The 115,343-nt window shown below is 49.7% G+C and carries 105 protein-coding genes, 4 tRNA genes and 2 rRNA genes; 32 read left to right on the top strand and 79 right to left on the bottom strand.

Annotated features, from left to right (window positions below):
* Positions 1–1,631: 1,631 nt before the first annotated feature.
* Complete coding sequence (locus tag HH215_RS24275) at positions 1,632–3,533, bottom strand: hypothetical protein (protein ID WP_169282235.1); 1,902 nt, start codon at positions 3,531–3,533, stop codon at positions 1,632–1,634.
* A 586-nt stretch (positions 3,534–4,119) separates the two neighbouring features.
* On the opposite strand from HH215_RS24275, the gene HH215_RS24270 reads away from it, so the two are divergent.
* Together HH215_RS24270 and HH215_RS24265 are read left to right on the top strand one after the other, a co-directional pair.
* Positions 4,120–5,322, top strand: a complete 1,203-nt coding sequence (locus HH215_RS24270; protein WP_310735501.1) for a tyrosine-type recombinase/integrase — start codon at positions 4,120–4,122, stop codon at positions 5,320–5,322.
* A 115-nt stretch (positions 5,323–5,437) separates the two neighbouring features.
* On the top strand, positions 5,438–6,325 hold the full coding sequence (locus HH215_RS24265; RefSeq protein WP_169282233.1) for a hypothetical protein: 888 nt from the start codon (positions 5,438–5,440) through the stop codon (positions 6,323–6,325).
* A 952-nt stretch (positions 6,326–7,277) separates the two neighbouring features.
* On the opposite strand, the gene HH215_RS24260 is transcribed toward HH215_RS24265, so the two are convergent.
* The 10 genes from HH215_RS24260 to HH215_RS36520 form a co-directional block, all read right to left on the bottom strand.
* Positions 7,278–8,141, bottom strand: a complete 864-nt coding sequence (locus tag HH215_RS24260; protein WP_169282232.1) for a sulfurtransferase — start codon at positions 8,139–8,141, stop codon at positions 7,278–7,280.
* A 23-nt stretch (positions 8,142–8,164) separates the two neighbouring features.
* The gene (locus HH215_RS24255; protein WP_169282231.1) at positions 8,165–8,938 is read right to left on the bottom strand and encodes an ABC transporter ATP-binding protein; all 774 of its coding nucleotides are present in this window, start codon (positions 8,936–8,938) and stop codon (positions 8,165–8,167) included.
* A gap of 23 nt (positions 8,939–8,961) precedes the next feature.
* On the bottom strand, positions 8,962–9,984 hold the full coding sequence (locus HH215_RS24250) for an ABC transporter substrate-binding protein (protein ID WP_169282230.1): 1,023 nt from the start codon (positions 9,982–9,984) through the stop codon (positions 8,962–8,964).
* Between the two features lie 39 nt (positions 9,985–10,023).
* A complete protein-coding gene (locus HH215_RS24245) occupies positions 10,024–10,803 on the bottom strand; it encodes an ABC transporter permease (RefSeq protein ID WP_169282229.1) in 780 nt (259 codons plus the stop codon).
* A gap of 43 nt (positions 10,804–10,846) precedes the next feature.
* Positions 10,847–12,214, bottom strand: a complete 1,368-nt coding sequence (locus tag HH215_RS24240; protein WP_169282228.1) for an LLM class flavin-dependent oxidoreductase — start codon at positions 12,212–12,214, stop codon at positions 10,847–10,849.
* 53 nt (positions 12,215–12,267) lie between these two features.
* Positions 12,268–13,254 carry an aldo/keto reductase gene (locus tag HH215_RS24235; RefSeq protein ID WP_169282227.1) on the bottom strand — a complete coding sequence of 329 codons (987 nt, stop codon included), beginning with the start codon at positions 13,252–13,254 and terminating at the stop codon, positions 12,268–12,270.
* A 253-nt stretch (positions 13,255–13,507) separates the two neighbouring features.
* Positions 13,508–13,954 (bottom strand): OsmC family protein, encoded by a 447-nt coding sequence (locus HH215_RS24230; RefSeq protein ID WP_169282226.1) that lies wholly within the window; start codon positions 13,952–13,954, stop codon positions 13,508–13,510.
* 94 nt (positions 13,955–14,048) lie between these two features.
* Positions 14,049–14,948 carry an AraC family transcriptional regulator gene (locus tag HH215_RS24225; protein ID WP_169282225.1) on the bottom strand — a complete coding sequence of 300 codons (900 nt, stop codon included), beginning with the start codon at positions 14,946–14,948 and terminating at the stop codon, positions 14,049–14,051.
* An 83-nt stretch (positions 14,949–15,031) separates the two neighbouring features.
* Positions 15,032–15,400 (bottom strand): hypothetical protein, encoded by a 369-nt coding sequence (locus tag HH215_RS36525; RefSeq protein ID WP_254450204.1) that lies wholly within the window; start codon positions 15,398–15,400, stop codon positions 15,032–15,034.
* Between the two features lie 34 nt (positions 15,401–15,434).
* Entirely contained in the window at positions 15,435–16,040 is a 606-nt protein-coding gene (locus HH215_RS36520) for a DUF1835 domain-containing protein (RefSeq protein ID WP_254450203.1), read from the bottom strand.
* Positions 16,041–16,150: 110 nt separating this feature from the next.
* On the opposite strand from HH215_RS36520, the gene HH215_RS24215 reads away from it, so the two are divergent.
* A complete protein-coding gene (locus HH215_RS24215; RefSeq protein WP_169282224.1) occupies positions 16,151–16,918 on the top strand; it encodes a copper amine oxidase N-terminal domain-containing protein in 768 nt (255 codons plus the stop codon).
* A gap of 90 nt (positions 16,919–17,008) precedes the next feature.
* Here HH215_RS24215 and HH215_RS24210 read toward each other — a convergent pair whose 3' ends face one another.
* The 4 genes from HH215_RS24210 to HH215_RS24195 form a co-directional block, all read right to left on the bottom strand.
* Positions 17,009–17,248 (bottom strand): hypothetical protein, encoded by a 240-nt coding sequence (locus HH215_RS24210; RefSeq protein WP_174887638.1) that lies wholly within the window; start codon positions 17,246–17,248, stop codon positions 17,009–17,011.
* Between the two features lie 2 nt (positions 17,249–17,250).
* Positions 17,251–17,835, bottom strand: a complete 585-nt coding sequence (locus HH215_RS24205; RefSeq protein WP_169282223.1) for a DoxX family membrane protein — start codon at positions 17,833–17,835, stop codon at positions 17,251–17,253.
* A gap of 195 nt (positions 17,836–18,030) precedes the next feature.
* Entirely contained in the window at positions 18,031–18,750 is a 720-nt protein-coding gene (locus HH215_RS24200; RefSeq protein ID WP_169282222.1) for an SDR family NAD(P)-dependent oxidoreductase, read from the bottom strand.
* 68 nt (positions 18,751–18,818) lie between these two features.
* Entirely contained in the window at positions 18,819–19,481 is a 663-nt protein-coding gene (locus HH215_RS24195) for an HD domain-containing protein (protein WP_169282221.1), read from the bottom strand.
* Positions 19,482–19,616: 135 nt separating this feature from the next.
* Here HH215_RS24195 and HH215_RS24190 point away from each other — a divergent pair, with 135 nt between their 5' ends.
* Positions 19,617–19,940, top strand: coding sequence for a 2Fe-2S iron-sulfur cluster-binding protein (locus HH215_RS24190; RefSeq protein ID WP_169282220.1), 324 nt, complete (start codon positions 19,617–19,619; stop codon positions 19,938–19,940).
* A gap of 226 nt (positions 19,941–20,166) precedes the next feature.
* Here HH215_RS24190 and HH215_RS24185 read toward each other — a convergent pair whose 3' ends face one another.
* Positions 20,167–21,987 carry a family 43 glycosylhydrolase gene (locus tag HH215_RS24185; RefSeq protein ID WP_169282219.1) on the bottom strand — a complete coding sequence of 607 codons (1,821 nt, stop codon included), beginning with the start codon at positions 21,985–21,987 and terminating at the stop codon, positions 20,167–20,169.
* Between the two features lie 486 nt (positions 21,988–22,473).
* On the opposite strand from HH215_RS24185, the gene HH215_RS36515 reads away from it, so the two are divergent.
* Positions 22,474–24,312, top strand: coding sequence for a cellulose binding domain-containing protein (locus HH215_RS36515; protein WP_254450202.1), 1,839 nt, complete (start codon positions 22,474–22,476; stop codon positions 24,310–24,312).
* A 60-nt stretch (positions 24,313–24,372) separates the two neighbouring features.
* On the opposite strand, the gene erm is transcribed toward HH215_RS36515, so the two are convergent.
* Both erm and HH215_RS24170 read right to left on the bottom strand, forming a co-directional pair.
* Entirely contained in the window at positions 24,373–25,209 is an 837-nt protein-coding gene (gene erm, locus HH215_RS24175) for a 23S ribosomal RNA methyltransferase Erm (protein WP_169282218.1), read from the bottom strand.
* Between the two features lie 592 nt (positions 25,210–25,801).
* The gene (locus HH215_RS24170) at positions 25,802–26,632 is read right to left on the bottom strand and encodes a nucleotidyltransferase family protein (protein WP_169282217.1); all 831 of its coding nucleotides are present in this window, start codon (positions 26,630–26,632) and stop codon (positions 25,802–25,804) included.
* A 187-nt stretch (positions 26,633–26,819) separates the two neighbouring features.
* Between HH215_RS24170 and HH215_RS24165 the strand changes: the two genes are divergently transcribed.
* On the top strand, positions 26,820–29,039 hold the full coding sequence (locus tag HH215_RS24165; protein WP_169282216.1) for a carbohydrate-binding domain-containing protein: 2,220 nt from the start codon (positions 26,820–26,822) through the stop codon (positions 29,037–29,039).
* Between the two features lie 76 nt (positions 29,040–29,115).
* On the opposite strand, the gene HH215_RS24160 is transcribed toward HH215_RS24165, so the two are convergent.
* Positions 29,116–30,231: an ABC transporter substrate-binding protein gene (locus HH215_RS24160; RefSeq protein WP_169282215.1), complete on the bottom strand. Its 1,116-nt coding sequence runs from the start codon at positions 30,229–30,231 to the stop codon at positions 29,116–29,118.
* 11 nt (positions 30,232–30,242) lie between these two features.
* Positions 30,243–32,024 (bottom strand): RNA polymerase sigma factor, encoded by a 1,782-nt coding sequence (locus tag HH215_RS24155; RefSeq protein WP_169282214.1) that lies wholly within the window; start codon positions 32,022–32,024, stop codon positions 30,243–30,245.
* Positions 32,025–32,241: 217 nt separating this feature from the next.
* On the opposite strand from HH215_RS24155, the gene HH215_RS36740 reads away from it, so the two are divergent.
* Both HH215_RS36740 and HH215_RS24150 read left to right on the top strand, forming a co-directional pair.
* Positions 32,242–32,367: a hypothetical protein gene (locus HH215_RS36740; protein WP_256376623.1), complete on the top strand. Its 126-nt coding sequence runs from the start codon at positions 32,242–32,244 to the stop codon at positions 32,365–32,367.
* A 174-nt stretch (positions 32,368–32,541) separates the two neighbouring features.
* Positions 32,542–33,909 carry an MFS transporter gene (locus tag HH215_RS24150; protein WP_375140462.1) on the top strand — a complete coding sequence of 456 codons (1,368 nt, stop codon included), beginning with the start codon at positions 32,542–32,544 and terminating at the stop codon, positions 33,907–33,909.
* A 145-nt stretch (positions 33,910–34,054) separates the two neighbouring features.
* Here HH215_RS24150 and HH215_RS24145 read toward each other — a convergent pair whose 3' ends face one another.
* Complete coding sequence (locus tag HH215_RS24145; RefSeq protein WP_169282212.1) at positions 34,055–34,522, bottom strand: GNAT family N-acetyltransferase; 468 nt, start codon at positions 34,520–34,522, stop codon at positions 34,055–34,057.
* A gap of 208 nt (positions 34,523–34,730) precedes the next feature.
* On the opposite strand from HH215_RS24145, the gene HH215_RS24140 reads away from it, so the two are divergent.
* From HH215_RS24140 to HH215_RS24130, 3 genes are read left to right on the top strand one after another with little or no spacing between them, the layout of a single operon-like run.
* Positions 34,731–35,177, top strand: coding sequence for a hypothetical protein (locus HH215_RS24140; protein ID WP_169282211.1), 447 nt, complete (start codon positions 34,731–34,733; stop codon positions 35,175–35,177).
* A gap of 1 nt (position 35,178) precedes the next feature.
* Complete coding sequence (locus HH215_RS24135; protein WP_169282210.1) at positions 35,179–35,403, top strand: helix-turn-helix transcriptional regulator; 225 nt, start codon at positions 35,179–35,181, stop codon at positions 35,401–35,403.
* Positions 35,404–35,461: 58 nt separating this feature from the next.
* Positions 35,462–35,716 carry a hypothetical protein gene (locus HH215_RS24130; RefSeq protein WP_169282209.1) on the top strand — a complete coding sequence of 85 codons (255 nt, stop codon included), beginning with the start codon at positions 35,462–35,464 and terminating at the stop codon, positions 35,714–35,716.
* 37 nt (positions 35,717–35,753) lie between these two features.
* On the opposite strand, the gene HH215_RS24125 is transcribed toward HH215_RS24130, so the two are convergent.
* Entirely contained in the window at positions 35,754–36,539 is a 786-nt protein-coding gene (locus tag HH215_RS24125; RefSeq protein WP_169282208.1) for a MerR family transcriptional regulator, read from the bottom strand.
* A 305-nt stretch (positions 36,540–36,844) separates the two neighbouring features.
* Here HH215_RS24125 and HH215_RS24120 point away from each other — a divergent pair, with 305 nt between their 5' ends.
* Positions 36,845–38,179 carry a hypothetical protein gene (locus tag HH215_RS24120; protein WP_169282207.1) on the top strand — a complete coding sequence of 445 codons (1,335 nt, stop codon included), beginning with the start codon at positions 36,845–36,847 and terminating at the stop codon, positions 38,177–38,179.
* Positions 38,180–38,355: 176 nt separating this feature from the next.
* On the opposite strand, the gene HH215_RS36110 is transcribed toward HH215_RS24120, so the two are convergent.
* Positions 38,356–39,534, bottom strand: coding sequence for an S-layer homology domain-containing protein (locus tag HH215_RS36110; RefSeq protein WP_217362238.1), 1,179 nt, complete (start codon positions 39,532–39,534; stop codon positions 38,356–38,358).
* Positions 39,535–39,728: 194 nt separating this feature from the next.
* On the opposite strand from HH215_RS36110, the gene HH215_RS24105 reads away from it, so the two are divergent.
* Both HH215_RS24105 and HH215_RS24100 read left to right on the top strand, forming a co-directional pair.
* Entirely contained in the window at positions 39,729–41,339 is a 1,611-nt protein-coding gene (locus HH215_RS24105; protein WP_169282206.1) for an AraC family transcriptional regulator, read from the top strand.
* 99 nt (positions 41,340–41,438) lie between these two features.
* Positions 41,439–42,524 carry an ABC transporter substrate-binding protein gene (locus HH215_RS24100; protein WP_254450201.1) on the top strand — a complete coding sequence of 362 codons (1,086 nt, stop codon included), beginning with the start codon at positions 41,439–41,441 and terminating at the stop codon, positions 42,522–42,524.
* 221 nt (positions 42,525–42,745) lie between these two features.
* Here HH215_RS24100 and HH215_RS24095 read toward each other — a convergent pair whose 3' ends face one another.
* The 15 genes from HH215_RS24095 to HH215_RS24025 all read right to left on the bottom strand — a co-directional run bounded on the left by HH215_RS24095 (position 42,746) and on the right by HH215_RS24025 (position 58,532).
* Positions 42,746–43,402: a hypothetical protein gene (locus HH215_RS24095; RefSeq protein WP_169282205.1), complete on the bottom strand. Its 657-nt coding sequence runs from the start codon at positions 43,400–43,402 to the stop codon at positions 42,746–42,748.
* Positions 43,403–43,661: 259 nt separating this feature from the next.
* Positions 43,662–45,770 (bottom strand): S-layer homology domain-containing protein, encoded by a 2,109-nt coding sequence (locus HH215_RS24090; protein WP_169282204.1) that lies wholly within the window; start codon positions 45,768–45,770, stop codon positions 43,662–43,664.
* A gap of 335 nt (positions 45,771–46,105) precedes the next feature.
* Entirely contained in the window at positions 46,106–47,440 is a 1,335-nt protein-coding gene (locus HH215_RS24085; RefSeq protein WP_169282203.1) for an ABC transporter substrate-binding protein, read from the bottom strand.
* Entirely contained in the window at positions 47,437–48,945 is a 1,509-nt protein-coding gene (locus HH215_RS24080) for an ABC transporter substrate-binding protein (RefSeq protein ID WP_169282202.1), read from the bottom strand. Before HH215_RS24080 ends, HH215_RS24085 begins: the two co-directional genes overlap by 4 nt.
* Positions 48,942–49,505, bottom strand: coding sequence for an RNA polymerase sigma factor (locus HH215_RS24075; RefSeq protein WP_169282201.1), 564 nt, complete (start codon positions 49,503–49,505; stop codon positions 48,942–48,944). Before HH215_RS24075 ends, HH215_RS24080 begins: the two co-directional genes overlap by 4 nt.
* A gap of 175 nt (positions 49,506–49,680) precedes the next feature.
* Positions 49,681–50,925: a DUF4173 domain-containing protein gene (locus HH215_RS24070; protein ID WP_169282200.1), complete on the bottom strand. Its 1,245-nt coding sequence runs from the start codon at positions 50,923–50,925 to the stop codon at positions 49,681–49,683.
* 11 nt (positions 50,926–50,936) lie between these two features.
* Positions 50,937–51,155 (bottom strand): helix-turn-helix domain-containing protein, encoded by a 219-nt coding sequence (locus tag HH215_RS24065; protein ID WP_169282199.1) that lies wholly within the window; start codon positions 51,153–51,155, stop codon positions 50,937–50,939.
* A 10-nt stretch (positions 51,156–51,165) separates the two neighbouring features.
* Positions 51,166–51,648: a DUF2975 domain-containing protein gene (locus HH215_RS24060; RefSeq protein WP_169282198.1), complete on the bottom strand. Its 483-nt coding sequence runs from the start codon at positions 51,646–51,648 to the stop codon at positions 51,166–51,168.
* 351 nt (positions 51,649–51,999) lie between these two features.
* A complete protein-coding gene (locus HH215_RS37090; protein ID WP_375140530.1) occupies positions 52,000–52,188 on the bottom strand; it encodes a KTSC domain-containing protein in 189 nt (62 codons plus the stop codon).
* A 29-nt stretch (positions 52,189–52,217) separates the two neighbouring features.
* A complete protein-coding gene (locus tag HH215_RS24050; RefSeq protein WP_169282196.1) occupies positions 52,218–54,014 on the bottom strand; it encodes an ATP-binding protein in 1,797 nt (598 codons plus the stop codon).
* Complete coding sequence (locus tag HH215_RS24045; RefSeq protein ID WP_169282195.1) at positions 54,004–54,663, bottom strand: SIR2 family protein; 660 nt, start codon at positions 54,661–54,663, stop codon at positions 54,004–54,006. The genes HH215_RS24050 and HH215_RS24045 overlap by 11 nt, the downstream gene beginning before the upstream one ends.
* On the bottom strand, positions 54,632–55,219 hold the full coding sequence (locus HH215_RS24040; protein ID WP_169282194.1) for an SIR2 family protein: 588 nt from the start codon (positions 55,217–55,219) through the stop codon (positions 54,632–54,634). Before HH215_RS24040 ends, HH215_RS24045 begins: the two co-directional genes overlap by 32 nt.
* Before the next feature lie 362 nt (positions 55,220–55,581).
* Positions 55,582–56,442, bottom strand: a complete 861-nt coding sequence (locus tag HH215_RS24035) for a sulfurtransferase (protein WP_169282193.1) — start codon at positions 56,440–56,442, stop codon at positions 55,582–55,584.
* Positions 56,443–56,494: 52 nt separating this feature from the next.
* Positions 56,495–57,688 (bottom strand): MFS transporter, encoded by a 1,194-nt coding sequence (locus tag HH215_RS24030; protein ID WP_169282192.1) that lies wholly within the window; start codon positions 57,686–57,688, stop codon positions 56,495–56,497.
* 187 nt (positions 57,689–57,875) lie between these two features.
* Positions 57,876–58,532 (bottom strand): DUF975 family protein, encoded by a 657-nt coding sequence (locus HH215_RS24025; RefSeq protein ID WP_254450200.1) that lies wholly within the window; start codon positions 58,530–58,532, stop codon positions 57,876–57,878.
* Between the two features lie 38 nt (positions 58,533–58,570).
* Here HH215_RS24025 and HH215_RS24020 point away from each other — a divergent pair, with 38 nt between their 5' ends.
* Together HH215_RS24020 and HH215_RS24015 are read left to right on the top strand one after the other, a co-directional pair.
* Positions 58,571–59,242 (top strand): GNAT family N-acetyltransferase, encoded by a 672-nt coding sequence (locus tag HH215_RS24020; RefSeq protein ID WP_310735623.1) that lies wholly within the window; start codon positions 58,571–58,573, stop codon positions 59,240–59,242.
* A 205-nt stretch (positions 59,243–59,447) separates the two neighbouring features.
* Positions 59,448–59,651 (top strand): DUF378 domain-containing protein, encoded by a 204-nt coding sequence (locus HH215_RS24015; RefSeq protein WP_169282191.1) that lies wholly within the window; start codon positions 59,448–59,450, stop codon positions 59,649–59,651.
* 88 nt (positions 59,652–59,739) lie between these two features.
* Here HH215_RS24015 and HH215_RS24010 read toward each other — a convergent pair whose 3' ends face one another.
* The gene (locus HH215_RS24010) at positions 59,740–60,033 is read right to left on the bottom strand and encodes a 4a-hydroxytetrahydrobiopterin dehydratase (protein WP_169282190.1); all 294 of its coding nucleotides are present in this window, start codon (positions 60,031–60,033) and stop codon (positions 59,740–59,742) included.
* 219 nt (positions 60,034–60,252) lie between these two features.
* On the opposite strand from HH215_RS24010, the gene motA reads away from it, so the two are divergent.
* Both motA and HH215_RS24000 read left to right on the top strand, forming a co-directional pair.
* Positions 60,253–61,059 carry a flagellar motor stator protein MotA gene (motA, locus tag HH215_RS24005; RefSeq protein WP_169282189.1) on the top strand — a complete coding sequence of 269 codons (807 nt, stop codon included), beginning with the start codon at positions 60,253–60,255 and terminating at the stop codon, positions 61,057–61,059.
* Positions 61,040–61,867: a flagellar motor protein MotB gene (locus HH215_RS24000; RefSeq protein ID WP_169282188.1), complete on the top strand. Its 828-nt coding sequence runs from the start codon at positions 61,040–61,042 to the stop codon at positions 61,865–61,867. The genes motA and HH215_RS24000 overlap by 20 nt, the downstream gene beginning before the upstream one ends.
* Positions 61,868–61,921: 54 nt before the next feature.
* Here the strand turns inward: HH215_RS24000 and HH215_RS23995 are convergent, their stop codons facing one another.
* Positions 61,922–62,182: a hypothetical protein gene (locus tag HH215_RS23995; RefSeq protein WP_169278027.1), complete on the bottom strand. Its 261-nt coding sequence runs from the start codon at positions 62,180–62,182 to the stop codon at positions 61,922–61,924.
* Between the two features lie 867 nt (positions 62,183–63,049).
* Here HH215_RS23995 and HH215_RS23990 point away from each other — a divergent pair.
* The 4 genes from HH215_RS23990 (at position 63,050) to HH215_RS23975 (ending at position 64,584) form a co-directional block, all read left to right on the top strand.
* Positions 63,050–63,574 carry an accessory gene regulator ArgB-like protein gene (locus HH215_RS23990; protein ID WP_169282187.1) on the top strand — a complete coding sequence of 175 codons (525 nt, stop codon included), beginning with the start codon at positions 63,050–63,052 and terminating at the stop codon, positions 63,572–63,574.
* On the top strand, positions 63,571–63,699 hold the full coding sequence (locus HH215_RS23985; protein WP_169282186.1) for a cyclic lactone autoinducer peptide: 129 nt from the start codon (positions 63,571–63,573) through the stop codon (positions 63,697–63,699). Before HH215_RS23990 ends, HH215_RS23985 begins: the two co-directional genes overlap by 4 nt.
* A 9-nt stretch (positions 63,700–63,708) precedes the next feature.
* The gene (locus HH215_RS23980; protein WP_169282185.1) at positions 63,709–64,086 is read left to right on the top strand and encodes a LytTR family DNA-binding domain-containing protein; all 378 of its coding nucleotides are present in this window, start codon (positions 63,709–63,711) and stop codon (positions 64,084–64,086) included.
* A gap of 120 nt (positions 64,087–64,206) precedes the next feature.
* Positions 64,207–64,584, top strand: coding sequence for a LytTR family transcriptional regulator DNA-binding domain-containing protein (locus tag HH215_RS23975; protein ID WP_169282184.1), 378 nt, complete (start codon positions 64,207–64,209; stop codon positions 64,582–64,584).
* 5 nt (positions 64,585–64,589) lie between these two features.
* Here the strand turns inward: HH215_RS23975 and HH215_RS23970 are convergent, their stop codons facing one another.
* Together HH215_RS23970 and HH215_RS23965 are read right to left on the bottom strand one after the other, a co-directional pair.
* Positions 64,590–65,252 (bottom strand): NAD(P)H-binding protein, encoded by a 663-nt coding sequence (locus HH215_RS23970; RefSeq protein WP_169282183.1) that lies wholly within the window; start codon positions 65,250–65,252, stop codon positions 64,590–64,592.
* Positions 65,253–65,267: 15 nt separating this feature from the next.
* Positions 65,268–66,056: a hypothetical protein gene (locus tag HH215_RS23965; protein ID WP_169282182.1), complete on the bottom strand. Its 789-nt coding sequence runs from the start codon at positions 66,054–66,056 to the stop codon at positions 65,268–65,270.
* Between the two features lie 222 nt (positions 66,057–66,278).
* On the opposite strand from HH215_RS23965, the gene tadA reads away from it, so the two are divergent.
* Positions 66,279–66,743 (top strand): tRNA adenosine(34) deaminase TadA, encoded by a 465-nt coding sequence (tadA, locus tag HH215_RS23960; RefSeq protein ID WP_375140461.1) that lies wholly within the window; start codon positions 66,279–66,281, stop codon positions 66,741–66,743.
* On the opposite strand, the gene HH215_RS23955 is transcribed toward tadA, so the two are convergent.
* Complete coding sequence (locus HH215_RS23955; RefSeq protein WP_256376620.1) at positions 66,675–66,953, bottom strand: aspartyl-phosphate phosphatase Spo0E family protein; 279 nt, start codon at positions 66,951–66,953, stop codon at positions 66,675–66,677. The two genes, tadA and HH215_RS23955, sit on opposite strands and share 69 nt — an antisense overlap.
* A 222-nt stretch (positions 66,954–67,175) precedes the next feature.
* Here HH215_RS23955 and HH215_RS23950 point away from each other — a divergent pair, with 222 nt between their 5' ends.
* The 4 genes from HH215_RS23950 (at position 67,176) to HH215_RS23935 (ending at position 72,511) form a co-directional block, all read left to right on the top strand.
* Complete coding sequence (locus HH215_RS23950) at positions 67,176–67,865, top strand: response regulator transcription factor (RefSeq protein ID WP_169282181.1); 690 nt, start codon at positions 67,176–67,178, stop codon at positions 67,863–67,865.
* Complete coding sequence (locus HH215_RS23945; protein ID WP_169282180.1) at positions 67,853–69,166, top strand: sensor histidine kinase; 1,314 nt, start codon at positions 67,853–67,855, stop codon at positions 69,164–69,166. The genes HH215_RS23950 and HH215_RS23945 overlap by 13 nt, the downstream gene beginning before the upstream one ends.
* Before the next feature lie 124 nt (positions 69,167–69,290).
* Entirely contained in the window at positions 69,291–69,983 is a 693-nt protein-coding gene (locus tag HH215_RS23940) for an ABC transporter ATP-binding protein (RefSeq protein WP_169282179.1), read from the top strand.
* Complete coding sequence (locus HH215_RS23935) at positions 69,980–72,511, top strand: ABC transporter permease (protein ID WP_169282178.1); 2,532 nt, start codon at positions 69,980–69,982, stop codon at positions 72,509–72,511. Before HH215_RS23940 ends, HH215_RS23935 begins: the two co-directional genes overlap by 4 nt.
* Before the next feature lie 78 nt (positions 72,512–72,589).
* Here the strand turns inward: HH215_RS23935 and HH215_RS23930 are convergent, their stop codons facing one another.
* From HH215_RS23930 to HH215_RS23900, 7 genes are all read right to left on the bottom strand, one after another.
* The gene (locus tag HH215_RS23930) at positions 72,590–73,597 is read right to left on the bottom strand and encodes a LacI family DNA-binding transcriptional regulator (RefSeq protein WP_169282177.1); all 1,008 of its coding nucleotides are present in this window, start codon (positions 73,595–73,597) and stop codon (positions 72,590–72,592) included.
* A 146-nt stretch (positions 73,598–73,743) separates the two neighbouring features.
* Complete coding sequence (pucG, locus tag HH215_RS23925; protein ID WP_169282176.1) at positions 73,744–74,997, bottom strand: (S)-ureidoglycine--glyoxylate transaminase; 1,254 nt, start codon at positions 74,995–74,997, stop codon at positions 73,744–73,746.
* Positions 74,994–76,286 (bottom strand): Zn-dependent hydrolase, encoded by a 1,293-nt coding sequence (locus HH215_RS23920; RefSeq protein WP_254450199.1) that lies wholly within the window; start codon positions 76,284–76,286, stop codon positions 74,994–74,996. Before HH215_RS23920 ends, pucG begins: the two co-directional genes overlap by 4 nt.
* A 137-nt stretch (positions 76,287–76,423) precedes the next feature.
* Positions 76,424–76,939 carry a 2-oxo-4-hydroxy-4-carboxy-5-ureidoimidazoline decarboxylase gene (gene uraD / locus HH215_RS23915; protein WP_169282175.1) on the bottom strand — a complete coding sequence of 172 codons (516 nt, stop codon included), beginning with the start codon at positions 76,937–76,939 and terminating at the stop codon, positions 76,424–76,426.
* Positions 76,940–76,958: 19 nt separating this feature from the next.
* Positions 76,959–77,789 (bottom strand): amino acid ABC transporter ATP-binding protein, encoded by an 831-nt coding sequence (locus HH215_RS23910; protein WP_169282174.1) that lies wholly within the window; start codon positions 77,787–77,789, stop codon positions 76,959–76,961.
* Positions 77,790–77,802: 13 nt separating this feature from the next.
* The gene (locus HH215_RS23905) at positions 77,803–78,447 is read right to left on the bottom strand and encodes an amino acid ABC transporter permease (RefSeq protein WP_169282173.1); all 645 of its coding nucleotides are present in this window, start codon (positions 78,445–78,447) and stop codon (positions 77,803–77,805) included.
* A 30-nt stretch (positions 78,448–78,477) separates the two neighbouring features.
* A complete protein-coding gene (locus HH215_RS23900; RefSeq protein WP_169282172.1) occupies positions 78,478–79,320 on the bottom strand; it encodes an ABC transporter substrate-binding protein in 843 nt (280 codons plus the stop codon).
* 186 nt (positions 79,321–79,506) lie between these two features.
* On the opposite strand from HH215_RS23900, the gene HH215_RS23895 reads away from it, so the two are divergent.
* From HH215_RS23895 to HH215_RS23880, 4 genes are all read left to right on the top strand, one after another.
* Positions 79,507–81,153 carry a PucR family transcriptional regulator gene (locus HH215_RS23895; protein WP_169282171.1) on the top strand — a complete coding sequence of 549 codons (1,647 nt, stop codon included), beginning with the start codon at positions 79,507–79,509 and terminating at the stop codon, positions 81,151–81,153.
* 151 nt (positions 81,154–81,304) lie between these two features.
* A tRNA-Arg gene (locus HH215_RS23890) sits at positions 81,305–81,380 on the top strand.
* Between the two features lie 367 nt (positions 81,381–81,747).
* The gene (locus tag HH215_RS23885) at positions 81,748–83,493 is read left to right on the top strand and encodes an ABC transporter ATP-binding protein (protein WP_169282170.1); all 1,746 of its coding nucleotides are present in this window, start codon (positions 81,748–81,750) and stop codon (positions 83,491–83,493) included.
* On the top strand, positions 83,490–85,286 hold the full coding sequence (locus tag HH215_RS23880) for an ABC transporter ATP-binding protein (RefSeq protein WP_169282169.1): 1,797 nt from the start codon (positions 83,490–83,492) through the stop codon (positions 85,284–85,286). Before HH215_RS23885 ends, HH215_RS23880 begins: the two co-directional genes overlap by 4 nt.
* A gap of 67 nt (positions 85,287–85,353) precedes the next feature.
* On the opposite strand, the gene HH215_RS23875 is transcribed toward HH215_RS23880, so the two are convergent.
* The 13 genes from HH215_RS23875 to HH215_RS23815 form a co-directional block, all read right to left on the bottom strand.
* Positions 85,354–85,575, bottom strand: a complete 222-nt coding sequence (locus HH215_RS23875) for a hypothetical protein (RefSeq protein WP_169282168.1) — start codon at positions 85,573–85,575, stop codon at positions 85,354–85,356.
* A gap of 593 nt (positions 85,576–86,168) precedes the next feature.
* Positions 86,169–87,326, bottom strand: a complete 1,158-nt coding sequence (gene nagA / locus HH215_RS23870) for an N-acetylglucosamine-6-phosphate deacetylase (protein ID WP_169282167.1) — start codon at positions 87,324–87,326, stop codon at positions 86,169–86,171.
* Between the two features lie 53 nt (positions 87,327–87,379).
* Positions 87,380–88,276: an ROK family protein gene (locus HH215_RS23865; protein ID WP_169282166.1), complete on the bottom strand. Its 897-nt coding sequence runs from the start codon at positions 88,274–88,276 to the stop codon at positions 87,380–87,382.
* A gap of 2 nt (positions 88,277–88,278) precedes the next feature.
* Positions 88,279–89,106, bottom strand: coding sequence for a carbohydrate ABC transporter permease (locus HH215_RS23860; RefSeq protein ID WP_169282165.1), 828 nt, complete (start codon positions 89,104–89,106; stop codon positions 88,279–88,281).
* A gap of 11 nt (positions 89,107–89,117) precedes the next feature.
* Positions 89,118–90,032 carry a carbohydrate ABC transporter permease gene (locus HH215_RS23855; protein WP_169282164.1) on the bottom strand — a complete coding sequence of 305 codons (915 nt, stop codon included), beginning with the start codon at positions 90,030–90,032 and terminating at the stop codon, positions 89,118–89,120.
* 72 nt (positions 90,033–90,104) lie between these two features.
* Entirely contained in the window at positions 90,105–91,451 is a 1,347-nt protein-coding gene (locus HH215_RS23850; RefSeq protein WP_169282163.1) for an extracellular solute-binding protein, read from the bottom strand.
* Positions 91,452–91,480: 29 nt separating this feature from the next.
* A complete protein-coding gene (locus HH215_RS23845; protein ID WP_169282162.1) occupies positions 91,481–92,242 on the bottom strand; it encodes a sugar isomerase domain-containing protein in 762 nt (253 codons plus the stop codon).
* Between the two features lie 83 nt (positions 92,243–92,325).
* Positions 92,326–93,063, bottom strand: a complete 738-nt coding sequence (locus HH215_RS23840; RefSeq protein ID WP_169282161.1) for a GntR family transcriptional regulator — start codon at positions 93,061–93,063, stop codon at positions 92,326–92,328.
* Between the two features lie 245 nt (positions 93,064–93,308).
* Positions 93,309–94,052 (bottom strand): alpha/beta hydrolase, encoded by a 744-nt coding sequence (locus HH215_RS23835; RefSeq protein WP_169282160.1) that lies wholly within the window; start codon positions 94,050–94,052, stop codon positions 93,309–93,311.
* A gap of 1 nt (position 94,053) precedes the next feature.
* On the bottom strand, positions 94,054–95,049 hold the full coding sequence (locus tag HH215_RS23830; protein WP_169284549.1) for a FecCD family ABC transporter permease: 996 nt from the start codon (positions 95,047–95,049) through the stop codon (positions 94,054–94,056).
* 31 nt (positions 95,050–95,080) lie between these two features.
* A complete protein-coding gene (locus HH215_RS23825; protein WP_169282159.1) occupies positions 95,081–96,091 on the bottom strand; it encodes a FecCD family ABC transporter permease in 1,011 nt (336 codons plus the stop codon).
* Entirely contained in the window at positions 96,091–97,116 is a 1,026-nt protein-coding gene (locus tag HH215_RS23820) for an ABC transporter substrate-binding protein (protein WP_169282158.1), read from the bottom strand. The genes HH215_RS23825 and HH215_RS23820 overlap by 1 nt, the downstream gene beginning before the upstream one ends.
* A 103-nt stretch (positions 97,117–97,219) precedes the next feature.
* Positions 97,220–98,857, bottom strand: a complete 1,638-nt coding sequence (locus HH215_RS23815) for an AraC family transcriptional regulator (RefSeq protein WP_254450198.1) — start codon at positions 98,855–98,857, stop codon at positions 97,220–97,222.
* Between the two features lie 171 nt (positions 98,858–99,028).
* Between HH215_RS23815 and HH215_RS23810 the strand changes: the two genes are divergently transcribed.
* Positions 99,029–99,709: a serine/threonine protein kinase gene (locus HH215_RS23810; protein ID WP_169282156.1), complete on the top strand. Its 681-nt coding sequence runs from the start codon at positions 99,029–99,031 to the stop codon at positions 99,707–99,709.
* 99 nt (positions 99,710–99,808) lie between these two features.
* Here HH215_RS23810 and HH215_RS23805 read toward each other — a convergent pair whose 3' ends face one another.
* The 16 genes from HH215_RS23805 to rrf all read right to left on the bottom strand — a co-directional run bounded on the left by HH215_RS23805 (position 99,809) and on the right by rrf (position 115,339).
* Positions 99,809–100,933 carry a hypothetical protein gene (locus tag HH215_RS23805; RefSeq protein WP_169282155.1) on the bottom strand — a complete coding sequence of 375 codons (1,125 nt, stop codon included), beginning with the start codon at positions 100,931–100,933 and terminating at the stop codon, positions 99,809–99,811.
* 135 nt (positions 100,934–101,068) lie between these two features.
* On the bottom strand, positions 101,069–101,974 hold the full coding sequence (locus HH215_RS23800; RefSeq protein WP_169282154.1) for a YitT family protein: 906 nt from the start codon (positions 101,972–101,974) through the stop codon (positions 101,069–101,071).
* Positions 101,975–102,091: 117 nt separating this feature from the next.
* On the bottom strand, positions 102,092–102,241 hold the full coding sequence (locus HH215_RS23795; RefSeq protein WP_169282153.1) for a small acid-soluble spore protein P: 150 nt from the start codon (positions 102,239–102,241) through the stop codon (positions 102,092–102,094).
* A 15-nt stretch (positions 102,242–102,256) separates the two neighbouring features.
* Entirely contained in the window at positions 102,257–102,433 is a 177-nt protein-coding gene (locus HH215_RS23790; RefSeq protein WP_375140460.1) for a hypothetical protein, read from the bottom strand.
* Positions 102,434–102,448: 15 nt separating this feature from the next.
* A complete protein-coding gene (locus HH215_RS23785; RefSeq protein WP_169282151.1) occupies positions 102,449–102,796 on the bottom strand; it encodes a hypothetical protein in 348 nt (115 codons plus the stop codon).
* 725 nt (positions 102,797–103,521) lie between these two features.
* Positions 103,522–103,610 (bottom strand) — tRNA-Ser (locus HH215_RS23780).
* A 76-nt stretch (positions 103,611–103,686) separates the two neighbouring features.
* Positions 103,687–104,973: a serine--tRNA ligase gene (gene serS, locus HH215_RS23775; protein WP_169282150.1), complete on the bottom strand. Its 1,287-nt coding sequence runs from the start codon at positions 104,971–104,973 to the stop codon at positions 103,687–103,689.
* On the bottom strand, positions 104,960–105,550 hold the full coding sequence (gene pdxT, locus HH215_RS23770) for a pyridoxal 5'-phosphate synthase glutaminase subunit PdxT (RefSeq protein WP_169282149.1): 591 nt from the start codon (positions 105,548–105,550) through the stop codon (positions 104,960–104,962). The genes serS and pdxT overlap by 14 nt, the downstream gene beginning before the upstream one ends.
* A gap of 157 nt (positions 105,551–105,707) precedes the next feature.
* Positions 105,708–106,589, bottom strand: a complete 882-nt coding sequence (pdxS, locus tag HH215_RS23765; RefSeq protein ID WP_169282148.1) for a pyridoxal 5'-phosphate synthase lyase subunit PdxS — start codon at positions 106,587–106,589, stop codon at positions 105,708–105,710.
* Positions 106,590–106,665: 76 nt separating this feature from the next.
* Positions 106,666–108,009, bottom strand: a complete 1,344-nt coding sequence (locus HH215_RS23760) for a D-alanyl-D-alanine carboxypeptidase family protein (protein WP_375140459.1) — start codon at positions 108,007–108,009, stop codon at positions 106,666–106,668.
* A 123-nt stretch (positions 108,010–108,132) separates the two neighbouring features.
* A complete protein-coding gene (gene guaB / locus HH215_RS23755; protein WP_169282146.1) occupies positions 108,133–109,590 on the bottom strand; it encodes an IMP dehydrogenase in 1,458 nt (485 codons plus the stop codon).
* Between the two features lie 151 nt (positions 109,591–109,741).
* Complete coding sequence (locus HH215_RS23750; protein WP_169282145.1) at positions 109,742–110,977, bottom strand: putative glycoside hydrolase; 1,236 nt, start codon at positions 110,975–110,977, stop codon at positions 109,742–109,744.
* A 780-nt stretch (positions 110,978–111,757) separates the two neighbouring features.
* Positions 111,758–114,687, bottom strand: a 23S ribosomal RNA gene (locus tag HH215_RS23745).
* Positions 114,688–114,975: 288 nt separating this feature from the next.
* Positions 114,976–115,051: transfer RNA gene (locus HH215_RS23740), tRNA-Ala, on the bottom strand.
* A gap of 25 nt (positions 115,052–115,076) precedes the next feature.
* Positions 115,077–115,153 (bottom strand) — tRNA-Ile (locus HH215_RS23735).
* 69 nt (positions 115,154–115,222) lie between these two features.
* Positions 115,223–115,339: ribosomal RNA gene (gene rrf, locus HH215_RS23730) — 5S ribosomal RNA — on the bottom strand.
* Positions 115,340–115,343: the final 4 nt, after the last annotated feature.

Below are 115,343 nucleotides of genomic sequence, written 5' to 3'. Positions count from 1 at the left end.
TGTTAGAAGTTTGAAAAGGGGCAAACCTAGCTATCCACCCACACAAGGCTAAGGAAAGTACCTTTTGTGGCTCGGAAAATAGCGAAAGCCGCCTAACCTGAGTGCAGGAAAGGCGGCTTTCTGTTGTTTTTTGGGGAAGCTGCGATTATTGGTAAACTCAACTAAGAGTACCGACAGCCTCCACCATAGGTAAAACCCGTGACGCTAAAACCCAAGATGAACCATGCCCTCAAATTTTATGCTGAATTTTATCGCATTGAATCTTTCCCCGTCAAGTTAGCCTTTGTCGACGCTCTTGCCCATGGATTCAGCCACAAACCCCATCCGTTCACAACCCAACCCATCCACCCTTTGGGGTGCTACCTCGCTTCACGGCATTTTGTTGGCGTTCCGTTCGGCTTGACCCAGCCACAGGTGGATACCTCGTTTTGGCTCAAACCATACTGTTCCGCCAGCCCCGTCGTCCACGGGCTTCTTGCTCCCAAAGTCCTCCCAAGTGTAGCCAAGGGAGGTCGTTGCACATGGGCGCTGGCATATCCTCCGAGGCATTCCCGCAGCGATGGTCCGAACCCCTACTTTTTGGCGTTGGAACCCTTTGAGGATAGGGGTTAGTGGGGGGATAAGAAGCTGGAGCGATTGGATTAGCTACAGTGAGAATCCGGTAGCGACGGGAGAAGAGTAAGAGCCGAGAGGCCGCGTCGGACGCGGGTTTGGGGGCTGTGACAGGTTATGAGCATGTGACCTGTTGCGGCCCTCTTTGGGCTTTTCCGTCAACAGCTTGCAAACAAGAACCCGAGGAAAGCAGTTGCAAGCGGCCCGGAGCCAGCCACAGTAAGGCGGTCGGGTCAGGTTGTTGTTGAATGGCTTCGTGCGCCTTGCTTCCGTCCATCCACAAACAGGCGGGGCGCAACCTTTCGTGCGGAGCAAGTGGACGATCACCTTTGGGAGCAATTCGCTTGGCTTTCCTAGGCGTTGTTGGTATCCCCCGGTTTGGCGGCATCGGCAACAAGAACACGTCGGTTCGGGGGAGTGGACGGGGCAGAACCGGAGCCGTTCCACCGTGCAAACCATCACGACCGGGAGCCGTTCGGGGCGGCGAGGTTAGAGAGAGGTCTTGTTGTGATTGACAAGCGTTCAAGGGATGATCCAGCCACAACCCCGGAAGGGTCAAAAGCGGAGCGGCTCCAAGAGCTAACGCAACCTTACATTCCAACACTCTTGAGCGTAAGGTTGAACAAGCTCCGCAGGGAGCGGTGGTTGTATAACAATAGAAGTTGAAGAACTTACACTTCTTCATTCTGAGCGTAAGGTTTCCGGCGATCGCTCTCCACGGCTCCAGCTTGCCAAACCTTACGCTCCAGGACAAATTCGGTACTTCGGCCTACTGTGTCGTTCTGCCGGGGGTATTTGCATCACTCGAATGGCTCCGGAGCGTAAGGATAGCCATCCCACCGCCGCTCGCTCCGGGCTTCGTCAACCTTACGCTTGTCTTCCGAGAACGTAAGAACAACAGTGCGGCGAATCTGGCTCGGAACTGCTCTTGCCGGGCTTCGCGTCACCCTTACGGCACTCGTGAGAGCCACGTAAGGACAGCAAAAGGGAGCAGCCCGAAAGCCACTCCCCACTGGAAACTAATCGTTGAAAAACCCGTGTTTTTGGAAAGCTTGGAGTTGCTCTTCGTTCAGCCACACCTGTAGCTGTTCGAGCTTGTCCAGCACTTCTTTCTTGCCAACTTCTCTCCCGGCATCATGTTCCATTGAACCCTTCAAGTCCTTCGTTGCATGCTCGGCTTCCAAGCGCGAGTTGGTCAAACGAATATCGTTCCACAGTTCTGCGCGGATCTCCGGCACTTGCTTCGCCAGTGCTTCGATGTCGATCCCAATCGCTCTGATCGTCTTTTGGTACATATACTTTGTTACGCCTTCCTTGCCGCCTTGGACAAAAGGTTGTTCGGCTAGATTGGCGAGCAGATCGTTTTGCCCCGCCTCCTGCCCCTTGCTTTTCACGTCTTCCAGAAACTTTTCCACCCAGTATGTCTTGCTTAGCCAAAACTGCTTGCCGTCCACTAGTGTCTGTTTCTCCTTCGACACGTTCTCGTCCGTATGCTTGTTCTGCACGAACTTGAGAAAGCGGATGTACGGTTCTTCGGGGTTAGCCAGGCTCCGCTGCTCCATGATAATTTCGATGATCTTGGTGATCGTTTCCGGGCTGATCTGATTTGCTCCAACATACTCCGCCAAGTCGTTCATCATCAGGATGCCGAACACAACCGCGCTCGCTGCGCTATACGCCCGTTGGTCTCCGTCGGTACGACCGACAATTTCCTCTGCGCGGGCGAACCACTCGTGCCACTTGTCCTGCCTCTCAATCAGGTACAACAAATATGGATATAGGAAATGGCTGAAGTCTGCCCGCAAAAGCTTGGCAACATCGGCTTGCTTCATGGCGCGGTCTGCTTTCCGGACGTGGACGGGGAGGCAACGATCTGCTACTGCTTCATTATCAATATAGATGTTGCCTTGCAGAATCAGCGGTGCGCTCAACTGGCTCACACTGTTTTGCTTGTTCGTCTCACCACGCTCAATCTTGTCGCGGTTATAGACGGCTTTAAGTATCGCTATCGGCCTCGCTTCTTTATTCTTCACCAGAACAAACTCTTCCGACACGACAACAAAGGCGTTGGTTGCAGCGAGCGCCATTTGGAGTGGCTGGGCGGTTGAAATAAACGCAATTGCATCACTCACAGATTTATACCCAAGCATTGCGGCGATAATCTTGGCAAGGGTTGACTTCCCGCCTCCCGGCTCTCCGTACTTAAATAAGATGGGGAAGTACAATTTGTTCTCGTAGTATAGTTGGCTTAAAAGGCTAGCGAAGCTCCAAGCGAGCGTGATCGTGGACTTGTTGTTCGCTAGTATTTCCGGCACTTCGTTCAGCAAGGTTCGTGCCGTATTCTTAAACTTCTCTTCGTCACTATCTAGCCGAACGTACGATTTGGTTTTTGACGCATATATGCCCTCGCAGTAGATTGTCGAGGTGATCTTACTGTGCGTTTTCACAATCCGTTGCAGCTTCTCCTGCGTGTCGTAGATCAGGAAATAATACTCGCCCGTCTTGGTGTCCTTGTATAGTCCCGTTTGATCGATCATGTTGACATGTGGCTGACTACGGGCAGGAGCTTTAAGGAACTTGACGAACTTGGCGAATTGTTTCTGGTCAACCAAGAGATCAGCTTCCGTCGGGAGCTTCTTGCGAAAGGCATCTACGGTCGTCAAGCTCGTCTTGTCGAAGAAGGCGCTCGATTTAACCAACTTACCATTTACTCTAACATCAGCCAACAAGCCACGGTCGCCGCTGACGAAGCGCGTATTGTCGAACACAAAGTTAGTTATCGGGCTAAGGTCTACCCCTTTGCTAGTGAAGTTTACTTGCAGGTACAAGCCTTTGTTTGCAACAAATCGCTCCGAACCCGCTTGCGCAATCAAAGCTGCTTCTTCTTGTTCAGCCTCGTTCAGTATGTCTTCTGCACTCATTTTATTTCCTCGCTTTCCATTGTGATCGTCTCCAACGGATTGCTTCCCGCTGGGCGCTGTTGTAAAATCTCGGTATAAAACATAAGGTTAAGCGGTACATGAGAGAGGCAACCGATTCCTAGGTCGGGTGGCTCTCTTTTCTTGTGTTGGGCGGTCTATGGGCTTCACTCCCCGAGGTTCAACTCGACCGACAGCTACGTAGCTCTGGGTGCGAGGTAGCCGTTTGGGTCGGTAAGGCATTCTACCCGCTCTACTTGGAGGTGGGCAAGCCCCCTCGGCAGAAGCGCCCGCGCCGTGCCTCGCAATACCCTGTCTGGCTTGACCTTTGTTGACCAATAATTGACGACTGGATTATTTGCGTGTTTTACTGGTTTTACAGGGGTAGGCCGTTTGGGTTCGGATGCCACTGCAAGACAGGGTAGCCGCTTGGATTTGAACCCGGCCACAGCCTGTTGGTGCGGCAAGCACCGTGACGGAAACACAAAGGTTGACTAGCTTTGACCCAAACGGTTGTTGGTGACCGCTTAGGTCAGCCAACGAGGACCATAGCCAAAAGATGTGCGTCTGTTCGCTTTTCACAAAGCGGATGGACGCTTTTTTGAGGCCAAAAATCTATATACGACAGGAGGAAGTTGGAATGCGAGGTTGTGTAAGCAAACGCGGTAACAAATGGTCATGGGTGGTAGAAATGGGCAAGAATAACGAGGGAAAGCGTCGGCAAAAGAGCAAGGGTGGGTATGAATCCAAAGTCGATGCGGAGAAGGCGCTCCAGAAGGTTCTCCACGAGCTAAACACCGATACTTACGTCGAAGCGACGAAGGATGACGTAAAGACCTTCTTCACGTCGTGGTTGGCGCAGAAGCAAATGAGCATCCGTCCCGGTACATACAAGACTTATCGGTGGCTGGTCAATTATCATATCATCCCGCAGCTTGGACAACACAAGATGGTTAACCTGTCGCCACAACATTTGGTGAGCATGTACGAGAGACTTGGAAGCGGCGAAAAGCGTCTATCCCCGCAGACGATCAACCACGTTCATAAGGTACTGCACGACGGTTTAGAGACGGCGGTTAAGTGGGGACTTCTCGTGAAGAACGTTGCGCATGTGGTTAAGCCCCCGGCGATCCCCAAGAGTGAGACGAAGACTTGGACGGACGTGGAATTGATGCAGTTTCTAGAGTTCACGATGAACAGCCGTTATCACATTATCTTTTTGCTTGCGGCAACAACCGGGATGCGTCGTGGAGAAGTTTTAGGGGTGAAGTGGGAGGATATCGATCTAACAACAGGTCGGCTATGTGTCCGGCGATCATACACTCGTGGAGTTGTCGGACATATCTTTCAGGAACCAAAGACGGTGGCGGGTATCCGAACAATCGCGCTGCCACAACAAACCGTCGAGGCGCTCAAGAAGCACCGTCTTGGATTAGAGGAAGACCGAAAGAAGGCAGAGAAGAACGGAACGGAGTACAACGATCACGGTCTGGTAGTTCAGACACGTAACGGCTTCCCGGTCAGCCCATACTTCTTGGAATCGCGTTGGCTAGACTTGCTACGGAAATCAGGTTTACCAAAGATCAGGTTGCACGATCTACGGCACACTCACGCCAGTTTGCTGCTAAAAGCGGGAATTCACCCGAAAGCCGTTAGTGAGCGGCTTGGTCATTCATCAATCATGATAACATTAGACAGATACTCACATTTGTTTCCTACACTCCAACAAGAAGCAGCAGAGAAACTGGATGATTTATTAAAATGGCCCCAAAATGATCACAATGACCTATAATTTCGACATATTAATTTGTCAAGCATCAAATTGATTATATATTTTACATTTTTCCGAATTATGATAGTATATAAGTGACTATGTAGGTAACTATTGCTAGATTGAGGTGAAAATTATGAAAATCGACTGGGCTTGTTATATTAATGGGGAAACTGTGGAAGAAGTTTACTATGAGCAACTGGACGATACACTGTACCAATCACAGTATGTTGACCACTTGTTCTGCACTACTGAGAACTGTGAAGCAGAAATAAAGTTCACTGAAAGAAAAGATGGTGTCAAATTCTTTAGTACAAAGAATGGACAAGGAACCAAACATCTTCTAGATTGTCCATATTATCTGAATTATGATGGCGAAGTCCCGAGAAAGAAGCTAATTGGGGTTCCTGTTGACGGCTCGGTATCTGATGATTGGATATTAAACACTTTACTAAGTAAGAGCAGGAGTCTTAAGAACAAAAATAAACCCCCGAAGGTTAGAAAGAAGCCTGGCTCCTCCAAACGCGTAATAAATACAGGAGAGGAAAATGTTCCAGTACCAGTTGATGGAGGCGTTACCGGTACGGATAATATAGTAGATAATATTAGGTTTGGCACTATTAATTCGAATTTCGTAACAAAGGACTTTCTTGGTCAAAGAAGACGCATCGTTGGCACAGCAATAGAAGCAGAGTATATCGATAATGGTAGTGATGATGAGTTTGGAGTTATACGCCTTCAAAATGATAACATTCACATAAATGCTTACTTCCCCCCTGCCTTTTATGCAGATCCAAGAGTTACTACTAAGACTGCCTTAGAGACATATATAAACTTAATCAAGCAAGAGATCGTGAAGGGAAAACAAATAACTATTATATGCTTAGGGTTACTAGAGGAAGATAGAAGGGGTAATGGTATCAATATTAACATTATCAACTTTAAACATATAATTGCGAATGAGGACAAATATTATAAAATTATTACTAGCGGAAAAGTATCTGACAATCCTTATCCGGACTAAGTTTTCATCGTGGGGAGTGGCTTTCGGGCTGCTCCCTTTTGCTGTCCTTACGTGGCTCTCACGAGTGCCGTAAGGGTGACGCGAAGCCCGGCAAGAGCAGTTCCGAGCCAGATTCGCCGCACTGTTGTTCTTACGTTCTCGGAAGACAAGCGTAAGGTTGACGAAGCCCGGAGCGAGCGGCGGTGGGATGGCTATCCTTACGCTCCGGAGCCATTCGAGTGATGCAAATACCCCCGGCAGAACGACACAGTAGGCCGAAGTACCGAATTTGTCCTGGAGCGTAAGGTTTGGCAAGCTGGAGCCGTGGAGAGCGATCGCCGGAAACCTTACGCTCAGAATGAAGAAGTGTAAGTTCTTCAACTTCTATTGTTATACAACCACCGCTCCCTGCGGAGCTTGTTCAACCTTACGCTCAAGAGTGTTGGAATGTAAGGTTGCGTTAGCTCTTGGAGCCGCTCCGCTTTTGACCCTTCCGGGGTTGTGGCTGGATCATCCCTTGAACGCTTGTCAATCACAACAAGACCTCTCTCTAACCTCGCCGCCCCGAACGGCTCCCGGTCGTGATGGTTTGCACGGTGGAACGGCTCCGGTTCTGCCCCGTCCACTCCCCCGAACCGACGTGTTCTTGTTGCCGATGCCGCCAAACCGGGGGATACCAACAACGCCTAGGAAAGCCAAGCGAATTGCTCCCAAAGGTGATCGTCCACTTGCTCCGCACGAAAGGTTGCGCCCCGCCTGTTTGTGGATGGACGGAAGCAAGGCGCACGAAGCCATTCAACAACAACCTGACCCGACCGCCTTACTGTGGCTGGCTCCGGGCCGCTTGCAACTGCTTTCCTCGGGTTCTTGTTTGCAAGCTGTTGACGGAAAAGCCCAAAGAGGGCCGCAACAGGTCACATGCTCATAACCTGTCACAGCCCCCAAACCCGCGTCCGACGCGGCCTCTCGGCTCTTACTCTTCTCCCGTCGCTACCGGATTCTCACTGTAGCTAATCCAATCGCTCCAACTCCCCGAGTACAGCTTCACGTTCGTGAACCCCGCTTCCTGTAGGGCTAACACGTTCGGAGTTGCCGAGATGCCCGAACCGCAATAGACGATAATCTCGTCCGACGAAGAGCCAAGGCCGCTGAAGCTTTCGCGAAGCTGTTCCGGCGTCTTCCAGCTTCCATCCTCGTTCAGACTATCCTTCCAGAAGAAGTTGGCCGCGCTGGGAATATGTCCTGCAACAGGATCGAACGGAGCCTCTAGACCGAGATATTGATTTGCGTCGCGGGAATCGACGAGCGCGGCGCTCACGCGGCGTTCCGACGCCGCGCGGACTTCGTTCACGTCGGCAAGCAACTCCGGGCGAACGGCCGGAATGAACGCGCGAACCTCCGGCACGGAAGTCTCCTGCGTAACCGGAAAGCCAGCCGCGGTCCAAGCCGAGTATCCTCCGTCCAACACATAGACGTTATCGTGACCGAGATACTTCAATATCCACCAAAGCCGCGAAGCCGCCGGACCATTTCCATCCTCGTAAACGACGACCGTCGTAAGCCCATCGATTCCGAGGCCGCCGAATAAGCCGGCCAGACGTTCCGGAGAAGGAAGGGGACTCCGTCCTCCGTGCTCGCCGGCGGGATCGGTCAGATCGGCTTTGAAATCGATGAACACCGCACCCGGCAAATGACCCTCGTCATAAGCATTCCGCCCATAATGCGCATCCTTAGGAGAAAACCGCACATCCGCGATTACGACCCTCTCGCTTTCTCCCGCTCCCTCGCCCCAGCGAGACTTTACCCACTCCGCGTTAACGATATTCGTAAACGACATAAAACTCACGCTCCTTCTATTTCTTAAATAGTGAATTCCAGATGCTCCTGCGTCTTCACTTCATGAATCGCCGCATAGATATCGTTCTGAATCTTCAGCAACTCAATATCGTCGCGCTTGCGGGGACGTTTGTTCGGCACATGGAAAATGTTATTGATACGACCCGGTCTCGGCGACAACAGGACGACCCGGTCTCCGAGGAACACCGCCTCCGATACGTCATGCGTGACGAACACGACGGTCTTCTTCTCGGCTTCCCATATTTTCAGCAGATCGTCTTGCAACTGAAGGCGAGTCAGATGGTCGACGGCACCGAACGGCTCGTCCATGAGCAACACTTCGGGGCTATTGGCGAGCGCCCGGGCAAGGCCCGCGCGTTGCTTCATTCCGCCGGACAGATGGTGGGGATACTTATGCTCGAAACCCCGCAAGCCTACCATCTCTAGGTACTTATGCACGCTAGCTTTGCGATCGGTCTTCGAAGCCCCTCGAATCTCGAGTCCCAATTCAACGTTCTGGAACACCGTGCGCCAAGGATATAACGACGGATCCTGGAAAACGACTCCGCGCTCGATTCCCGTACCCTGGAGCTTCTTGCCCCCGAACAGCACTTCTCCCGAAGAAGGCGATTGCAGTCCGGCCAAGATCTCGAGCAACGTGCTTTTACCGCAGCCGCTAGGTCCCAGAATACTCAAAAATTCCCCGTCCTGGATACTCAGGTCAATGTTCGTCAGCGTCTCCGTCGGCGAAGCGCCTCCATATATTTTCGATACGCCATTAATCGAGAATCCGGCCATGTTAGGATCACCTCGTATCTATCTTACTTCTTAGGAATGAACCGCAAATCGAGAATCTTCTCGACATTGTAGATTTCGTCTTGGAAACCAAGCTCCACTTGGATTTGCTGCGTCTCGAGCAGGGCATTCACGTCGACGTCCGGGTTATTCTCCCACAGCACCCTCTCGCGCTCGAACGCGCTGTCTACCGCCTTCTCGTCCACTTTGACGTTTGCCAGAAAATAAGCCTTATACTCGTCGGTATGTTCTTTCGCGTATTCTTGGGATTTGAAGTAAGCGCGCAGCAGCTTCTCGATCAATTCCGGTTTTTTCTCGATAAAATCGTTCCTGGAAGCGAGTACCCCCGTGTGGAAGTTCGGCAAATAGTCCCATCCTTTGGCAAGCAGCTTACCTTTGCCGGTGACTTCTACCAAGGAGGCGAAAGGCTCATGGATAATCGTCGCGTCCACTTGTCCCGATTCCAAGCTCGCGTAAGCCGCTTCCTGTGCGCCATTAGCTACGTATGTGACATCGTCTTTGGTCAGGCCGTGTTTTTGCAATATTTTCTGCGTATAGACATCCAGTCCGCTTCCGAATACGGCCGCTCCGACCTTCTTGCCCTTTAGATCTTCAACGCTATTGATTCCCGGAGCCGCGATTAAATAGAACGGGCCTTTCGTACGGAACATCGATGAAACGATCTTGATCGGAGCACCCTTACCCGCAGCGATAATCGCCGTGGTGGTCGCGACATCTGCGATATCGACGTCTTTGCTCGTTAAACCTTCTACCGCGTTCTTAGTCGTAATGAACTCGACGTCTAAACCTTCTTCCTTGAAAAATCCTTTTTCCGCGCCGAGACGTACGGCCAATCCGCTAACTCCGCTTAAAGGGGCATACCGAATTTTCTGCAGCTCTTCGCTGCCTTCGGACGAAGCAGATGGCGATTTGGCCGGAACAGCCGAGGATCCCTCCGCATTGTTATTCGAATTGCCCGAGCAAGCCGAGAGAAGAAGCGCAACCCCTAAGCTTATGACCCCTGCTTTTAATCCTTTTTTCTTGTTCATATCTATCTCTCCTCGTATGAAATGAATAGTTGGCCTAACCTATGAAGACTTCCATCTCAAGACGACCCGCTTCTCGAGCAAATCAATGATGGCGATAATGAGTACGGAAACGATCGTAACGACCGTAATAATCGCGAACGCTTGGGCCGTGTTATACAGCGATGTCGCCTGAACGAGCAGATTGCCAAGCCCGTCCTTAGAAGCGATCATCTCCCCGAACAGCGCTCCTACCAATCCCGTAGCCGCCGACAACCGTAAAGCGACGAAGATGGTCGGTGCCGCCGAAGGCAAAATCACTTTGACGATCGTTTGAACTTTCGATGCTTCGAATACCCGCGCGACTTTGAGATGATTTTCCGCCGTCTGCTTAATGCCGGTAATCGTGTTAAAAGCGATCGTGAAGAAACAGAAAAGAAAGACGATAGCGACTTTATTCGAAAGACCGATTCCTAGCCACAGCATCAGCAACGGGATAATCGTCACCTTCGGGATCGCCAAGAGGGCGGACAAGAAGGGCTTGAAGAACACTTCCGCCCGGGGAACGAGGACAAGCAGCATACCGGTTCCGATTCCCGCGACGGCGGAGAGCGCATACCCTGCCGCGAATTCGCGAAGCGTAACGGACAGATGGTGAAACACTTCCCCGTCGGAGAATAGCTTGACGATCTCCTTAACTACCTCGGTCGGCGCCGACAAATACAAACTGCCGACGATACCCGCCCGTACGACATATTCGATGCTTCCCAGAATGAGCAGCAAGAGCGCTATCTGGCCTATGATGATACCGCCGCTGTAACGGTTGGATTGTCCGTTACCCATACGCTTTCCCCCGTTTCTCGTGCTTGTCCGTATTGAGAGCAGCTTATTCGGCGGCTCCCTGCAAGGCCGCTTTCTTCTCGAACCGGTTATCCGGACGCGCCAAGCCGAAATGCTCCCGGAAAGTGGCTCCTTCGTATTCCGTCCGGAACAATCCTCGGCGCTGCAGCACGGGCACGACTAATTCCAAGAATAAATCCAACCCGCCGGTCATGTACGGAGGGCAGATGTTAAAGCCGTCGGCCGCTTCCTGAACGAACCATTCTTCCATCTGATCCGCGACTTCCTCCGGGTTGCCTACGATCAGCAGATGGCCTCTTGCCGTCGCGGCAAAATAATAGAACAGCTCCCGAACCGTAATATCCTCGTGCCCGGACGCGCGTTGTGCCAGCCCGGCCAGCCGTCCAGCTTTATCATCGGGAAGAGTGGATAGCGACAGATCGGGAAGCGGACCATCGAGAGGATAGCCGGTCAGATCGATGCCGATCCGATTGGATAACGCGGTCAAATTAAAGTCCGTCACGAGTAGCGAACTCAGTTCCGAATACTTCTCCCGAGCCTCTTCCGAAGTTCTCCCGACGAGAGGCACAAGCCCAGGCATAATGAACAGCTCTTCCGGTTTGCGGCCGTACTTGGCTAGCTTGCTCTTAATGCCGGCGTAGAACTTCTTTGCCTCTTCCAGCAGGATCTCTCCGGTGAAGATTGCGCTTGAGAATTGGGCTCCCAGCTCTTGGCTCCTCTCGGAAGTTCCGGCAGATAACAACGGAATCTGACCTTGCGGAGGTCTTGCCACATTAAGAGGGCCTTCGACCGAAAATTGTTCGCCTACATGGTTAATCGCGTGCACTTTGCTCTCGTCTATGAATTGTCCGGTTTCCTTATTCCGAATGAATGCGTCATCCTCCCATGAATCCCACAGCCGTTGGACGATGCCGACGAATTCGTCCGCGTAATCGTAGCGTTTGGCATTGTCCCAATGTTTCTCGCGACTGAAGTTCAGAGCCGCTCGAGAATCCGCTCCCGTCACGACGTTCCATGCCGAGCGTCCAGCGCTCAAGTAATCCAGCGATGCGGTCATTCTGGCTACGTGATAAGGCTCGGCGTAAGTCGTATTGACGGTTACGATTAACCCGATCTTCTCCGTAACCGCCGCCAGGTGAGACAGGATCGTGAACGGCTCCGGCCGGACCATCTGCGAAGGAAAAGAGTATTGTTCGGTAGCGCTCGTAGCCAATCGGTCCCCCAAGAAGAAGAAATCGAATTTCGCGCGTTCCAGCTTCTGCACAACCTCGATGAAAAATCGGGGATCGAAAGAACCGTCGGCGCGGGCTTCCGGCAACCTCCATCCGGCAGGATGGTATCCCGTGGAGAATAAGAAGAGACCCAGGTGCAGTTGGCGTTGCGGTTTACTCATATTGTTTTCCTCCCAAATCTATAGTTATCGCATGCGAAAACAATGAATTATAGTTATAATAAAAGACCGAGACGGCGAGAAGCCTCGTTAATCAAGATCAGCTCTTCGGATGTCAGGCGCTCTTCCGCGAACTTGAGCGAATCCACGATCTGCTCCGGCTTGGAAGCGCCAAGAATAGCCGACGAAATATAAGAATGGCTTAACACCCATGCTAGCGCGAATTGAGCCAACGTCCATCCGCGAGCTTCGGCCAACGGGCGAATCGCATCTACGAGATCGTATGCCGGATTCGATTGGAGCAATAGTTCCAGCCTCTTCTCGCCGGCCGCGAGACGCGACTCCGCCGGAGGGGCTTCGCCTTGACGATACTTGCCGGTTAGAATGCCTCGACCGAGCGGGCTATACGAGATAATGCCCACGTTCTCCGATTGGGCGAACGGGACGAGCTCCTTCTCGATCCCTCTCGTGATCAGGCTGTACTCCGGCTGCACGCTATCGAACCGATGCAATCCGTGCAACGCGCTCACTCCGTGGGCTTTGGCTAACTGCCAAGCCGCATAATTCGAACAGCCGATATACCGGATCTTCCCTTGCTTAATCAGATCATCCAACGCCCTAAGCGTCTCATCGATCGGCGTCTCCGCATCGAAACTATGAATCTGATAAAGATCGATATGGTCGGTTTGCAAGCGCCTTAAGCTATTCTCCAGCGCCCGGTAAATATAATAACGACTCTGACCGGCATCGTTAATGCCGGGACCCATACGATTGTGAAACTTCGTCGCCAGGATGACATTTTCTCTTCGGCCTTTGAGAATTCTGCCTATTATGGCTTCGGATTCTCCAAGAAGAGATACGTCGCCGACATCCATCCCTCTGCCGTAAACGTCGGCGGAATCGATCACGTTAATCCCGGCATCCAGAGCGGTATCCAATACTTTGGCCGAAGCATCCTCGTCGATCCATCTTCCGAATGCCATCGTGCCTAAGCTAACCTCCGAAACTTTTAGACCCGTTCTTCCTAATCTACGGTATTTCATGTTGTCGCGCTCCTTTGGTGAAAGACAAAAACGGACAGCCGGAAAGACGCCTTAATGCTGCAAGCGTCTCTCCGGTTGTCCGGTAGAGTCATTTATTTATTTTGTTTTAATTATAACTTATCCGATGAGATAAGTAGGATAATAACATGGATAAGTCGTTTTGGCAATCTGTTTTTAATGAAGAGATATAAAAATACAGAGCATCGGCCTCTATCTCGCCATGCTCTGTATTCATAATGATCCCGAAGGGGTATTAATTTTCAATAATGACGCTTTGAAGCTTGAGATTGACCGGATTGGCTATCGTATCTCCAACCGGGCATTTGCTCTCCAGGAAGTGTACGAACTCGTCCACCTTTTCTTTCGGCGAATCGGTTTTGATGCGGAACGTATACCGAATCTCGGAGTAACCGGGACGGACATCGGATTTGTTAAAAAATCCATCGAGGTCAAGATCGCCTTCAACCTCTACGAGAAAATCGTCGAGTTTCACGCCGAACTTAGGCGCATAGACTCTCGCTACGATTGATTGGCATGCGCCCAAGGAAGCAAGCAGAGCTTCGACCGGATTCATGCCGGTGTCCGTTCCCCCCAGACTCTTAGGTTCGTCGATCGTCAGTTCGAAATGTCTCGAACTCGTTTTCACTTTAACTCCGTCTTGCAAATGCGCGGTCGCTTTGAACGTTTGAACAGCAGCCATATCGTGATCTCCTTTAATCCACACTTTTCCAGTTGGTTTTAAATGAATTATAGATTAGCTATGGCGTGCTGTCAATCCATTTCCTTATCCGCGCCTAAGCTTTCGGTTTAACCGGAATATAGATATCCATCTCCAGCAATTCGTTGCGGTCCTGCCAGCAACGCTCATCGTAATATTCAAATTCGGGCGCTCCCGAATGCTCATACCCGGAGTGTGGGAACCATTCGCTGAAGATGGCCATCCAAGTATTCTGAATCGATTCGGCAAAGCGGTCGGAACCGACCTTCGGCGTCGTAAATACGGCATACGTCTGTTCCGGATAATGACGCTTGATCGTTCCTTCCAGCGCTTCGGCGCCTTCTCGGACTTCCAATCCGATCATGTAGCTGAACTCGCCCGATTCCATATCAAAATCACCGCAAATTCCGTACTCCGCATTCGAAATGGCCAGTTTATGCAGGTTCTCTCCCATTTTTTCTTGCATGTAACGCTGCCAGAAAGCCGGAATATCCCGATTGTTCTGGCCGTCGGCGTTGCGGGTTCGGATCGGGTACCCGATTACATCGAAACCCGGTTTTGTCACGATACGATGATCCATTCTAATTCCTCCTAAGTAGGGATTGTACCTCCGTTGAAGCACGTTCATTTTGGGGTAAGCAGGGGGCCGAATACCGCTCTTCCGATACTCTCCCGGCGTCATTCCGTACATTTTGCGAAAGGCGCGAATAAAGCTTTCCGGAGTGCCGAATCCGCAATCCAGGGCGATATCGAGCAGTTTATTCTTCGAGTAAGCCACCCGTTGGGCCGCTAAAACCAATCTTCGTTTGCGAACATAGTCCATGACAGGCAGCCCTACGATAAATTGAAAGACCCGGTGGAAATGAAATTCCGAGAAGTTCGATAACCTCGCCACGGTGGAAAACTTCAAATCCTCTCCCAATCTATTCTCGACCTCATCCACCACTCGTTGAATCACGCTTTCGTACGATGACATCCGGTTCCCCCCTTCCTGGTCTATTGTAGACTGCGGCGAACATTTGTTCTTGATCTTTCTTGCTGTTATTCTTTACATGTCAACTACCGCTCGGAGCCTGTATCTTTAATCGTTTGCGCGGACGAATCCCAACGCCATCGCGGTAAAGCTCCTTGCAGATGTACTCCGCCATACCATTCGTTTATCCCTTTTCTCTCGACCCAATCTTCTTTGCCATCCAGTACGTTCTTTCCAAACTCCGTTATTGCGACATCGCAGTTTTGCAAAGGACTAGATGATTCGTTGTATCCGGGAAATTCCGTTAAACCGGTTATTCGCAACAGGGCGAAGGGATCTCGCGACATTTTCCTTAGAGTGTGCCAGTATTCCAGATCCCCCATGCCTAATCCGTGCAGCTTTCCTCCCGCTTTATCGAACAGATCATACGGGGAATTTATTCCTGAATCGATCATCTCCAGCGTTATCTGCTCTACGATGCCAAGCCCATTATATTATAGAAGGAAAACGCGATAAATGTAATCGGAATGCCTCTTGCGCAAACGGCAGAGCGGATGTATCTCTGCTTAGCAATTGTTGCAGCAATTCGGGAGCCCCAGAGGTATAGGCTTGCCAGAAAGCTTGTCCTAATTCCAGTTCTTGAGCTCCGATAGATTTCCACGTTCCCGATAACGTCTCCATTTGCTCTAGGGAAAGTTGCCCAAGCCCTCGAAACGGCTCAATTCCGGGATACTCTCCGATACATAGTAAACTCAGTTTTGTTTTCGACAAGTCCTGCTTCGAGAACCAATCCAGCAAGAAGCACAGCATCGTCTGATCGAAAAGATCATGTTCAAACCATAAAATAATCTCCTCGTATTGATGGAAGCCAGCCAATGTCTTTTCTTGCTCTTCGCTGTTCCGCAAATATTCTTGGTACGGAATTCCCATCGTTTGTTCCAAGTATCGAGCTCGAATATCACGGTTACCCCCTGCAGCCGGGTCTAAAAATACGGGGCCGTGAGGATACGCCTCTCTCCATACGAGAACATCGCCTTGCACGATTCCTTGCCGCAACTTCTCCGCCACCGAATCTCCGTTTACTATGTGCAGCATTCCTTGTCCCCCCTTCGCGTCGGTGAAACATTACCCTTATAAATAACGTCTATTACTATACAACTAAGCCTAAGTTAGTGTTGAAATCGAACGCTGTGGAGGATACTATCATGAAAAAAACGATTATTGCATTATTCGGAATTACGCTGACTGCTGCCGCATTATTGCCTAATCAAAGCTATGCGGACAATCAACCCTTCGTTATACAGGGTAAAACGGTCGATGGACGCACTTTAGTGCCGGTTCGCTACATCTCCGCAGGATTAGGCGCCGATGTGAAATGGAATCAACAGGCAAAGACGGTTAGCGTCCTTCAAGGGGATACCCATGTTATCCTGAAAGTCGATTCCAATAAAGTTCTGCTGAACGACAAAATAATCACGATTGATGTCCCCGCTCGTAACGAGAAAGGCGTCATCTACGTTCCGATCCGTTTTATCGGTCAGGCCCTGGGGGGAACCATCGCATGGAATTCATCCAACAGAACGGCTGACGTATCCTTAGGAGACAAACAAGTTAGGGTGACTACGGAGTCCACTTTTAATACGTCCAAGATCCCGCAAGCAACCCTTAACACGCTGATCCAGAAAGCGAACGAAGCAGCCGATCTTTCTTCAATAGCGCAAATCAGAACCCATTTTAAACCTTATTTTACAGACTCGTTCATTAATAGACTTATACAACAAAGAGGACTAAAAATCAAAGCTCCATTTAACGAGATCGCCTATAGTAACTCCAATGATAAGGTAGGGCAAATAACGCAAACAAGTACCACCGCCGATAAAACTGCTTATGCGATCGAACGAACGATAGTTCTTACCTATTCGAAGGATAGATGGTTGGTCGATAGTATTGTATTCACTACTTTGTTTCCATAAGAACTAATCTAAAAAACGAATCAAGAACCGCACATTAAGAGCGGTTCTTGGATCGTTCGTTATTTAGCAATCGCTCAAATTGTCCTTAACTTATTGCTTAATAAGGTTCACCTGTTCTAGCAATTCGTCAACCGCTTGATCGACCAAGTACGGGCCATAATTCCACTTGTCGCGGGTAACGTTAATGATTCGATTGTTTTTCACGGCCGGATGGTTTGCGAATTCTTCCATCGACAAAGCGGTGCCCCCATCCGAGTATTTCTTGTACTGCTCCGGCATTAGGAAGCCGTAATCTTCATACACCAGCTTGCCCAGCGTTCCACCTATCACACTTACCCGGAGATCGGTTGATCGCCTTTATTGCGATTGCGGAAGTTCCATGGCGTTCCAAGGTACGATAACGCCCATCTGTCTAACCCGTACCAACCGGCCACTTTCCAACCGAGTACGATCCAAGTCGCAAGGATGAACAATAAAGGATTCGTGCTCAATGTCCCCGCGAACAGGAAGCTCGCATTCATGAATGCTCCGAAGAAAGCCGCGACTCCCGTCAATAAGCCAAGAATAAGACCTAGTCCGACAAGCACCTCGCCGAATGCCACGAAGTACGAGAACAGCTTCGCATTGGGAAGCACCGTGTTTTCCAAGAAGGATGCATACCAGCCCGTGACGTCTTTTCCTTCCGCCGCCTTGCCTAAAGCCCCTTTAACGAACCCCGTAAGTCCTGCACCAGCATCGCTTCCGACCCATTTTTCATTCGTAACCTTATGTATTCCGGCATCCAGCCAAGCATATCCCAGATATAGTCGAACAACTAACCACAGCAACCCCGATCTTGTGTTATTGAACAAGAAATTGGATACCGGATTTTCGGGAATAATAATGTTTTTCCCTCGTAACTCTTCTTTGATCGTCATTGATATCATCTCCTTAGGAAGTAAGTCCGTCGTTTGATTCCATCATACCGAAATAATGGAAAGGATAATGCGACATTCCTCACAGTTGACAATATTTCTGTAAATTGTTTCTCAGAACTCTTACCCGTAACTATTTGGAAATAAGCAAATGCGCTTACCTCCATTAGCCGAACTCACGTCCTACTCGGTCATAGATTAAGCATTCACATCCATTAGAGCAGGAACATGGATTTCTTTGACGCAAGCTGCCTTGGATAGCTCTACGACACACTTCACAAGAGCGACAATATCTTGAACAGGTATTCTAGTGCCATTGTACGCAGACATCGCTTTCTCGGCACCTTCCTCGTAAGGAATTTCAGCAGCAAGTTCTCCGGGATTTACACAAGTGACCGCAATACCGTCTTTTCGCACGTATTCCCGCAAAGCGCTGGAAATTCCTCGCAGCCCGTACTTTGAAGCGACAAAAGACACTTGGGTATTGCTAGTATTGTCTAACCCCGCAGTTGAACCGATTAAAATAACTTTTCCAGCATCCGATTTTCGCAGATTGGGCAACAATGCCTGAATACAAGTAATAGTCGAAGTCATATTTACATGTATAATGTTTGCAATTTCGGATGGCTCATCGTTTTCGAAATCGTAATGGTCTTCGAAGCCTTCTTTTTCCCAAATGCCTACATTGTATATAAGCACATCTACCGTCTCTTGCTTCAGTGCATCTGCGATTAGTTTTGCTGCGTTAGGCTGTGACAGGTCAGCTTGAATCCAGTTCCTCCGTACGCCATCATTCAAATCCGCGTTACTCGGTCTGGTTCGTGAAACTACCCAAACCTTGTCTTCCTTGTGAGGTAATCCTTTGGCAAAAGCATCTCCTAAACCTTTACTAGCTCCAAATATAAGATATGATCTCATCTCTTCCTCCTTCTGTACTTGTAAAAATAGTATCCAGTGTCCCTTCCAGCGATATAACCGTTCTCCGATTACACTTGCCCTTCCCACTCTTGGTAGAACCGCTCTACGTATTGCTCCATATAACGGTGCCGTTCCTCGGCCATTCTTCTAGCAGCAGCTGTGTTTACACGATCCTTGAGCTTGAGCAGCTTTTCATGAAAATGATTCATCGCGGTACTCTTATCATGACGATATTCACCAGGTGTCATGTTATCCCGAGGCGGTAAATGAGGGTCGTGAATAGGATGGCCCTTCCAGCCGGCATATAGGAACGTTCTTGCAATCGCTATCGCGCCGATCGCGTCGAGTCGATCTGCATCTTGTACCACTTTACCTTCCAATGATCGCATTGGCGGATTTGCCCCGGCATTGTAGGACATGGTAGAGATGATCTCCATAATGTGCTGACGCTCTTCATCTTCCATGGGCTGTCCCTCAAACCAATCGCTTACTTTGCGAAGCCCGCTCTCCTTAGAGTCATTGAGCTTCTCGTCCGCGATATCGTGCAGAAGCGCGGCCATCGTACAAATGAAACAATTCGCGTTTTCTTCGCGAGCCAACCTTCTCGCCATCTGTACTACGCGATGAATATGCCACCAATCGTGTCCGGTCGCATCGTTTTCCAACTCTGATTTGCAAAACCGTTCAGCAGCGCTGATCATTTCTTTTTGATGGTTTAACAGAGAATCCATTATCGTCTGCACTTCCTTATGCTAACAAGATTTTTGACAAAATGACTACCCTATTGGACTAATTCACGAATGAAATGGTTTAATATAAGCGGGTAAGGAAAATATGAGGATGAACAATCCGAGGAGGAATGGCCGATGCCGACGGTTCTAGTAGAAGGAAGAGATGCCATTCAGGCGGTCGACGGTACGAAACTCGTACTTGCGTTGGAGGATAACGGAGTCGACATTCTGCACCGCTGCGGCGGCAATGCCAAGTGTACGACATGCGCCGTAGAACTGCTCTCCGGGAGTGCGGGCGAGATGGAAGAAGCGGAAGCGACCGTTCTTCGTAATAAAGGAATCGAGGACCCTGCCGTCCGGCTATCTTGCCAAATTCGGCTACAAGGTGACTTAACGGTCCGGCTTATCAAGACTGCGACTTCTACAGGCTTGGAGCCAGGGACTCGTCCCCAAGAGTGATAACTGCTATTAAATTGAAGGGCTGGGATTCCTCGAAGGAGGGCTTCTCGGCCCTTTGTTAATCCGTACAGACATGCGAATCTGCAAATAAAAAGAATCTTGAATTTATCAGGTCCCAATTAGTTTATACTTTTATGGATATTCATGTAAACATTAAAGGCGATCTCCCCCGGTTGAATACCGAGTAGAGATCGCCTCTGTTTCCCAAATACCAAGTCAAGGAATGCTATGGATTCAACGTGACTATGATACGGGATACGTTGGTTCCTCCCATACCGCCGCTCAGCCGAATCACGTTATTCGCGCCTGAATTCAAATCGATCAGACGGCTAACACGACCGGTGTAAGTACTCCAGCCTCCTGTGCCAGGCATAGAAAGCGAATAACCGTTCCCGGACGAGTCGCCGCTAGCGTTCACTTTAACGGTTGCTTGGTTGTCCGCGGAAGCGTAGACGATTGTAAGAAGCGCCTGACCCCCTGCACCGCCATTAATGCCGGTAACCTCGAAGTAGGAACCTGGGATATGCATATTCTCAATACTGCCGCTCGATTTAACCGCCCCGCCCCCAACGGATACGTTGCTTCCGCTCATAGGATATTCCGTTTCTAAAGGGGGAGCATTCGGGATCAACGATACGATGACGCGGGATATGTTAGCCCCGCCCATACCGCCGCCGAGCCGAATGATGTTATTCGTGCCTGAGTTCAAATCGATCAAGCGATTGGTTCGACCCGTGTAATTACCCCAGCCGCCTGTACCAGGCAAGGAAAGAAAATAGCCTTCTGCAGAAGTGTCTCCGCTGGCATCCACCTTAAAGGCCGTTCCGCTGTCGCCGGAGGAGTAGAGTACGGTAAGAAGCGCTTTTCCTCCCGTGCCGCCGTTGATGCCGCTTAACTGGATGTAAGAACCTTGAGTATGCATATTTTCAATATTTCCACCCGATCGGGTTGCCCCTCCCCCAATAGTTACGTTGCTGGCATTCATGGCGAACTCCGTTTTCTGGGTGTATTCACTATAGTTATTATTAATGATATCGTAGTACTTGATCTCCGTAGCGTGGGAACGAGGCCCGACGGCCGGGACGCCGTTGGACGTCTGGACGACCTTCTGAATGGTTCCGTCCGGATTGAAGTATAGCCGATCCACGTTGACGGAACGCAGCGTACCGTTGGAAGAGATTTGGGCGTTATGGTAGAACAAATACCAGTTACCCTTATATTGCACGATAGACCCATGCGTCGTTTCGCTATTATAGACCGGATCCAGAATGATGCCGCGGTTGGTCCATGGTCCAAGCGGGCTGTTGCTGGTAGCGTACCGCATCCGGTTCGCGCCTGGATTGCCGTCGGCGTACGTCAGATAATACAGGCTTCCCCGCTTAAAGACCCAAGTGGCCTCATGGAAATCCTCCAGCTCGGTAAATTGCTTAACCGGTCCTTCTATCGACATCATGTCCGCAGCCAGCTTGACTCCATAGCTTACCCCGCCGCCCCCGGCATACAGGTAATAAGTTCCATCGTCATCGCGGAACACGTTTGGATCAATTAAATTGCTACCGGGAAGTCCCCCTATATAACCTTGAACCGTAAAATCTTCGGCAGGTTTGTTGCTTGTCGCCACGCCAATCTTCCAGGAATTGTTCCAATTCGAATCGCTAGGATGAGGGAAATAGAAATAATAAGTTCCGTTCTTGTAAGCGGCGTCGGGAGCCCACATAAACCCGCCCTCCGGACGCCCCCACGGCACGTCATCCGCACGGAGAATCTCTCCTTCGTCCACCCAATCCACCATATTATCGGATGAGAAGACGTGATACTTATCCATCAAGTCGCTGCCTCTGGAAGGAAAAATATCGTGCGACGGATACAAGTAAATACGTCCGTCATCCCAAACGTGAGCAGAAGGATCAGCGGTGAAAATACTGGTTATTATAGGGTTGCCTGATAGGGTAACGGGATCATCCGCTGAAGAAGAAGATGTGAAGCCGAAAAGAACGGACAGCAGCATTGTTCCTGACAAGAACGGACTTAATAGCTTTTTTCGCATTAAATTATTTACCTCCTCGTTAACTGAAATGAACTTGCATACTGGTATACCTCTGCATTCTTGCCGCTTACGCTTACCCTGCTTAGTTACCAGACAACGAAGATGTTTCAATCATCACCCCCAAGTATTTAGGATGGATAAAAATGTAAATATGGGGAGCTATCCTAGTTTACAGTATTGATGACCTGTCCCGTAATGAGTCATTTTTGAACTTTCCCTGTCATTCTTAGCCTCATGGTAAAGACCCGCCCCTTGTTTGCCGAGGTGGGTTATTAGAAAAAAAATCCGCTTATAGGCGGATTTTTTTTATTCACAATAGGTCACATTCGAGCATGGAATTGGTTACCAAAAGAACATAACATATTTGGTAGATAGTGTAAAATTGTATGTGCATTAATAGAATTACGCCAAAGGAGGTGATTTCATTCTAGGAAATGTTTGCTTGATTCATGGTTTTAAAATCAATGAATAAGGGAGGAGATTTTGATGACGTATCAAGAAACGTTGAAGCAACAACCGTCCAGAGCCATGACGCTCTTGATGGGTACGGGCGCTCTGCTGCTGATTCTAGCTTGTTCGTTGCTGTTTGCGGACCGCGCTTCGGCGCACGGTAGACTGATAGACGGACGCGCGGACTTGTGCATGAGCGGGCAAAACACGGATTGCGGACCGGTCCAATATGAGCCATGGAGCGTAGAGGGCCGCGGGGACTTCCCGGAGATCGGAGTGCCGGACGGTCAGATCGCTGGCGGAGGCAAGTACCCGCCGCTGGATGCGCAAACCATGACCCGCTGGACCAAAACGAACCTGAGTGGCGGACCTCATACATTCCAATGGAAAATAGTCGCCAACCACAGCACCAACTATTGGGACTATTACATTACGAAGCCAGGGTGGGATCCGAACAAACCGTTGGCTCGGGCCGATCTTGAGTTGTTCTGCCGATATGAGGATAACGGCGCCATTCCAGCGACGGACTACTCCAACGACTGCTTCGTCCCGAACGATCGGGAAGGCTATCATGTCATCGTCGCGGTGTGGGATATCTTCGATACGGTCAACGCTTTCTATCAAGCGATGGACGTGAACCTGACGCGCGATCTTTCGCAACCGACAACGCCGGCTCCGGGTTACCCCGGCGATCCGAATCGCTTTGGCGCAATCCGCGATTGGAGCTCCATTCGCCCGTATAATAGCGGCGAACAAGTCGTATACAGCGGCAATATCTGGCAAGCCAGATGGTATACCCTAGGTCAGACACCCGGAACTAGCGAAGTATGGCAGCTCATCGGACCGTCTACAGGCACGACGATTCCTGCAGCCCCAACGGGATTGACGGCAGCCGCAGGCAACGCTCAAGTCGCCTTGAGTTGGACGTCTTCGACCGGCGCGACGAGCTACACGGTTAAACGCGCAACGGCGGCAGGCGGTCCGTACACGAACGTGGCGACAGGCGTCACGACGACGAGCTACACGAACTCGGGTCTGACGAACGGTACGGCTTACTACTATGTCGTCAGCGCATCTAACAGCGCGGGCGAGAGTCCGAGCTCAACGCAAGTGAACGCGACTCCGACCGCAGGCACGGCAATTCCCACCGCGCCAACGGGATTGACGGCAACCGCGGGCAACGCTCAAGTCGCCTTGAGCTGGACGGCTTCGACCGGAGCGACGAGCTACACGGTTAAACGCGCAACGACGACCGGCGGTCCGTACACGAACGTGGCGACAGGCGTCACCACGACGAGTTACACGAACACGGGTCTGACGAACGGTACGGCTTACTACTATGTCGTCAGCGCATCCAACAGCGCGGGCGAGAGCACGAACTCCGCACAATCGAGCGCGACGCCGATTGGCGGTGGCACCGGAACGGGTAGCCTTCTTGTCCAATACAAAGCCGGTGACACGAATGCCGCGGACAACCAGATCAAGCCTCACCTGAACATCAAGAACACGGGTTCGTCCGCCGTTAACCTAAGCACGGTCAAAGTCCGCTACTACTTCACGAAAGACGGAACAGCTGCGGTGAACGCCTTCATCGATTGGGCGCAAATCGGTGGAAGCAACATCACGATGACGTTCGTGAGCGGCTCCGGCACCAATACGGACACCTATGTCGAACTGGGCTTCACCGCTGGCGCGGGTTCCATCGCGGCAGGCGGACAAACGGGCGACATTCAGCTACGTATGGCCAAAGCAGACTGGTCGAACTTTAACGAAGCAAACGACTATTCTTACGATCCGACGAAAACCGCTTACGCGAACTGGGATCATGTCACGCTGTATCAGAACGGAACTTTGGTATGGGGCACGACACCATAAAAAGTCGATTAAGAACGGAACAAGGAGCCCTCGCGGGCTCCTTGTCGTCTTTCTGAATAATCACCCCCGCGGCCAACGGTAAGGCGCCGCATGTTGGAGCATCGCATGGAAGAGCAACGCCCACTGCTCCAACGATAACGAAGCGGCCAATTGATCCCGATCCACCTTTGCGTTCTTCATCGTCGTTTTTAGCTGTGCCGGCGTAAAAACCCCTTTAAGCGCATCGGCCACGGACATTCGCGGTTGACTCAGCACATAAGCCGCGAATGCGGCAAATCTCTTTCCCTCCCGGGCAGGAACTAAAGGGCGATCCCTACGGACAATTCGCACAATAGCCGCATCTACGCGCGGAGGCGGGGCAAAATGAGCGCGAGGAACCGTCGTTCTCATCTCGAACAAAAAGTTCATCCTCCACGCTAGCAAACGCGGATCCACCGTAGAGGCTTCCGTAAACCTTCTAGCCGCTCCTTTTTCTAGGATTAGCGCTCCTCTTTGAAATGCTCTGCCTTCTGCCCCAAGCAGTCTATCGAGAATGACCGTCGTAATGGAAAACGGAATGTTCGCCACTACGCAATACGGCGCCGTAGGCAGCCTTATTTCCCTAATGTCGCCTTGGATAATTTTAATATGGGGGCGACACTTCGCCTTCATGCGTAACGCCTCGACGAATTTCTCGTCTATCTCTACCGCCACTACCCTGCCTGCTTTATCGGCTATCGGGAAGGTAAGAACTCCCTTGCCCGCGCCGATTTCGAGCACCGTATCGGTCTGCTGCAAATGCGCCGTATCTATTAGTTGTTTGATCGTTTTCGGATTGTGCAGCAGATGCTGACCCGTAAAGTTCGGTCCCGACTTGCTTTTTCTGATCGATCTATGTTTTTTATTCTGTCCGCGCATGGAATCGTCCTCCCGAAATGAGTTCATACCAATGAACAACAAAAAACCGCAGGCGTATGCCTGCGGCGGATGAACGGGAATGGGGACGAACGAATGCGCGCATTAAAACAAACTCTTGTCTAGAAGACGACAAGGAGTTTCCGGATTTTCTGAAGCAGGGATAGATCACGGGCTTTTTTGAGAACGCAAAAAAGAGACAGACGCGCTGTCCCTCCCTATCCATCCTTGCACAGGGATATCCTAAAATGGGCAGACCGATTCCGTTTTGCTCCGCACGCAGGCAGAGCCTTTGCTCACTATTTAATTAGTGCGACAAAGTGACAAAACGCAATCTACCGAAATAAATAACACCCATTGTTAGGACAACCCTCCGTTCCTTGAATTGATGCTATTTTAGCACAATCCATCTTAAATTTACAATCGGTTGCGCCACCAATACAACGCCTCGAAGATCGCGAACACGCCGACTGCCGCTACCGACGACCCAAAGAATGTCGACCGCGGCAATGACAAGCATAGCCGCCGGAGTAACAATGCTTCTGGTCAGGGTCTCTCCTCTAAGAACATTCCCACCCCTTCTAATTTAGTTGAACTACACAAAGGTTTTGGTTTCTTCAATCAGGTCACTCAGTTCGGTGAAAGACTTTTCCAAATGCTCCCGATTGTCTGCGACTAAACTGATTATATTATTAACTCTCTTGGAGTACAGGCTTGGAACCAATCGAAATGAATCCGCAATTGCAACAGCCCCTTTTTCGTTCATCCAGTAGCATTCGTTAACGGCGAACAAAACCTGATTCAAACAGGATATCGACCGAAAACAACATCCGGCGATGTACGCTAAATCCGTTTTATGCATGCCCTTTCTCCCTGTATCCAGCGCAAAAGTCGCTTCCCAAAGGAACTTCTGAATCATTGCCTTTTTCAATTCGGCCGGATACGGAATCGTTCTTGTCTTCATTTCTCCAATAATACCGGAAGGATCCCATAACGCTTGGCATAAGGCGATCTCCGAAAAATAAATGGAGTTGATAAATCCGTGCGGATGCCCGGGCTGGTAGTCGACGGTAATTTCACCCGAGAGACATTGCCGCATCACGGTAGATACTTTATTTAGATCACGATATAGAAAATCGACGGGATAATGATTAACATCCAGCCAGCCGCCACCGTTAATCCATGGCCCCCAGCCACCGATTTCCGTAACTAAGTCAGGTCTACCCGCATCATCCATATCGGCAGCGACCTTTTGAAGCCCGGGAATATCTAATCCATTAACGGAATCGTAATAGATGCCAATATCGATATCCGAATTGTCAGTATGACTCCCCCTGGCTCTTGAACCGCCGAGAACGATAGCTCTCACGCCGTTTATTTGCTTTAGACTGTTAACCAGCTTGGAAATCGTATTGTCAGGTCCCATAAACCCTCCGTGCTCGACTATTTATATTTTCCATCTTAACTGAAGCCTCTAAACAAACAAAGGATTAGTATTCTTTAACGGTTCTGTCCGTTAGGGCAACTTCGATAGTTCGCTAAATCATTTAAGTTTCATTTAAGGCTCGTCCGTTAAGTTAGGGGCATACCAACCGAAAAGGAGTGCCCAATAAATGTTGAAAAGAACATCCGCTTTACTGATTGCCCTGCTGATTACGCTAACGTGCGCGGTTTCCGTGTCGGCCGCAACCACGGTCAACGAAACCGCTATCCAACTATCCGACAACGGAGTATCGGTTAACGGCAAATCGGCTTCGACCGACCCGGCTTCCGCCGTGTACACCGGCGCGGACATTGTCTATTACGAAGCCGGACATGACAGTACCTACGGAGAGGGAAAAGCCTCGGACGAGCATACCGCCAAGGAGGCGGCCGCGCATACGGTAGTGACTATTACCCAACCCGGAACGTATCGCGTCTCCGGTAAGCTGTCGGTCGGCCAGCTTGCCATCGACTTGGGCGACGGTGCCGCCAAGGATCCGAAAGCGGTCGTCGTCCTCATTCTGGACGGAGCGGACATCACCTGTACGGTCGCTCCCGCCGTCATCTTTTACAATGTGTACGAACCGTACAGCGCATCCGAGGATACGAAGGGCGTCACCGATCTCTCTTCGGCCGGCGCTCAGGTCGTCCTTGCCGACGGATCGGCGAACAAAGTAACCGGCTCTTACGTCGCCCGAATTTACAAGGAAGGCACGACCAAGAAGTTGCACAAATACGACGGAGCTTTCTATTCCAAAATGTCGTTGAACATCTCCGGCGAATCTTCCGGCACCGGCGAGTTACGCATCCAGGCCGCCAACGAAGGGCTTGATTCGGAGCTTCACCTGACGATTAACGGCGGGAAAATCGAAATCCAATCTCAGGATGACGGGATAAATACGAATGAAGACGGAATTTCCGTCACCACGATTAACGGCGGCTATCTCAAGGTGAATGCCGGGCTCGGCTCGGAAGGGGACGGCATCGATTCTAACGGCTATCTTACGATCAATGGCGGAACGGTCGTAACCATGGCCAACGAAAGAAGCCCCGACGGAGGCATAGACGCCGACAAAGATATTGCCCTTAACGGAGGGACCGTCGTTGCCCTTGGCACTCGCAACGATGCGACGGGTTCCAACTCTAAGCAAACCTTTATCGAACTGGCTTTCGCTTCGACGCAACCTGCTGGAAGCGTGATTAAGCTTACGGACGCGAGCGGCAAAGCCCTGTTGACGCATACGGCGGAGAAGGCTTTCCAGAGTCTGACCTTCACGTCGGCGGATTTGGCCTTGAATACCGAATACCATGTTTATATTAACGACGGTCAGCAGCAGTATACTGGCAATTCCTTCGGCATGATGGGCGGTCCCGGCGGTCGTCCCAATAACGGCCAAGCGCCGGGTGAAGCTCCTCCCGCAGGCGGTCCGGCTCCGGGACAAGCTCCTCCTGCCGGCAACGAAAGGCCGACAGACAGACCGGAAGGAATGCCCGCTTTCCCGGACGGCTTCAATCCGCTGAATCAGCAAGAGAATGACGTCAATACCGTCGGCTCCATCGCGTTCGTCATCACGGATAAGATTCACAGCTTCTCCGGGGTATCCGATTCCGCCGATGCCACAGGCAAGACGCGCGTATCCTTCACGGTGAATAACGGGAAAGGCATCGCCAACGCGACATCAGGTAATAAGCCTCTGCTTACGTCCATTACCGCGAACGCGAAAGTACCCGAACAGGATATTCAGATCACCGTTACGGACATCCCTTCGGAAAGTTATTCCGAAACCCGGTTGCTCTCGGAAGTCAAGGACTCGCTGTCGGATCTCATGCCCGATTCGGACGGCACCTACCGTCTCACTGCTGCCGTCGTGTCTACCAATACGGAGTACGCCGGCGTTTCGCAATGGCAATTTACGATCGGCGGACTGCCGTTTACGGACGTTAGTCCGACGGACGGAGCCTACGATGCCATTAAGGCGTTGTATGACAAAGGCATCATGAACGGTACCGGCACAACCAGTTTCTCCCCGAACGCAACAGTGAATCGGGCGACGGCCATCACGGCGTTGGGACGACTGCTTGGCGTGGAGACGGCCGATACCGACCGCTTCCCGGACGTGAAGCAAGGCTCGTGGTACGGCGGATATGTCGGCTGGGCGGTCGCCAACGGGATCGTGCAAGGCGACAATAACGGGCAGTTCCGACCGAATGACAACCTCGCCGCCGCCCATATGCAACTGATCTTAGATCGCTACGCGAATTTGATCGGGAAGGAATCCATTACCCTGAACAGCGCGGGCAGCCTGTTGACCCGCGGAGAACTGGCCATCGTGCTGGCATCCCTTCTGTAAGGCCTGCAAGCTTGCATAAAGATCAGCGACCGCTATTTCCGATTGTGGAAATGGCGGTCGCTTTATGATATATGGCCTACGTATATCTAGTCCAGGATCTTAAGGTTTGAGCAACGTCCGCGCCTTCCACGATCATTTTCCGAATATCCTCGTTGATCAACTGGCGGGAGGAGTTCCACTTCCTGTTCTTGAAGAAGCCGCTAACCTGCACATGGTCGATTTCCTCTAAGTAACGGGACCAAAGGGGATGTTGGTTCAATCCGCGTTGCTCCGACTGCGATCGGATAGCCGGAGGCATCCAGGAATGGCATTCTAGCAGATAATGTCGCAGAAACGCCCATGCCATATGCGGGCTACGCGACTTCGCGGTAACGCCCGCTCCTCCCATGTATATCATGTTGGCGTTCCTGCGTCCGGGCATATTCGGCAATCCGACGACGCCGATTCGAGCCTCCGGCCGCTCCCGAAGCCAATGATGCGCATCCCAGTTGAAGGAGAATCGCATCGCGCTTTCTTCATGCCAGGAATTCGCCAAACAAGGTTCATCCGGTTTCCGAACGATCCGGTGCTCGCGAAACGCATCGACGACCATCCGAAACGCTTCGATCGTAGCCGCTCCGTCAACGAATCCTCTAGACGTCGAACCGTCCGGGGATAGGTAACTTCCCCCGTTTCGCATAACGAAAGGCTCGAACCACTCGATGTCCACGCCGAGTCCGAATCCGAACTGCGCAGCGACTCCTTGTTCATCGCGGATCGTTAGCCTTTTCGCCAGCTCGACCATGTCCTCCCACGTCCACGCTTCGTCCGGATAAGCCAGTCCGGCCCGGTCGAACTTCTCTTTGTCGTACAGGATCAACGGCGGACTGATCTCGATAGGCAAGCCGGGCAGCGTCCCGCCGAACTTGGCCACCCGCATGAGCCCCGGATACAAGTCCTCCTCCAAGCCGTTCGTTTCCGCTACGTAGGGGGTCAAATCGACGAACAGGCCGTCCAAGTTACCGACCGGATAACCTCCCGTCTCGACAATATCCGGCGCATCATCGGAATGAGCGGACTGCATCATCTCGAAATAATCGTTCGCCTGCTCGATCTCGATTTGAACGCCGGGGTTAGCCTGCTCGAAGGACTCTTTGGCCGCCATTACTTGGTGCATGTTATACGCGATTTCCGTCATAAAACGAATGATCATGGAATTCTCCCTCATCTCGAATGGTTTAATACTTTCTCCAAATAACCGATCGCGGCATGCTCGAATTCCTTCGCTCTGCTTAGAGATTCCGCGCATTGGGCACGCAGTTCGGTTGAGAGCATCTCGGACGTTCGGATAAAAGGGACGGCTTCGCTCAGTCCGTCGAACTCCTCGGCGGCTTGCTCGTAAGCTTCCGCTGCCAAAAGCGTTAACCTCATCGCTTCGGTTCTGAACGGAACGGTGCGCAAATATTGCGATGCATAGCGCTTGGTCTCGGCATAATAAGCGAACAAATGACCCATTCCGTATCGATTCGGAAGGTGACAAGGGTCTCGCAGAAACCAGATCCAACGGTCGTAGGCATCCAGTCCGGAAGTATATTGCAAGTAGCTGGTCGAAGGCGAATATACGCAGCCGTTCCTTGCGTATTCGATCGCGAACCGGATCGTCTGCTCCGCGAGTTCCCGGTTCTCGGCTTCCTCCGTCCGCCGGACCGCTTTCTCGGGCTCCTTCTCCCCTTCGATACCCGCTAAGAAGCGCACCGGATTATGGATGACGTCGTCATAAGACAGTTTCTTTCCCTCGGGAATCATTGGGTCCGTTAAGTAAACCGTTCGAAGTTCGTCGTCATATCCGTAAATCATCGACCACTCGTGGACATACGGCTTGGATACTCTCGTATCAAAGTAGAGCACCGGCTGCCCTTGGTTGATATGCTTGCGGACAAAAGGAATGACCGCTTCTTCGATGGGAAGCACGACCGGGAACCGCTCTACCGCCCCCAGCACGGGAACCGGCGAATTCGATAGTTGACCGCAGAGCACGGTAATCCGGTAGCCGAGTTTCGCGAAAAAATCGTGCACCGTTTGTTTCCAATCGAAGACGTAAACGCCGTCCGCGAAGGTCGTTCTATTGGAAATCTTCATGCGAAAAGCAACCGTCGATATCCCCATAAGTTTCGCAGGATCACGACTATCCTCCCGTAAAGCCAACATCCGGCCGATAGCGTTGACTAATGAAGAAGCCTTTAAGGGCGACTGCGTCGTCCAATCCGGCAACTGCAACACTTTGCTTGTTCGCATGCCTCCACCTCCTTTCTGCTCCGACATCAGGCTGAAGGAGACGCGGGCGTGTTCCTTGCCGAGCTTCTTACGGGAGCGGTAAATGTACGTGTATACCGAGCCGATAGACATTTCGTACATGTCGGCGATGGCTTCCGGGCTGAGCTGGCGATAGAAGTAGGCTTTGAATATTCCTCTCTCCTTCGCGCTCAAGCAATGAAGTAAGGCATGAATCGTTTCGTACAGATCTTTGCGAAGCAAGCTTTCGGCCGGATCCTGCTCCTGCATCGCGGCATCGGACGCTTTGCGCGCAAGGTGGTAGAGCATGCTGTCCAGATCCTCCCAATCTACCGAGGCACCGCCTTTCATGCCGGAATGCATAGCCGAAAAAGGACTTTCCTTCCGATGGGGCCCCCCGCGCCGCAAGCGCATGTTCGCTTGGTTTCTCGTGATTCGATACAACCACGGGAGAAATCGGCTCGTATCGGACAAGGTGCCCAGATGAAGAAACGCCTTCACGAATGCGTCCTGCACGATGTCATCCGCCAGGTACGCATCTCCGGTCATCCGTTCGGCCCAGCCGTGGAGGCGGTCCCGATGCTGCTCGAATAACTCGCCGAACGCCTCCGTATCGCCAAGCTGCGCCCGCATCACCAGCGCTTGTTCGGATTCGGTTTCGGGACCTGCCGCTTCCTTGATCCCGTCCAACCCGACCGTGTTCCCCGACTCCATCCCGTCTTCGCCTCCCGAGTCTCTCTTCCGCCTCACTATGCTAGATGCCAATAACCGCTCCGATTTGAACAACGTTCTAACTGATTTCCCTATTTTTTTGCATATCCCTTCTATAATCCTTTAAAGAACTGACAAAGCCGGCATGTCGTAGGTTGCTTTCTTATAAACCATGGATTATTATTTGTACAATAATCATGCGGATAGGAGGCAAAAAGCGATGAAAAAATCCGGACATTCGACTGCAACGGGATCCGTCTGCCCATTTTCAATCCAAGATTCAACCACACCGACTCTTATTGAAAAAATGACCGGAAGCTTTTTGCCTCCTTCTATTAAAATTTGAGATAACGAGGGTAACTAATCCTCTGCGAATTTTAATTTAAAGCGGGAACAGGCGCCGGTTCAACTGCGGCGCCTTTTTGTGTACCGAAAAACAAACGAGGTGAAAAACTGGTGAAAAAAGCGGATGACTTCGCCTCCTAAAAATATACACACCATTTTTAGGAGGCTAAAATATATGATCATGATATTCGCTCTATCTGTCCTTATGGCTGCCATAACGGTGGATATGGTCAATCCCGTTCTTCCGCTTATAAGCGGACATTTCGTAGCTTCGAAAGCCCAAGTCAGTTGGGTAGTGAGCGGCGTAGCGCTGCTATTGGCGATCGGAGTTCCCGTTTATGGGCGTTTGTCCGATTTCTTCGAGTTAAAGAAGCTGTTTTCTTTCGCCGTATTGATCCTGTCGTTAGGAAGTCTGATTTGCGCCCTCGCGCCGAGCCTTCCCGTTTTGGTTTTGGGACGAATGGTTCAAGGCGCAGGAATGTCGGCCATTCCCGTCCTTTCGATCGTCGCTATTTCTAAGGTTTTACCACCTGGAAAACGAGGAGGCGCTCTAGGCATCATAGCAGGCTGCATTGGCGTCGGAACAGCCGGAGGCCCGATTCTGGGAGGAGCGATCGGACAATTACTAGGCTGGCAATCTCTGTTCTGGTTTACGTTTTTGATGTCCATCGTAATCGTTATCGGTGCACGCTACGCGCTGCCGACGATCAAACCGGCGGTTGAGGCGGCCGGAAGGCATCGCAAAATAGATCTAACCGGAGGAACGTTGCTTGGGCTTACGGTAGGGTTGCTTCTTTTTGGCGTAACGCAAGGAGAGACTGTCGGTTTTGCTTCTTTCTCTTCATTAGGCAGCCTATTGGGCTCTCTATTGGCTTTGATAGGTTTTATCCGGCGCATCGTCACCGTTGATAATCCATTCGTGCCGCCAGTCTTGTTTAAAAACAGGTTTTACGTAAGTTCGGTTATCGTTGCCGTTTTTTCGATGTTCGCTTACTTTTCAGTGCTTGTTTTCGTTCCGTTGCTGGTCGTGGAAGTGAACGGGCTGTCCCCCGGACAAGCGGGAATGATCCTATTACCAGGAGGTACGGCCGTGGCGATTCTATCGCCATTCGTAGGCCGGATTTCAGACCGATTGGGGACGAAACGTCTGATTATTGCAGGGGTGACCGTGATGGGGATTTCAACTTTATTCTTGTCGACCTTTGCCTCCGGGGCTTCTCCCTTTTTGGTTTCCGTGGGCGTATTGGGCGTGGGGATCGCTTTCGCGCTTACGAATTCCCTTGCTAATAATGCTGCCATAAGCTCGCTCAAGAAAGATCAAGTCGGCGTGGGAATGGGAATCTTCCAGGGTTCATTATATCTTGGAGCAGGTGCGGGTGCCGGAATGATCGGCGCATTATTATCCGCTCGCCGAGATGCCGAGAATTCCTTGAATCCCCTATACATGTTGGATGCGATATCTTATTCGGATGCATTTCTGGCAGCGACCGCCGCTGTGATGATTGCCTTAGCATCGGCATTCGGGTTGCGGAACGACAGTTAGCAATAAACCGTCTGTTTGACGAAAAAACAGCGGCGGACTACGACTTTATTTTCAAGTCCTAGTCCGCCGCTGTTTTTATTTCATAATGAAGAATTCCGCGCCGATCGCAATTAGTTCCTCGTATAGATGCTCCTTGGAGTCAAACTTATAATTCTTTTTTCATAACAACAATTTCCCTGCCTTGAATGGCTAACCGTTCCACTTCCTCCCAACCCAAGTGTCTATATAATTTTTCAGCCGTACTCGTATATAAGTAGATTTTTTTCAAACCCGAATGACATGAAATCTCTTCGATATGTTTGCAAAGGAGGGTGCCGTAGCCTTTATTTCTATTCTCTGTTGTCGTGTAAACTAAAGCTAACCAGGGTCCATACTTTGAAAATCTGGAGTCAAAATCTACTAATTTCACGTGGTTATATAAACCAGCTGTTGCAACCGGAATATTGTCGGCCTTCATGATGACTTGAAAGGGTAATCCTGCTGCGGGGAAATTCGTGATTTGCTGAACTGTTGTTTCTTCGGCGATATTCCATTCGCTTGAATACCATTTTGCAATCGTTTTTATTAAGTTTAAGTCCTCTTTTTCCACTTTTATAAATGAATATAGACTCAAGTAGTTTGATCTCCTCTCCACCTATGCTTTTTAACATATTACCATAAAATAGTTAATAACGATCTCTGAGCGGCCGAAACACCACCACAACGCCTATGTCGAGGTTATTTCACCCGTTAATGTAAAGCAAACTTGACATTATGAATGATTTTATATACATTATGTATATCAAACTTAACCTTAAAAGTTCACCCTGGAGGTGTGTGGCATGACTTATCAAGAAAAGAAGAGCATCGTATCGATCATCAGCGCCATCCTCATTTTCGTTTCCTTTAGCGCGTATAAGTACGTGCGGTATCCGGAGGAAGGACTGGAGCCTACGGAAGCTTTACGCTATTGGGGCTCCTTCGTCCTCGTTCTGACTTTGGTTTCCATACTCGCGCATATCGTGATCAGCATCGTTTTCAACATCGTTTTTCGGATCACGACCGGGGAGAAGGAGCCGACATTCGCCGACGAACTGGATAAACACATCGAATTAAAGGCGAACCGAAACGGTTTCTTCGTATTTATCCTCGGCTTTCTTCTTGCGATGGGAGCGTTGGCCATCGAACAGCCGGTACAGGTAATGTTCGTCACCTTGATTGTCTCGGGATTCATTTCCGATATTACCGGTTCCGTTACGAAACTTTATCACTATCGGAGAGGAGTCTAAGATGGGCAAAAATCTTGTCGGCAATCACATCCGCAAATTACGGTTCAACCATGACGAAATGACGCAGCAGCAATTGGCTGACAAGGTAGGCGTAACCAGACAAACCATAGTTGCGCTGGAAAAGGGCAACTACTCCCCCTCGTTGGAGCTGGCTTTTCGCATCGCTCATGCCTTCAGCATGCCTTTGGAAGAGGTATTCTTTTACGGGGATAACACGGAGGAATAAGAACTCAGATTATCATTACGTTTACTGACTTTGAATTTATTAAAAGAGGAGATAAACAATGAATTCAAACAAAGTAGCCGCAAAAATCGTGGGGGTACTGTTTATTCTTGCAGCCGTTTCTTCGATAATTGGCCTTAGTTTATATGATCCTATCCTTAAAGGTCCCGATTATCTAATTAAAGGTTCCGAACACGCCAACCAGCTCGGACGCCGCCTATTTTCAAGCTTCAGGCGCTTTATTAAAGGCAATACACGACTGGACCTTTTTGCTAGGCCCTGCCCTTATGCTGGGTATCAACACGATAATGTATAGTTATATATTTTTTATGCACTGCGGATAAAACAATTGCTTAAAGATACTCATCCGTTGCTATGTTGTTAACTTCTAGATTCTTTGCCGCGAAAGACTCGGCTGCTGCCGATAGATAATAAGCCAACCCGGTTTGCTGGCCTTCGAGCATTTTAAGATGAAAGTCGTCACTTAGGAAAAATCGAGTCTGTGCCGCAAAATCATTAGCCGAAATCGGATTCCCATGCCCATTCATAAACTCGAGATGGTTTCCAATCCAATTTCCTATTTTCTCATCGTTGTGCTTTATGCCTTCTCTTAATGAACTTGCCATATTATTCATGAACGTCATGGCCTCAACCGCTTGTTCATTTAATTCCAGAACATCTGTTGGAGCAACCTCTAGAGCCTCCATCCCATACGTTTCCTGCAAATATTGATTTTGATCGGTCAGCGCACGTTTCCAATCTTCCTCGTTTTCAAAGCCTTTGAACATTTCCTGATTATCCATGGTTTCCCCTCCCTTTATATGCGCAATGGACTTACGCAAGGTTTGAACGATGATATCCAGCCTCTGTTTGCGTCTAAGAAGCAGCTCCTCCTGTTCCGAAAGAATGGATAGCCGATCCGAAAGATGCTCCATCATTTCCTTGATTTGATCCAAGGGAAACTCCAACTCTTTGTAAAAAAGAATCTCTTGCAACCGTTCCAACTCTTTCGATCCATACAACCGGTATCCAGCATCGCTCACCGTACTCGGTATGAGGAGGCCAATCTTGTGATAATAATGAAGCGTTTTGATCGTGACATTGGATAGTTCCGATACTTCTTTTACCGTGTACAGCATTGCTCATTCCTCCCTTCCATTCGTAGCTTAAAGCCTTCCCTAAGAGGAGAGTCAAGACGAAAATTTTTAAGAGGTTCAACAGCCCGCCTTGCGGCAACCTGTCACAGCCCCCAAACTCGCATCCGATGTGGTTTCATCACAACTTATAAATTTGAAGACTTATTACATACAAAGAGGAAAATAGAAAAAAATGGCGAATAATGTAAACTGAATAGTCTTAAAGACTTAGTGGATGAAAGTTATTAGAAGGAGTGGGATCTCCCATTTACAAGAAATCGTTGCTTTCATTGTGCGCAGCAATCCTTTTGTTATTAGGTGCAGGAGGCTACTTTTATTATCAGAACGTGTACCTTGTAAACTACAAAGTGAAATCCGTTATCAATCTGGTTAACGCCGATGAAATTGATGAAGCTTATCAAGTGTATGAAGACATCCTGCTTAAAGGAACGGATAAGAGTAGCGTTAAAGCGATTAAAAAAATCAACGGAAAATTGATTTCCGAGGTCGAAATACGAGTCGATAAATATATCGAGAATGCAATTGACTATAATACGGCCAATAATCGCATTCAAGATTTAAAGTCCTTCGAGTCGTTAAAGAACGATTTAAAGAGTAATCAACAACGTCTGGATAAATTCAAGAAGTCAAAGGATGCCTATGAGAATGCGAATAAACTCAGAGACAACAAGGAATATGAAAACGCAATTATTAAATATAAAGAAGTTATCGTCGAAGATACCGAAAATTACGCTTCTTCGGCAGATAAAATCCAATTAAGCATTAAAGAAATGCTTGATTACGTTCTAAACAATTCGGAGCGTCTTTTTGTTGAAAAGAAATACGAGGAAGCATACAAGGAAACCAAGAGGCTTGATGAATTCTACCCGAACAATGCTACCATTAAAACTAAACAGGACGCTTACCTGCAAGCTTTATACAAAGAAAATAGCATTCAAGTTGACCGCAACATTAGCAGTAAACAATACGATGATGCTATTACAATTTTAAAGCGTACTAAGGAGTACTTTAAAGATGATCTGGAATTGATCAAAAAAATTACTGAAGTTGAGGCGTTAAAACAAAAAGCAATTGAAGAGGAGAAAATACGCAAGGAGAAAAGAAAGAAGGAGCTTTTGGCGCAAGCAACCTCTAAGTATGACGATATGACCAGGCTTACAACTATCGTTCCAAAGGGCTATAGCGCAACTTATGTAAATATTAGCGGTCGAATTAATCTCGAATCTCGAATTAGGATTGTGAAAGATGGTTCTGCCGCCTTCACTGTAATAGCGGGATTCCAGCAAGATGATTGGGTGTTCACCGATAAAATCATTTTTAATATTGATGGAGAGCTCTTTGATTGGGAGGTAGCTTTCGGAGATAGACAGTCTCAGGTTAACTACGGCAATATTGCGGAATGGGTGACTCGCCACAGCTTTGATAAAAATGAATTGATAGATCAAATGCAGAAAGTAGCAAATGGGAAATCAGTTAAAATGAGGTTTGACGGAAGCCAAGGGCATCGAGACCATGTCGTAACGGAATCTGAAAAATCAAATATGAAACTAATGATAGAGCTATACACGTATTATGATAATTTAGATGACTTTCTGATAGAGACGGGAGTCGAGTCTACTTGACTCAAATGCAAAATACAGAGCAATGGCGTTGTATTCGCCTTGCTCTGCATTTAGAATCTCCAAACTATAAAATGTCTTTCCGTTCTTCCTCTTCCCCACCGCAACAGGAATCCCCTCAAAGCTAATCCAATCGCTCCAGCTACCGTTTACCCACCTTCACGACATCAATTGCCGGATTAGATGCCAGCGTTCGGGTTGTTCGGGTTCGGGTTGTTCGGATTCGGGCTTGGTTCCGGGCTTGGGCTCGGCGTTGGGCTCGGCGTTGGACTCGGAGTTGGGCTCGGAGTTGGGCTCGGAGTTGGGCTCGGAGTTGGGCTCGGAGTTGGGCTCGGAGTTGGGCTCGGAGTTGGGCTCGGGTCAGGTTTGGTAACTAGCGATTCGGTTGCCGTAACCGGAATCGGGTTACTCTCATCGTTTTTCACAGGGTTTCCAAATAGCGTCAACACGTTGCCGATATCAATTAATGGCATTTTGGACGGATCATCGAATTGTATAGCCTTATGCAACTTGATAATGATCGTCTTCCCGTCCTCGGACAGCTCGAAGCTGTCTAGCTTCGGATCTAGCGGCACGCCGCCGATTTTTATCTGCGACAGGTCGAAGGACTTTGGGTCGATCCGTACAGTCAACTTTAGATTCAACTTGTCGCCCGCCTCGAAGAGCGCTCCTGACACATGCAGAGGTTGGGACTCTTCGAACTTTTTGGCGGATGCGTAGGATCCAACAGCGAGCTCTTCTCGATCTGCTGGCGTATTCCCGCCGAAAGTACCACCCGGAGCGTTATTTAGTAAATTAAGCTCGAGAGCCATTGCGACGTAATCTTTAGCCCAATTGGAAACAGTCGGATCGACAACAACTGGGGCAGAACTTGAGCCTGGGGTCGCCGCTCCCTTATTCAAGCCAAATCCTCGAACTAAAAACGTGGCTAATTGCTCCTTGGTCACCTTGCCCGCAGGGTTGAATGTACCTTCACCATAGCCATCGGTTATTCCTGCAGCCTTCATCGCTTCGATATAGGGTAACGCATCGCCGAGCCCGGGAGTGTCGGACTTTACGTCTTGAAAGGATGATTCCTTGAGATTCGTGTCGACTTTCAATCCAAAAATCAACGCTGCCACCTTCGCGAATTGGGCGCGATTCATCTCTTCTTTCAATCCGAAAATACTATCGGATACACCGTCAAAGATACCTGCTGACATCAACGCATCGAACTTGGCCTTCGTCGCTGCGTCCAAATCCTTTAGGTCGGTGAAGTCGGCTGCCGTCTTCGCTGAAATTATGTTGCCGCCATATGGCACGGCTAAAGTTAAACTAAGAGCCAATAAAATAGACTTGTAAAGCGATTTGTTGTTCATGAACGTTACTCAACCTACCTTCTAGTTTTATGATCAATTACTTACCGCATGTCTTTTATCATCCTATCATCGTTCACATTGCCAATTATTAATGAAGTATTAATGAATATCCGCAATCTTCAGCCACTCCCGATTGACAATGAGAATAATTATCAATTACGATCTAGGCAGAAGATAACGAGAGGGGCACCCCCATGGCGCACGATTGCGAGCAAGTAGCCGAGATGTCGGACGGAGATACGCTCGGGAACGTCTGGTTTCAGCTTAAGGAAAGCATCCGTCTACGGGAGAACAAGGCGTTCCGGATCGTCTACCCATCGGCCCCGGCCTATATGCTCATCGTACCGGGCCAATCCTGCGGCCAGATCGTAATTGACGGGATGCTCTATCCCTTGCATGCGAACGCGGCCTATTTCATTACGCCAGGACAGAGGGTGGAGACACAGTACGAGTTCGACGGCCAATATCTCCAGTATCGCTTTCTATTCGATGTGCTCGGCTCCGAGGAAGACGTCCGGCGATCGGCGGCATGGCTCGTCGAACGCAGGAAGAGCAGCGCACCGGCCGACTCGCGACTGTTGACGCTATGCGAGAAGACGGTCGAGGGATGGCGTATCGCCGCCCCGGTCGAACGCCTAGCCGGACAAGCCGGGTTCTTGGAGTTGTTGCATTTGCTGTTCAAGAAGCAGGGGGATCATGGGGAAGCGTTGGAACGAGCGTATGCCTATCTCAAACATCATTACCGGGAAACGATCACCGTGGACGATTTGGCCGGAAAGGTCGGTATGAGCCGTTATTATTTCATGAGATCGTTCAAGGAACGATTCGGTCAGAGCGCTATAGAATACTTGACCGAATTGCGAACGAACGAGGCCAAGCAGCTCATGGAAGCGGGGACGTCGCTTCGGGGAGTGGCGGAAGCGGTCGGCTACAAGGACCCATTATACTTCAGTAGCCAATTCAAGAAGCAGGTCGGCATATCGCCGCGAAGCTACATCGCCAGCCGGAAGTGCAGGACGGCCGCATACAGCTGGCCCAACATCGGCCAACTGCTGACGCTCGGGATCATTCCATACGCGGCGCCGATCGATCAGAGCTGGTCGGACGATTACCGGCGCAAATATCGCTTCGACGTCAAAGTACCGCTCAGCCACGACTACGATTTCAATCGAAAGGCGCTGCTACGCGCGCGACCGGATCGCATCGTCGCTCTCGACGAGATGATCGTCGAAGAAGAAAAGGAGAAGCTGAAGACGATCGCGCCGACTTTATTCCTGAAATGGCATGAAGAAAGTTGGAAGGCGCACTTGATCCAGACGGCCCGTTTCATGGAGAGAGAGAAGGAAGGGGAAAGATGGCTTATCCGGTACGAGGAGCAGGCCGCCGAGGCGCGAAGGATCGTTCCCCCCTCGCTTCGACAGGGTCGACTGCTGATTCTGAATATCTCTGCCCGAGGGATGCAGGTATGGGGCAAACGAGCTGGAACGGTGCTGTACGACGATCTGCAGATTCATTACGCTGCGGGGGTCGAACATATTCCGTTCACTGAATTCGTGACGGCGAGCGGGTTAAAGGCGTTCGATGCGGATGCGCTGCTGGTCACGGTCATGAAGGATCGTCAGTCGCAGACGGAATGGGAACGGCTGCAGCACACTGAAGAATGGGGACGACTGAGGGCGGTGCGCAATCGCAATGTTTGCCTTGGTTTCGATCGCAACTGGCTGCAAGAGCCGATATTGGAGTATACGGCGAATCGACAGGAGCAATTGCTGCAAGACCTGATTATGTCATTTCGTGCTCCCTAGGACGGTAAAATCGGCATCATATCGTATTCCCTCAGAAGGAAATTCTTTTTATAATGTTATAGTGATAATGATTATCAGTATCAATCCGGAGGGATAACCGTGTTTCAAACAGAGAGAGACGCTCATGCAGGTCATCGCGGCGTTAACGTTCGAAAGAAGTTCCGGGGGATCGCGGGACTGATCGTCGTCTTGCTGGTGGCACTAATGGTAAGCGCCTGCGGCAATAACGAGAATACAAATACGTCGAGCGTGGGAGCAAGTCAAAGTCCGAGTCCTAGCCCGAGTTCAAGTCCTAGTGCTCCCGCATCAAGCGAAGAACCGCAGGCACTGACGATCAAGCATCACTTCGGAGAAACGGAAGTGCCTCTGCATCCGCAACGCGTCGCCGTCGTCGGACTCGAGGATATCGCGCTGTCGCTAGGCGCTCCGCTAGTGTATGCCTACGGATTCGAAGGCTATTACTTGTACGACCGGTTGGAGGCACTAAACATTCAGCTGTCCGACAGCCCGAATCTGAAGCCGAACCTCGAAGCCATATTGGCATCGAAGCCGGATTTGATCGTTCTGCAAGGGTATTTCTCGGACCAGCAAGGTTACGACGAACTGAGCAAAATCGCGCCGACGATCGCTTTCACGCCGGACGATTGGAAAAGCAACATAGTCCTGCTCGGACAAGCGCTAGGACTGCAAGACAAGGCGCAGGAAGTTATCGCGACCTATAACGACAAGCTGACGCAAGCCAAAGATGCAATCGTGGCGGCAGCCGGTTCGTCCAATTCCGCCGTTTTCCTTCGCCCATCGGATAAGGAGCTGCAGGTGTTCTTCCCGAGCTTCGCGCCGCTGATCTACGACGAACTTGGACTTCGTCCGGATGCGAGCATCGCCGAGCTCCAGAAAGCATCGAAGGAAGACTGGGGGATCAATACATCGTTGGAAAAGCTCCCGTCGATTAACGCGGATTACGTGTTTGCCATCTATGGCGGATCGATCAGCTCGGCCGAGGATTTCGCGAAGGAAACAGCAGCTTCGGACGAGGTCGAAAAGCTGAAAATCTGGAAGTCGCTACCCGCCGTCAAGAACAACCGCGTGTTCAAAGTGTCGGCAAGAACTTGGATGTCTTCCGGTCCTATCGCCGAGGGCTACGTCATTGACGACGTGAAAGCCGCTGTCACCGGAACGAAGTAATATCGTCTCACTGCTCATATAACCTACATTGCAAATAATTACATTAGGAAAGCAGAAACCCACCCCAAGGTTCTTTGGTCAAGGTGGGTTTTTGCGTTCCTGTAGCTTAGTAGGGTTATTCGAGACGAACCCCAATGCTTGGAATGATCCAACGTTGAAAAGTGGAGGTTGTGTGGAGACTCCCCATAGCTAATCCAATCGCTGCGGTTACAGTCTTTATCTCAGCCAGCACTGGATACAGAATTCCCCGAGGCTACCTCATGACGCCCTGTCGCTAGACTTACACCGACTTTGCCGAGCGCGATTCCGAGTGAAACAGCGGTTAACAGGTTGAATATCGCACCCGCTGTATCATTGCCGACAAAAGAACTCATCAAATATAGAATCGGCGAAGCCATGAACAGTGCTGCGATATAGACCGGGAAGACTTTGGCTCTAAGGATGGCGATTCCAAATAAGATCGCGCCGATTAAACAAAGAAGAAAACTGCCGAGCGGGAAAATAGCAAATTCCGAATTTAATATTTCGTCAATAAGGGCAGGCGCTTCCTTGGAAAGCAACGGCATGACCGTAGTAAAGGTCGCGATAATCGCAATATCCAGCAAGTTTCCAAAAATGTAGAATAATAAGCCTGTTAAGCCCAATTTTCCCCATTTTGCAGATTGGCGTAAGTACATTGCAGGAAGACCGATAATGGTGAGCGAAAACGCGATAAAAGTCAGGCTGTAGTAAGTTGCAACAAGCGGGTCCTGCAGGTCTGTCGACGATGTCTTGATGTTGACGCTAACAAGAAAGGGGAAGATGGTGGATACTAGTTTAATCACGACGCCCAGAATCAGTATAATGCCACAGCAGCGATACAGACTAGCAGAAGACATGATTTATTCCTCCTCTAAACTTCCGCATTTAGCTTCATTTTCCCAATCATACGAAGTATACGACGGAACCATTTGAATTACCTCTATTTGGAAATTTATTATTTTTTACCGGTAGTTCTTAGAAGCCGCCTTGCACAAGGGCCCGGGTCCATAACATTCAACAACTGCCACGAAATTCTTATCACCAGACGACCGTCTACGTTGCGCCCCAAAAGTAAAAGTCCCCCATTTCCATGAGGGACTTTTACTTTTATTAAACTTACGGGGTCGGAGAATATGTGACCGTGTAAACGACTTCCGTCGTTTTGCCTAGGCTATTGCTCGCAACGATTCGGAATGTGTTGGGACCAGGGCTTAGAATCACGTTCATGCTGTTGTAATTGACCTGCTTGTCGTTTACAAACACTTTGGGATAGCTGTCATTCTCGTCGCTGACCGTCCAAGTAAGTGTGATCGTCTCCGATGATGTCGTCTCCGGAGCGTATCCTAGCACTAATCTAGGCCCCGGCGGCTCGAACACGATCGTATGCGTTTCTTCCTTAGTCGCTCCGAAACTGTTAACGGCTTTGATTTTAATCGTGTTGGCTCCCGCAACTAGAGAAACACTCATGCTGCTGCCATACGCTTGTTCGTCGTTCAAGTATACTTTCGGGTAATTGTCGTTGTTGTCGGACACGCTCCAGCTTACTTGTACCGTTTTCTTGTCCGTCGTCTGCGGAATCGGATTTACCACCAATGTCGGCCCGTCGCTCGAGAACGTAACGTTAAACGACTTTTCCGTTGATTTCCCCAATTTGTTTACCACTTTGACAGTGATTGCGTTCGGTCCCGGCTTCAAAGACACGGTTGTACCGCTGTTGTAAGCCTGCTCACCGTTGATGTATACTTTCGGGCTATTGTCGTTCTTATCCTGGACGTTCCAACTTATTTTAATGGTATTTTTATTCGTCGATTCCGCAACCGGGTCTACCGTCAGGACCGGCGCTCCTCCGTTCAAAACGACCGTCTTCGTCACTTCCGTTGTTTTGCCTATGCTATTCACGGCTTTAAAAGTTAACGTATTCGTGCCTTCCTTCAGATTTACATGCGTTGTCGTTCCATATTGCTGTTCTCCGTTCAAATACACTTTCGGAGCGTTGTCATTCTTGTCTTGTACTGTCCAGCTTACTTTCAATAGCTCCTTATCCGTTGTCTCCGGAACGTTAAGTACGTTCAGCACAGGGCCGCCGCTCTGAAAAACAACACGCTTTACCACTTTGGTCGATTTCCCGGAACTGTTCTCGGCAACGACGGTAATATCGTTATTACCTTCTTCTAGATAAATAATAGCTTTTGCGGAGCTGGAGTACTGCTTCTCGCCATTTACGTAGACGACCGGAGACGGATCGTTGCCGTCTTTGACCGTCCAAGTGACAGTGATCATTTGTTTGTCCGTTGTCTCGGGCACGCCCTTTACCTCAAGAGTAGGCGCTCCCTTCTCGTACTTAACCGTCTTCGTTACGGACTGAGTCTTGCCGCCGGCAAGTCGCGCAGTTACGGTATATGTGTAAGTTCCTTCTTCTTTCAACCGAAAACCGACGCGGAACTGTCCTTGTACGACTTCCGCTTCCTCATTATTAATAAACACCGTTGCGCCCTTCGTTACATCGCCGGTAATGTAGAACGTCGGCGTCGGCGTCGTGTCCGGTACTTCAACGTTTAAAGTGAGGGCCTGCTGACTATCGCCTGCGGCGCCTTTAATGGCGCGGTAAAGAAGAGCGGCAGCCTCCGCCCGCGTAACCGCCTGGTCCGGCCTGAACGTCCAGTCGGAATAGCCGTTGATCAGCTTATTCTCTACCGCCAACGCCACATACGAACTCATGTTTGGAGAGATCTCATTCTCGTCGTAAAAGCGGTCAAGCACCCGTTCATCCTTCAAATCGTCCGGTTGATAGTTGAGCGTCTTGACGAGCGCAACCGCAACATCCTCCCTCGTCGCTTTGCCGGTCGGATCGAAGAATGCTTTGCCTGACGGAGGGTAATAACCCGTTAGGAATTCTTTAGAAGCTTCTACAGCCGAGAACGACCATCTTGTGTTCGTGACATCCATGAACGTAGGCGACTTGTCGTCCTCCAGCAAGTCCAAATAAAACGCGCGCGCGATAAGCGCGGCAAATTCTTCTCGCGTAACCGGCTTGTTCGGTTTAAACGTATTGTCGGAGTAGCCTTTCACCAGCCCCAGCTTAGCCATGCTATTAATTTCATCCTGCGCCCAATAAGTACCACCGACGTCTTTAAACCCGATATTTTCTTCCGCATAGGCTAGATAAGGGAAAGCTAATGTAACCATTAATAGTACAGCCGAAAATATCCTTGCCCCTTTTCTCATATTCCACGACGCTCCCCGGTCCGATGAATTCATACATAGGCAAATAGATTTATGTACGATAGAACTACTATAGCAAAAAAATATTGAAAAAATTGTCGAATTATGTCACAAAGAATGCCAACGATCGGGCGAAGATCAAAAAAGATGACGCAATAACGCGATTAACCAAGCAAAAACGCCTTTGGCGTCCTATGGACTTATCGGCATCTAACATCAAGCGGAGCAATCCTGAAAATACAAACAAAAAGCGCGCTCATCCGACGGGGGATGGCGCGCTTTTCCGCTCAACGACAGCCTGTTGCAGTCCTCAAACCTGTTCCTCTCTATTTCTGTCTTTAGCGATCCGGCAGCAGCCGCGAGCCTGCTTCCTGAATTGCCGCGACGGCGTCGTCGACCGATCTGCGGCCCGCGATCGCCGCGTCGGTCTCGTCGTCGATGATCTGCAACAGTTCGTTTTTCTCGTTGACGCCAAGCGAGTACTCCGCCTGCTGCGGTACCGGCCGCAGCCGGTAGAATACCTCGTACATCGGATCTTTCGCCATTCTACCGTTTACCTGAACGGGCAGGCCGAATTCCCTTTCTGCATAGATGCTGCTCATTTTCTCCGACATGACTGCCTCGATGAGCTTCCAAGCTTCCTTGGGATGACCCGACTTTGCCGGAATCGCATAGATGGAGTCCGTCGAAATATCCCCGCCCCGGCTCCGGTCCCGCGATTGGACCGGTCCAGGCAGCAGGCCCCAATCGAACTTTACGTACTGCCGCTTCAGCTGCGTCACATAAAACTCGCTTTCGATCGTAAGCGCCGCCTTGCCTTGAGCGAACAGGTCGCGCTGACGCATCTCGTCCTGACTTACAATGTTGCCCTTTGCCTTGTAGGGTTCGGCATTGAATGTACCGTGCTCATAGGCGGCTATGACCTTAGAGATAAGGGCATGCCACGCTTCGCTGTCGAATGTGAGGCGGTTGGCGGCTTTGTCGTACATCTCAATCCCTTCGGTCCGGGCGATTCGGGTCATGAGATCGAACGGTTTGGTCAACGAGGTCATGCTGAGGCCTCTGACGCCGTCCTCGCCCCCTGGCTGATTTACGAACAACCCTGCAAGCCGCAGGATCTCGTCCCAAGTCATATCCTGATCCGGCAGCGGCACGCCATAGCTTTGGAACAGCGTTTTATTGTAATAGACCGCAGAGGAGTAAAAGGTAGGCGAAAGCCCATACAGCTTGCCTTCCTCATTGTTCCGTACCCTGTCGAGCATCCCCTCGTACAGCGTGCCAAGGTCGAACTTGTTCATCGACGCCATGCTCTCGAGGTCGCGTAGCAATCCCGCATCCGCGGCGTATCTGTATTGCGGGACATACAGGATGACGAGGTCCGGCTTCTTCGTCTCGAACATTTTATTGAGTGCGATTCGGATATCGAGATTTGGGTTGTAATAAATCGGATCGTCCATCGGTACGATCTTGAATGTCGTATTCGGATAAACGGACTGTAAGGCGCTGCGGTGGAATGCATCGAAGGTCATCTGGTTGATGCACGCGATCGTCAGCTCGGTTGGCTCTACCGGAGGTTTAGACTTTCCGGTGCAACCGCTAGACGCCGCGAGCATGCAAACCGCCAGCACCATGGCAAGGAAGCGCCCTCGCGCTCGTAAGACAGCCGCCCTCATCGGCTCGCCTCCGAGACCCCGACGGTCGCAGCCTGTTCCGCATCCGCTTGCAGCCGCGCCAACGCTTCGTCGACCGTCGACTGTCCGCCCGCAATGTCCCGAATCGCAGCGTTCGCTTTCGCCGACAGCACGCTCATCACGCGGCCATACGCGGGCAGTTGACTACGCTCTGCTTGCCGCAGCACGGCGGACACGTCCAGCTCGGACTCGTAATAGCGACCGATTGGAGAACTTTCCCCTAACTTCACGCCCGGCACCGCCGCGAGTAGCATTTGCGGCCCGCCCGTCTCGACAGCCTTAGTCGAACGATCCTGGCTTGCAAGATAATGGATGAATTTCATCGCCTGCGGTTGGTTGGCAGACTTCGCGTTAATGGCATAGACCGTGCAGTCGGTCAGCGAGCTAATCTTGCCCGGCGTGGTAGGCGCGCTCAACGGAATCGCATCCCATTCGTCCTGTAACAAGCCTTGCTGGATCGCTTCGTTCATGACGTACCACGAAAGGTACGGCTGCAACGTCATCGCGGAGCGGCCGTTATAGAACGGATTGCCGTCTATCGCCGCCTTTAACGGGTCGGACTCTTCGGAATTATCCGGCGATTCATCACTGATCCAACCTTTGCGAATGCCTTCCGATACTTGGCTCCAGATGACCTTCCAGGAGTCGCTGTTTACTTGCGGTTGACCCTTCGCATCCACGATCGACAATCCCTGCGACTGCCCAATGTCAAAGATCATTCGAAACGGATCCGGAGCAGATCCATACGAGAAGCCATACGCCGGCTTGCCCTGGTCGCGCGCGCCTTCGAACCGCGCGGCTAAGCGGACAATGTCGTCCCACGTCGCACCTTTCTCCGGGAGCGGTACGCCTTTGCTCTGGAACAGCGACCGGTTGTAGATCAGCATATTCATATCGAGATCATCGATGATGCCGTACATCCGCCCGTTGCCCGCTTCCTTGACCAGATCGACCGCGGACGGATAGAGCACTTTGAGATCCAGCTTTTCCTGTTTAATCAGATCGTCAAGCGGAACGATCACCCCGTCCGCGGCGAGGTCGTCGACGAAAGCGAGCGGAACTCGGAGAACGTCCGCATTGGATTCGCTCACCCATTTCTTGTAGGAGGCCAAGTCTTGCTTCTTTCCGTACTCCTCGCTCGGTACGGCGACCTCGAACGACGCTTTCGGGTGATCGAGCATATACGTCGCGCCAAACCGCGCCATAAAGCTCGTTTTGTCCCCATACTGCACGCTCAGCCGAAACTCTTGCTCGTCAGTTTCCGCCGCCCCCGAGCTCGGAAAGAGCGCCTGGCGGTAATCCCCGACCGCCCAGACGACGGCCGCCATCAGCGTGCAACCCGCCGCGATCGTTATGCCTCGGATGGGGCTTCTGCGTTTGCCGTTCAATCGTATCCTCTCCTTGATTTGCTTCATGGACTTCGGGGAGAAACCGCCGCTGCCGAGCGGAAGCTCTTCGAGGTGCTTCTCCCATTCGGAATCATTCATGGACGCTTTCCTCCTTCGAAAGCCGCAGGCTTGCCCAGCTTGCGGCTAATAGCGGCCCGCGCGCGGAAAATGCGCGACTTAACCGTCCCTTCGCTAATCTGCAACAATTCCGCGATCTCTTTCAGCGTAAGATGGTGATGCGCGTACAGCAGCAGTGCCTCCCGCAGCTTCTGCGGCAAGCTCAGCACGGCATTCCACACTTCGCGTTGCTCGAGCGACACGAACCATTGCGTCTCCGCGGAAGGCTCGAACACGCTCGTCTCGTACTCCTCCCAGACCAGTTGGACGCGGCGAAACCACGCGGATTTGAAGTAGTCCCTCGCCGTGTTGCGAGCGATCGTGAGTAGCCACGCCTTCATCGTCGTCCCGCTTCGGAACGAATAAATCGCGTGGTAGGCTTTTATGAACGTTTCCTGGGCGATATCCTCGGCCAGTTCCCGGCGACGCGTCAAGAAGAACGCGTAGTTCCACACATCCTTGCCGTACGTCATCATCAGTTCGTCGAGCAAGGCGTTGCGGTCGATCCCTTCGTTCATTTGCTTGATATACTCGTAATCCACTCCGGCAACCTCCTCTGACCAAACAACGAGCGCGACGACGCAAAGTTCCCTTTTTTTTCAACGGTACGTAAAAAAAGCCTGGCTTTCACAGCCTCGGCTTTATCTTTATACTTATGGAATTCTAGGCGCTGTCGCGTTGTTCCTCCGTGTTGACATAGTCAACTACACCTTTACATTAGAAAATCAAAGGGAAAATAAAGGTAACGAAAGCGGCCCACAGTCCGTAGACCGGCAAATACTTCGTAACGGCCTCTTGAATGGCTAACGGTCCGGTTTTGTTTCCTAGAAAACGCACATAGGAAAATATAATCCAAACGAGATTGGCAAAGATCAACAGATTTACGCCTAAGACAGCAAGTCTGTTGGGCGTAATCCCATAAGAAGAAACCCTGAACATGATGGCCGATAAAGCTACGGCGTCAATCATAAGAGCAAGGGCGATGAGGGCAAAATTGATATAATCGGAAACGTTCTTTTTCTCGCCCGTGCCGCGTTCGGTAATGGAGAAGATGGTGACGGCCAGTACGCTAAGGAGCACTCCGTTGAAAACGAGTAGGAAATCGCGGTCCAAGAAGGGACTTTTTCCGATCCAAATCACCGCTATAAAGTAGACCAATAGGGTTGCCAGTACAAGCGGACTGAAAATCTTCGCGATGTATGGCGCTATATTCTTGGCAAGCTTAATGTCCCTTGTTACCAAATAGGCAGCTACGATCGACAGGGCGGCAGCACCGAATAAAACGACGTTGCTAAAATAGAATTCCGATATGTTCGTACCGATGAATCTAAATAACTGCATGGTAATTACGGTTAGCACCATTCCGCTTATGGCCATACAAGCGTATAGGATGGTAAATTCCCCGTTAAATTTAAGATAGGCTAATCTTGCGCTGCCTTTGCCGTGTTGATTTCCAGTAAACGCTAGCCCCATGACTACCCAGAGGAAAACGGGAAGGTGAAGATAAGCCATGATAATGCTGTCTTTATTCTCTAGCGGGAGTACATTCAGATAAATTCCGGAGATCAAGAATAACGATGAAAGGGTGTAGATCACTTTTCTATTGGAAGGGTTATTGTATACAAAATAGATAGCCATAAAGGGAAGTATGCCGAAGACAAGGTTAATGGGGGCTATCGCTTCCTGTTCTGTAAAATGAAAAAGGAGCCTCGTGCTAATCCCGGCCAAGATCGCTAAAATCCCCATGAATAAGAAGTTCTTCCAGAGCAAAGAACTCTTTTCCGTATTTTCCGTCTCCTTGAAATGAAGTCTTTCCTGCCAAACGGCAAGAACCTGCGAATCGGGGTTTTGTTCCCAAGCGTAGGAGAATGACTTCTTGAAGACTTCGGGTTGCGTTCTAAACATTCTCTCCAGCTCGCGGGGATTATCCATGTTCTCGGTAATGAGATTGTTATTATTCATCGTTATCTCCCCTATGCTTGGGTTTCATCGCTTTTGTATTCTAGAATATCTCCCGGCTGACATTCTAAATGCTTACAGATTGCCTCTAATGTTGATAATCGAATCGCTTTTGCCTTCCCGTTCTTCAGTATGGAAAGGTTAGCCATCGTTATTCCGACCCTCTCCGAAAGCTCCGTTACGCTCATTTTCCGTTTAGCCAGCATTACGTCAACATTGATTATGATCGCCATAATAGTCACCTCAGACCGTCAAGTCATTTTCCGATTTGATATCGATAGCTTCTTTTAATAGCTTCTGAAGAACGGCGGCAAAAACGGCAATGACCATCGAGGCAAAAATCACAACCATACCGATTACGATGATCCCCGGGGCATCGTCTTTATCCGCCACGAGATAGAAGAGCGGCATGCCTAACGCATACAAACCGCTGATTGCGATCGCGCATTTTTTGATGTTCTTTAGAGCCCGAACGGATAATTCCGAGAACGCTTTGTTCTTGTCGATGTAGCTTAGAAGTTGAAGCGCTTGATACAGAGCAATGTAAAAAGGAATTGCCGATGCATACAACTCGATGTATATAAGAGATTTCAAATACGCCCTATCCGGATACAATTCCACTGCGTAATTCGCGATCTCAGGCACCAAAAAGACGCACAAAGCAAGAACCGCAATTCCAAGCAGCAAAATAACTACCTTCAAAAAGAATGTTGTACCTCGTTTCATAAGAAAGCCCCTCACTTATAATGAATTAGTTTCATCTTAACATATATTTATCGTTTTACAATAATTTTATGGTGTTATTAGATACATTTTTGTTGTTATATTAACCGCGAACTCCATACTTGTGTTTTGTATTCGCATTAGACTAGTCTCTAAATGAAATTTTGAAACATCTACCCCACGGTATGCAAAACAGGAACGATACCTATCATTTCCGGAATATTGCAAAAAACTAAATAACTCTTCGTGTATATCCAACCAGTTTTCTGCTGATAAAGAACCATCCGCTAAAACTTTCATATTTAGCCCACCTCTAAATACCTATTTGACTTAAGCTGTAATGCTACAATTAAACTAAGCAACTCTCCCCTCTCTATATCCACCTCGAACATTTGCCAAAAAGTACTTGCCACACGATTCAGAACTAATAATTTGTTCATATACATAGGATGGTACATCATAGTAGTTCCAGACCTGATGATTACTCTTAAACTCAATTTCAAGAATTGCGGAATTGTAATCATAGCCAATTGATACAATCATACTTGAATTTACTGGCTCTCTCTCCATTTTTAACTCCCCTTTATAATATGTTTTTGTTCCCTCATTGCTGTAATAACTTCTTTATAATTATTTTCATTCGATGCGAAAGACTGCCCCCACTTATTACATAAATCGGGATCATTGCTACTCGGTCTTGGTGTGTATTCTTTAATACGAACACGAGATGGGATTTCAATCGACTCTCCTACAATAATTGCTTCTCCTCTCCTTAATGAAGATAATAAATCAATTAAACTTGTCATATTGTTTGGTGCTGCTGATTTTACAGTAGATTTGTCTGAGCTATTTGTTAGTCTTAGTGCTATAAAAGTGCCAACTTGCGCAAGTATTGTCTCTGATATTTCTGATGGTCTCTGTGTTACAACTAACGCTCCTAACCCAAATTTTCTACCCTCTTTAAATATTTTTTCAACCGCTTTTCTTGCATAGCCATAAATATGACTATTCCCCTCATTTCGAGGAAGATATGAATGTGCCTCTTCAAAAACCATAAGAAGTGGTCTGTTTCGCCCTGTATAACTTTCGTTTTTTCCCCAGTACATGCTGTCATATATTAATCTAGTAACAATTCCAACTGTAATATCAATTAACTCAAAAGGCACTCCACTTAAATCTAGTATGGATAGCCTCTCATCGTGTTCTATCCAGTTACGAATTAATGAATCCAAATCTTTACTCGAATCTATATCATTGTATTCGTCAGGATTAAACATAAATTTATATCTAGAATCTTTTAATCTTGAATGAATTTTTTGCTCATAAGAATACATAGTTTCATTCTTTGATTTATATGGGGCCGCACTACTCACAGAATAAGGCTTAAACTTCGCAGGAATTAGATTTTTAAAATCGCCTTCATTTTCTAGCTCTTCAGTATCTCTATTTTGTTCTATTGCTCCTGCCTTTGAGAAAGTACCATAGACTTCTCGGTTAAAATCATGCCACATTTTTTTAATATCAAATGGTATAGGTGAGTCAGCGGTGATGAAATCCGTTTTAACATTTCCTGATTTTAGCTTATCCGCGCTTTCTTTTTTATGTTTAAGTATTTCCTCCCGTAATCTTTTATCTTCGGGACGTTCTTGTCCGTTAGGTCTCCCAACCAAAAAAAACGATAGTTCGTCGAAATTTAATGTCCAATATGGCACATGTAATGGATTGACTGTATCGTTTATTTTATACACTTTACATTTATTTGAAAAAGCAGTGGAATATTCACCATGAATGTCTATTAAAACTATCCTTGACCCATCAAATGAGCACAAAATTTCATTAATAATATGAGCAACAGTGTTTGATTTACCACTACCTGTTGAACCCAGAACAGCACCGTGCCTCAAGACAAAATTATTTAAATCTAAATAGACAGAAAGATTCTCACTAGAAGAATGCTTCCCTATTTCTATCAAGCCCTTAGCTTGGTCCCCATAAATCTGCTTTAGATCGTCTTCTGTAACCAAATGAACTTCGTCATTTATCGTTGGAAAAGAACCGATCCCCCTTTCAAATTTCGACTCACCAATCTGCTCCCCAACAAGTTGAACTTGTAAATATCGAGAACCCTTATCCGGAACTGCCCCATCAATGTTATTTAGTTGATTTGGCAAATTACTCACAGATGCAACTATCCCATAGAGTTTAATGTTACCTACTGGTATTTTTACGAGTGTACCTATTTGTCCAATCCTATACAGTCTTCCATTTATTATTGGTGCAGAAGATGGAATATCTTCAGACACTTCTACTTCAATAGAGGTACTATCTACATTTATTACAGTGCCTAGATATGTAACGTCAGTCTTCATCTGTTACCTCTACCTTTGAAGGTACTTTTTTATAATCAGTAATAAAGTCAATAAAGTTTAAGAAATTTCCAATCTTTAATTCATCGTTATCCAAATCCCAGAAGTTTACAATCTCGTGCTTCTTGTCTTCTTTTACTTGCGGATCTATCTTCCAGTCTCCCAACTTGCCGCCAATAATCGCATGATTAGGTGACAATATTGATATGTTTAAAAACTGTTTTAAATCCTGTTCCAGGGCAATCAATTCTGGATTATCATACATAAAAGCAATGACATGAAGCCTATTGTTTTGTCGCAGCCCATCAAAAATGACATCATTCACATGCTCGTCTCCGAATGAATAACCGCTAATAATAAAGATACCTTCTCCATCTCTTAAGTAACTTTTTAATCTGTCAAAATATGTTATGAATGGCTGTTTTCTAGAGGACTCATATTTCTCTCTTGATGGATAAATAACCAGTTCATCTAAATTATCTTTCTTAGATTGAGCCCCAAGTCGAATAACCTTTCCACTTGTTGTCGACGGACCTTTTTTCCAAAACCAACCTAATGATCCGTGAAGTTTCCAAACTCTAATCCACGATAAGGGCAAACTTTCTCTAACCCCCACTTTTTCAACACTTTCTGGACAAAAAAAACGGCTCATACGCACCAACAAATCCATCAAAATATGGGAGCTGTAAATTCTCAAGACAACGTTCAAATATCATATCGTAATTCAAAGTAAATATTTCTTTCCCGTAATCTCTACTCCTTGAATTAAGCCAAGCGAAGAATCTTTCTATAGATTGTAATTTGCTATCCTCAGAGCCTACAACTGAGTTTTCTTTTTCATTCAAAACATGATATATATTATTACACACTTCTAGATCAAGCCTTTTAGCATCGGAACCTTTAATTTCAACATATGATTTTGAATCCAGTTCCTTTGTTATTTGTCTAATTAATCTGATTTTGTTCAAAATGTGCTCTATTGTAGGTTTCCTATTGCCTTCACTAATTAGTTCATCCTCAATAAGATTTACCTGTTGTCTTTGTTCTTCCGTTAACTTTGAGATTGCCAATTCAGTTAGGCTCCAAATGCCTGGAAGCCCAAGTGCCATTGAACTGCCAGCCCCAAAAAGGAATCCTATTCTCTTGGGAAACGAAAGTTGATTTCTAATTTCATTCATTTCTCTAATTGGATTATAGTAGTGTATCATAATAGCTCTCCTATTTTTTGTAACGACTTAGCTTGAATATTATCACATATTGGAATTTTTTGCAGAAGTATAGAAGTTATTAATATGGCGCACTTAGCTAGAGATAACCCACTGTCTTATGTTGATTCTCAGTTGACTAGAATTAAAGAGTCTAATACTTGTTGATTAGTTCAGATGGAACGATACTACTCACCATTGGAGCCTCTTCTTAAAGAAATTTGGAAAAATATAATAAACTTATTTATTATATGCATTAAGAATCTTTAGAAAACTATGGTTGACTCCATGTTGACTTTGACTATAAAAAATACAGAGCGACAGCGATTAGTCCGCCATGCTCTGTATTTGCTCTAGGAATACTATTATCCGTCATTCCGTGCTTCTTCGTCTCCGACCGCTATGGGGTTATCTTGCCAGCTAATCCAATCGCTCCAGCTCCCCGCGTACAACTTCACGCGGGTAAACCCCGCTTCCCCCAACGCCAACACGTTGGGAGTCGCGGTCACCCCCGAGCCGCAGTATACGACGATCTCGTCGTCCTGCGACAACCCCGCGTCCGCGAACCGCTCGCGCTGCTCCTCCGCGGACTTCCACGTGCCGTCGGCCTGCCGGCCCTCGGCCCAGAACAAATTCCTCGCGCCCGGGATATGCCCGGCCACCCGATCGATTGGCTCCGCCTCGCCGCGATAGCGCGGGGCTTCGCGCGAATCGACCAGCACGTAACGTCCCGTGCCGAGCGATTCGCGAACTTCGTCGACCTCCACCAGCAGATTATGCTGTACGGTCGCCACAAAACGAGCAGGTATAAGAACCTTCTGCTCGGCCGACACCGGGCATCCGGCATTCTTCCATGCCGTGAAGCCGCCATCCATGACAAAAACGTTCTCGTGGCCAAGATATTTCAACAGCCACCATAACCGCGACGCCATCGCTCCGCCTTGATCGTCGTAAGCGACAACGCGAGTGTCGTTGCTGATACCGACTTTCCCTAGTTTAACTGTCAACTCCGCCGCATCCGGCAAGGGATGACGACCGCCATGTTCGCCGACCGGTGCGGAAAGATCCTTCTCCAGATCCAAATAAACGGCGCCTGGAATGTGGCTTTCCTCATAAGCTTCTCTGCCGGACTCCGGCTTCCCCAGTTGGAATCGGCAATCCACGATAACGACGTCGGACTCGTATAGACGAGCCAATAACCACTTTACCGGAACGATATGCTTCATATTCGTTTAACCACCTTTATATTGGTAAATTTAGCATCCTAGGTTTACAACTTTATACCCGCAACTCCAAGGAACGAGCGCGCTCCAACGATTTCGCCGACAACAATGCCCATACGATAACGGCGAGCATCAGAATCGCGAATCCGGCGAATAACCAGCGAGTCGAATCCGCGCCGTTCTCGTCCAGAAACCAACCCGTCAGCTTCGGCATCAACGCGCCGCCGATGCCTCCGAACGCCATTAACAAGCTCGTCGTCCGCTCCGTCATGCCGGGAACGGCACGGTTGGTGAATACTAGCGCAATCGCGAACATTCCGGACATCGCAAGTCCCGCCAAGAAAGTCAGTATGAACGTCGCCCACGTATTTTCCAGACCGCCCATCAGAACGAAGACAACCGCCGCCGCGATGCAAGTGAACAGCATATACGCGGCACCGCCCCAACGATCCGCCGCTTGTCCCGATACGACTCGCCCCAGCGCCATCGCGCCCCAGAATAAGCTCAGCGATAGAGATGCCGTCGAATCCGACAGTCCATTGTTAATGACGAGCAACGAAGGCAAATAATGAATAAAACTCATCTCGAGCCCGACATAAACGGCAAAGAAAACAGAGCATGCCGCCAGAACGGCGATCGCCTTCCCGCGGTTCGGCATCTTCATTAAACCGCCTTCAACATGCGATGCGTTCTCTATAGGACGATCCAGTATTTTCGGCCAATACAGCGCCCACATCAATAACGACACCGCAGCCATTCCGCCGACAACCAGAAAAGCCGAATCCCAATGCCCGAAAGCGATTAAGGCCGCGCCAGCGAACGGCATGAGCAATGCGCCGACTCCGAAGAAAATTTCCACCCGGCTCATCGCCACGTTAGCGTTGCCCATTGCCGATCCGATGATGAAGGATCCCACGACGGCTTCCGTCGTCCCGAAGCCGAAGCCTGCCACCGGCCCAATCGCCAACATGACATCCCAAGAAGGCTGAAAGGAATAAACCACCTGAGCCGCGGTCATCAAAGCTAGCGCCGTAAGCAGCAAAGCCTTCTTCCCGATTCGTCCCATCAACCAGGGCGACAGCATAATGCCGACCATTCCTCCGAGAAATTGGTTCATGACCAATTGCCCGCCGTCCCCGTATTTAATTCCGTATGCCTCAACCATCGGCTCCATGATCGTTCCGACGACCAATTGCCCGATTCCGACGACCAAATATGCAATACAACCTAAGAAGACTAACCGAGCCATTTCATTTACTCCCTTTACGACACTTAATTTCAACCCTCTTATCATACCATGACACAAGTCAAACGGCTCCACGTCTTTCAATGGAGACGCAATTGTCTCGAGCGTTCTCGCCCGACATGTATAAAACCGGACCCCTAAGGGCCCGGCTTATCTCGAACTATTGTTTTTGCTTGTCATCCATTCAAACTTAATTAAACTGTTGGCCTCCATATGGGCTAGGCGGGGGAGGTGGCGACGAGTAAGACATATACCTGCCCCTCAGATCATCGTGGAAATGACCCAGCGCCGTATAAAAGTAAGGAGCGACCCATAAGAGACCGATTCCGCACGAGATGATACCCAGAATATACCAACCAATAAAGGAAAGATACAGAACGAAATATCTGCCTTTGTTACCTTCCATCAACTCTTTGCTTCTTTGAATCGCCTCAAGCGCGCCTATATTCGGGTTGTCTCTCAAGATGTAATAGGCTTGAGAATAACGGATTGCGGCAATAATCCCTGGGACGATAAGCAGCAATGACCATAAAAAGATGAAAATACACATTACAATGTAGAGGATAAAAGTAGGAACAAACTTTTCGAAACCGCTGAACAATTCCCCGGTTGACGGCGCTTGATTACGCGACATCGTCAAATAGAAGCTGAAGAGCCCGTAAGTCAATGCACCCGTTACCAGTATGATCGCGATCCAACCGATAATCGGGATATACGCTAGTAGGCCTAATGCCCAAATAACTACGTAATACAGTAAAAAGTGAAGAACCGCACTTGTCCAGTTACCCGCGAGGCTCGCTCTCGCCCTGGCCCGAATCTCCGCGCTTGTCGGCAATGTCTTTTCCACCTTTTCGTCTCATATTGGTTGGTTGTTAAAGCACTCTCATTCTATATGTAATATCCAATATTTTCAATTCATTTTTTTACAAAATACAACATCTTTTCCTTCTATTCGACCTCCCCCTCTGTGCTATAGAACAAACTAAGCCGCGCAAAAGATATCTCGTTTTCTTCCCAACTATTATAATAGAAGCATTAACGATTTATGACACGGAAAGGAGTGATCCCATTCCTACGGATATCCTCTTACGATTAGAGCCCTTAACCGAGCAAGATGGCCAAACGATCTGCGAATGGCGTTATCCCTCTCCTTACGAATTGTTCCGATGGCCGAATTGGGAATCGATGGCGAAGGACGGCCTTGAGTTCGGAGATCCCCGGATTCGGGAGGAGCAATACTTGGCTGTTAGAACAGCGCACAACGGGCAACTGGTCGGCTATGTACAATTGTTCCCCATGGATCGGACGTTGCGGATCGGGATGGGCTTGCGCCCGGATTGTTGCGATCGGGGGTGGGGTACGATTCTGGCCGCGATGGTCGTAAAAGAGGCGCAACGCCGGCAACCCGACGCCGAGATCGATCTCGAGGTCGAGCGGTGGAATAAACGAGCCATAAGAGTTTATGAGAAAGCCGGCTTTACCATCACGGACGAATACGAACGCAGAGCTTCGCACGGAACCGTTAACGTGTTATGCATGGTATGGCATAACCGTTAAAACCCATTCATACAACTATAGTGAACAACCAAGAATCCGCATGCTCCCGTCAGGCAGTTTCACCAAGCATAAACGGCTAGCGCCGTCCTAAGGATGGCGAGGGAACGTTTATGTCGGAGAAGATTCAGTAATGGATAGCGAATGGCATACATTGCTGAATCTCCAGAAAAGGGTGTCACAACCCCATTAAGGAGGCTGTAACTGAATGAAGGCGCTAAACGTCATCAGTCTGATTCTCGTAATCCTAGGTGGATTGAACTGGCTTTCCGTCGGCTTGTTCGAGTACGACGTCGTCAGCGAAATTTTCGGAGGTGCGGATGAGGTAGGCTCACGGATCGTGTATACCGTCGTGGGAATCGCCGCGCTATACGCGCTTGCGCTCTTTCCCAAAGTTTCCAGAGACGACTAGCCTTGAATATCACAATGGCCGCGAAGCGACTCCCGGGCACATCGCCGGGACAGCTTCGCGGCTTTTTTCAACGATATCGACGTTTGACTTACGGCAGCCGATCGTAGTCCTTCGCGGATTCGATATCAAGCGCCGTTAGTCCGCCGGAATGCCACGTCGTTAGCCGAATCGTCACTCGCCTGTAGTCGATTCCGATGAACGGATGATGATTCCTGTCTTCCGCGATCGCCGCTACTTGATTCACGAACGCGATTGCCTCCATGAAGGAGGGGAACAATCGTTTACGCGCAATCCACTTGCCTTCCTCCTCGACCTTCCAGCCCGTAAGTCCGGATAGGCCTTCCTCCAGCTCTTTCTCCGATAGCAGCGGGTGTTTGCCCATTTCCTTTCGCCTCCTTTGATGGCTACTCTCTCTCTCGGATATCCCTGTCTTTTACCGCAGCACATGCTTATTACACGATTCTACACCAATGAATTTACGAAAAACACCGATATCCTCTAAAGCTTTGGCTACGTTCTGTCGATAAACCTATTATCGTGTCGGTTGTGAGGGTAATCTCCTGTCGCGTACATATCATTCTTCCATATGCCGGGGTGTACGATGAAAAATTCAACGATTATTGGTTTAGTTTTAGGGTTTGTTGCGCTTGTCTTCGGTATGTACTTGAAGAAAGCCCCACTTATTAGTCTAGTGAACAATCCGGCTGCTTACGTCATCATTCTCGTCGGAACCGCCGCTTCCGTATTCATGGCTTTTCCCATGTCGGACCTAGCCAAAGTACCTAAGTTATTCAAACTCATCTTCGCAGAACCTAAGCTTCTTCCGCGCCAGCAGCTCATCGGCATGTTCATGGAATGGGCAACCATTACCCGCCGTGAAGGTTTGCTTGCTCTCGAAGCCCGCGTGGACGAAATCGAGGATACGTTCCTCAAAACCGGTATGCGGATGATTATCGACGGTAACGATCAAGACTTCGTTCGCGACGTTCTGCTCGAGGATATTTCGGCAACCGAGGAACGTCACCGCGGCGGCGCGCAAATCTTCTCCCAAGCGGGGATGTACGCACCGACGTTGGGGGTTCTCGGAGCCGTTATCGGACTTATCGCCGCTCTGGGTAACCTGTCGGAAATGGAAAAGCTTGCCCATGCCGTAGCAGCCGCATTTATCGCGACGCTTCTAGGTATCTTCACGGGTTACGTTCTATGGCATCCGATTTCCAACAAATTAAAGCGCCTCTCCAAGCGAGAAATCGATCTTAAGCTTATGATGGTCGAAGGGTTGCTTTCGATTCAATCCGGGGTATCGACGATTGCCATTCAACAGAAACTTCTTGTGTTCCTGACCCCGACAGAGCGGTTAGCGTTCGCCGAGAAGGAGGAAACGCAACGTGAGCAGAAAACGGCATGAGCCGCATGAGGAACATGCGGACGAATCATGGCTTCTTCCTTATTCCGATCTCATGACGTTGCTGTTGGCCCTGTTTATCGTATTATATGCGGCAAGCGCGGCCAACACGTCCAAATTCGAGGAAATGAGTCGCGCCTTCAAGACGGCTTTCAGCTCCGGGCTTGGCATTCTGGATAACGGCGCGATTACTCAAGACGATCAACACAAGCGCGATACCAATCAAGACCTTCCTCGCGCCAACGATGGAAGAAAAGACAAGTCCAGAGAAGAACTTAAACAACAAGAGCAACAAAATCTTGAGCAGCTTCAGAAGGACTTCAATAAATATATTCAGAAGAACGGACTTTCCTCTCAGCTCGAGACGCAGTTGAACCAATCCCAGCTCCTCATTACGATCCGGGATAATGCGTTGTTCCCTTCGGGAAGCGCGAATGTGAAAGCCGAATCCCAGAAGCTTGCTTCGGCCATCGGACAGATGCTGCAGCAATATCCGGACTACGAAATCTTGGTTACCGGACATACGGACAACCAACCGATTAACACCAACGAGTTTCCTTCCAACTGGGAGCTCAGCTCCAAACGGGCAATCAATTTCATGAAAATCCTGCTCGAGAATTCCGCATTCGATCCGAAGCGCTTCAGCGCGATCGGATACGGCGAATTCCGTCCTCTCGAGAGCAACGATACGGATAAGGGCCGCGCAACGAATCGTCGGGTAGAAGTATCGATCCTGCGTAATTATTTAGAGCCGGCGGATAGCAGCAATGATATTACTCTTTCCGCGATTGCCAATGAGGGTAAAAAATAGAGTCCTATTTGACGAAAGACACATCCAAGACTGAATTGGATGTGTCTTTTTCTACTAGTCTTCTGTTGGACTCGCGCATAAATTCGATATTTTGTACTCGACTCCGTTGACCCCTTTATAATTTTCCGGGTACAAATCTCCTCCGCATTGTTGGCAGCAGAAGATAGGCGGAGAAGAGGCCTTCCCGCCCATATGATCAAAATCGCGGACTACGCCTAGAGGGAATTCATCCGCTATTCCGCAGCTTAAACAGATATATTTGACCATGATCTTGTCTAGCAAATACCGGTTCCTTGAGGCAATTGCTTTTTTCATAGGGATTACCCTTCCGGTAAGTTACTAATAACGTTAAACGATTGGAATAATTTAGAGAAACCGTCCGAAATCAGCAGGTATTTTCAAATAAACGGTGAATTAGTAATTATTATTACTGTAAGTTCAACATCTTCCTCGCGAATCCTGCTTTTAAATGTCGCATATTGTAGTTCAATACCACTCTCCAATACCGTAACACATGTGATTTACGATTACACCTTTGATTGGGAGAATCTCAATGGATTTCATATGGTATGTGGTCTTTTCTACGATTGAAGCTATGTCATACTGCGTACTTATGCTCTGTTTTTTCCGATTTGGTTATAAACCTTATCTCAAGGAAATCATACTTTCCTGTGTACTCTTCTCTATTGTATCCTATGCATCACGAGTAGAATTAGATTTGGCATCATACTTCCCAATATTCACAATGATATTCTACTCCTATTTCGGATTCTCCGTCTTAAAGGTGCCTCCGATTTGGGCAATCATCGTATCCGGCACGACTATTATCATATTTTTTATCATTCAAACTACGCTAATGCTGTCTCTCATCTCTCTTGGGTTCATCACTCTTGAATCCGTCGAGAACTATCATCTTGATGCTTATATTCTACAAGTAGCAACTGCGCTCATTTTATTTGGAATAAGTGTTTACTTCTACAGAAAAGGATACGGATTCACGTTTTCTTTCGACAGATTCCGTTGGAAAGGCGACAATGCTTTGATGTTAGTCGTCATGTTCATAACGTATGGGGCATTCGCCTTCTTATTTCTCCAAAAAGATCTTTTTTACGGGATCATAGTCGAAACTCTCTTGTTTTCCTTTTTAATGTATTTGACCATCCGGAAGGAGCGTACCGAACTATGATTGAGCCGCTCTCTCTCAAACTTGCAACTAAACTAAAAGAAGCAAACCCAGAGCACCCCGCAAGTTTAGAGGTACTAAAATTTTCAATCGCAGCGGTCATTAATGTGATCGGCACGATTATTCTCGCCTTGTCTCTTTCCTTCGTATTGAATCATATTGCAGGTACAGCTTTGGCTTTGATCTCCTTCGCCGCATTAAGGGCGATTTCTGGAGGTTACCACCTCAATTCTAGCATGGCCTGCATGTTAATCACTTCCATAACCGCCAATCTCATTCCATATATTAATTTATCTACAACTCTCAACATCGGATTAACAATTTTCTGCCTTCTACTGGCTTTACTATATGCTCCGAGTAACATTGAAAATCAATCAAGGATTCCCAGACGATACTACCCTTTATTGAAGGTTGTCTCTGCCATCCTGATTGCTTCCAACTTTTTCATCCAGTCAGACATAATAGCTATATCATTTTTACTTCAAGTCCTATCTTTGATCAGAATAGGAGGTGAAAAAACTTGAGAAAAAAATCACTTCATTTAGTAACGACATTGTTAGCTGCACTTGCATCCGTTTTTGTATTGACCGCTTGTTTTATTTGGGCCCACCAACCAAAAGTCCCTCAAGAACTGTTAAAGCGGAGCTGAGATTAAGCAATGAACTGGGACGGTACGTTTAGTTTGACTGAGAAGGCGGACGGGAGTGCAGGATTTATTTCCATTAACGCGGACGAAATCCTGTACTTCTGCGTCGATCAGAGCCAAAGCCAGATCAAGGCCCATACGTTAGAGCAAGAGTATTACGCCGGATGGGATACCTTAGATCGTCTGATGCAGGCGCTGCAAACTACGGCTCCGCAATTTTACAGAACGGATCGTATTTTCCTCGTTAACTTGACCAAAGTCAGGAAGATCGATACAGAATGGTGCAAAGCCTACTTCATCGATGCACCTGATTACAAATCAAAGTATTGTTACATCGCTAGGCTCAAGCTCGGCGAAGTGAAACGCCGGATCAGCCAGCTATCCAGCTAGTGACGTTGCGCGATTGCAACGTCTCTTCTATTCTTCATCCGGAAAGTGATTCATTCGCCAGATCTTCCTTAATGGCAGAATCATTTGTGACTAACCATTTCACACTATGGGGTTATGCCTATGACTTGGAACGGCACGATCAACGTTACATATGATGATGAACATAACAGGCAACTGATTTCGGTAAACATCGATGAATTTTGCTATTTCGAGCTTGTGAAGAAAAAAATAGTGGGGCATACGCTCACCTCTACATACCTTCTTCCATGGAATGGAATGAAAGTACTGATTGCTTTGCTGCGCACTTCTTGTAATCACTTCGAGAGAATGGACAAAGCTTATATCGTTAATTTGCATAAAATTAAAAGAATAGATTGGGAGTGGGGAATCTTATACTTCCACGAACAGCCGAAAGACATGACGAAGCGCTGCTATATCGCAGAAACCTACATTTCGGAGTTGAGGCAACGACTTAAACAAATGAATGTTCAATTATAAATCAATTATTCGAACATTTGTTTTCCTTCGTAGAGGTGTACTCCAGGTTTTCCAGGACGATTGGCCGCCCGAATCATCGCAGTCGCAACGTCAGCCGCTTGTATGGCCCTATACTTCCGAAAACGACCGAGTAGCAGGGGATTCAACCCTTTCATCAACACGCCCCATAATTTCTCGACTCTCCGATGCTCCGTTCTTTCTCCCAGAAGCAACGACGGACGGAAGACATGCAGCTTGGGAAGTCCTAGCTGGCATAGGTCTCGTTCGACCTCTCCTTTAACCCGGCTATAGAAGATCGAAGAAGCCGAGGAAGCGCCGATAGCCGATACAAGCAAGAACTGCTCGGCACCCGAAGCCGCAGCCTGCTTCCCAAGCGCCAACGGATAATCGTAATCCACCTTACGGAAAGCTTCTTGCGACCCCGCTTGCCTAATGGTCGTACCAAGCGCGCAGAACCAGTCATCCGCTATTAAGGTCGGAGCAACATCCGATAACGAATCAAGGGTAACCGCTACGATCTGCAGCTTGGGATGGCTAATCGGAAGAGCTTTCCTGGAAAGGGCAATTACCTTCCCGTATCTCGCATCCGCAAGCAACTGGCTAAGGATATGAGAACCTATAAGTCCTGTCGAACCCGCTACGATCGCGGTTTTGGATGGGGACGCCATTGTTCATCCCTCTTTCTATGAGGATACTTTTTCTTCTTCTATTGTAGCAGTAGACGACCGCTTTTCCCAATGCTGGAGCAATGCGGCAAGCTCGGCCCAAGTGACCTTTCGATCGGGATGAGGCGCAGGCGTCGGTAACAACCTCTGCTCCTGAAGCCATCTCATTTGCTCGCTGCTGAAGGAAGACCAATCTACGCTTCCTATCGTCCTCTCTTTGAGCGTGCCCGAACGCAGCCTTATCTGTCTCTGCGGTTGATCCCGCTCCCGATCTCGGTCAACGTCTCCTCTTCGCGTCCACTCCAGCATGCTTCGCCATACCGCAGAGATACCCTGACCGTAACGATGATTGCCCGGGTCCGACCATTTGCCGTTCAGATCCTCCCAGCAATGAACCCTCCCCCGCCAGCCGGATTGGCCTATCAGCGTAATCTGACGTTGAACCGCATTCTCTTCCATTGGTAGCGGATATTCCGTGGCAAACGAATACAGAATTTGCATATGCGCTTCTACCGAAGTCTCCTCCGACCATTGAGCTAGCGTACGAGGAAACCACGATGGGCCCGAGATTTCCAAGGTCCACCCCCTCGTATCGGATATCATCTGACAGAAGGCGGCATCGCCCCTAATCCCGTACCGCTCTCCTAATCTCAAGTACATATCGGCAATCGGAGGAGCATTCAGACTACGTCTTCTCAGGTAAGCGTCCATCATCTCCGCCGAGCAACTTGCTTTTCCCAACAGCGAGAGCTTACCCGTCGGTTCCAACTCCGGATGCTTGCGAAATACCGATTCGACCTTTTCCATTTAAATATCCCCTTTGGCTCCCAGTTTGTCCCACCCCATCTCTCTACTCTATTCAAGAGTTCACTCCGTTTGACCTTATTTACCAACCTGATACAATTAAATTAAGTTGTACCCACGACAAAACAAAAAATGTGCATAACTCTGTGGACAACCCCCGAGTTATCCACAAAATCATGCACAGCATGTTAACAACGAATATACGTTCGCTGGTAAGGAGTAGAAATGATGTCAATTGAAGAAGACGAAAGGTGGATGCAAGAGGCCATTTACCAAGCCCGCATCGCCGAATCGTTAGGAGAGGTTCCAATCGGCGCCGTCATCGTTCGCGACGGTACGATCGTTGGGGCCGGCTATAATTTACGAGAGAAAGATCGCGATCCTACGGCTCACGCCGAACTGATCGCGATCAAGCACGCTAGCGAAGCTCTGCAAGCGTGGAGATTGTTAGGCTGTACCTTATACGTAACGCTAGAACCCTGCCCGATGTGCGCGGGTGCTATTTTGCAGTCACGCGTCGAGCGCGTAGTTTACGGTGCATCCGATCCCAAAGCAGGCTGTGTCGGCACATTAATGGATTTACTTCAAGACTCAAGATTCAACCACGTAGCTCCTTGGACGTCAGGAGTGCTTCACAAGGAATGTTCTTCCCTGCTCACTGACTTCTTCCGTAGGCTGCGAGCCCGCTAAGACGGTTACGTTGCTTCGATGAACCGTCTTTCGGTACTCCGCTTCCTCCTTGCGCAGACGTTGCAACTGAATGATGAGACGATCCGCTTCCTCACTGACCGCTACGATTTCGGGATCGGTCAGATTGCCTAAGTCGTTAGCCATTTCACACAGACGACGTTGAAGCAACTGGAGGCGCCTTATTAATTGGGTAGTCTCCAAGTGAGTCATCTGACCGCTCCTTTCTTACGAAAATGATTTCGTCACACTTTGTCATACAACGATAGGATAATCGAACTATTCTCATTATAGGACAATTTTATCCATATTTATGTAGAAATGTGTCGAGCTTGTTCCTAATTTTTCAAATTATTTTCCGACAAAATAAGGACTATGTGCCTAGTTAAATGGCCCTAAAATTCAATTATTAATGAACGGGAGGTGCTTATTTCCTTGAATACGCGAATTCTATTGGTCGAAGATGACGATTCCCTACACAGGGGAATTCAGTTTACGCTCCAACAGGAAGGCTTCCAAGTCGTTGGCGCTCAACATCTGCAAGCAGCGAGAGAAGCGCTCCAAGACAACGAAATCCACCTTATTCTGCTGGATGTGCAGCTTCCCGACGGGAACGGATTCGACTTCTGCGCGGAAATTCGGGAGCATCGCGACACCCCGATTATTTTCTTGACGGCGAGCGACCAAGAATTCGACATTGTCCGCGGGCTCGACCTCGGCGGCGACGATTACATTACGAAACCTTTTCGACTGAGGGAGTTCCTCTCCAGGGTTCATGCCGTGCTCCGACGCCGCAATCCCATTAGCCGGACAGAGGACAAAACGAATCTCATATCGGGAGAACTTGGCTTAAATATCGAGGAAATGCGCTTAGAGAAGAGCGGTCGCGAAATCCCTTTAAGCATCACTGAATTTAGATTGCTCTCCCTGTTCATGAATCATCCCCGCTCCGTCTTGTCCAAAGACCAAATCATACTGCAAGTATGGCCAGACGGGGCAGAGGTGCTGGATGACAATACGGTTGCCGTCAATGTCCGTAGGCTAAGGGAGAAGATCGAGGAGGATCCGCAAAATCCGCAATATATTCTTACCGTAAGAGGAGCCGGATATCGATGGAACGGTTAGAGGGGAACAGATTAGGACTAGCGCGGTTGTGGCGAAATCCATCCGTGCGTCATCTGTCCGTCATCCTAGCCGTTTTCTTTCTATTCGCCGTTATATTCATCGCGCTCTACAGTCACTATTCCACAGTTAAGCTCAAGCAAGATTGGCTGGATAGAGAAGCTGCGATGCTTGGAAACCTATCCGAAGTAAGTCCGGAGCTGGCCGAGATTTGGATCCGTCAGTTAGCCGGGGTCGAATCCCCTTCCCCGGAATCCGTAGCCGCAGGCCGGAAGCTCTTGGAGAATAGCGGATTGAAGGCCGCAGCGTTAGAGACCTCTTGGCTTCCGATCGTCGGTCATTACCAGTCGAGGACGTTCTGGGTTCTCTTCGGCGCGACCGTTGCGTCCATAATCTACCTTGCCGTGCTGTTGTTCCGGGAATATCACAGGCAATTCGGCGAGATCAGGAGTTTAGCCATCTCGTTAGAAGATACCGTTAAGCATAACCGCCCCATGGTTTACCGGATCTACGACGAGGGGGACATCGGACTGCTTGCCAATGGAGCGCAAGAGCTCACGATCCGGCTTCGCGAAACGATCGAACAGCTTCATCGCGACAAATCGTTCCTGAAGGATACGATTGCGGATATTTCCCACCAGTTGAAAACGCCGCTAACTTCCTTAATGATCTACATCGATTTATTGCAGGAAGGTCAGGTCGATGCCGTTCATTCCGCCGAGTTCTTAAGAACGTGCAAACAGGAATTGGATCGTATGGAATGGCTCACTCTTTCCTTGCTTAAGCTCGCCCGCTTAGAAGCAGATGCGCTCGAATTGAACCTAAGAAACGATCGCCTTGCGGAAACCGTAAACCGCGCGGTACAGTCGATTGCCGGATACGCGGAAAATAAGGGAGTGTCGATAACCGTGGAGAAGTCCGACGTCGGCTTCGTTCTTCCCCATGATTCCCATTGGCTAATGGAGGCTATAGCGAATCTGATCAAGAACGCCGTGGAGCACAGTCCTTCCGGCAGCACCGTCGCGATCGGTTGGGAGATCACTCCGGCGTTCGTGCGAATGCACGTGAAGGATCAAGGGCGCGGCATAGAGCCGCGGCACTTACCGCATATTTTCCGGAAATTTTACCGAAGCTCTTCGGAAGGCAGCGGAGTCGGACTCGGATTGCCGCTGGCGAAATCGATCGTCGAGAAACACGGAGGTCTGTTATCCGCTGCCCCGAATCCCGCCGGAGGTACGATCTTCTACTTGTCGTTGCCCCTTCATCCATTGCCGGATAAACCCTTGAAGCTTACGGAACTGTAAGCCTACGATCCTAAGTCCTGTAAGGTTGCCGCGATATACTGGGTTCGTTGCCGCACGCAGAGTCTAACCGAATCGCTTCGGCCTCTGACAAAACGAAACCCATATTCGAAGGGATGAATCTCATATGAACGTCATTGAAGTCGACGGATTAAGCAAATCTTACGGTAAAGGAACGACACAGGTAAACGCGCTCCACGAAGTCTCTTTCTCCATTCAACAGGGAGAATTCGTCGCGGTCGTCGGGGCAAGCGGCTCCGGCAAAAGCACCCTGCTTCATATGTTGGGCGGACTCGATAAACCAAGCGGAGGTTATGTCCATATCGACGGAGATAATCTGTACGGACTGAAGGAGAAGGAGCGCGCCGTATTCCGCCGCAGGAAAATCGGGTTTATTTTTCAATCGTATAATCTCATTCCCGTCCTCAACGTCGAAGAAAATATTCAATTGCCGCTCCTGCTCGACCACCGGCAGCCGGACAAAGCTTATATTAACGATCTCATCCAGACGCTTGGTCTGCACGATCGACGGAAACATCTGCCTTCCGAGCTGTCCGGCGGTCAGCAGCAGAGAGTGGCAATCGGACGCGCGCTTGCTTACCGCCCTGCCATCGTGCTTGCCGATGAACCTACGGGTAACTTGGACAGCGCGAACGGCAGGGAAGTTCTGGAGCTACTGAAACTCGCGGTGAATCAGTATCATCAGACGGTCGTCGTCATTACGCACGACATGAACGTAGCGGCGGAAGCGGATCGCGTCCTCAGTTTGCAAGACGGTCGGCTCGTCAGCGATACGAGCAGCCAACGGAGGGGCGTATGAGAAGCTATGGCGCCATGGCCGGGCGCTATCTGAAGCAGCAACGAAGAAAATCGATTCTGACGATCGTAGGCATCATTTTATCGGTGGCGCTGATTAGCGCTCTCGGGACGATGGGACAGGCTCTAAAGGACAACTTGATCAAAGATACCGAATATAACGATGGCTCTTTCTACTTCGGCTATAACAGTCCGACTCCCGAATTGTACGAGACACTCAACAAGCACGTGCTTGTTGACCGACTAGGCGTCTACAGGGCCGGTCACAAAACCACCCTTCAGGGCATCTATTCCGTTAACGTCGGAAGCATCAACGCAACCGGCTTTGAATTACTGCCGATTCACCTCCATGAAGGTCGGTTGCCCTTATCGGAAGACGAGCTACTCGTCGAACAGTGGCTCCTAGAGCGACTACCCGGCGCGCCTAAGCTGAACGGCTCGACCCAATTAAACGGACCGGACGGGAAACCTCGTTCCTACCGAATCGTGGGCGTTCTGAACAATGAGAAGCAGAGTCAGATCGACGGGCAATCGAAGGCTTACACTTTCGCTGACGTCAAGGGAATAACCGTCGATTCCGACACGATGCTCGTTCTCACTTTGAAGCCGGGCGTAGATATTAACGGACAGGTCGATGCTTTTACCAAACTTAATCCGAGCCTATTTACTAACGGTCAGCTATTGGCGCTGCTGGGAGAATCCGCGGACAAAGGCCTTAATCGGGCTCTACAAATTATTTTCGGAACTTTGATCGCACTCGTCGTACTCTCCACCGTAGCCGTCATTTATAACGCTTTTCACATCGCCGTATTGGAGAGAATCCGGCAGTTCGGTCTGTTGCGCACTTTAGGTGCGACGCCCGGACAAATTCGTAATCTGGTGTTTCGCGAAGCGACGGTTCTGTCGGCCATTGGCGTCCCCTTAGGCTTGCTGGTGGGATGGTGCGGATTATGGTTCGTTCTGTGGCTCATGGACCAAGGCGGACTTAAGGTTATGATGATGGAAAATTTCGAATTAACGTTCCATTGGTGGATCATGGGAGGAAGCTTCGTCGTCGGATTCGTCGCCGTCTATTTGGCCGCCTGGCTGCCGGCACGCAAAGCATCGAGCGTATCTCCGGTCGAAGCGGCCAAAGGCGCCGGAAGCATCGTTCGGGAATCCTACCGACGGATGCGAATTCCGTCCCTTCTGAACCTGCTGGGGATCGAAGGGCAGATGGCCTCCAATAATATTAGGCGCAATCGGACCAAATTCCGAATTACGACCTTCTCTATCGTCATTAGTATCACGCTGTTTATCGTATTCCATTATTTTACCCAGCAATCGCTTAACATGACGACCACCACGAACGAGGATGACCGTATGGCGTTCCAGCTTAACCGAATCTCTACGGCTCCCACGGGCGATCTATTCTCTGACGATATGATAAGGGAGATCGGCCTATTGCCGGGAGTAGATGACGTCTATGGAAAGTATTCGAGTCTCGCCGCTAGAACCTTGGTATCGGCCGAGGATTTCAACTCGGACGTTAGCAAGAAAACGCCTATAGCACCTGAACAAACAAAATGGAACGGGGCATCAATGAACTCCATTTCGACTCGCGTATTCCTTTACGATGAGCAAAGGCTAGAAGAAGCGGCAAAATACGTGCAAGCGGGAACGGCAGACCTCGAAGGTCAACCAGCCGGAAGCGACGGCGTTCTGCTGGTTCAAACCATTAAACCCTATGACAACGACAATAAGAGGGTTTTGATGCCGCTAACCCACTACAAGGTCGGAGATAAGCTGACTCTTTGGCTGAATAATGAAAATGGATCGCAGGAAAAGCTGGTACGGGAAGTAACGGTGGCGGGGATCCTGACTCAAGTTCCATTCGATTCCGCTTACCAGGGAAGCTCGTTAACGGTCATTGCTTCAGAATCCGGTTTCGCTAATTTGCTTAAAGCCGCACCGGCGATATATCCTCCATCCGAATACGATACGTCGAGAATCGGACTGGAAGTGGCTCTAAAGGACGGCGCCGATGTGGAACCCGTCCGGTCGAAGCTTCAAGAGATCGTGCGAGACAAACCCGGAATCAACTTGGTAGACTATGCCGAGTCTCAGAAGGATACGCGTAACTTCAACTTGCAGATGCAAATCTTCGTCTACGGCTTCTTGATCATAGTGGGGGTAATCGGAAGCTTGAATATTATTAACACTGTCCAGACGAACTTGCTGCTCAGACGCAAGGAGATCGGGCTGCTGCAAGCCGTAGGCATGACCATGGGGCAGATTCGACGAATGGCGTCCGCCGAAGGCATGTGGTTCGGAGTCATCGGAAGTTTTTGGGGAATCTTGTTGGGGGTAGGCTTCAGTTATATTCTCTACAAGCAGTTGAACACCGTTCAAGGCTTCCCCTTCGAATTCCCTTGGGGAGCTTCCTTAATCGCTTGCGGTGCCGCGCTGATCGTAGGATTACTCTCCGTTCAAAGTCCGCTAAGACGTATGGAGAAAGCGAACCTTCTCGAGGAATTACGGGAAGAAGCGTGACCCAGTAGCTACAAAACCCGCACGACCATGCCACATTGGCGGTTGTGCGGGTTTTCTCTTTTCATCAAACATTAACCGTTATCCGTTAGCCGGGCCGCACGATCCGCGAACGATAAGCTCCGTCGGCACGATCGCTTCCGGAGGCGGGAGCTTCTTGTCCAGAATGAGGTCGTCCAGAAGCTCGATCGATCGTCTGCCGATCGTAATCATATCCTGACGTACCGTCGTCAGGGCAGGACTGACATATCTCGCGATTTCAATATCATCGAAACCGATGACCGAGATATCCTCCGGGACGGACAACCCTGCGTCATGAATGGCTTCCATCGCGCCGACCGCGCTCATATCCGAGCAACAGACGACCGCCGTCGGCCGCTCGGTTAACGCAAGGAGCTTACCCATCGCGACATATCCCGTCTCTCGCGTGAAATCGCCTTCCGCTACGTATTCCTCGCGGTAGGGAAGACCGGCAGCCGTTAGTCCGGCGCGGTAACCTTTCTGCCGGTGACGGCTCACGTAAGAATCCTTATTCCCGGATAAGAACGATATCCGGCGGTGGTTTAACCCGGCCAAATAGCTTACCGCTTGTTGCGTGCCCGCTTGATTATCCGAGCTGATATACCCGGCGCGCCCTTCATGAACATCCAGATCGATGAACAACGTGGGAATGTCCGACTCGACAAGTTCATCGAAATTCATATCCTCGTGCTGGAAGCCGAATACGACGACTCCTTCGACATTACGGCTCTGGCAGTGACGAACGAAACTATATTCCCTATTCCATGATAGCTGAGCTAAGTAGATAAGATCATAACCCTTGGATTTCAACGCTTGCTCCATTCCGGCAAGGATCTGCGTGAAGAACGGGTGAGCCAGCCCCGTCGTCAGGAAAATCCCGATCGTCATCGAGCGTCGCCCTACCAACGAACGTGCCGCGGAATTCGGACGAAATTGCATTTCCTTCACGAATTGCAGCACTCTTTCTTTGGTATTCTCGTTGACGGTCGTGTATCCGTTCAATACTTTGGATACCGTCGCCACCGATACGCCGGCCGCCTTGGCCACGTCTCGTATGTTAGTCGCCATTGCTAACGCCCACCCCCTCTTCCTTCCAAGTAAACCGGCTATACTTTCTGATCCGTCGAAAATTTCACTTTGATGTTACCATAATGTTTGCCGGAGTTCTATTGTTTGCTCCAATTCGGATAAAACGAAAAGCACCGTAGCCCCCACTAGGACCACAGTGCTTCTTTATTGTAGGTATTCATTGCCGCCTGCACTGCGGCGCCTGCATCCACTTTAACGCCGTGCAGGGTGAGTACTGCTTCGAGGGCGCCAAGTGTAAGCAGCACATTTCGTTTGCTGCAGCTATACCCCATCGTACCGATTCTCCATATGCGCCCCTTCAACGGACCGAAGGAGCTGGCAATTTCTATCCCAAACTCGCTAAGCAGGACAGCCCTCACGGATTCTCCATTGACACCATCCGGTATATTGACGCACGTAACTACCGGCATCTTGCATGAAGGATCACCGTACAAGGTCAAACCCATTGCTGCAATGCCATTCATAAGTGCCGCTTCATGCCGCTTGTGTCTTTCGAAACGATCCTGTAACCCTTCTTGCAGCACTAGGCGAAGTCCCTCACGAAGGGCATAAAGCATAGACGTAGCCTCGGTATGATGGTTTAGCCTCGCCGGACCCCAATAATCCTGCAGTTGGCATAGATCGAGATAATTGCTCCTGATCGGACTTCCGAGCAGATCATGGAAAGATGAGCTTACAGCGGAACTATCACTTAGCAACCCTTGCTCAATGCGCTTTCGCTTCAGCAGTTTCGATTCAACACGTTCATTATAGGATACCAACGAAAGACCTGCAGGAACGGACAGACATTTTTGAGTGCCGCCGATCACGGCATCCATTAGCCATTTGTCCGTTGCTACTTCCACTCCGCCGATTGTGGCTACCACGTCGACAACAAGCAGCGCATCGATCTCGCGGCAGGCCAATCCGATGCCATCAAGAGGCTGCATACATCCGGTCGAGGTTTCGCCATGGACAATGGCCACAAGCTGAGGCCGATGCTGCCTTATGGCGGCGGCAATCTCTTCAACGGCGAACACTGTTCCCCAGTCCTTCTCAAGAGTGACAACCTCGGCTCCGCATCGTCTAACAATTTCAACGAGTAAATGACCGAATCGTCCGTATAGAGGAACGAGTACTTTATCCCCCGATTCGATCAGACTGACGAGCACCGCTTCTAAACCCGAGCGAGAAGTACCGTCGACCGTATAGGCCCATTGGTTCTTCGTCATGAATATCTCTCTTAACATCGTCATCGTCTCGTTCATCAAGTCCGTGAATTCCGGGTCAAATTGTCCAAGTATCGGGGTGGACATTGCCCGCAGCACTCGCGGATCGACTTCGACTGGCCCAGGAGTCATAAGGGTTCGAGGCGACGGCGACAAGTCCCTGAAATTCATGTTTTCTCCACCTCAGCATAACCTAATTTATACAATAATTGGACCAGTAAAAGTACGCCAACCGCCAATTCCCTCGCGTCCGAATATTCCTCCGGCGAATGTGAAATGCCTCCTTGGCTTGGTACAAACACTAGCGCTGTTGGGCACACCAGTTTGAACATCTGAGCATCATGCCCGGCCCCGCTTACCATTTGTCGATATTTGATATCCATTTCATCGCAAATTTGGACCAGTTGCCGATTCAAATTTTCGTCCATTGGAACGGGTTTCTCGTTGAACCAGTCCACATATTGAATGCCTAATCCTCTTTGAGCAGCAATCGATGTGAATTGAGTAATCACTTCACTGCGAAATTGCTCTAGCGCTACCTCATCAGAATGGCGTATATCGACGGTAAATATCGCCTGGCCTGGCACAACGTTCGAAACATTCGGACTAACATCCAGACTTCCGACTGTCGCTACAAGAGGCGGTCCTTTCTGAACCGCAGCATCACGGAGCCAACGAATCATCGCGCTAGCCCCTTCAAGCGCATCGCGCCTCATGTACATGGGGGTCGTGCCAGCATGGTTCGGTTCGCCAATGATTTCGAATTTTAACCTGATCTGACCCGCAATTGCTTCAACAATACCGATCGACAGCCCTTCTTCTTCCAATACGCCGCCCTGCTCAATATGCAGTTCCACGAAAGTGCCGATATCTTTGCGTACCGCTTCACGCGCACTGCATTCCCCGAAACCACAGTCATGCATGGCGTCTACGAATAAGATGCCCTCTCTGTCTCTCAAACTTTTGATTTGCTGGAAATTACGCTCTCCTGCAATGCTTCCCGAACCCCAATAGGCAATAGGAAATCGGCTTCCCTCTTCCTCGCATAACGATACAACTTCAAGGGTACACTTCGGTTGGCCGTATGTGCGTTGCAAATAATCTACAGCTATGAGTCCAGCAACGATGCCATATGCGCCATCATACTTTCCCCCTTGCGCTACCGTATCGATATGAGATCCTACAAGTATGGAAGGCAAATCCGAATGACCCCCTTGGATAGTTCCAAATAAGTTGCCAACTTCATCAAATGATGGTGTTAATCCCCTCTCTTCCATTCGAGCTTCCAATGCTTTCTGGGCGTTGAACCATTCCTTGGAGTAAAGCAGTCGGGTTATTCCCGGTTGTTTCTCTATCGTATAAGTAGCCAACCAGTCCAGCAGATTGCTTATGTCCATCTGGAATTCGTTCAGCAATCTTTCCCGCCGAACGCTGTCAGTCAGCAACATCTGCTCCATCATTGTCAACTCCTCTTTGCTTCGGTACTCAGATGCGGAACCCCTTAAATAACGTGATTCATCGTCATCCATCCAGCCCTAATGCTTAACCACCTCCTATCAGAAAAGCGGCATAACGATAACCTCGTTCCCATGCGGCTCTAGACTTCTTCATGATCGAGTATTTTGTCCTCAATCCGAAAGCGGGTAATGTTCGCAATTTCTTGCAGAGCTTGTTGTATTTCCCGATCAGGCTCACAATGGACTCTACTCCTCATTGCTTCCAGAATGATCTCTTTGGATTTCCCTTTGACAGCTATGATGAAGGGAAATCCGAATTTGTTCACATAAGCCTCATTGCAAGCACGGAATTCGGAATACTCTTCAGGGGACAAGCTGGTCAACCCTGCTCCCTGCTGCTCTTTCACCGAAAACTCAGTCATCTGCAGCCGGCTAGCCAGGTCGGGATGCTGCCTGAACAGCGCTATTTTCTCATCATTAGAAATCTGCTCGACGACAGCGATCATGCTTTGGTGCAATTTCGCTTTATTTACGAATGGCTGAGCCGCCCATGCTCGTTCTGCAACCCAGGGGGAATATTCAAAGATCGATCCAAGCGCTTCAACAAATTCATTCTGACCCATTTGGTTTAATTCATGGAGGGTATAGGTGTTCATGAAATGTCTCCTCTATCTGTTAAAATCCATGTGCGATGCCAGCATGTGCGGCGTAAGTGCGATCTTCTTGCAACTCCGTTTTTTCCTCGACATTGAACTGCTCCAGGTTGCGCATAAACTTCAGCATTCTTGGCGAAGGATTGCCGAACAAATCGTCTGGCGTTCCATCACCCGTGATCATGCCGTCCTCCATAAACAATAAGCGGGTCGATACATTGCGCGCAAAATTCATCTCATGCGTAACGACGACCATGGTCATCCCTTCTCTCGCCAGCTTCACCATAATTTCAAGGACCTCATGTACCAATTCAGGGTCGAGCGCTGAAGTGGGTTCGTCGAATAAGATGATTTTGGGCTCCATGGCCAACGCCCTGGCAATCGCCACCCGTTGTTGCTGACCGCCAGACAAGCTGGTCGGATATTCGTTGATTTTATCCTCCAAGCCGACTTTCTGAAGCAATTGCCTAGCTTTTGCTTCCGCCTGCTCACGAGGCACCTTATTTACGATACACGGACCTTCAATGATATTTTGCAGTATCGTCTTATTTGGCCACAGATTAAATTGCTGGAACACCATTCCGACCTGCTTTCGCAGCCAAGTGAGCTTCATCTTCGAGAAAAAGGTTAATTTCCCCTGTGAATTATTCTTGTAATGCACAAGCCTGTCATTAGCGTAAATTTGACCTTCCGTTGGAACCTCAAGCATGTTGATGCACCGCAGCAACGTGCTTTTGCCAGCGCCGCTTGGGCCAATGATGGAGACAACCTCTCCTTCCTTGATGTGGAGATCAATATTACGCAGTACGGACTTCTCCTTAAACTTTTTGTTCAAGTTATGAATCCGGATCATCGTTTCAGCCTCCTTAGTTCATTCTCAATTTCTTCTCGATGAATGCTTGAAACAGCATAATACAGCTCGTCATGGTCAGGTAGAGGACTCCGGCAACCCCTAATGTTTCCGCAACACTAAAGGTTGAATTGTATGCCCGTTGGGCGCCAAGCATCAAGTCAGGCACTGTGATGATCGATACTTGAGCCGATTCCTTCAGAATAATGACACTGTTATTAATATAGGGAGGGATAATTAACCGAACGGCTTGAGGAATCGTAATCCGGATCATTCTTTGCAAGGGATTCATTCCAACCGAATCCGCAGCCTCCAATTGTCCTTTATCTACAGACATTAAGCCTGCCCGGATAATTTCCGATTTGAAGGCTGCCGAAGCAATTGAACATGCGCAGAGCGCTGCTGCAAAAGCGGATAATTCCAATCCGAACGGCGTTGCGTAATAGAACCAAAACAGAACAAGCATAATGGGCACACCACGGAAAACCCAAACGTAGGTGAAAGTTACGCCTCTTAACAATCGAGAACTCGATAATCTCATAAGAGCAATGAAGTAGCCCAGTACAGTTGCACAAAATATAACTGAGAGCGATATTTTCAGGGTCGTAATTGCACCGCTCAAATAAATCGGCCAATAATTGGAGATGATGTCCCAGTTCATATTCCTCACACTCTTTTCAATAAAGGTCGCTCACTTGCTAATCCATTTATCCAGCAATTGCTGCAGGGATCCGTCCTGCTTCATCTCTTGAATGACTGAGTCTACAACAGCCTTCAGCTCAGGTTCATTCTTGCGGATGCCTACGCCGATATCCAACTCGTTATAGTGCTGTCCGACAACCTTCAGCTTCTCGCCGCCCGTGTCATGTTTGATAAAATCGTATGCTGCAATGCTTCCCGCTACATAGACGTCGATCCGGCCTAACTTCAAGTCGGCGATTGCTTCGCCATGGCCCGGGTATTGTTTCATTTCCTTGTAGCCGCCAATACCCTCTGCAGTTGATTGTGCACCCGAACCGCCAATTACACCGATGATTAGCCCGTCGAGCTCCGTTACATCCTTCACTGTGGTATTGCTTTCTTTCACCACTGCCACCGTCCCTAGAGAGGTATATTCTTCAGAGAAATCGATGACTTCCAGACGATCCGGATTCATCGTCGTACTGAACATCACCAAGTCTGATTTATCCGCAAGCATTGCAGGGATGAGTCCGGCTAAATTGCCCACTGACCATTCAAGCTCTACTCCGAGTTTTTCTGCAATCTTCTGCCCAATTTCAATGTCAACGCCTACAAGCTCTCCCTTCTCATCCATGAAGGTCATCGGTCTGAACGTACCGGATGTGCCAATATTCAATTTGCCGCGTTTTTTTATCTCGTCTACAGTGCCGCCCTGCGTGCTGGCTTCTGTGCTTTCCTTAGCGCTCTGCGAGGCAGTCGATGCTTCAGGCGTACTTGTCGCTTCCTTTGACCCACATGCGGACACCAACAATAACAACATCGCAAGTATTACAACAGATCCCATTTTCTTCATTGTTCTTCTCTCCTCATTGTGTTAAGTTTGATATCATTAATATGTCATTGACTATATAATAAGTATCAACTTCCGGTTTGTCATCGGTTATAATGACCAAAAAAAGGCAGGTTTCATAGTCGGAGTGTACAATCGGATCTGCTGTTCGCATCTTCCGTGTCATATTATATAACGTGGGTGATATCAATGACATTAGACGATTTGCTCCAAATTCCGGTTTTTCATGAAGCGAAAATGGTTGCGGGCCACAAGGGCTCCTCAAATACCGTGACCTCAGTGAATATGATGGATGCGCCAGATATTATCGATTTTCTAAAGCCGGAAGAACTTCTCTTAACGACTGCTTTTGCCGTGAAAGACCAGCCGGAAGCTCTGGAGACCCTCGTTAGCCTTATGGCTGGCAATGGATGCGCAGGACTGGGTATTAAAACAAAAAGATTTCTTTCCGAGATCCCTATTAATGTATTGAAGTTAGCCGATCGGTTAAGCTTCCCGATTATTGAACTGCCTCTTGACCAGGCACTCGGAGAGATGTTGGGCCAATCCCTAAGCTTTGTCCTCGAGAAGAAAACAGAGGAGCTGCGGTTTGCTTTAGAGATGCATCAGTCCTTTTCTCGGATGGCGATGAATGGCAAGGGGCTTACAGAGATTATCGATTCGCTTGCAACCTTATTGGAATGCCCAGTCCTTCTGCTGGATCGAAAACCGGAACCGCTTTCCTATTCCGTACATTTTGGGCACCCGCCCTATCAGATGATAATACCGACTATTCTTCGTTTTTATCTGGAGCATCCGGACCTGGATCCGGTCGTCAGACAGTTCTGTCTGCTAGACCCTACGCCAATGAGGCCAATTGAGATCATCGCTTACCCCATCAACACGGACCGCCATCAAGGAAGTCTGCTCGTATTGAATCCTTTGTTGAAAAGTATCCCGCTCCCGAGGCTCGTCGTCGAGCAAGTTGCTAACATCATCGGATTTGAAATGATGAAGAGGCAAGCTGTCAAGGAGAGGTCTCGTCGGTACAAGAATGAGTTTTTCTCCGATTTGATCGAAGGCCGCGTCGCATCGGATCAAGAAATTATCAATAGGGGGAAAAATTACGGACTTCTAAATTCATCCCCCTATATCTGCGTTGTGGCCAAAGAAGATCAGACTACGGACCATTTTCCTTATCGTATAGAGCACCGTTCTGCAGAAGACATCTATGCTAAGCGAGATTATTTGTATGCTCAATTAAAGTACGAATTTACCAAGTTAGGTCTTCCCTTTGTAATGTTCACGAAGAATGATCTCATTGTGCTGCTCTTTTCTTCACAACGAACAGAATCGAGCGAGGAAGCGTTGCTCAAACGGATCTCCACTGCGCAAGAGCAGCTTTACCAGCGTTTATCCATTCCGGTTTCTTTTGGAGTCGGTACGCCCGTCGAGCAATTAATAGATATTCCATTGACTTATTCTCAGGCATTCGATGCCTTACAGTCCGGTTTTCTGGCAAACATGCGGATGTTTGTTCAGTCCTATCGGGCCAAAGAAACGGTAGATTTGCTTCGCTTAATTAACAACGAAGATTTAATTGAATTTTGGCGGGACAGTTTTAAGGAGTTGTTGAAAAAAGAGGATAAAGAAAAAGAGGACCTAATGAAAACGCTGCGGGTCTATTTGGACAATCAATGTCAAATTGCCGAAACGGCCAAACAGCTCTATATCCATCGCAATACCGTCATTTACCGCTTGGATAAATGCGAGCAGCTGACGAATCGGCATCTACGCGACCCGAGCGATTCCTTGCGTTTGCGCATCGCTTTCGTCATCGATTCGTTGCTGCAATAAAATCGTTCAAGCTAAAAGCCGCGATTTTCGCGGCTTGATCATGGCATCGGTGGGGATTCATATTTTAGTATTCGAGTGCACGGCTTTGTATAAAATGGCACAATTTTGTTTTGGTTCTAAGGAGGATTCGTGTTATAATGACTATTGCTGTGGCTCCGTAGCTCAGCGGATAGAGCGACGGTTTCCTAAACCGCAGGTCGGAGGTTCAAGTCCTCTCGGGGCCGCCATTTATAAAATGTTGAAGAACCGTGCCGATGCGCGGTTCTTTTTTATGGTTTGCTCTAGTAAAAATGTTCTTCAGATAACATTTATTGGTTGACGCTTTTCGTTGGCCCGTGATATAGTCTTCGTATTCATTTAATCAAGAAAAGGGAGGTCGCCACCGATGCAAAACCAGATCAACGCTCAACAATCCAACTTCATAGCCTTGTATCGATCGGCTGATCCCGTCGTGCGTATGCATTAATTGTCCTCATGTATACCTCAACCCCGGGCGGTTACGCCTGGGGTTTTCTGTTTCCTTCTCCAGGGTTCCCGCCCTTACGGTCGCGACGGTCATGCCTGCGTTGCTTTTACTTAGAAAGGGGCCCCGCCATGCCGCCTAAACAATCGCTCTCTATGTCCTGGCTTCTCCAATATCTTCGCCCCGTTAAGTGGCGATTGACCCTCTTGTTGTTCATCCTGCTGATTTCGATCGCTTTACAACTCATCAATCCGCAGATCGTGCAGCGCTTTATCGATCAGGCGACCGGCTCTGGAACGATCTCCAGCCTGCTGGCGCTAGCGGGTCTATACCTCGGCGTCGCCGTTCTGAACCAGCTCTTCACGGTATCGCTCGACTATCTCGGGAACGACGTGGCTTGGCGCTCGACCAATCGGATTCGGGCCAGTCTGCTCAAGCACACTTTGCGGCTGGATATGAGATTCCACAATAGGAAAACGCCTGGCGAAATGATCGAACGAATCGACGGGGACGTCACTCACATGTCGAATTTCTTCGGGATGTTCATCGTGCAGATCGTAGGAAGCTTCGTGCTACTCACGGGTATTCTTGGGTATATGTTCATCTACAGCTTACCGATCGCCGCAACCATGACTGCGTTCACCTGCCTGTCCGTCGGAGTCATGTTCGCCATCCGCAACTTAGGCGTGAAGGCTTCCCAGGCGGAGCGTCAAGCAAACGCTTCCTTGTTCGGCCTAATCGAGGAAAGAATATCGGGTATCGAAGACGTCCAAGCCAACGGGGGCGTTCCGCGCTTGATGAATCGTTATCATCGGGCGATGCGATCCGTCTTCAGAAGCGGCCTCAAAGCATGGATGCTCCGCGTCACGCCGTGGAACGTCACGGTCGTCTTATTCACGATCTCGGTCACGGCAGTGCTTCTAATAAGCGTTCGACTATATTTGCACGGCCAGATTACGCTCGGCACGCTATTCCTCTTCTTCCAATACACGCAAATGCTGAACGATCCGATCGAACAACTCGGCAACCAGATGCAGGAATTCCAGAAGGCGAAATCAGGCATGCTCCGTTCCCGGGAGCTACTCTCTTTGCAAAGCGAGATTAAAGAGGGAGATGAAGATGAACTCCCTGAAGGCCCGCTCTCCGTATGTTTCGAACAAGTGAACTTCAGCTACAACGAGGATCTACGGGTGCTGCACGACATCAGCTTTGAACTCAAGCCCGGGGAGCGCCTCGGGGTTGTAGGGCGCACAGGAAGCGGCAAATCCAGCATCAGCCGTCTGCTGCTCCGACTGTACAACATTGATAATGGCGCTATTCGGGTCGGAGGCGTGGATATCCGTTCATTGCGACTGGAGGCGCTCTACCGAAGGGTGGGCATGGTTACCCAGGACGTTCAATTGTTCGACGGCACGCTCAGAGATAATTTGACGCTTTTCAATCCCGACCTGTCTGACGAAGAAGTCTTCGAGACGACCGAACGGCTCGGGCTTCGGCCTTGGATCGACGCGATGCCGCACGGTCTGGATACCCATCTATCGGCCGGAGGTGCGTCCCTTTCCGCCGGTGAAGCACAATTGTTCGCATTGACGCGGGTTTTCTTGACCAAGCCGAGTTTGGTCATTCTTGACGAACCGTCCTCGAGGCTCGATGCCGCGACGGAGGCCACCCTGCAGACGGCCGTGGATCAATTGCTGGAGCGCTGCACCGGAATTATAATTGCTCACCGTATATCTACGCTCGACAACGTCGATAAGATTATGGTCCTTCGCGAAGGACGCTTGATAGAATTCGGGATGAGGGAAGCGTTAGCGCACAACCCGTCATCGGAATACTTTCGGTTGCTGCAAACCGACCGACAGGAGGAATTAGCATGACCGTCACCCGGTTCTTGGGGCGCTTATTTCGATACAACCCCTCCCTATATATCATCAACGGATTATTATGGGGTATCTTTCATGCCTTACCCGTTGGTATAGGACTAGGCATGAAATGGTTCTTCGACCGAGCCACGGGCCAATCCCACGATTTCCTATGGCTCGCGTTTCCGCTTATTGTTGTCGGCCTTATCAGATTTACGAGAGTAGGCATGTTCTACGTTGCCTTTTACAAATGGGTAACCTACATCTACCATCTGCAAGCCGTTCTGCGCAATAATTTGCTGGAAGGAATTATGCGATGGCCCGGCCGCAACTTGCCCGCGTCCCCCGGCGAAGCCATGACCCGCTTCCGGGAAGACGTGGACGAGGTGGTCGATTACGTGGAGTCTTGGGTCGACTTCTGGGGTCGGGTGATATATGCCGTCACCTGCGTAGTGGTGATGGCCCGAATTAACTGGCTAATCACGTGCGTGGCCATTCTTCCGCTCATGGTCGTCACTCTGCTAAACAATTTGTCCGGTAACCGCGCGAGAAAATACTCCCAGTTAAACAGGGAAGCGACCGGCCGCATTACCGGCTTCATCGCCGAGACGTTCGGAGCCGCTCAAGCCGTTAAGCTGGGGCAAGCGGAAGAACATGTGCTGAACCGATTCCTGACGCTGAACGAAAACCGGCGGAAGGCGGCGCTTCGCGACAATCTGTTCAAGCAGTGGATGAAATCGCTGAACCAGCATGTGCTCAGCATCTGTACGGGCGTCATACTCTTAATGTGCGCATCTGAGATGAAGGCTGGCCGATTCACCGTCGGCGATTTCGCGCTCTTCACCTCTTACCTGACTACTTTCTCGTTCAGCATTTCCTTGTTCGGCTACATGGTTTTCCAGCATAAGCGATTACGGGTCGCTCTCAATCGGATGAGGATTCTGTTTCGTCCCGGCGAGGAAGACAGAGTCGCGGAACACAGCAAGATTTATCTGTACGGCGATCCTCCCAATGTCACTGAACCGGACGCTAACGAGGGTGACCGCCTGCGAAGCCTGGAAGTACGCGGGCTCGCGTACAAATATCCGAAGTCCGAGAATGGAATAAGAGACATCAGCTTCCGGTTGGAACGCGGCGAGTTTCTGGTCATCACGGGAAGGATCGGCTCGGGCAAATCGTCATTGGTGCGAACGCTTCTAGGACTGCTCCCGAAGACGGACGGGACGATTGAATGGAACGGACGCTTAGTGGAGGATCCCGCCAACTTTCTTAAGCCGCCAAGAACTTCCTACACGCCGCAAGTACCCCGGTTGTTCAGCGACTCGCTTCGCGAGAACATTACGCAGGGTAAGAGCACGTCGGATGACGATTTCGACCGGGTTATCCGGTTGGCCGTAATGGAACAGGATCTTCAGACGCTGGAAAACGGACTCGAGACGTTCGTCGGTCCTCGAGGCGTGATGTTGTCCGGCGGACAGGTTCAACGCGCCGCAACGGCGCGGATGTTGTTGACGCAATCCGATTTGTTCATCTTCGACGATCTGTCCAGCGCTCTCGATGTCGAGACGGAAAAAGTGCTATGGGAGCGACTATTCCAAGAACGGGATATTACCTGTATCGCGGTATCTCATCGCCGAGCGGCGCTTGCTCGCGCAGATCATATTATCGTCTTGAAGGATGGCCGGATAGAGGCTGAAGGGACTCTCTCGGAGCTGCTTGCGACCAGCGCAGAAATGCAACTGTTATGGCAAGGGGCGGAATCGTCTCCGGAGGAAGCAAATGATAAGGCCGCCGAGCAGCCTGCTTGATGGATAAAATGCGGTTAGCTCGATTAACGTTAGCCAGGAAGCGGTCCGAACGGAGGCATCCGAACCCTTACCCAACTGCGACGGGTTTAACCGCCTGGATCGCCAGGATTCGCTCAATGGCGAGCGTTCGAAATCCGCGCTTATTGAAGTCGAATACGCGAGCCTTTCCGTTACGAATCGCATAAAGATCTACGCGGCGTTGAGAGAATTTACCGCGAGTATCGACATAGATGAGATCGACTTTCCGACCGATAAAATTTTCGAAGTCTAATCCGGGAATCTTGTTCATCCTTAATCCCTCCAAAAATAAGAACATTTGTTCTTATTATAGTGGAACGAGGTATCCCTGCACAAGCGAAAATCTTAGCGATGTACGCTAAATTTAGTGCTCTCGCGAGGTTGGATTCGTGAGTGGGTTTTTTAACGGCTGCCACAACCGCTATTTACTCGAAAACACATGTTTTAAACATCTAACGGCGCTGAACGCCTCTATTCCTGCCCAAATGGCAAGTTTTCACTAAAAAACACTACAATAAGAGCGCTCATATCCGTTAGATTTTGAAAAGCCCCTTTATGGGCAAAATAGCGACGGCTGCTTCCGTTAGATGGAAGTTTGAAGACAAATAGCGCGCTGATTAGCATATGCAGCCAGACATAACCGGCTTCAGCCGTCATCTGGGATTGCGGGGGGACTGAATTCCCGAGACAAGGATGAATCCTTGGGCCGCCATTAATAAAAACTCGAATAACCGTGCATCAGCACGGTTATTTTTAACGCATACCTAATATGTGCATTTCACTCAGGTGCCCTTAAAACAGACTAAAGCCCCAAATCACGTTGTTTTCTCGAAAATCCCAAGGGATGGCTTCCATTCGCAACACTCATTCGGGACTACGATAAACGAATCGCCCGTTAACCATGGTCCAACTTACCGCCCCGTCTCTCCGCAAACAAACCAAGTCCGCTTTCATCCCCTCGGCGACCGAGCCTCGTATCGCCTCTAGCTGCAGAAGCTTGGCCGGATTAGTCGATGCCATTCGCGATGCATCCGCCATGGATACGTCATGCAACTGTACCATGCGCCGGAAGGCTTCGTCCAAGGTCAACAAGCTGCCCGCCAACGTGCCGTCATGGATTCTTGCTTCTCCGTTGCGAACCGTGACTTGGAATCCATCGATTCCGTATTCGCCGTCGCCTATACAAGCCGCTCGCATCGCATCGGTAATCAAGAGCAGCTTATCGGCTCCTTTGTTAGCCAATGCCAAATCCACAATCCCCCGATGCAAGTGAATCCCGTCTACGATAATATCCGCCGTTAAGGCAGAATGCTGCAACGTATAAGCAATGATTCCAGGCTCTCGATGATGGAGCGGACGCATCGCGTTAAATAAATGCGTAACGTGCGATACTCCGAGAGCCGTCGCTTTCTCCATATCCGCCCAAGTGGCGTCGCTATGACCGGCGGATACGACGATTCCTCGCCGCACGGCTTCCCGAATCAACTCTTCCGCCCCTTCCAATTCCGGAGCGAGCGTAATCATCTTAATAGTGCCTTCCGCTCGTTCGCACCATTGGATGAATTGAGCCTTGTCCGGCAAACAGACGAAGTCTTCGCGATGCGCCCCCCGAAGCTTAGGATTAAGGAACGGACCTTCTAAATGAATGCCGACGACTTGCGCGCCGGCTTTGCCGTTACGATCGGATTTCATATATGCCACAACCGCGTCGATCGCGCGATCCGTATTCATCGTCGATTGCGTAACCGTAGTCGCTAACCAGGCCGTCGTGCCTTTGGCCCCGTGAGTAGCCGATATTTTATCCAAAGCCTCGGGAGTGGCGTCCATTACGTCGGACCCGCCGCCTCCATGGACATGAACGTCGATAAATCCGGGAACGATAACGCCTTCGTCTTCCCGCTCCGCCTGATTCGAATCGATATCGAATTCACAGCGGACGATCTTCCCTTCCGAGATGGACGCGATACCCTTCTTCACCTGTCCATCCGGAGTCAAGAAATATCCCTTCACTTCGCTCTGCATCTCGTTCGTTCCTTTCGGTGAAGCGTACTCTTCATTGAAAGCCAAGCCAATCGTTATAGAAAGGCCAATCTTACGGCACCTAATAAGCCCGCTTTCTCTAGCAACTTAGCTGCCGCAATGGGGACATCCCGAGTCGAGGGAGATCCGAAGCGTTTGATCGCGTTGCGGATGGAAGGCATCATCCGATCCAACTGCAACGAAACCCCGCCTCCGATCAACACCACCTCCGGGTCGAATACGCTCGCCAGATTGCCAACCGCTCCGCCGATGCAATATCCGATTTGATGAACCAACTCCATCGCTTCCGCGTCTCCGGCAGCGGCTTTGTCGAACAATTCCCTACTGCTCAGCGGCGTGGACAGCATGGAAGCGCGCCGGTTAATCCCTGTGCCGGAAACCATTCTCTCCATCCACCCTTGCTCCGGATCGCCCGCATCGTTCAAATCCATCGTAAGCCAGCCCATGGAACCCGCCGTTCCGTGAACGCCCCTCAGAACTTTGCCATCCACCATGATGCCGCCGCCGATCCCGGTGCCAAGCGTAAACATAAGCACGTTCTGGCATCTTTGAGCCGCTCCCAGCCACTGTTCGCCGTAAAGCGCCAATTGTCCATCGTTCTGCAAGCGCGCAGGGATTGCCCATCTTTCATTGGCATACGTCCCCAAATCCAAACCGTTTAACTCGGGAAGATTGGGCACCCAATTTACGATTTGCTCCGATACCTTCCCCGGAAACCCGATTCCGATCCCCTGGGGAGTACCTACTCCTCGCTTAAAAGCCAAATCCGTAAATCTTCCGACTACGTCATCCAACTGGCTGAGCAAGCCGCTGCGCGTTTTTGCCGTATCGAGTTTCATCTCTTCCACGATGTCGCCCTGCTCGGTCGCGAGAGCGGCCAATATTTTCGTTCCGCCGATGTCGATCCCAATACCCGATCTGTACAGTTCCATGATTATCCCTTCATTCCCGTCATCGTAATTCCTTTGATGAAATAACGTTGCAGCAGGACGAACACGAGCAGCGAAGGTACGACGATAATCGTCGATCCGGTCATCATCATGTTCATGTTGGCTTGCGAGCTATACGCGTTCCGCAACATGTTGATTCCAAGCGGAAGAGTATTCATTCCTTCATCGCTGACGACGACTAGCGGCCACAAGAAGCTGTCCCACTGGTAGACAAACGAGAAAATGGCCAGAGCGGCAAGCGCCTGCTTCTGCAAAGGGAGAATCATTTTCCAATACACTCTCCACTCTGAAGCCCCGTCGATTCGGGCAGCCTGTATCATCTCATCCGGTATGCCGGAAGTAAATTGCCGCATTAGGAAAATACCGAAAGCCGTCACGATATTCGGCACGATTAAACCCGCGTAGGAATTAATCCACCCGAATTCTTTAATAATGAAAAATAGCGGAATGAATAGAACGAAGAACGGAATCATCATCGTAGACAGGATAAGCATGAACACGACTTCCCTGCCCTTAAACCGGTATTTCGCCAGAGCGAATCCCGCCATCGAGCTCGTAAGAAGCACCCCGATGACAATGAGCACGGTTACAATCAGGCTATTCACGTACATGTTCCCAAGCGGAATAACCGACCAAATATCTTTGTAGTTGTGCCACTGAGGGTGACCGGGAAACCATGTGATCGGTACGGTAATGATCTCCTCCGCCGATTTAATGGAGGATAGAAGCATCCAAATAAACGGAAATGCCATAAAACTGCCGAATATAGCTAAGGGAATACAGATCAGGGTTTGCTTAAGCGCCGGTTTCATGTGATTCCCTCCTATTCTTCCTGCTGCCGCATCATTTTGAATTGAACGAACGAGAATGCGATAACGAGAACGAACATAATAACGGACATCGAAGCTGCTTTACCCATGTTCAAGAAGTCGAATGCCGTCTGGTAAATGTACAGCCCAAGCACGTTGCTGGAATCCATCGGGCCGCCGTTGGTCATGACGTAAAATTGGGTAAAAGCCTGGAAAGCGTTAATCGCCACCATGACTAATACGAAAACCGATGTAGGCTTAAGCAGCGGAATCGTGATGGAGAGGAATCTTCTCCAAGCACCCGCTCCGTCGATCTTCGCCGCCTCGTAATAGTCCTCGGAAATGCCTTGCAAGCCTGCCAAATAAATAATGGCGTGGTATCCGATTCCTTGCCACAAGGACACGATGACGACCGAAATAAGCGACAGCTTCGTACTCATGATCCAGCCTTGAGGCGCCAGTCCGAATGCTTTAAGCAGTTCGTTCAGCGGACCGTACGTCGGATCGAAAATATATTGCCATACGAGCGACATCGCCACCGCCGAAGTAATGACGGGAAGGAAGAAGAGCAATCGCCAAAACCAGGCCATGACTTTGACCTCGTTCAACAAATAAGCAATTCCGAGCGCTAGCAACGGCATAAAAATCAAATTGGCCAGAACGAATAAAAACGTATTGGTCAGAGCTTTAAGAAACCGCCCGTCGCTCATCAGAATCTTGTAGTTGTCCCATCCCGAGAACGGCGCGTCTAGAGCAGGACCGAGCAAGTCCCATTGGTGAAAGCTCAAATAGATCGTTGCGATTAATGGGAAGAGAAAGAAAATGGCCAAGAAGAGCAAGGTCGGACCGAGAAACAGGAACACGGCCGTTCCGTTCGTTTCCTTGAGCTTCTTCCGGGGCTTTCTAGGTTTGTCTATCGTCAATTCCACTTTATCCCCTCCGAGCATTAAAAGATCAAGCGTACGGAATGTATGGGGTACCATCCGTACGCTTGGGTCACCTTATCTTCCCAGAATGTCGTTGATTTCCGAGACGGCGCCTTTCGCCGCATCCGCCGGGCTTGTGGCTCCGAATACGACGCCTTCGATTTTCTTTTGCAGCGCTGTCGTGATTTCGGATGCCCCTTTCACGATCGGGAAAGGTTTCGCTTTCTGCAGAAGCTCGACGTACGTCTTCATGAAATCGTCCCCTAGCTCCGCTTTGTGCGCCTCTTGATCGCTAGTCCGGCTAGGAATAATGCCTTGGGTAAGCAGCCAATCGCCTTGAATGGAGGACTGGCCTTCCGCTGCCGGGGAGTTTACCCATTGCAGGAACTTCCAAGCTTCTTCTTGGTTTTTGCTGTGGGAGCTTACGGAATAGAGCCAGGAGTAGAATACGGATACCGAATCCGTACCCGACGGACCGACAGGAATCGGAGCCGTTCCTACGTTCTGATACTTATCTCCCATAGTCGATTGAAGACTGCTCTTCCACCAGTTCGCCATGATGATCATGGCCGTTTTTTCAAGCTCGAAGTTGTTCATATAAGCGCCGGTCGTGCTTGCGTTCGCAGGGCTCATTTCCCGGTTCGTCGACTTGTCGTCGATCAGCTTCTTGTACAATTCGAAAGTTTGCAACGCTTGCGGGTTGTCTAGTTCCGTTGATTTGCCATCGGCCGCAATGAAATTGCCGCCGTTGGAATTAAGCAACGTTAGAAACGGATGAACCGTTCCCGAATCCCAGCCCGTAATGACGCCGAATCCTTGCTGCACGACTTGTCCGCCCTCGATTTTCGTTAATCGCTTCGCGTAATCGAGCAGCTCGTCCCACGTTTTCGGCGGAGCCGTAATGCCAGCTTCGGCGAACAGGCGTTTGTTGTAGTTCAACGCATAAGTCGTCAATTCCGTCGGATAGCCGTAGATCGCTCCGCCGCTGCTAACCGAATCTTGAATATTTTGTCCATAACCCGCTTGAATATCGGCAAGGAACGTACCCTCGGCAGGCGCGATGGATTTGCTGTTCGTCAACTCGGGCAGCCAAGCGCTATAGATATGGTAGATATCCGCGCCTTCTCCGGAGATGTTAGATACGGTGATCTTCTTGAGCAATTCTCCGAAAGGAACGTTTTGCAATTCGATCTTGACGTTCGGATTGACGGCTTCATAGGCTTTGACCTTGTCTAAATAAGCTTGGGAATTAGCCGCATCCCAGTGGGTAAGTATCTTAAGAGTCGTCGTTTTTCCGGGTGCAGTAGAGGATGATGAAGGTGACTGGCTACTCGTTGGCGAAGCGTTATTGTTATTCGAAGCGGATGAGCAACCCGATAAAACAACAGCGAAAGCAAGTAACGATAATAATGATTTCTTCATTGAAGCTTCCCCCTTCCGCGGATTATGAATTACGTTCTGGAATTCGTTTCCTTGACTCTGGCACGGAATTCAAGATTGACCTCGTCATTGTGCGTTTTGGAAATGCCTTGTACGTTCGGAGACGCGAACGGCTTAACGTAATAGCCTTGTTTGGATAAGATCGCGGCCGTTTCCGCAACCAACGACTGGATAAGCAAAATAACGGACACGGTGGAAGTTCCGCCTACGTTGCCGATAACTCCTTCGATCGGAACGACGGCGTCTTCGGGAGATACGCAGTTATCGAGAACGAGATCGGCAACGTCTCCGATTTTCTGGCCCGTGGAATGAGTTGCCGCGCGGTTGTTGTGATTTTCCATGCTCGTTACCGCGATAACGAAGAGTCCGTCGCGTTTAGCCGCTTGCGCAACTTCGACCGGAGCCGCGTTCTGACCGCCATGCGAGAACACGATGCATACGTCTTGGGCGTTCCATTGGTTATGACGAAGGAACATGTCCGCGTAGCCTTCTTGACGCTCGAGCCAGATCAGTTCCTCGGCACCGCCGAATCCGCTGACCGTCGTCCACATTAGACGAGGATCCATAATCGGATACCAACCCACATATCCGCCGTAACGAGGGAAACAATCCATCGTCGGAATGACGGAGTGGCCGCTTCCGAACATCCGTACCCAGTTTCCGCTCTTAATCGCTTCAGCGCATTTCTCGGCGGCTTTTTTTATGTTTTCCTGTTGTCCGTCCAAACGTCCGAGCAAGCTTTGAATTTCGTTGAAGTAAGTTAAAGATGACATGATTGTATTCCTCCTGATGTTGGTTTTTTCTGATAATCTCGTTGTTGTTTGCAAAGCTTGCAGATCTTGCAGACCTTGTAAACTCAAATACTTAGTTTTACCGAGAGCACGTACCTGTCCCCGCGAAGAATCGACTCGGTGTACTCGAACTTCTGTTTGTTCTTCAAGGTTGACACCCTTACGCTGAACAGGGCCGGAAATTCCGGAGTAACGTTCAGCATTCGGGCCTCTTCCTCCTTGCGAAGCACCATAACCCGATAATGCTCCTCCGCCTCGGACATTTCGACCTTGTAACCGTCTCGTAGCAGATCGTACAGGGAATTGTTGCCCAATCCCTTTTTATCTAGGTCGGGAAAAATCTTCTCCGGCAAATATGCGTTCTGAATAGCCATCGGTTCCTCGTCCGCATAACGAATTCTTTTGATTTTCCAAGTCTGATCCCCCTCGGAAAGTTCAAGGTTCTGCATGATTTTCTCGCTAGGAACGACAAGTTCGATGCTGACCAGTTCGGTGCGGGTTTTATACCCTCGGCTGACCATATCTTCCGTGAAGCTGATTAAAGTCGTTAATCGATGCTCTACGCTCTTCTTCTCGGCTACGAACGTTCCTTTGCCTTGAATCCGATATAGAGTACCTTCCTGCACCATTCGTTGAATGGCATTCGTAACCGTTATTCGACTGACCCCGAGATCTTTGGCCAGAATCATCTCGGAAGGAATCTGCTCCCCCGTCTTATAACGACCCGAATCAATCATTTCCGTTAAATAGTCGATGATTTGCGCATACAAAGGCATATAACTGGAATGATTGATCTTCGACAACTTTTGCCACCTCCCGATTAGTCATGTTGATATATCAACATGTCCATATTACCACACAAAAATATGAAATGTAAGTCCTTATTTTTTGCTTTTTTTCTTAAAATATGCTCTCAAATACGAATGTTTATATTAATAATTAGGAGAACGTTCGTGTTTGTGTTTTCGCAGCTTTGTAAACGATAGAATAGGCTCCACAACGACAAATAAACCCCCTGTTATCAGGAGGTTCATTGCGTTCTATAGGATTACGCCCTTTGCCCCGCAAACAGCCATAGAAGGGCTTCAATCATTCGCGGCGCAAAAAACAAATCGTCATGCGTTCCCTTAGCGTCCATCTCGAATCTTATCCGTTCCTGCTTCGCGCCGGTTTCCGACAAAAGAGCATGCGCCTTCCTCGTCTTCTCGACCATTCCTTGTTGAATGTTGGTCTTATAGAACCCTTCCAATGCGCCTACATATAGATAGATTTGCGGGTTCGACCCGATCCTCTGCTTACCCATATAATCGATGAACCCCTCGTACCAGAAAGAGGTCGACAGCAAAGCATATTTCCCGAACACATGCCCGTAATGATACATCGCATAGATCGAAATCAAGCCGCCGAACGAACAGCCCGCAATGCCGGTATGCTCGGCCTCCGGCAACGTCGCGAAGGTTTGATCGACGTACGGTTTGATGCGCTCAACGATATCCGTTAAGTACCGAAGTCCTTTGCCTTCGAAATCCGGCGAATCGGGCATGATCCCCTTGGCCCGCCAAGGCGTGTAATCATGGCGCCGGTCATGGGGCTCGATGGCTACGAAGATCAATTCATCCAATTGGTTCGACCTGAACAGATGCTCGATATAATTTAAGCTCTGCATAATAACATCGCCATGATCGTGAACGTAAACGACCGGATAACGTTTATCAGTTTGTTCGTAGGATGGAGGAACAAGGATCGTCATCTCGTAGCCCGCGACCGATTCCCTCTTCATTGTTTGATACATATTAATGCCCCTTTCTGCTCGCGCGGTACAGCAAATACACAAAGTAAGGCACGCCAATGATCGAAATGACGATTCCGACCGGAAGCTCGGCAGGCGCGAATACCGTCTTGCCGATAAAGTCGCCGACGACGACCATAACCATTCCGATCATGCCGCAGGCGGGAACGATATATCGATAACGGATTCCAATGAGCCTCTTCGCGATATGAGGCGCGATTAGACCGACAAAACCGATGCTGCCGGATACGGAAACGCAAGCGCTCACGAGTCCGACGCAACAGAATAGCAGGATTTGACGCTCTCTGCCCGTCTGCACTCCGATTCCTTTGACGCTAAGTTCATTGAGTTGAAACAAATCAAGAATAACCGACTTTCTATAAATGATCGGCGTCAGAATCACGATCCACGGCAACGCGGAGACGACATACTTCCAATTCGCGCTATAGATGCTTCCCGATAGCCATACGGTAGCCATCTCGAAATCCGTAGGATCCATCTTAAGAGAGACATACAGCGTAAGCGAGCCGAATCCCGAAGCTAACGCGATTCCGACCAGGATGAGCCGCTTCGGATCGAATTCTCCGTTGTGTCTCGCCAACACATACAGCAGAACGACTGCAACAATGCCGCCGATCCAACCGAACATAGGCATCGCTATAATCGATAACCAGCCTGCGCCCTTGATCGCGCCGTTAAACAGAAACATAAACAGTACGACGGAAGTGCCCGCTGCCGCATGAATGCCGAGAATGCCCGGATCCGCAAGCGCGTTTCTCGTAATGCCTTGAAGAGCGGCTCCCGCAATCCCTAGCCCGAATCCGACGATTGCGCCGATTAGAATGCGAGGTAACCGAAACTCGAAAATGACAAGATCGTGTTCCCTGATCGAATCCACTCGAAACAGCGTGCGAATAACATCCATCGCGGAAATATCGAACGTTCCATTCGTTAAGCTCACATACATCGCTATGATCGCAATCGCACAGGTTAAGAGCATGACCGTCCAGAATCTCTTGGCATACGTTGAATCAGTCAACTTTCCCGCCTCCTCTCGTCTTGACGAGATAGAGGAAGAAAGGGACCCCGAACAGCGCCGTCACGACGCCGATCGGCGTCTCGAACGGATGATTCAGGAACCGGCTGATCAGGTCGCACCAAGCTAGGAACAACCCTCCGATAAGCGCGGCGAAGGGAACGATCCGTTTATAATCTTGACCTACCAGATATCGCGTGATATGCGGAACGATTAAGCCTACGAACGCGATTTTCCCGGCGATGGCAACGGATATTCCCGTTAGTATGACGACGCTCAGCATCGTTAACCCTTTAATCCATAAGATGTTCATGCCCAGCCCTCTGGCCATATCGTCGCCTAGCGATAAAGCTGTTACGCCGCGGGATACGATCATAGCGATTGCTAACCCTACGATGGCAAACGGGACGGACAGCTTGATCACCGCCGGATCCATCTGATACAACCTCGCATTGAACCAGAAGCTGATATTTTGCGACACTTGAAAATAGGTAGAAAGCGCCGCGGAAACTCCGCCTAAGAAGGTGCCGATTATCGTCCCAAGAATGGCTAGCGTAATCGGCGAGAACCCTCCCGGCAGCAGTCTGGCTAGCCCGAATACGAGACAAGCTCCAACGGCCGAGCCAAGGAGGGAATACATGATCAGCGACATCGAAGAAAGCCCCGGCAGGAATACCATGCACAGCGTGATGACGAAGACCGAGCCATCGGTCACGCCCATAATTGAAGGGGATGCAAGATAGTTTCTTGTCATCCCCTGCATTAACGCGCCTGATACGGCTAGGAACGCCCCAATGAAAAGCGCTCCTATAACCCTCGGAATTCTCGATGTTCGAATGATCACGTGATCCAAATTATCCGAATCATAATAGAAAAATGCATCCCATACTGATCCGTAACTTATCGTTTTAGTACCGTTCATAATCGATACTATAGCCGTTATAGCAATAAGCAAGATGCCAAGTCCGAATATTCCTACGGATCTTTTCCCATCGAATGCGCGCATTATTTGGAAAGCAGATCTTGCGCGACTTTCAGGAACTCGATACGGCTCAATGCCGGGCCGCCCTCCGACAACGGATCGATGACATTGACGAATACCCGGTCATTCTTAACCGCGGATACCTTCTTCACGATCGGGTTAGCAAGGAATTCATCCAAAGCCGTTAACGTATCCGCGTTCTCTTCGTTGGAAAATTGAATGAATAGATAATCCGGATTAATCACGGCTAATTGTTCGTTCGAGATGACCTCTTGCGCGGTTGCCGCTTCGACTTCGGCCGGAACGTTTAATCCAAGATCCGTATACAGAATCGGATTCACGAATACCGCTTTCGGATAAATGTTCAGTTCGCCTTCGCGTATGCGAATCGCCAACACCTTCTGGTCGGCAAGGTGCGTAGCAAACTCAAGCTCAGCTTCATCGGCATCCTTGCGGTATTGCGCAATTGCGGCCGCGGCTTGCTCGCTCTTGCCGGAAAGCTCGCCTAGCAGTTGCAGATTCGCTTCCCAATTCGCCGCGATGTGGGATACCGCGATGAATGGCGCGATTTTCTTCAGTTGCTCGACGATCTCTTCACCGAACTTGGTCGTGCCCAGTATGACGTCCGGCTTCAGCTTTAATATCGCTTCGAAATTCGGCTCTCTCTTCTCGCCGATCGATTCCGCTTGATCCACGATCTTAACGAACCGTTCCGGAAATTCGCCGCCGAACGAGATCGCACCGACAGGGTGTACATCGAGAACGACCGAATCTTCCATCGCTTCTACGGCACCCGTGATGACGATGCGTTCTACGTTAGCCGGTACCGTATAAGACTCGCCAAGATATTCTATAACGCGCTCTCCCGCATTCTCGGTCGTCTCGGCAGCTTCTGCGCTTGGAGATTCACTTGCCGTTTCGGAAGGCGCTACGGTTGCGGAAGCGCCGCTATTGGACTGTCCGTTATCTTTCGATCCTCCGCATGCCGTTATGACGACTAGAACAATGGCCATTAGGCCCGCTAACCAAACTGTCTTTGTCTTCCTCATCTTGCTCTAAGACCCCTCTCGCCACTTCCCATTATGATAACGATTATCATTATCATAATAAAGAAGAGAGTGATCTTTTGTACATGAACAAAATACTGAACATTCATGGACGATCTTCTGATAGCAACTGCGTTGCTTGCTCTAACATACGAAGCTGCGCATGCGCCGAATATTCTCTCCACGGATCCGATGTAAGAATGTAGAGCCGATTACGCTTCACAGCGTCTATCCGCATCCATGCCGGATCGTTCTGAAGCTTCTTCCACGAATCAAGCGTTTCGCTGTCTTGACGGACGAGAAGAAAGATCATATCCGTTCGAATCCGCGCTAGCTCTTCAAGCGTAGTATTCTCGTCATATAGGGTTACTTCATCGCGATGCGCGGAGAGGAGCCCTAAATCCTCATTCAGCACATGACTCATGCCTCGATTACAATACAAATAGAGCCGATCCTCGGCCATTCGAAGAGAGATGAACCGTTTGCCGGTAATCGCTTGGCTAATCTGAATCTGCTCCCTGCAAGAGCTTACTTTATGATCGTACTCTTCCAACCACTTCTCTGCCTTCCACTTCTCGCCAAGCTGATCTCCCAAATATCGAAGCTGTTCGCGCCAAGTAAGCGTGGAAGATAAATAGCAAATACGAGGGGCTATCGTTGCCAATAATCGCTTCTCCTCTTCCCGTATTTCATCCGAAGCGATTACGATATCGGCTAATAGAGGCTTAAGAAGCTGTAGATTCGACTCCCAAACCTGATGAAAATTAGTTACGTGCGTATGAGTCGGAATTTCATTACGATAATTTCGGTAATAGTACTCCGTCCATTTCGGATGAAGGGGCGCGGCGTACGGTAGAAACCGAAGCGGAATCAAGTATCCAAGAACGGCTGGTTCGTAAGCGATAAGCTTACGGGTACGGCTCTTCATATAGGTTTTAGGGGATATGCCATACTGCTTCTTGAATTTACGGCTAAAATAAAACTCGTCTCCATAACCCACGCGATTGGCAATGTCCCGGAGCTTCCACTCCCTTAGAGACAACAGACGCTTGGCCTCTTGCAGGCGGAGCTCGGCAACATAGTCCATTACGCTTCGCCCGAATCTCTTCTTGAATAGATCAACGAAGTAATTGGAACTCAACTCTGCCATATGCGCCAATTGATGAACCGTCAGAGGCTCCGTGTATTGTTCCTCCACGTATTTCTTGACCTGCTCCAATGCCGAGTCCGTGCTAACCTGTCTTATCCGGCTGTTCAATTGAATAAAGTATAACAAGCTCTGAAAATCGATCTGACATTTGAAGCGCGAAAGCTCATCTTCGCTACGACTGGTTCGATAGAGTTCCTCGCATAACGCCACAAGCTTGTCCGGAGGCGATATCATCAGTTCCCTTGCGGCTTGAGGCAGATCGAAGCTCTTTACATCTTTCAATAAGTCATTGCCCTCTTCACCTGAACCATAAACATCGAACCTGATCAGGTACAACGTAACGTCCTCGCTAAGAGCTTCGGAGCCAAGCGTATGCTCAGGCTTAATCAAGCAAACGGACCCGCGTCTCATCTCGTAATGATCGGAATCTATCATCATCCGCGCTTCTCCCGCTGCCGTAACGACAAGCACGTAAGAGAAAACGAGTTGCTGATGAAATGGACTATGGTTAACTTGAACTTGATTCACGGTTTCGATAGAGCGAAATCTAAACAGATATTCATGTATCCCTATGTCCCTGTTGCCATTATCCAATCGCTCGTGCTCCATTTATCTATACACAACCATTAATTTTATTTTGCTCCAAGTATACCGATAATCATTCTCAATATCAATTGTATCCCGCCTCAAGCGTTTCAAATAGAGGGAATTGTGGAACTCTTGTAGAAAAGGATAACGTCTGCAGCGGAAGGAAAGTTGGTACCCATGATGTTGGATTGGAAACAATCGGAACACGCCTTGAGTCATATCGAGGTCATTGGCTATGATCAGAACAAACCCGTATCCGTCAACGGAGGCGCCGAAGGTTTACGTTGTATCGGCATCGGAACGGATGCCGCCGTCTTCTATTACTCCGGTACGCCTGATTTCGCTTATAAAGTTTATTCGGACAAGGCATTGGAGAAAAAGAGGACCGAGGCGGAAATTTACGAACGGTTGGAAGGCTCCCCCTACTTCGCTCGCTGTTACGGATCCGGATCTAATTATCTGGTATTAAGTTACGAACAAGGCATCACCCTGTACGATTGTCTTCTGCAAGGCGTTCGCGTTCCGGAGCAAGCGATCCAAGACGTAGAAGCCGCTCGCGAGTTCGTCCGAGAGCGCAACCTGAACCCAAGGGATATTCATCTCAAAAATATTCTCCTGCAAGAGGGACGGGCCAAGGTGCTCGATGTTTCGGAATACGGCAAAGAAGGGAACGATCATCGTTGGGAGCACTTGGTCTGGTCGTATAAACGCTTTTATCCACTGATTGCCGGTTCCCGAGTTCCCGCATGGATTCTGGAAACCGTATCGAACTGGTATAATCGCATCGATTCGACCACCTTCAGCATAGAAGACTTCTCCAAACGGGTAAGCTCGCTTTTCTTAGGAGATCGCAAGTAAGAAGACGTGGGCGCTTGCGGTGCTTAGCGGGAAGCAAGAAGAAGCGAGGCAGATTTTATCTCTGCCCCGCTTCTCTTCTTAATCCTTTATTCGCTAGCCTTACAGGCCTGAATCCGTTCCTTCCAACGACTCGGGATCCATTCCGCCCATATCGCCGAACAATCCGCCCATTTGCTCTTGCAGTTGTTCCATCGTAATGATGTCTTCGGCTTTCGGCTCGCCAACCTCGAACTTCACTTCTTCGTTAATTCCGGTCGTCTGGGAAACAACCTTGATGCCCAGGCTTCCCGTCAATTCTTCGGATTCGATCGAAGCCTTGATCGTAGCATCCGTATAGACCGGATACTCCTTCTTGTCGATTCCGATGTTCGAAGTAATATCGAGCGATTTAAGCTCTTTCTTCATTTCCGCAAGACCATCGGCCAGATCGCCTTGTTTAACATCGGCAAGAGCTTTCTTGGCTTCGTCCAGGTCTTCCTGTTTCAATTGCATCATATCGCGGTATTCCTGATTGCTCGAGAGCAGCTCGATGATCTCGGGCGCGATTTTCTCGATGATCGTATTCAAGAACGGCTCGAGTTGCGTTTGGTCCATATGGAATTGAACGACCTGATTCACGTCGACGTCCGCGGGCAATCCGGCGTCTTTTACTTTAATCTCTTTCAGGTACTGATCTTCTTCAACGTGTTTAAATACAATACCCATGATATCGTTGGAGAACTTTTGCGATTTGGCGACATCCAGGTTTGGAAGCGGTTGGCCGGCGTCTTTGGCAAGTTGCTCCAGATCCAGCTCGACGAATTTACCGATCACGTCTTCAGGAATCGGCAACATCGGGATGTTAGGAATCTTGATCCAAACTTTCTTCTGCGTCATCACGATAGGAACGTTAAAGGTAATGGCCAGATCGCCCTTCAGAGCGAGCTGAAGGTTAACTTCCGCAAGCATCGGATCCAGGCGGTATCCACCCGTCCATGACAGCTCCGCGCTTTTCAGCATATTGATTACGGCAGCCGCCTCGCTTGCGCTCATGGTTTCATCCGGGAAGTTGAAGTCCTCGAACTTCATGCTACCCTTAAAATTGTAGGATTTGATATCCGATGATTTCGACATGGACGATTGGAGCGCGTCTTTAGGCGATTTGTCCTTCGTACAACCGCTTAGCACGAGTACAAACGTCAACATAACAGCTAGAATGGCGAAACCTAATTTTCTCTTAAACAAGATGCAATAACCCCTTCCGAATTTTCAAAATGAAACTAAAAATCAAGCAAATTCCATTGTATCTCAATTTCGCGTATGCGAAAAGACTTTCGGTGTTAAATTTTTGTTAAATTCCGTAAATACCCGTATTTACTGTTAATGAATGTCTTTCTTCTTGAATCTTCCACCTTTGACGTCATGAATATTGCCTACCGCCAAGAATGCTCCAGGATCAAGCTCATTCACGATTGTTTTCAGCTTCGCTTCTTCCAAACGAGTAATTACGCAGAAAATCACTTTTTTCTGATCCCCGGTATAACCGCCTTCGCCATGAAGCAACGTAACTCCGCGTCCTAACCGCGCTGTAATGGCCTCTCCGATTTCCTTGTGATGATCGCTAATAATCCAACAGGATTTCGATTCATCGAAACCTTCGATCGTAAGATCAATGACCTTAAAAGCAATATAATAAGCAATCATGGAAAACATCGCGCGATCCCAAGAGTATACGAAACCCGCGCTGCTAAGGATGAAGAAGTTAATGAACATAACCATTTGACCGACGGAAAAGGGAGATTTCCGGTTTAGGATGATCGCTACGATCTCCGTTCCATCCAATGAACCTCCCGCGCGAATAACGATACCCGTTCCGGCTCCCAAGAAAATTCCTCCGAATACGGCCGCTAGAAAAATATCATCCGTGAACGGCTTCACGGGGTGTAGTAACGTAGTGGATATCGACAATACGATTACGCCAAGCAGGGTAGATAAAGCAAAAGTCTTACCGATCGTACGATAACCTAGAATGAGAAAGGGAAGGTTGAGGACAAATAGGAAAATACCGATGGGCAATCCCGATAAGTATGAGGACATAATGGAGATACCTGTAACTCCTCCATCGATGATGGAATTGTTGACGAGGAAGATTTCCAGGGCGACACCGACTAGAATGGCCCCGATGGTGATTAAAATGATCCGCCGTGCAATTTCGAAAGGGGTTTGCTTGTGATGGCGGATCGGTGTAGGCTGGCCGGGCGGCGCTAAGGTTTTTGCATCGGTCATGAACAAGTCCTCCTTTATGAGTATTCTTTCATTATACCAATGTAGATACTTGGGGTAAACCAACGATGCCTTCGGCTAGACGCCAAAAGAAAGAGCCCCGGCTTGGCCGGGACCCGTTTATCCTTCTGCGTTGTTGTGTCTGGTATGGTTCCGGTTCTTGACCTTCTTCGAGCCCGACAGCGGTTCAACGGGCTGTTGGTCAACCGTCGAATGGCGCGAGCTATGTTCTTCCGGTTGCGGAACCGGCTGCGTCTTAGGCTTGCTCATCCCGTGAAAGCCCCCTTACGATTTGAAATGCTTCAGATCCGTCGGCTTGTCATGATTTAACGCATCCTGATGGCGGCGATCGTTCTTGTCCTGCTGATTTTGCTGGGCTTGGTGGGAATTTACCGGATTCTCGGCCAAATCCTCCACCGCATTGCTAAGATTTTTATCCGCAAAGCCGTTGGAATCGGACAACTTCATTACCTCCTTCTACGAATGCGTAAAATGATGCAAGGCTTGCGCCGTTTCGTGCAGGTGACGACGATAATCCTGAATCAAATCCTGCATAATATCGGTTCGTTCGTCGACCGACTGCCCGTCTTTCTCTACGTCCGTCAGTTGAATATCGATTTCCCGGCTGTCTACGTACTGAACGGCGAAATCGAATTCCAGCTTCTGGTGTCCCGCCGTCTTGATCGTAACTTGAAGCGAACGAGGATCCGTTCCGTTAGCGATGACCTCGGCTTGATCGCCGTCGTTCAATCGTTCAGGCAGCACCTGTTGCCAAGCTTCGGCTAGATCGTCCTGCGGCACGGTCCATTCGTCTTTATTTGCCATCGTGATCACCTCCACCTTCGTTAGGTTGACCCATTGGCGTTTTCTTATGCGAGGGATTCGCTCCGTCTCACGTAGCCTTGAAAACACGGCTACAGATTTGCGACTGCGCAAAAAACCGATTCCTTCACAGGAATCGGACTTGTTTTTCGCGTATGGCGGAGAGGGTGGGATTCGCTCCGTCGCTGCGTTCCTGGTGCTAGTTAGCACCTTACGCTTATTGCGACTATCACGCCGGGGCCTACGAACATGCCTTAGGGCATGTTCGCTTAACGGCCCGTTCTCATCCCACCGCCACACGCAAAAAACCGATTCCTTCACAGGAATCGGACTTGTTTTTCGCGTATGGCAGAGAGGGTGGGATTCGCTCCGTCGCTGCGTTCCTGGTGCTAGTTAGCACCTTTACGCTTATTGCGACTATCACGCCGGGGCCTACGAACATGCCTTAGGGCATGTTCGCTTAACGGCCCGTTCTCATCCCACCGCCACACGCAAAAAACCGATTCCTTCACAGGAATCGGACTTGTTTTTCGCGTATGGCAGAGAGGGTGGGATTCGCTCCGTCGCTGCGTTCCTGGTGCTAGTTAGCACCTTTACGCTTATTGCGACTATCACGCCGGGGCCTACGAACATGCCTTAGGGCATGTTCGCTTAACGGCCCGTTCTCATCCCACCGCCACACGCAAAAAACCGATTCCTTCACAGGAATCGGACTTGTTTTTCGCGTATGGCGGAGAGGGTGGGATTCGAACCCACGTGGGCTTGCACCCTAACGGTTTTCAAGACCGCCCCGTTATGACCGCTTCGGTACCTCTCCACGACTGGCAGACGACTCACCCGTGAAGGTTCGACCGATACTGCCCAGTTATCATATCACATTCGACAGGTTGACTTCAACCCCTGCGCGGAGCAATATATTCGAGTCCGCCCATGTATGGTTTTAACGCATCCGGAACTTTAACCGTACCGTCCGCTTGCTGGTAGTTCTCAATGATGGCGGCAACCGTACGACCGAGCGCCAAGCCCGAGCCATTAAGCGTGTGCACGAATTCCGGCTTCGCGCCGTTCTCTGGACGATAGCGAATGCCCGCTCTGCGCGCTTGGAAATCCTCGAAATTCGTGCAAGAGGAAATCTCGCGATACGTCCCCGCGCTCGGAAGCCATACTTCCAAGTCATAGGTTTTCGCGGAAGCAAAACCCATATCTCCCGTACATAACGCAAGTACCCGGTAAGGCAATTCAAGCAATTGCAGCACGCGCTCCGCGTGGCCAGTCAGTTGCTCCAGTACTTCGTAAGATTTATCCGGCGCAACCAGTTGAACGAGTTCTACTTTGTTGAATTGATGCTGCCGAATCAATCCCCGCGTATCTCTACCGGAAGCACCGGCCTCGGAGCGGAAACAGCCGCTGAACGCTACAAAAGCTTTAGGAAGCGCGTCGGAAGGCAGAATTTCTTCTCGGTGAAAGTTCGTTACCGGAACTTCGGCCGTTGGAATGAGGAAATAATCCGTTCCTTCGATCTTGAACAGATCCTCCGCGAATTTCGGGAGCTGCGACGTACCGATCAAGCTATCGCGATTAACGATATACGGAGGCAGAATTTCTTCATACCCATGCTGGTCGGAATGCAGATCCATCATAAGATTGATTAGAGCCCGCTCAAGGCGCGCGCCTAACCCTTTGTAAAATACAAAACGAGAGCCGGTAACTTTGGCGGCCGCTTCGAAATCCAGAATGCCGAGCTCCGTGCCTAATTCCCAGTGGGGTTTCGCATCGTAATCGAATTTCGTCGGTTCCCCTATGCTGCGTAGAACAATATTATCTTCTTCAGAAGCGCCGATAGGAACGCTCTCATGAGGAACGTTAGGGATAGACAGCAGCAATGTATCCATTTCGGCTTCGATCTCGCGTACTTCATCGTCCAGCAACTTAATCCGGTCGTTCACGTTCCGCATCTCCGCGATCAGCTCGTCTGCGTTCTCGCCGCTCTTCTTAAGCTTCGCAACGTCCTGGGATACGACGTTACGACGGTTCTTAAGCTGCTCGCTCTCCGTGAGTTTCTCGCGGCGGCTAACGTCAAGCTGAGGAAAAGCCGCGATCAGGTCTAATGAAGCATTACGATGGCTAAGGGCTTGCGCGACCTTATCATAATCATTGCGGAGCAGTTTAACGTCCAACATGGGTTTGTCCCCTTTCTTGGGCCATACGAATGAACAACTCGTGCAGTCTGTAGTCATCGGTCAACTCGGGATGATATGAGGACGCCAACAAGTTGCCTTGTCTTGCCGTTACGATCTCCCCCTGATATTCCGACAATACTTCTACCCGATCGCCGACTTCTTTGATTAACGGCGCGCGAATGAACACCGCCCTTAGCGGAGTATCGATCCCCTTTACGTCCAGATCCGTCTCGAAGCTCTCCCGTTGACGGCCGAACGCATTCCGGGCCACGGTCATATCCATTAATCGCAAATGCGGTTCTTCATCGCCTTCCAAGCGCTCGGCTAACACGATTAATCCCGCGCATGTTCCGAACACGGGATTGCCTTGATCCGCGTATTCCCGGATCGCGTCGATAAAGCCGTATTTGCGCATCAGTTTGCCGATGGTCGTGCTCTCGCCGCCAGGAATGACGAGTCCGTCGATTTCCTTTAATTGCTCAATCTTCTTAACGGCAATACCTTTGCCTCCGGCAAGCTCTATGCTACGAATATGTTCGGCGACCGCCCCTTGCAGCGCCAATACTCCGATGTTCATCCTTAGTTCCTTCTTCCCCGTACGAGTATAAATCTCAAGCGGCTTCCTTCGGCATAATGCTATGCCGAATGGAAGCCGCTCGATGGTTAAACGCATGTGACCGGCAATCTATATCGATCGGTCGAGCTAAACGAATGCGCTTAGACTCGGATCTCGTTTAAAGTCCGCGATCTTGCATCCGTTCGGAGGAGTGCAATTTGGAGATGTCGATCCCCTTCATCGCCTCGCCCAGATCCTTGGAAACGCGAGCGATCAACGCGTAATCCTCGTAATGAGTCGTCGCTTCGACGATTGCGCGAGCGAACTTCTCAGGGTTATCGGATTTGAAAATACCGGATCCTACGAATACGCCGTCCGCGCCCAGATGCATCATCAACGCGGCATCGGATGGAGTCGCAACGCCGCCTGCCGCGAAGTTAACGACCGGAAGACGTCCGGAAGTATGAACGTTAAGCAATAGGTCATAGTTAACGCCGAGTACTTTAGCTTCATGAAACAGCTCGTCTTTGGACAAGTTTTGAATTCTACGCACTTGACCAGTAATGATGCGCATATGACGTACCGCTTCGACGATATTGCCCGTTCCCGGCTCGCCTTTCGTGCGAAGCATCGAAGCTCCTTCTTGAATCCGACGAAGTGCCTCGCCCAAGTCTTTCGCGCCGCATACGAACGGAATCGTAAACAACGATTTGTCGATGTGATACACTTCGTCCGCCGGAGTGAGCACTTCGCTCTCGTCGATATAATCGACGCCCAGGGACTCCAATACTTTGGCTTCCACATAGTGGCCGATCCGAGCTTTAGCCATTACGGGAATACTGACGACCTTCATAACGTCTTCTACGAGTTCAGGATTAGCCATACGGGCCACTCCGCCTGCTGCACGGATATCGGATGGTACTCTTTCCAACGCCATAACTGCCGTAGCGCCCGCAGCTTCCGCGATTTTAGCTTGCTCGGCGCTCATAACGTCCATGATGACGCCGCCTTTTTGCATTTCGGCCATGCCGCGTTTAACTCTCGAAGTTCCTGTTTCCATTATTTTATGCCTCCCGCAGATTCTAAAAATAAATTTTACATGAAGATTGTACAATAGACAACCATTTCAGTCGGTTTTAGAAAAGATCTACGATCCCTTGGAACAGGCCGGAGAAGAAATCACCGATTGCGCGGAACATTAATCTCCACCAACTAGCCTTATTTACTTCCTCCGAAGCGATGAGATCGATCGAAACTTGTATATCTTCCTGCGTAGACGGGTCCTTATACTTGTAAGTAACGGTTCCCACTTTATCGCCAAGCTTGATCGGAGCTACAAGAGGATCCTGCGTACTCTTCACTTCCTGAACGACCGGTACAACCGCTTGTCCTTTAGGAATCAACACTGTAATATCCGTTGCCGTTACGACCGGCAGCTTCTTCGACTTGCCCTTCTTGACTTTCAAGGTCTCGTACTCAGGCACGACGGATTTCGCTTCCAGAATCGTTTTCTTCTCGAAACTTTTGAAACCGTAGTCGAACAGCTTCGCCGTTTCCAAGAAGCGTTTACCGTCATTCGTGCCGCCCGGAACACCCATTACGACGGCAATAAGCCGAGTGCCGTTCTGCAAAGCGGTACCCGTAAAGCAGTTGCCCGCGTTAGAAGTATGACCGGTTTTCAAACCGTCGACGCCTTTATAAGCGAATTTCTTGAAGTTAGGCACGTTGACGTTGCTTTCCAGCATCCAGTTCCAGTTCGTGATCGGCGTTTTGTCGCGCTCGCGGAACTTGTAAGACGGGATCTTCGCCGTTTCCAGAAATTCAGGCTCTTCTTTCAGAATGTGGTAAGCCAGAATAGCCGAGTCCTTGGCGGACATCATCGTTTCCCCTTCGATGGAGGAAGGACGGAATTTTTCCGGCATATCCGCGCGATCAAGACCCGTCGAGTTAATAAAATGAGAGTTCTTCATTCCCAACTCTACTGCGGTTTCGTTCATGAGCTTCGCAAAATTTTCTTCGCTTCCGGCTACGGATACGGCCAATTGAGCCGTCGCATCGTTCGCGGAACCGACCGCCATTGCAATGTAGAGTTCTTTAATCGTATGTTTATCGCCTTGGGCAAGGAATATACGGCTACCTTTTTGGCTAGCGGCAGTCTCAGAAATGCTCACGGTTTCATCCCAAGATAGCTTGCCTTGTTTGACGGCTTTGGAAACCAGATATTCCGTCATCATTTTCGACATGCTGGCAGGCGGCTTAGCATCGTCTCCATTGAGTTGGTACAAGACTTGCCCGCTTTCCGCATCCATTAGAACCGCAGATTTAGCATCCAATTGGGGAGCTCCTGGAACCTCATCCGCCGCGGAAGCGATAGAAGACAGACCGAACAGGAACAGAAAACTAACGAGAACGAGGACGGCGACGAACCGCTTCGTAAAGAATGATTTAGGTAATAGCAATAGATGATGACGATTCAACACATTCTCCCCTTTTCCGATAAAATACTTCCGTCTTATTGTAACATACGACATACAAAGGAAAAAGCCGAGGTCAGATGAAATTCCTGTCCCTCGGCTCCTCTATAAGTTTAACCCAAGCAGGATCTAAAAGGAGTAATTAGGTGCTTCTTTGGTAATCTGCACGTCATGCGGATGGCTCTCGCGCAGGCCGGCTCCCGTAATCTTCACGAATTGCGTATCGTTCTTCAATTCTTCGATCGAAGTCGTTCCGCAATAGCCCATACCCGAACGCAGACCGCCTAACAACTGATGAATCGTGTCTTTAAGCGGCCCTTTGTAAGCAACGCGACCTTCGATGCCTTCCGGAACGAGCTTGCTCTCGTTTTCTTGGAAGTAACGGTCTTTGCTGCCTTCCTTCATCGCGCCGATGGAACCCATGCCGCGATAGGATTTATAACGACGCCCTTGGTAAATTTCCGATTCGCCGGGGCTTTCTTCGGTACCCGCGAATAAGCTCCCGAGCATTACGCAGCTTGCTCCGGCCGCGATCGCTTTCGTAACTTCCCCGGAATACTTAATGCCGCCGTCCGCGATAATCGGAATATTATATTCCCTTGCCACCGTTGCGCAATCGTATATCGCCGTAATTTGCGGTACCCCGATACCTGCGATAATCCGCGTCGTACAAATCGACCCCGGTCCGATACCGACCTTCACGACGGAAGCCCCGGCTTCGATGAGATCGCGTGTCGCTTCTCCCGTTGCCACGTTACCGGCGATGATTGTCAGTTGAGGGTATTTCTCGCGAAGCTTGCGAACCATCGATACGATGTCGATATGGTGTCCGTGAGCCGAATCGACGACGAGTACGTCAATGCTCGATTGTACCAAAGCTTCGGCACGCTCGAACGTATCTTTAGAAACCCCTACCGCGGCGCCGACAAGCAGACGTCCATGGCTGTCTTTGGCAGCGTTAGGGAATTGAATAGCTTTCTCGATATCTTTAATCGTTATGAGACCTTTAAGCGTGTTCGTGTCATCCACGAGAGGCAATTTCTCGATTTTGTGCTGCTGCAGAATGCCTTCCGCTTGCTGCAAAGTCGTTCCGACTGGCGCCGTAACTAAGTTCTCATGCGTCATAACGTCTTTGATTTTGATCGAATAATCATGCACGAAGCGCAAATCCCGGTTAGTCAGAATCCCGACTAGCTTGCCTTCGTTATTAACGATAGGAACACCGGAAATCCGGTATTTGCCCATAAGCTCTTCGGCATCGTATACGTGATGATCCGGCGTCAGGGAAAAAGGATTCGTAATAACTCCGCTCTCGGAGCGCTTAACGCGATCCACCTCTTCCGCTTGCTGCGTAATGGACATGTTCTTGTGAATGATACCGATTCCGCCCTCGCGAGCGATTGCGATCGCCAAAGCCGATTCCGTGACCGTGTCCATCCCCGCGCTGATCAACGGTATGTTGAGCTTTACCGAAGGACTTAGTACAGTTGAGACGTCTACGTCCCGAGGAAGAGTTGAAGATTTACGCGGAATGAGTAGTACATCATCAAATGTAAGTCCTTCTTTGGCGAATTTCGTTTGCCACACAGCTAATTACCCCCTTTGCCGGTTGCTTCACCAGCTATTGTCTCCGATTGATTATCGTCAATCTTAGCAGAGGCATCATAGGCTGTCAAGCACATTCGAAAGCGTCGGAAACCGCATCACATAAGCATTCTTCAATCCAATACTATCCATCTCAGGTAGTAAATTTGGGGTAGCGGTTTGCCGAATTCCAAATCATGTAGGAGTTAAATCCGGCCTTGCGCGCGGCTACTATTTGCTCGCGAATTTGAGCTTCCCCGTATTTCTGATGAGGATGTACCCAACCTGCCGTGAAGCCTTGCAGCCAAGGACGAACCTTCGCGGTCGCGATTCCTTGCTCGTTCAATTTCTGATTATGCTTTACTGTATCTTTCAGAGCTCGGGCAACAATGGCTCCAGGCCGCAGATCCGGATGATTGACTCCCCACATTCCCTCCGAATAGTGCGACGGATAGATCATCGGAGAGATGACATCAACCTCCGTCACGATCGAGTCCCATTTCTGACCGATTCCCATATCGTCATCCGAGGAACCAACCATACCGAACACGTCCGCGGAGACTTTCACGCCATGCTTATGGGCTCTCAGATTCGCTCGGTGCAGGAACTTGTGAATCGCCTCGCTTTTCGTCCAACCTGACTTATTAGCGTACGCAACTTCGCGATCGACTTTCGAACCGTTTTCCGGGAACCTCACATAATCGTATTGAATTTCATCGAACCCGATCTTTGCCGCCATCTCCGCCAAGGCGAGCGGATACTCCCAAGCCTCCTCACGATAGGGATCGATCCACGGCGTTCCATTGCGGTCCGTCCAGACTTTACCGTTTTTCTTTTTCAGCGCCCATTCGGGTTTTGCGTAAACCAAAGTTGGATTCTTGAACGTAACGATTCTTGCGATGAGATAGATATTTTGTTTTTTTAATTGCTTGACGACTTCGCGAAAACGCAGCGCCGACTTCTTGTTCGACAGCACCGGCATAACATAGGATTTTTTCTTCCCGGTAAGCACGGGGGAGGAGAGGGAGATCCCGCTGTTAATATCCAGTACCATCGCGTTCAACTCCGTCTGATTGACTAGGTCGATCAACTGGCCCATTCGGCTTCCGTTGGCCACGTAGGAAGTCACATAGATCGCGCGTACCGGTTTTTGGATGCTCATCACCGAAGCCGGACGACTGTCGTCCGCTTGGCTTAAGGAACGATAATCCTTGTCGGATAGAGCACGAGGTTCGATTTTGTCGGAGGATTTGGGGATTATCTTATTTTCGATGCGCTTATCGTTCGATTTCAAGTGGTCCGCATCCGTACATCCGTTTATCGCGAGCACCAAAGATGCGATTAAGGCGGTCGTCCAAATTTGCTTGCCTAAACTTCGCAAAATTGTCATGAATGGATACCTCCCGAGTAATAGGTATCGGTATTGTTTGCATCGGGAGCGAATATGCGGCAACTGAGTTTATGGGAGAACAGGGGAAAATTTCTATAGATAGCTGAACAATGGGTATATGTGGCGCCAAACTTTAGGGTCATCAGATCATTCGGTGCGAAGGGATTGCCTAACAATATAGAGCTTGCCTTTGTGGCGCGCAATAGCGGAACTAGAATCCGCTGTTGCGGCTCTCGGGGTGAGTCCCGGACTAATAGCGGCAGGTTATTCCGTTATTTCTTTGGGATTGCGCCATTTTCCCCATGTACGACCGGGATAGCGGAATCCCGTTCCTTTATTGCAGCTTTCTAGGTGAGTTGGAGGTGAATAGCGGAACGGCGTTCCGTTATTTGTTGGGGTTGGTGTGTTTCCTCTTAAGTGGTGAAATAACGCTATGACATAACGTTATTTCGGTTCTCCGGGTGTCTTCGGGGTCAAATAGCGATATAGCGTAACGTTATTTCTTTGAAATCGATCCTTTTTCTTCTTCCGAGGAGAGATAGCGTTATGGCATAACGTTATGCGGCTCTCCGGGTAACTTTAGGAACGAATAGCAGTATGAGATAATGTTATTCGTTGCAGCTCAACGTTCGACTTGCGTAAAATAAAAACGCAAAAAAGACGATGTCATCTCCTTGTTGAAGAAAACTTCGTCTCATGGGCTTGCGCCTTGAAAACTGGATGCGAAGTAAAGCGGTCAGAAGAAGGTGAGTAACATTTGTATTACTAGTATCATTCGTTTAGGATAAGCCCTCGACCGATTAGTACCCGTCAGCTCCACACATTGCTGCGCTTCCACCCCGAGCCTATCAACCTGGTGTTCTTCCAGGGGTCTTACGAATTGGGAAATCTCATCTTGAGGCAGGCTTCGCGCTTAGATGCTTTCAGCGCTTATCCCTTCCGCACTTGGCTACCCAGCGGTGCTCCTGGCGGAACAACTGGTACACCAGCGGTGCGTCCATCCCGGTCCTCTCGTACTAAGGACAGCCCCTCTCAAATTTCCTACGCCCGCGACAGATAGGGACCGAACTGTCTCACGACGTTCTGAACCCAGCTCGCGTACCGCTTTAATGGGCGAACAGCCCAACCCTTGGGACCTACTTCAGCCCCAGGATGCGATGAGCCGACATCGAGGTGCCAAACCTCCCCGTCGATGTGGACTCTTGGGGGAGATAAGCCTGTTATCCCCAGGGTAGCTTTTATCCGTTGAGCGATGGCCCTTCCATTCGGTACCACCGGATCACTAAGTCCGACTTTCGTCCCTGCTCGACTTGTAGGTCTCGCAGTCAAGCTCCCTTATGCCTTTGCACTCTGCGCGCGATTTCCAACCGCGCTGAGGGAACCTTAGAGCGCCTCCGTTACTCTTTAGGAGGCGACCGCCCCAGTCAAACTGTCCGCCTGACACGGTCCCTCTACCGGTTAACGGTAGTAGGTTAGAACTCCGATACGATCAGGGTGGTATCCCAACGGCGCCTCCACAGAAGCTTGCGCTCCTGCTTCATAGGCTCCCACCTATCCTGTACAGACCGTACCAAAGTTCAATATCAAGCTACAGTAAAGCTCCATGGGGTCTTTCCGTCACGTCGCGGGTAACCTGCATCTTCACAGGTACTAAAATTTCACCGGATCTCTCGTTGAGACAGCGCCCAAGTCGTTACGCCATTCGTGCGGGTCAGAATTTACCTGACAAGGAATTTCGCTACCTTAGGACCGTTATAGTTACGGCCGCCGTTTACTGGGGCTTCAATTCATAGCTTCGGGTTACCCCTAACCACTCCTCTTAACCTTCCAGCACCGGGCAGGCGTCAGCCCGTATACTTCGCCTTACGGCTTCGCACAGACCTGTGTTTTTGCTAAACAGTCGCTTGGGCCTCTTCACTGCGGCCCCCTCGTGCTATTCACACTACCGGGGCACCCCTTCTCCCGAAGTTACGGGGTCATTTTGCCGAGTTCCTTAACGAGAGTTCTTCCGCGCGCCTTAGAATTCTCATCTCGCCCACCTGTGTCGGTTTGCGGTACGGGCACCTTCTCCTGGCTAGAGGCTTTTCTTGGCAGCGTGGGTACATGACCTTCGGTACTATGATTTTCCCTCCCCATCACAGCTTGAGGTATTAGTGTGCGGATTTGCCTACACACACCTCTCACTGCTTGGACGAGCTATTCCATCAGCTCGCGTCGTTCTCCTCCTGCGTCCCCCCATTGCTCATAACGGATTACGGTGGTACAGGAATTTCAACCTGTTGTCCATCCACTACGCCTTTCGGCCTCGCGTTAGGTCCCGACTTACCCTGGGCGGACGAACCTACCCCAGGAACCCTTAGGCTTTCGGCGGACAGGATTCTCACCTGTCTTTTCGTTACTCATACCGGCATTCTCACTTGTATACAGTCCACCGTTCCTTCCGGTACGACTTCAACCCGTATACAACGCTCCCCTACCCAAGCGCGCTTGCGCGCGTCTGCCATAGCTTCGGTGGTGTGTTTAGCCCCGTTACATTTTCGGCGCAGAGTCACTCGACCAGTGAGCTATTACGCACTCTTTAAATGGTGGCTGCTTCTAAGCCAACATCCTGGTTGTCTTCGCAACTCCACATCCTTTCCCACTTAACACACACTTGGGGACCTTAGCTGATGATCTGGGCTCTTTCCCTCTTGACGACGGATCTTAGCACTCGCCGTCTGACTCCCGAGTATACATACATGGCATTCGGAGTTTGACTGGACTTGGTAACCCTTGGCGGGCCCCGCACCCAATCAGTGCTCTACCTCCATGATGCTTCACCTCGAGGCTAGCCCTAAAGCTATTTCGGGGAGAACCAGCTATCTCCGAGTTCGATTGGAATTTCTCCCCTACCCCCACGTCATCCCAGAGCTTTTCAACGCTCACGAGTTCGGGCCTCCAGTGAGTGTTACCTCACCTTCACCCTGCACAGGGGTAGATCACACGGTTTCGGGTCTACGACCACGTACTTAAGCGCCCTATTCAGACTCGGTTTCCCTTCGGCTCCGCCTCATCAGCTTAACCTTGCACGTGAACGTAACTCGCCGGTTCATTCTACAAAAGGCACGCCATCACCCCTAGATCGGGCTCTGACTTCTTGTAAGCGCACGGTTTCAGGTTCTTTTTCACTCCGCTCCCGCGGTGCTTTTCACCTTTCCCTCACGGTACTGCTTCACTATCGGTCGCCAGGTAGTATTTAGCCTTGGCAGATGGTCCTGCCGGATTCCCACGGGGTTTCTCGTGTCCCGCGGTACTCAGGATCCGTCTCGGAGAGAGAAGATTTTCAGCTACAGGGTTTTTACCTTCTGTGACGGGCCTTTCCAGACCTCTTCGCTTAATCTTCTCTTTTCTTACTCCATGTGAGACGTCCTACAACCCCTAAGAGCAAGCTCTTAGGTTTGGGCTTCTCCGCTTTCGCTCGCCGCTACTGACGGAATCACTATTGTTTTCTGTTCCTCAGGGTACTTAGATGTTTCAGTTCCCCTGGTGTGCCTCCAACGAGCTATGTATTCACTCGAGGGTAACTACCCATTACGGTAGCTGGGTTTCCCCATTCGGAAATCTCCGGATCAAAGCTCACTTACAGCTCCCCGAAGCATATCGCTGTTCGTCGCGTCCTTCTTCGGCTCCTGGCGCCTAGGCATCCTCCGTGCGCACTTATTAGCTTAACCAATGCTCCGGGATATCGATTCTGTTTCTCCGATGCGCGTTCGTTACTAGGCTCCGTCAAAGACGGCGACCGTAACACTCGTGCATGAGTCGAACAGAATCGATATCCCTCCGCATACAATTGTTGACACTAGTAAGGCAGAGATGATACTAAACTTCTTCTAATTCGCGCTTTACTTCGCTATCCAGTTTTCAAGGTACAAGTCGAGCGATCATAAGATCGTCTCGCTGCGCATCGGGCAGTCAACGTTGTGAAACAACGTGTTGCTAATGTGCATTGGAAAGTCTCATGGTGGAGACTAGCGGGATCGAACCGCTGACCCCCTGCGTGCAAGGCAGGTGCTCTCCCAGCTGAGCTAAGTCCCCATGGGAAGTATTCATTTAAGAAAGATGGTTGGCCTTAGTGGACTCGAACCACCGACCTCACCCTTATCAGGGGTGCGCTCTAACCAGCTGAGCTAAAGGCCAATATTTGCGCCCGATGCTGCTGGGCCTTCTCGCTTCTCCAACCCTTTAGACAAGGATAAGAAAAGCCCGGCTTGGCGACGTCCTACTCTCCCAGGACCCTGCGGTCCAAGTACCATTGGCGCTGGAGGTCTTAACGGTCGTGTTCGGGATGGGTACGCGTGGAACCCCTCCGCCGTTGCCACCAAACCGG

The sequence above is a fragment of the Cohnella herbarum genome (genome assembly GCF_012849095.1).
Taxonomy (GTDB): Bacteria; Bacillota; Bacilli; order Paenibacillales; family Paenibacillaceae; genus Cohnella; species Cohnella herbarum.
The sequence above is the reverse complement of the archived record's forward strand: the minus strand, read 5'-3'. Positions and strand labels throughout refer to the sequence as shown.

Coding starts and splice junctions, on each gene's coding strand:
- HH215_RS24275 (WP_169282235.1), bottom strand. CDS start 3,533: ATGAGTGCAGAAGACATACTGAACGAGGCTGAACAAGAAGAAGCAGCT.
- HH215_RS24270 (WP_310735501.1), top strand. CDS start 4,120: ATGGACGCTTTTTTGAGGCCAAAAATCTATATACGACAGGAGGAAGTT.
- HH215_RS24265 (WP_169282233.1), top strand. CDS start 5,438: ATGAAAATCGACTGGGCTTGTTATATTAATGGGGAAACTGTGGAAGAA.
- HH215_RS24260 (WP_169282232.1), bottom strand. CDS start 8,141: ATGTCGTTTACGAATATCGTTAACGCGGAGTGGGTAAAGTCTCGCTGG.
- HH215_RS24255 (WP_169282231.1), bottom strand. CDS start 8,938: ATGGCCGGATTCTCGATTAATGGCGTATCGAAAATATATGGAGGCGCT.
- HH215_RS24250 (WP_169282230.1), bottom strand. CDS start 9,984: ATGAACAAGAAAAAAGGATTAAAAGCAGGGGTCATAAGCTTAGGGGTT.
- HH215_RS24245 (WP_169282229.1), bottom strand. CDS start 10,803: ATGGGTAACGGACAATCCAACCGTTACAGCGGCGGTATCATCATAGGC.
- HH215_RS24240 (WP_169282228.1), bottom strand. CDS start 12,214: ATGAGTAAACCGCAACGCCAACTGCACCTGGGTCTCTTCTTATTCTCC.
- HH215_RS24235 (WP_169282227.1), bottom strand. CDS start 13,254: ATGAAATACCGTAGATTAGGAAGAACGGGTCTAAAAGTTTCGGAGGTT.
- HH215_RS24230 (WP_169282226.1), bottom strand. CDS start 13,954: ATGGCTGCTGTTCAAACGTTCAAAGCGACCGCGCATTTGCAAGACGGA.
- HH215_RS24225 (WP_169282225.1), bottom strand. CDS start 14,948: ATGTCATCGTACGAAAGCGTGATTCAACGAGTGGTGGATGAGGTCGAG.
- HH215_RS36525 (WP_254450204.1), bottom strand. CDS start 15,400: ATGATCGATTCAGGAATAAATTCCCCGTATGATCTGTTCGATAAAGCG.
- HH215_RS36520 (WP_254450203.1), bottom strand. CDS start 16,040: ATGCTGCACATAGTAAACGGAGATTCGGTGGCGGAGAAGTTGCGGCAA.
- HH215_RS24215 (WP_169282224.1), top strand. CDS start 16,151: ATGAAAAAAACGATTATTGCATTATTCGGAATTACGCTGACTGCTGCC.
- HH215_RS24205 (WP_169282223.1), bottom strand. CDS start 17,835: ATGACGATCAAAGAAGAGTTACGAGGGAAAAACATTATTATTCCCGAA.
- HH215_RS24200 (WP_169282222.1), bottom strand. CDS start 18,750: ATGAGATCATATCTTATATTTGGAGCTAGTAAAGGTTTAGGAGATGCT.
- HH215_RS24195 (WP_169282221.1), bottom strand. CDS start 19,481: ATGGATTCTCTGTTAAACCATCAAAAAGAAATGATCAGCGCTGCTGAA.
- HH215_RS24190 (WP_169282220.1), top strand. CDS start 19,617: ATGCCGACGGTTCTAGTAGAAGGAAGAGATGCCATTCAGGCGGTCGAC.
- HH215_RS24185 (WP_169282219.1), bottom strand. CDS start 21,987: ATGCGAAAAAAGCTATTAAGTCCGTTCTTGTCAGGAACAATGCTGCTG.
- HH215_RS36515 (WP_254450202.1), top strand. CDS start 22,474: ATGACGTATCAAGAAACGTTGAAGCAACAACCGTCCAGAGCCATGACG.
- erm (WP_169282218.1), bottom strand. CDS start 25,209: ATGCGCGGACAGAATAAAAAACATAGATCGATCAGAAAAAGCAAGTCG.
- HH215_RS24170 (WP_169282217.1), bottom strand. CDS start 26,632: ATGGGACCTGACAATACGATTTCCAAGCTGGTTAACAGTCTAAAGCAA.
- HH215_RS24165 (WP_169282216.1), top strand. CDS start 26,820: ATGTTGAAAAGAACATCCGCTTTACTGATTGCCCTGCTGATTACGCTA.
- HH215_RS24160 (WP_169282215.1), bottom strand. CDS start 30,231: ATGATCATTCGTTTTATGACGGAAATCGCGTATAACATGCACCAAGTA.
- HH215_RS24155 (WP_169282214.1), bottom strand. CDS start 32,024: ATGGAGTCGGGGAACACGGTCGGGTTGGACGGGATCAAGGAAGCGGCA.
- HH215_RS36740 (WP_256376623.1), top strand. CDS start 32,242: ATGAAAAAATCCGGACATTCGACTGCAACGGGATCCGTCTGCCCATTT.
- HH215_RS24150 (WP_375140462.1), top strand. CDS start 32,542: ATGATCATGATATTCGCTCTATCTGTCCTTATGGCTGCCATAACGGTG.
- HH215_RS24140 (WP_169282211.1), top strand. CDS start 34,731: ATGACTTATCAAGAAAAGAAGAGCATCGTATCGATCATCAGCGCCATC.
- HH215_RS24135 (WP_169282210.1), top strand. CDS start 35,179: ATGGGCAAAAATCTTGTCGGCAATCACATCCGCAAATTACGGTTCAAC.
- HH215_RS24130 (WP_169282209.1), top strand. CDS start 35,462: ATGAATTCAAACAAAGTAGCCGCAAAAATCGTGGGGGTACTGTTTATT.
- HH215_RS24125 (WP_169282208.1), bottom strand. CDS start 36,539: ATGCTGTACACGGTAAAAGAAGTATCGGAACTATCCAATGTCACGATC.
- HH215_RS36110 (WP_217362238.1), bottom strand. CDS start 39,534: ATGAACAACAAATCGCTTTACAAGTCTATTTTATTGGCTCTTAGTTTA.
- HH215_RS24105 (WP_169282206.1), top strand. CDS start 39,729: ATGGCGCACGATTGCGAGCAAGTAGCCGAGATGTCGGACGGAGATACG.
- HH215_RS24095 (WP_169282205.1), bottom strand. CDS start 43,402: ATGTCTTCTGCTAGTCTGTATCGCTGCTGTGGCATTATACTGATTCTG.
- HH215_RS24090 (WP_169282204.1), bottom strand. CDS start 45,770: ATGAGAAAAGGGGCAAGGATATTTTCGGCTGTACTATTAATGGTTACA.
- HH215_RS24085 (WP_169282203.1), bottom strand. CDS start 47,440: ATGAGGGCGGCTGTCTTACGAGCGCGAGGGCGCTTCCTTGCCATGGTG.
- HH215_RS24080 (WP_169282202.1), bottom strand. CDS start 48,945: ATGAATGATTCCGAATGGGAGAAGCACCTCGAAGAGCTTCCGCTCGGC.
- HH215_RS24070 (WP_169282200.1), bottom strand. CDS start 50,925: ATGAATAATAACAATCTCATTACCGAGAACATGGATAATCCCCGCGAG.
- HH215_RS24065 (WP_169282199.1), bottom strand. CDS start 51,155: ATGGCGATCATAATCAATGTTGACGTAATGCTGGCTAAACGGAAAATG.
- HH215_RS24060 (WP_169282198.1), bottom strand. CDS start 51,648: ATGAAACGAGGTACAACATTCTTTTTGAAGGTAGTTATTTTGCTGCTT.
- HH215_RS37090 (WP_375140530.1), bottom strand. CDS start 52,188: ATGATTGTATCAATTGGCTATGATTACAATTCCGCAATTCTTGAAATT.
- HH215_RS24050 (WP_169282196.1), bottom strand. CDS start 54,014: ATGAAGACTGACGTTACATATCTAGGCACTGTAATAAATGTAGATAGT.
- HH215_RS24045 (WP_169282195.1), bottom strand. CDS start 54,663: ATGAGCCGTTTTTTTTGTCCAGAAAGTGTTGAAAAAGTGGGGGTTAGA.
- HH215_RS24040 (WP_169282194.1), bottom strand. CDS start 55,219: ATGATACACTACTATAATCCAATTAGAGAAATGAATGAAATTAGAAAT.
- HH215_RS24035 (WP_169282193.1), bottom strand. CDS start 56,442: ATGAAGCATATCGTTCCGGTAAAGTGGTTATTGGCTCGTCTATACGAG.
- HH215_RS24030 (WP_169282192.1), bottom strand. CDS start 57,688: ATGGCTCGGTTAGTCTTCTTAGGTTGTATTGCATATTTGGTCGTCGGA.
- HH215_RS24015 (WP_169282191.1), top strand. CDS start 59,448: ATGAAGGCGCTAAACGTCATCAGTCTGATTCTCGTAATCCTAGGTGGA.
- HH215_RS24010 (WP_169282190.1), bottom strand. CDS start 60,033: ATGGGCAAACACCCGCTGCTATCGGAGAAAGAGCTGGAGGAAGGCCTA.
- motA (WP_169282189.1), top strand. CDS start 60,253: ATGAAAAATTCAACGATTATTGGTTTAGTTTTAGGGTTTGTTGCGCTT.
- HH215_RS23995 (WP_169278027.1), bottom strand. CDS start 62,182: ATGAAAAAAGCAATTGCCTCAAGGAACCGGTATTTGCTAGACAAGATC.
- HH215_RS23990 (WP_169282187.1), top strand. CDS start 63,050: ATGATTGAGCCGCTCTCTCTCAAACTTGCAACTAAACTAAAAGAAGCA.
- HH215_RS23980 (WP_169282185.1), top strand. CDS start 63,709: ATGAACTGGGACGGTACGTTTAGTTTGACTGAGAAGGCGGACGGGAGT.
- HH215_RS23975 (WP_169282184.1), top strand. CDS start 64,207: ATGACTTGGAACGGCACGATCAACGTTACATATGATGATGAACATAAC.
- HH215_RS23970 (WP_169282183.1), bottom strand. CDS start 65,252: ATGGCGTCCCCATCCAAAACCGCGATCGTAGCGGGTTCGACAGGACTT.
- HH215_RS23965 (WP_169282182.1), bottom strand. CDS start 66,056: ATGGAAAAGGTCGAATCGGTATTTCGCAAGCATCCGGAGTTGGAACCG.
- tadA (WP_375140461.1), top strand. CDS start 66,279: ATGATGTCAATTGAAGAAGACGAAAGGTGGATGCAAGAGGCCATTTAC.
- HH215_RS23955 (WP_256376620.1), bottom strand. CDS start 66,953: ATGACTCACTTGGAGACTACCCAATTAATAAGGCGCCTCCAGTTGCTT.
- HH215_RS23945 (WP_169282180.1), top strand. CDS start 67,853: ATGGAACGGTTAGAGGGGAACAGATTAGGACTAGCGCGGTTGTGGCGA.
- HH215_RS23940 (WP_169282179.1), top strand. CDS start 69,291: ATGAACGTCATTGAAGTCGACGGATTAAGCAAATCTTACGGTAAAGGA.
- HH215_RS23935 (WP_169282178.1), top strand. CDS start 69,980: ATGAGAAGCTATGGCGCCATGGCCGGGCGCTATCTGAAGCAGCAACGA.
- HH215_RS23930 (WP_169282177.1), bottom strand. CDS start 73,597: ATGGCGACTAACATACGAGACGTGGCCAAGGCGGCCGGCGTATCGGTG.
- pucG (WP_169282176.1), bottom strand. CDS start 74,997: ATGAATTTCAGGGACTTGTCGCCGTCGCCTCGAACCCTTATGACTCCT.
- HH215_RS23920 (WP_254450199.1), bottom strand. CDS start 76,286: ATGATGGAGCAGATGTTGCTGACTGACAGCGTTCGGCGGGAAAGATTG.
- uraD (WP_169282175.1), bottom strand. CDS start 76,939: ATGAACACCTATACCCTCCATGAATTAAACCAAATGGGTCAGAATGAA.
- HH215_RS23910 (WP_169282174.1), bottom strand. CDS start 77,789: ATGATCCGGATTCATAACTTGAACAAAAAGTTTAAGGAGAAGTCCGTA.
- HH215_RS23905 (WP_169282173.1), bottom strand. CDS start 78,447: ATGAACTGGGACATCATCTCCAATTATTGGCCGATTTATTTGAGCGGT.
- HH215_RS23900 (WP_169282172.1), bottom strand. CDS start 79,320: ATGAAGAAAATGGGATCTGTTGTAATACTTGCGATGTTGTTATTGTTG.
- HH215_RS23895 (WP_169282171.1), top strand. CDS start 79,507: ATGACATTAGACGATTTGCTCCAAATTCCGGTTTTTCATGAAGCGAAA.
- HH215_RS23885 (WP_169282170.1), top strand. CDS start 81,748: ATGCCGCCTAAACAATCGCTCTCTATGTCCTGGCTTCTCCAATATCTT.
- HH215_RS23880 (WP_169282169.1), top strand. CDS start 83,490: ATGACCGTCACCCGGTTCTTGGGGCGCTTATTTCGATACAACCCCTCC.
- HH215_RS23875 (WP_169282168.1), bottom strand. CDS start 85,575: ATGAACAAGATTCCCGGATTAGACTTCGAAAATTTTATCGGTCGGAAA.
- nagA (WP_169282167.1), bottom strand. CDS start 87,326: ATGCAGAGCGAAGTGAAGGGATATTTCTTGACTCCGGATGGACAGGTG.
- HH215_RS23865 (WP_169282166.1), bottom strand. CDS start 88,276: ATGGAACTGTACAGATCGGGTATTGGGATCGACATCGGCGGAACGAAA.
- HH215_RS23860 (WP_169282165.1), bottom strand. CDS start 89,106: ATGAAACCGGCGCTTAAGCAAACCCTGATCTGTATTCCCTTAGCTATA.
- HH215_RS23850 (WP_169282163.1), bottom strand. CDS start 91,451: ATGAAGAAATCATTATTATCGTTACTTGCTTTCGCTGTTGTTTTATCG.
- HH215_RS23845 (WP_169282162.1), bottom strand. CDS start 92,242: ATGTCATCTTTAACTTACTTCAACGAAATTCAAAGCTTGCTCGGACGT.
- HH215_RS23835 (WP_169282160.1), bottom strand. CDS start 94,052: ATGTATCAAACAATGAAGAGGGAATCGGTCGCGGGCTACGAGATGACG.
- HH215_RS23830 (WP_169284549.1), bottom strand. CDS start 95,049: ATGCTCTTAACCTGTGCGATTGCGATCATAGCGATGTATGTGAGCTTA.
- HH215_RS23825 (WP_169282159.1), bottom strand. CDS start 96,091: ATGCGCGCATTCGATGGGAAAAGATCCGTAGGAATATTCGGACTTGGC.
- HH215_RS23820 (WP_169282158.1), bottom strand. CDS start 97,116: ATGAGGAAGACAAAGACAGTTTGGTTAGCGGGCCTAATGGCCATTGTT.
- HH215_RS23810 (WP_169282156.1), top strand. CDS start 99,029: ATGATGTTGGATTGGAAACAATCGGAACACGCCTTGAGTCATATCGAG.
- HH215_RS23800 (WP_169282154.1), bottom strand. CDS start 101,974: ATGACCGATGCAAAAACCTTAGCGCCGCCCGGCCAGCCTACACCGATC.
- HH215_RS23795 (WP_169282153.1), bottom strand. CDS start 102,241: ATGAGCAAGCCTAAGACGCAGCCGGTTCCGCAACCGGAAGAACATAGC.
- HH215_RS23785 (WP_169282151.1), bottom strand. CDS start 102,796: ATGGCAAATAAAGACGAATGGACCGTGCCGCAGGACGATCTAGCCGAA.
- serS (WP_169282150.1), bottom strand. CDS start 104,973: ATGTTGGACGTTAAACTGCTCCGCAATGATTATGATAAGGTCGCGCAA.
- pdxT (WP_169282149.1), bottom strand. CDS start 105,550: ATGAACATCGGAGTATTGGCGCTGCAAGGGGCGGTCGCCGAACATATT.
- pdxS (WP_169282148.1), bottom strand. CDS start 106,589: ATGGAAACAGGAACTTCGAGAGTTAAACGCGGCATGGCCGAAATGCAA.
- HH215_RS23750 (WP_169282145.1), bottom strand. CDS start 110,977: ATGACAATTTTGCGAAGTTTAGGCAAGCAAATTTGGACGACCGCCTTA.